General features: G+C 69.7%; 72 protein-coding genes and 1 tRNA gene. 41 read left to right on the plus strand and 32 right to left on the minus strand.

The window, feature by feature from the left end; all coding sequences use genetic code 11:
* Positions 1-450: 450 nt before the first annotated feature.
* The 10 genes from ML01_RS15610 to cas6 all read right to left on the minus strand — a co-directional run bounded on the left by ML01_RS15610 (position 451) and on the right by cas6 (position 11909).
* Complete coding sequence (locus ML01_RS15610; RefSeq protein WP_058556400.1) at positions 451-765, minus strand: nucleotidyltransferase family protein; 315 nt, start codon at positions 763-765, stop codon at positions 451-453.
* Positions 758-1165 (minus strand): nucleotidyltransferase substrate binding protein, encoded by a 408-nt coding sequence (locus tag ML01_RS15615; RefSeq protein ID WP_058556335.1) that lies wholly within the window; start codon positions 1163-1165, stop codon positions 758-760. Before ML01_RS15615 ends, ML01_RS15610 begins: the two co-directional genes overlap by 8 nt.
* A 164-nt stretch (positions 1166-1329) precedes the next feature.
* Positions 1330-3435 (minus strand): TIGR03986 family CRISPR-associated RAMP protein, encoded by a 2106-nt coding sequence (locus ML01_RS15620; RefSeq protein ID WP_082674336.1) that lies wholly within the window; start codon positions 3433-3435, stop codon positions 1330-1332.
* Positions 3436-3466: 31 nt separating this feature from the next.
* Positions 3467-3976 (minus strand): hypothetical protein, encoded by a 510-nt coding sequence (locus ML01_RS15625; RefSeq protein WP_058556337.1) that lies wholly within the window; start codon positions 3974-3976, stop codon positions 3467-3469.
* On the minus strand, positions 3976-5469 hold the full coding sequence (locus tag ML01_RS15630) for an RAMP superfamily CRISPR-associated protein (RefSeq protein ID WP_058556338.1): 1494 nt from the start codon (positions 5467-5469) through the stop codon (positions 3976-3978). The genes ML01_RS15625 and ML01_RS15630 overlap by 1 nt, the downstream gene beginning before the upstream one ends.
* A complete protein-coding gene (locus ML01_RS15635) occupies positions 5466-7046 on the minus strand; it encodes a hypothetical protein (protein ID WP_058556339.1) in 1581 nt (526 codons plus the stop codon). The genes ML01_RS15630 and ML01_RS15635 overlap by 4 nt, the downstream gene beginning before the upstream one ends.
* Entirely contained in the window at positions 7043-7675 is a 633-nt protein-coding gene (locus ML01_RS15640) for an RAMP superfamily CRISPR-associated protein (protein WP_058556340.1), read from the minus strand. Before ML01_RS15640 ends, ML01_RS15635 begins: the two co-directional genes overlap by 4 nt.
* Entirely contained in the window at positions 7675-9369 is a 1695-nt protein-coding gene (locus tag ML01_RS15645; RefSeq protein ID WP_058556341.1) for a hypothetical protein, read from the minus strand. The genes ML01_RS15640 and ML01_RS15645 overlap by 1 nt, the downstream gene beginning before the upstream one ends.
* Positions 9370-9440: 71 nt before the next feature.
* Positions 9441-10616, minus strand: a complete 1176-nt coding sequence (gene csm6, locus ML01_RS15650) for a CRISPR-associated ring nuclease Csm6 (RefSeq protein WP_058556342.1) — start codon at positions 10614-10616, stop codon at positions 9441-9443.
* Positions 10617-10844: 228 nt separating this feature from the next.
* On the minus strand, positions 10845-11909 hold the full coding sequence (cas6, locus tag ML01_RS15655; protein WP_156427762.1) for a CRISPR system precrRNA processing endoribonuclease RAMP protein Cas6: 1065 nt from the start codon (positions 11907-11909) through the stop codon (positions 10845-10847).
* A gap of 504 nt (positions 11910-12413) precedes the next feature.
* On the opposite strand from cas6, the gene ML01_RS15660 reads away from it, so the two are divergent.
* Positions 12414-15407: a DNA methyltransferase gene (locus ML01_RS15660; protein WP_058556344.1), complete on the plus strand. Its 2994-nt coding sequence runs from the start codon at positions 12414-12416 to the stop codon at positions 15405-15407.
* Positions 15408-16386: 979 nt separating this feature from the next.
* Here ML01_RS15660 and ML01_RS15670 read toward each other — a convergent pair.
* The 3 genes from ML01_RS15670 to ML01_RS15680 all read right to left on the minus strand — a co-directional run bounded on the left by ML01_RS15670 (position 16387) and on the right by ML01_RS15680 (position 18252).
* Positions 16387-16462 (minus strand) — tRNA-Thr (locus ML01_RS15670).
* A gap of 94 nt (positions 16463-16556) precedes the next feature.
* A complete protein-coding gene (locus ML01_RS15675) occupies positions 16557-17318 on the minus strand; it encodes a type III pantothenate kinase (RefSeq protein WP_058556346.1) in 762 nt (253 codons plus the stop codon).
* Between the two features lie 61 nt (positions 17319-17379).
* Complete coding sequence (locus tag ML01_RS15680) at positions 17380-18252, minus strand: serine hydrolase (protein WP_254045277.1); 873 nt, start codon at positions 18250-18252, stop codon at positions 17380-17382.
* Between the two features lie 151 nt (positions 18253-18403).
* Between ML01_RS15680 and ML01_RS15685 the strand changes: the two genes are divergently transcribed.
* Positions 18404-19303 carry a DMT family transporter gene (locus ML01_RS15685; RefSeq protein WP_058556348.1) on the plus strand — a complete coding sequence of 300 codons (900 nt, stop codon included), beginning with the start codon at positions 18404-18406 and terminating at the stop codon, positions 19301-19303.
* 571 nt (positions 19304-19874) lie between these two features.
* Here ML01_RS15685 and groL read toward each other — a convergent pair.
* The 3 genes from groL to ML01_RS15700 form a co-directional block, all read right to left on the minus strand.
* Positions 19875-21518, minus strand: a complete 1644-nt coding sequence (gene groL / locus ML01_RS15690; protein WP_058556349.1) for a chaperonin GroEL — start codon at positions 21516-21518, stop codon at positions 19875-19877.
* Between the two features lie 69 nt (positions 21519-21587).
* Positions 21588-21878: a co-chaperone GroES gene (groES, locus tag ML01_RS15695; RefSeq protein WP_058556350.1), complete on the minus strand. Its 291-nt coding sequence runs from the start codon at positions 21876-21878 to the stop codon at positions 21588-21590.
* A gap of 303 nt (positions 21879-22181) precedes the next feature.
* A complete protein-coding gene (locus ML01_RS15700; RefSeq protein WP_058556351.1) occupies positions 22182-22604 on the minus strand; it encodes an FxsA family protein in 423 nt (140 codons plus the stop codon).
* A 474-nt stretch (positions 22605-23078) separates the two neighbouring features.
* Here ML01_RS15700 and cutA point away from each other — a divergent pair, with 474 nt between their 5' ends.
* From cutA to ML01_RS15775, 15 genes are all read left to right on the plus strand, one after another.
* On the plus strand, positions 23079-23420 hold the full coding sequence (gene cutA / locus ML01_RS15705; RefSeq protein ID WP_058556352.1) for a divalent-cation tolerance protein CutA: 342 nt from the start codon (positions 23079-23081) through the stop codon (positions 23418-23420).
* Complete coding sequence (gene dsbD, locus ML01_RS15710; RefSeq protein ID WP_082674340.1) at positions 23399-25777, plus strand: protein-disulfide reductase DsbD; 2379 nt, start codon at positions 23399-23401, stop codon at positions 25775-25777. The genes cutA and dsbD overlap by 22 nt, the downstream gene beginning before the upstream one ends.
* Positions 25774-26334, plus strand: a complete 561-nt coding sequence (locus ML01_RS15715) for a TlpA disulfide reductase family protein (RefSeq protein WP_058556354.1) — start codon at positions 25774-25776, stop codon at positions 26332-26334. The genes dsbD and ML01_RS15715 overlap by 4 nt, the downstream gene beginning before the upstream one ends.
* A 232-nt stretch (positions 26335-26566) precedes the next feature.
* Positions 26567-27016, plus strand: coding sequence for a type II 3-dehydroquinate dehydratase (gene aroQ, locus ML01_RS15720; RefSeq protein ID WP_058556355.1), 450 nt, complete (start codon positions 26567-26569; stop codon positions 27014-27016).
* A gap of 36 nt (positions 27017-27052) precedes the next feature.
* A complete protein-coding gene (gene accB, locus ML01_RS15725; RefSeq protein WP_058556356.1) occupies positions 27053-27508 on the plus strand; it encodes an acetyl-CoA carboxylase biotin carboxyl carrier protein in 456 nt (151 codons plus the stop codon).
* Complete coding sequence (accC, locus tag ML01_RS15730) at positions 27505-28845, plus strand: acetyl-CoA carboxylase biotin carboxylase subunit (protein ID WP_058556357.1); 1341 nt, start codon at positions 27505-27507, stop codon at positions 28843-28845. The genes accB and accC overlap by 4 nt, the downstream gene beginning before the upstream one ends.
* A 91-nt stretch (positions 28846-28936) precedes the next feature.
* Positions 28937-29851: a 50S ribosomal protein L11 methyltransferase gene (prmA, locus tag ML01_RS15735; protein WP_058556358.1), complete on the plus strand. Its 915-nt coding sequence runs from the start codon at positions 28937-28939 to the stop codon at positions 29849-29851.
* A 403-nt stretch (positions 29852-30254) separates the two neighbouring features.
* On the plus strand, positions 30255-31250 hold the full coding sequence (gene dusB / locus ML01_RS15740) for a tRNA dihydrouridine synthase DusB (RefSeq protein WP_058556401.1): 996 nt from the start codon (positions 30255-30257) through the stop codon (positions 31248-31250).
* Positions 31247-31579: a helix-turn-helix domain-containing protein gene (locus ML01_RS15745; protein ID WP_254045279.1), complete on the plus strand. Its 333-nt coding sequence runs from the start codon at positions 31247-31249 to the stop codon at positions 31577-31579. The genes dusB and ML01_RS15745 overlap by 4 nt, the downstream gene beginning before the upstream one ends.
* Before the next feature lie 607 nt (positions 31580-32186).
* Positions 32187-33755 (plus strand): bifunctional phosphoribosylaminoimidazolecarboxamide formyltransferase/IMP cyclohydrolase, encoded by a 1569-nt coding sequence (purH, locus tag ML01_RS15750; RefSeq protein WP_058556360.1) that lies wholly within the window; start codon positions 32187-32189, stop codon positions 33753-33755.
* Between the two features lie 87 nt (positions 33756-33842).
* Positions 33843-34616, plus strand: a complete 774-nt coding sequence (gene lpxA, locus ML01_RS15755) for an acyl-ACP--UDP-N-acetylglucosamine O-acyltransferase (RefSeq protein ID WP_058556361.1) — start codon at positions 33843-33845, stop codon at positions 34614-34616.
* Between the two features lie 78 nt (positions 34617-34694).
* Positions 34695-35075: a Co2+/Mg2+ efflux protein ApaG gene (gene apaG / locus ML01_RS15760; RefSeq protein WP_058556362.1), complete on the plus strand. Its 381-nt coding sequence runs from the start codon at positions 34695-34697 to the stop codon at positions 35073-35075.
* A gap of 174 nt (positions 35076-35249) precedes the next feature.
* Positions 35250-36083 (plus strand): symmetrical bis(5'-nucleosyl)-tetraphosphatase, encoded by an 834-nt coding sequence (locus ML01_RS15765; RefSeq protein WP_058556363.1) that lies wholly within the window; start codon positions 35250-35252, stop codon positions 36081-36083.
* Positions 36083-38188, plus strand: coding sequence for a transglutaminase domain-containing protein (locus ML01_RS15770; RefSeq protein ID WP_058556364.1), 2106 nt, complete (start codon positions 36083-36085; stop codon positions 38186-38188). Before ML01_RS15765 ends, ML01_RS15770 begins: the two co-directional genes overlap by 1 nt.
* Positions 38189-38790: 602 nt before the next feature.
* Positions 38791-39546 (plus strand): Uma2 family endonuclease, encoded by a 756-nt coding sequence (locus ML01_RS15775; RefSeq protein WP_058556365.1) that lies wholly within the window; start codon positions 38791-38793, stop codon positions 39544-39546.
* Positions 39547-39714: 168 nt separating this feature from the next.
* On the opposite strand, the gene ML01_RS15780 is transcribed toward ML01_RS15775, so the two are convergent.
* The 6 genes from ML01_RS15780 to thrC all read right to left on the minus strand — a co-directional run bounded on the left by ML01_RS15780 (position 39715) and on the right by thrC (position 47410).
* Complete coding sequence (locus tag ML01_RS15780) at positions 39715-40524, minus strand: ABC transporter permease subunit (RefSeq protein ID WP_058556366.1); 810 nt, start codon at positions 40522-40524, stop codon at positions 39715-39717.
* Entirely contained in the window at positions 40521-41438 is a 918-nt protein-coding gene (locus ML01_RS15785) for an ABC transporter permease subunit (protein WP_058556367.1), read from the minus strand. The genes ML01_RS15780 and ML01_RS15785 overlap by 4 nt, the downstream gene beginning before the upstream one ends.
* A gap of 200 nt (positions 41439-41638) precedes the next feature.
* On the minus strand, positions 41639-42790 hold the full coding sequence (locus tag ML01_RS15790; RefSeq protein ID WP_082674341.1) for an ABC transporter ATP-binding protein: 1152 nt from the start codon (positions 42788-42790) through the stop codon (positions 41639-41641).
* 42 nt (positions 42791-42832) lie between these two features.
* Positions 42833-43933 (minus strand): polyamine ABC transporter substrate-binding protein, encoded by a 1101-nt coding sequence (locus tag ML01_RS15795; RefSeq protein ID WP_216819204.1) that lies wholly within the window; start codon positions 43931-43933, stop codon positions 42833-42835.
* A 174-nt stretch (positions 43934-44107) separates the two neighbouring features.
* Positions 44108-45859: an alpha-isopropylmalate synthase regulatory domain-containing protein gene (locus ML01_RS15800; protein WP_082674342.1), complete on the minus strand. Its 1752-nt coding sequence runs from the start codon at positions 45857-45859 to the stop codon at positions 44108-44110.
* A 168-nt stretch (positions 45860-46027) separates the two neighbouring features.
* Positions 46028-47410 carry a threonine synthase gene (gene thrC / locus ML01_RS15805; protein ID WP_058556368.1) on the minus strand — a complete coding sequence of 461 codons (1383 nt, stop codon included), beginning with the start codon at positions 47408-47410 and terminating at the stop codon, positions 46028-46030.
* Between the two features lie 396 nt (positions 47411-47806).
* Between thrC and ML01_RS15810 the strand changes: the two genes are divergently transcribed.
* Complete coding sequence (locus tag ML01_RS15810) at positions 47807-48061, plus strand: DUF4212 domain-containing protein (protein WP_058556369.1); 255 nt, start codon at positions 47807-47809, stop codon at positions 48059-48061.
* A gap of 15 nt (positions 48062-48076) precedes the next feature.
* Positions 48077-49921 carry a sodium:solute symporter family protein gene (locus ML01_RS15815; protein WP_058556370.1) on the plus strand — a complete coding sequence of 615 codons (1845 nt, stop codon included), beginning with the start codon at positions 48077-48079 and terminating at the stop codon, positions 49919-49921.
* Between the two features lie 548 nt (positions 49922-50469).
* On the opposite strand, the gene ML01_RS15820 is transcribed toward ML01_RS15815, so the two are convergent.
* The 8 genes from ML01_RS15820 to ML01_RS15855 all read right to left on the minus strand — a co-directional run bounded on the left by ML01_RS15820 (position 50470) and on the right by ML01_RS15855 (position 62985).
* Positions 50470-53628, minus strand: coding sequence for a hypothetical protein (locus ML01_RS15820; RefSeq protein WP_305825882.1), 3159 nt, complete (start codon positions 53626-53628; stop codon positions 50470-50472).
* Positions 53629-54811: 1183 nt separating this feature from the next.
* The gene (locus ML01_RS15825; RefSeq protein ID WP_156427763.1) at positions 54812-55807 is read right to left on the minus strand and encodes a hypothetical protein; all 996 of its coding nucleotides are present in this window, start codon (positions 55805-55807) and stop codon (positions 54812-54814) included.
* A 126-nt stretch (positions 55808-55933) separates the two neighbouring features.
* Complete coding sequence (locus ML01_RS15830) at positions 55934-56326, minus strand: hypothetical protein (RefSeq protein ID WP_058556372.1); 393 nt, start codon at positions 56324-56326, stop codon at positions 55934-55936.
* Positions 56327-56495: 169 nt separating this feature from the next.
* Positions 56496-57608 (minus strand): AAA family ATPase, encoded by a 1113-nt coding sequence (locus ML01_RS15835; RefSeq protein WP_162268033.1) that lies wholly within the window; start codon positions 57606-57608, stop codon positions 56496-56498.
* A 325-nt stretch (positions 57609-57933) separates the two neighbouring features.
* Entirely contained in the window at positions 57934-58935 is a 1002-nt protein-coding gene (locus ML01_RS15840) for a TAXI family TRAP transporter solute-binding subunit (protein ID WP_058556374.1), read from the minus strand.
* A gap of 132 nt (positions 58936-59067) precedes the next feature.
* Positions 59068-59505 (minus strand): universal stress protein, encoded by a 438-nt coding sequence (locus tag ML01_RS15845; RefSeq protein WP_058556375.1) that lies wholly within the window; start codon positions 59503-59505, stop codon positions 59068-59070.
* The gene (locus ML01_RS15850; protein ID WP_058556376.1) at positions 59502-61721 is read right to left on the minus strand and encodes a TRAP transporter fused permease subunit; all 2220 of its coding nucleotides are present in this window, start codon (positions 61719-61721) and stop codon (positions 59502-59504) included. The genes ML01_RS15845 and ML01_RS15850 overlap by 4 nt, the downstream gene beginning before the upstream one ends.
* Before the next feature lie 703 nt (positions 61722-62424).
* On the minus strand, positions 62425-62985 hold the full coding sequence (locus tag ML01_RS15855; protein WP_058556377.1) for a transposase: 561 nt from the start codon (positions 62983-62985) through the stop codon (positions 62425-62427).
* Between the two features lie 695 nt (positions 62986-63680).
* Between ML01_RS15855 and ML01_RS15860 the strand changes: the two genes are divergently transcribed.
* From ML01_RS15860 to ML01_RS15945, 18 genes are all read left to right on the plus strand, one after another.
* Positions 63681-65105 carry a phage tail sheath subtilisin-like domain-containing protein gene (locus ML01_RS15860; protein ID WP_058556378.1) on the plus strand — a complete coding sequence of 475 codons (1425 nt, stop codon included), beginning with the start codon at positions 63681-63683 and terminating at the stop codon, positions 65103-65105.
* Between the two features lie 81 nt (positions 65106-65186).
* Positions 65187-65570, plus strand: coding sequence for a hypothetical protein (locus ML01_RS15865; protein WP_058556379.1), 384 nt, complete (start codon positions 65187-65189; stop codon positions 65568-65570).
* Positions 65571-65669: 99 nt separating this feature from the next.
* Positions 65670-66518, plus strand: coding sequence for a hypothetical protein (locus ML01_RS15870; protein WP_058556380.1), 849 nt, complete (start codon positions 65670-65672; stop codon positions 66516-66518).
* A complete protein-coding gene (locus ML01_RS15875) occupies positions 66511-67662 on the plus strand; it encodes a hypothetical protein (RefSeq protein WP_058556381.1) in 1152 nt (383 codons plus the stop codon). The genes ML01_RS15870 and ML01_RS15875 overlap by 8 nt, the downstream gene beginning before the upstream one ends.
* A 46-nt stretch (positions 67663-67708) precedes the next feature.
* Positions 67709-68344: a hypothetical protein gene (locus ML01_RS28860; RefSeq protein ID WP_058556382.1), complete on the plus strand. Its 636-nt coding sequence runs from the start codon at positions 67709-67711 to the stop codon at positions 68342-68344.
* A gap of 78 nt (positions 68345-68422) precedes the next feature.
* Positions 68423-69019, plus strand: a complete 597-nt coding sequence (locus tag ML01_RS15885; RefSeq protein WP_058556383.1) for a hypothetical protein — start codon at positions 68423-68425, stop codon at positions 69017-69019.
* Positions 69020-69025: 6 nt separating this feature from the next.
* Complete coding sequence (locus tag ML01_RS15890) at positions 69026-69970, plus strand: hypothetical protein (protein WP_058556384.1); 945 nt, start codon at positions 69026-69028, stop codon at positions 69968-69970.
* Entirely contained in the window at positions 69967-70770 is an 804-nt protein-coding gene (locus ML01_RS15895) for a phage baseplate assembly protein V (protein ID WP_058556385.1), read from the plus strand. The genes ML01_RS15890 and ML01_RS15895 overlap by 4 nt, the downstream gene beginning before the upstream one ends.
* A gap of 62 nt (positions 70771-70832) precedes the next feature.
* Complete coding sequence (locus ML01_RS15900) at positions 70833-71219, plus strand: PAAR domain-containing protein (RefSeq protein WP_058556386.1); 387 nt, start codon at positions 70833-70835, stop codon at positions 71217-71219.
* A 20-nt stretch (positions 71220-71239) separates the two neighbouring features.
* Positions 71240-71707, plus strand: coding sequence for a hypothetical protein (locus tag ML01_RS15905; protein ID WP_058556387.1), 468 nt, complete (start codon positions 71240-71242; stop codon positions 71705-71707).
* Positions 71704-73251, plus strand: coding sequence for a hypothetical protein (locus ML01_RS15910; RefSeq protein ID WP_058556388.1), 1548 nt, complete (start codon positions 71704-71706; stop codon positions 73249-73251). The genes ML01_RS15905 and ML01_RS15910 overlap by 4 nt, the downstream gene beginning before the upstream one ends.
* Positions 73251-75203 carry a hypothetical protein gene (locus ML01_RS15915; RefSeq protein ID WP_156427764.1) on the plus strand — a complete coding sequence of 651 codons (1953 nt, stop codon included), beginning with the start codon at positions 73251-73253 and terminating at the stop codon, positions 75201-75203. The genes ML01_RS15910 and ML01_RS15915 overlap by 1 nt, the downstream gene beginning before the upstream one ends.
* Complete coding sequence (locus ML01_RS28865; protein WP_058556390.1) at positions 75200-75676, plus strand: hypothetical protein; 477 nt, start codon at positions 75200-75202, stop codon at positions 75674-75676. The genes ML01_RS15915 and ML01_RS28865 overlap by 4 nt, the downstream gene beginning before the upstream one ends.
* A gap of 46 nt (positions 75677-75722) precedes the next feature.
* Entirely contained in the window at positions 75723-78137 is a 2415-nt protein-coding gene (locus tag ML01_RS15925) for a hypothetical protein (RefSeq protein ID WP_058556391.1), read from the plus strand.
* 37 nt (positions 78138-78174) lie between these two features.
* Positions 78175-79299 (plus strand): hypothetical protein, encoded by a 1125-nt coding sequence (locus tag ML01_RS15930; protein WP_058556392.1) that lies wholly within the window; start codon positions 78175-78177, stop codon positions 79297-79299.
* A complete protein-coding gene (locus ML01_RS15935) occupies positions 79296-81029 on the plus strand; it encodes a hypothetical protein (protein ID WP_156427765.1) in 1734 nt (577 codons plus the stop codon). Before ML01_RS15930 ends, ML01_RS15935 begins: the two co-directional genes overlap by 4 nt.
* Positions 81030-81180: 151 nt before the next feature.
* Entirely contained in the window at positions 81181-83043 is a 1863-nt protein-coding gene (locus ML01_RS15940; protein WP_058556394.1) for a putative nucleotidyltransferase substrate binding domain-containing protein, read from the plus strand.
* A gap of 88 nt (positions 83044-83131) precedes the next feature.
* On the plus strand, positions 83132-83809 hold the full coding sequence (locus ML01_RS15945; protein WP_058556395.1) for a 3'-5' exonuclease: 678 nt from the start codon (positions 83132-83134) through the stop codon (positions 83807-83809).
* Positions 83810-83991: 182 nt separating this feature from the next.
* Here the strand turns inward: ML01_RS15945 and ML01_RS15950 are convergent, their stop codons facing one another.
* The gene (locus ML01_RS15950; protein ID WP_082674345.1) at positions 83992-85329 is read right to left on the minus strand and encodes a carbohydrate porin; all 1338 of its coding nucleotides are present in this window, start codon (positions 85327-85329) and stop codon (positions 83992-83994) included.
* Between the two features lie 347 nt (positions 85330-85676).
* On the opposite strand from ML01_RS15950, the gene ML01_RS15955 reads away from it, so the two are divergent.
* The 4 genes from ML01_RS15955 (at position 85677) to ML01_RS15970 (ending at position 90602) form a co-directional block, all read left to right on the plus strand.
* Positions 85677-86540: a sulfurtransferase gene (locus ML01_RS15955; RefSeq protein WP_058556397.1), complete on the plus strand. Its 864-nt coding sequence runs from the start codon at positions 85677-85679 to the stop codon at positions 86538-86540.
* Between the two features lie 786 nt (positions 86541-87326).
* Complete coding sequence (gene murU / locus ML01_RS15960; protein WP_058556398.1) at positions 87327-88019, plus strand: N-acetylmuramate alpha-1-phosphate uridylyltransferase MurU; 693 nt, start codon at positions 87327-87329, stop codon at positions 88017-88019.
* A 17-nt stretch (positions 88020-88036) separates the two neighbouring features.
* Positions 88037-89476 (plus strand): glutamate-cysteine ligase family protein, encoded by a 1440-nt coding sequence (locus tag ML01_RS15965; RefSeq protein ID WP_058556399.1) that lies wholly within the window; start codon positions 88037-88039, stop codon positions 89474-89476.
* A 52-nt stretch (positions 89477-89528) separates the two neighbouring features.
* Entirely contained in the window at positions 89529-90602 is a 1074-nt protein-coding gene (locus ML01_RS15970) for a M14 family metallopeptidase (protein WP_254045280.1), read from the plus strand.
* Here ML01_RS15970 and ML01_RS28870 read toward each other — a convergent pair.
* Positions 90517-90987, minus strand: a complete 471-nt coding sequence (locus tag ML01_RS28870) for a hypothetical protein (RefSeq protein ID WP_156427766.1) — start codon at positions 90985-90987, stop codon at positions 90517-90519. The genes ML01_RS15970 and ML01_RS28870 overlap by 86 nt on opposite strands.
* Between the last annotated feature and the right edge of the window lie 249 nt (positions 90988-91236).

A 91236-nucleotide genomic window follows, 5' to 3' on the forward strand; every position in this document is an offset into this window, starting at 1 on the left:
ACAGCCGGGGCCGGAGAGCCGACCTCCAGGTCGGCTCCGCAGCCGGGGCCGGAGAGCCGACCTCCAGGTCGGCTCCGCAGCCGCGATACCAGTGCATCCCGCTATGTCCGTGTTGACCAGGAGGTCAACACTCCAGTCAACACTGCCGTGCACCGGCGGCAGAGCCGCCAATCCCGGTGCCGAGGCAGAGCCTCGGCACCAGTCAAAGCGCGGCAGCGAAGGACTTGCCAGTCCAGAGCCGGGCCGGAGCCGGGCCGGAGCCGGGCCGGAGCCGGGCCGGAGAGCCGACCTCCAGGTCGGCTCCGCAGCCGCGATACCAGTGCATCCCGCTATGTCCGTGTTGACCAGGAGGTCAACACTCCAGTCAACACTCCAGTCAACACTGCCGTGCACCGGCGGCAGAGCCGCCAATCCCGGTGCCGAGGCAGAGCCTCGGCACCAGTCGGAGGCTCACCCCGCCGACCTGCCCGCGGCCTGCACCAGCGCGCTGTCTTGGCCGTCCGCCTTGGGCCAAGCCGCCGGCAAATCCCGCTGCTCCATCACATCCACTCGAAACGGCAGATCGCTGTCCTCGAAATCCGCCCGCAGATGCGCAAGGGTCAGCTCCGGCAGCGGTGCTGCGCCCATTACAACCAAATCCAGGTCCGAATAGCGCCAAGCCCGACCCGTCAACCGCGAGCCGAAGGCGCGGACCTCCCGCTCCGGCACCCGCCGCGCCAACACCGCCCGCACCGTGGCGAGCTGCGCGGGTGTCAGGTCAAGCATCGGCGGCACCGCGGGCGGCGAGGCGCGCATGCAGCGCATGGGCATGCACCGCGAACTGCGGGATGACCGCGGCCACCTCCGCGGCCTTCGCCGCATCGTAGGTATGCGAAGTCATATTGCGCTTCTCCCGATACAGCATCCAGGCATCCACATCGTCCACCAACCCCTGCTCCGCCCCGGCCCGGATCAATTGCCGCCAGCTCAAGGCATCCAGCGCCTGAGCGTCGGGCAGATCCAACTGCAAGCGGCGCTTGAGCATCTTCCACGCCAGCTCGAACGTAAACTCGAAGCGCTGGATGCAGGCATCGCGCAGCTCCTCGTCTGTCGGCGCCGTCGACCAGCGGGCCAGGCCGCGGTCGAGGACGGCGAGGGCTTTGGCGAGGGGGGTGAGATCGAGCATGGGCCGGGTTCTCTATTGCTGTAAGCCTCTGCATTCACCGCGTGCCTTGGAGCCGAACACCCGAACATCGCGGAAACATCGCGGATACCGCGGCGCCGAGGCGCGGCAAGAATCGCTTGGCGGTTGGCTTCGACCAGTGAATGCATGGTGCGGCGTGCCCCTTATCACGATTCGAGTGCGAGGATTCTCCAATTCTTGCCGCCGATGTGCTCGACGGTGACCTTCGCTTTGAGGTCGCCCTGTTTGAGCTTCTTCAGCTTAGACTTGCTCAATTGATCCAGGATCGGCTGGGCGTCCGCCCCGGACACGAACGCGGTTTGGCCGTCGTGATAGGCATTGAGCGTCTTGGAGCCGGCTTCGAACTTCAGCGCAGCCGCCAGCCACTCGGCTTTGGTCGGCTTCTTGGTTCGGCCGCCGCCGGAGCCGACCGAGTAGGGCGCGAGTGTCAGCGCGGCCTGCTTTGCGTCCGTGAACTCGTTCGGGCCTCCCTTCTCCAGCATCATATGCTTCAGCTTGCCCGGGAAACGATCCCTATGTTCCGGGTTGGCCATCAACGTCAGATTACGGATCTGGGTGGTCTCCACCCAGTCAGCGTCAAGCGCTTCGTCCATGTAGGCACGGAACCTCGCCTCATACTCCGTCAGCATCATCGGCTCGGCCTTGGGGTTGTTCGGCATGACCTCTACATCGGCATCGCCGAAGTCGAGCCGTACTTGCCCGAAGCCGAAGGGCTTACCCATGCCTAGGCTGTGCAGCGCGCCGCCGCCGCCGAGCCGCAACGACCATAGGAGCGCACCAAGCTCTTCCGGTTGCAAGTTCTGGAAATGTACACGACCACTGAATAGACTGCCGCGGGCCACCGGCCGCAGATGCAGTTGGATCTTCGTATTACGCTGTTGGTCGGGACCGTTGGGCTGCTGCACTTCGATTTCAGGCGCCGGCCTCGTCGGGTAGCGCTTCCAGCCCCTGATCTTCGGTTCCGTAGAGTCCTGGGTCCTCAGGTAGGTTGCGTACTGCGGATTGTCCCCCGCCAACTTCCATCCCGGGCCTTTCGCGTCCTGCACGATGTAGTTCGGGAAATAGGTCGGCTTCGGGCTGCTCAGGATCGCCGCGGGCTGCGGGTCTTCTGTCACTTCGCCCACCGGCGTTGCGAGCTCGAACTGCACGCGCCCGCGTAGACCGTCCTGCGCGGTCTTGCCGACACGGCCGAACATCAGGGTCGCGAAGTCGGCGCAGCTCTCATCCAAGTGCTGTTTCTCGCTGTGGCCGATCATGTCGTGGATCGAGAAATCCCCGGCGAGCTTCGGCATAAACGCAAGGCCGATCTGCAAGCGGTCGCTGTCGTGAATGTAGAAGACCGGCACCGGCTGCTGACGCCAATAGCGCTCCTTCCAGAAGCCGGGCCAGGACATGTCTGGTTTGCCGTCCTCGTCGCCGTGGATGAACAGGAAGTCGCGCCATGCGTTCGGATCGGCGTGGTGCACCTCGAAGGCGTCGTCCGCGCGCGGCGAGTGGAAGATGAAGTCGTGGTGCTTGCCGCGGGTGACCTTGCCGCGGCGGTCCGGCCGCTCCATCGTGCTGTCGTTGATCTGGCCGGTGAGCACGGGAAAGCCCGAGCTGGCACCGATGCCGAGGCCGGACACGCTATCGCCGTGCCACTGGAACGGCACGCTGAACGGGTCAATGCCTCGCTTCTCGCAAAGGCGCGACCAAACCTGATACTTGTCGCGCACCGTGGTGCGCGCGTGGAATACCGGCTTCTTGGCACTCCACCACGTCTCGACGTCCCGATGGTTGAACCGCGCCATGTCGCAGGGCGTAATCACGGGCTCGCCGCCCGCGAGCTGCATCAACCCATATTGCACACGGTTGCGGACGCGCCCGGCGTAGGAGTCCGCGACGAAGCGCCCGGAGATGTCCCGCAGACCATAGCGCTTGTCGTCTACCTGTGCCATGCGCGAGAAGCTGGCGATCTCCAGCACGGCGCGAATCATGCCTTTGAGGCTGGAGCCGGGAATGGCGACCTCGCCCGCGGGTGTGCGGAAGAATGCGACGGTCGTGGACTCATCCGTATTCTTGGTCTGAACTCCGCCCACCAGCAGCGGCGACTCTGCGCACAGGGTGTAGCGGATGCTGCCGCTGACACCCTGCTCGAACGGCAGGTCGTGCGACACCAGCCCAGCCCATCTCGGCTGTACCACCTTCGTTGCCAGCGGAACGAAGTTGTAGGGCGAATCGATGGCCTGCACGGCCGGGGTTTGCGGAGGCATGAAGAAGGCTCCCTTGTTGTGTCCGTTTGACTCAGCGGTCGTCGCCGAAGCCGATGAAGCAGGCAGCGTGTATCTGTGCGCCGTGCATCGGGTCGATGCGCCAAAAACGCCGATAGCGTAGGTAGGCGCCGAGCGACACCTTGTGCGCGACCTGGGTGACGATGTCGCTCAGGTACGGCCCGCCGACACTCTGCCGATACTCGGTGACTTGCCAGCCGCCGGCGCCGTCGTAGCGGATATGCATCGACGCCCCATCCGTATTGCAGGCCTCGGCCGCAAGCAGCCAGCCGGTTTGATCGTCCATGTCCGGCACGCCGCGTTCATCGATGACCCGGTTGGCGGACTGGAACCCCACCCATCCCTGCGACGGCTTGAACGCCACGAGCCTTGCCCGTGCGGCCTCCGCGGAGTTGAGCGGCGGGGCCTCCGGGATGGCCAGATCGTAGGTCCGCGGCTCCATCGGCGGCAGTTTCGCCTGCTGTGATGCCGCTACCTTCCGGTACAGCTCCAGCAGTGCCTCCGGCTCGATATGACTCGCCATCACGCGGCCTCCTGTTGCTGCTTGCCATGGTCTGTGTCGCTCGCTTCGATCCAGGCGCCGCCGTCACTCCAGGTCAGGGAGCCGTCGCAGAAGCCGTGCCCTTTGCCGGCGCCGCCGCCGATGGCGACGCGCCCCTCGCAAAGATCGGCCAACGCGTCCCGCAAAGCCAAACGCGCGGCACTCGATACGCCGCGAGTGTCGATCATCAGATCCAGCTCCACGGCGCCCTTCCAGACCAGCTCCTCGCTGAACAGCATGTGCTCGCGCACGCCCCCAGTGAAGCGGTCGATGGCGTTGTGCATCATCAGCTTCAGTTCGTCCGAGCGCAGGTTGAGGTAGCCATCGTCGATGAATACGCGACCAGCGCGGCCTCGTTCTTCGCGGCTGCTCACGCGTTGCGCGTCCGCGGCTTCGCGATCATCACGGGCAAAGCCGAACAGGGTCTTTACCTCGTCGCAGTGGAGGGACTTGTCGTAGTCCGGATGCTCGTCAAGTACCTTGTGCGCCCAGTGGCCTGCCCGCCGGTTGGCATGAAAAGCCACCCGATGTGCCAGCAGCCCCTTCAGGCTGCTGCCCGGAATCAGCAGCTCGGCCGCCTTCGGCTTGCGAGCCTCCCAATCCCAGCGCGATTCGAGCTTGGGCAATAGGTCGGCCGGCTTCCCCTGGTCATCCATTTTGTGGTCTTGGCTGCCCTCCCCTTCGCCGATGCGCCAGAAACCGCGCGGCTCAAGCACGAGCTTCGCGCAAACGAGGTGTGCCAGCTCGGGAGCCGGCGGCGCGAAAGGCTCAAGACCGGTGAGATCTCCCAACCCACGGGGCAGATCGGCATACTGCTTGCGGCCTAGTTTCTCGCCCAAGCTCCAAGCACCGTGGTGGACCTGCACCACTTTGATCCGTCCGAGACCGGCGCGGGTGCCGCCGCCGAGCCGAAACAGGGGATGCACCAGGAGCCCGAGCACCTCCCGCCAATCCGGATCATCGGCCTGGTCGCTCCAAAGCGAGAGCTCGGCGCTGAAGCGATGACCCGCCGGCAGCACCACGCGGTCGAACTTGCCGGTATCCGCCGCCGCGCCGCGGTGACCGATGCGGACGCGGTCGCGGGTCTCGCGAGCAACCCCCTCCATCAAGGCCTTGAGCACCGGGTCCGCGAGACGCTGCTCACCATCCTTGCCCAGCAGCAGGCCCTCGACGGGCTGGCCGGTGGAGTCCTGTATTGCACCCCAGGACACGTGCAGCCGTGAAGCCTCGCCCTCGTCGGCGCGCTGGAAGCCGAAAAGCTTGTCCGTTGCGCCTTCGTCATCGCCGTGCAGCGTGCAGTACAAGTGCCGCAAGACGCCGGCGATGCTCGAACCCGGCAAGGCCGGAAGGCCATTGGCATCGCGCACAAGGCGCACATCGAACACGCCATCGGCACCGCCCGCCGCAATGGACAGCGGCGTGACCGTTTCCAGCGTCACGCGCGCCAAGTAAAACTGACTCAGCGCCGGGGTCATCGGCGGACCTCCTGTTTGATGGTGTGCATGACCTCGCGGGCCAGTCGCTGGACGAGCTCGGGTGCAGGACTCGGGCCAAGCACGCGAAGCATCCAGCAGGAAAATGAGCGCACTCGACTGTACCCCTCGTCCCAGTGCTCTTCCTTCCAGCCCGGCGCAGTCGGCTTGCAGGGTCCAGTCTGCTCGTTGAACAGCGCCATACCGAACTCCGCCGGCGGTCGCTTGGCAAGCGCAAGCACGGCGCCCCACTGGCTGTGCGACGGCCCGACCTCGGCACCTTCCGGCAGGCCCCGCAAGCGCCGAGCGGAGTGCAGCAGCGCCGGATACTCCTGCGCGATCCGGCGTGCCTGCGTTGCCGCAGCATCCCGCGTGTTCCCGCGCTCGATGCCGCGGTCCAGCCACTCGGCGAGGTCGGACTTGGTCGGGTGCTCCGGCGCGGCGGGCTCCGCGACGGGGGCCAAGGCATCCGTCGCCGGTTCCGTCGCGAGCCGAGGCGTCAGGTCTTGCGCGCTCCCGGGGTGGCCGAGCAGTGCCGGATTCAGCCAGACCCGCCCAAGCCCCGTTTCCCGATGCAGACCGAGCCCGGCGGCGAGCCGCTCGCGATGCGCGGGTGCCAGCGGCGTGCTCAGGTCGAACACCAGCAAGCTGCCCTGACAGAGCACCTGTCGCTCCAAGTCCGGCCCGCCGCGATGGGCGTTCCAAGGAGAGTAGCGACGCGCGCGGAGGAAGCTGTGCGAGAAGTCGAGGCGCCCGTCCGGCAGCCCGAGCCACTGCGGTGCCGGGCACAAGGTTGGCTGGCCATGCGGGTCGGACGCGGCCAAGTCCGACAACAACCAGAGCGCGATGCGCTCTGCGCCGTCGACCTGAGCTTGATCGCCCCAGGGCGCTGCGTGCAGTGTCCGCCGGGCCGCATCGGCGGGAAGGTCGCGCGTTTCCACGTCGACCAGCCCGTACTCCGCGCTGCGGGAACGCCCGAGCGGCGTTGTCCGCGGCAGCGCATCACGCAGCGCCGCGACCAGGTTGTCGTCGACGTCGTCGTCGATATCGACGCGCGCGACGAACCGCTGCCCCTCGCTCAACGCGTCGTAGCCGAACAGCGCGGCCTCCCGCGCGCGGCCCGTGTCGGGATTGATCGCGGTCTTCAGCCGCAGCGCACGCCCCGGAGACAGCACGCAACCGGTCTCCGTGACGAAGCCCGCCCGCAACTGTTCCGATTGGGTGTCTTGCTCAGCCGAGTCACGCGCCGGCTGGTGGTAGACATTGTCGACCCACAGCCGCCCCGCATCGGTCTGCCAATCTGCGCCCTTGTCCCTGTGCCAGCAGAAGGGCATCGGCCAACCGCGCTCGCCCCCAGTGCTGAGCGGCAGGCCGTTTCCGAAGCGCACCCGCCCGGAGTGGAACAGCAAGAACTTGTCTTGCAGCGACAGCGACTTGTCGGGATACAGCCGCGCCGCGAAGGCGCCCAGCAGGGCCGCGCCCGGCACATAGTCGAGCCCGCGATGCCCGCCTTCGGTGGCGCTGCGCTCGCTGAAAACGCAGTCCTCGCGCAGTGTCAACAACAGCTCGAAACCCTTCATGCCGTTTCCTCCAGCGTCAGCGTTGCGCGGCCGAGACCGCGGGAGCGGTGCGCCCCGACGGCGCGCACCAGCGGCAGCGCGGCCTGCAGCAGGTCGGGCCAACGCGACTCTAAGGTCCGGTAGCGCGCGGTGCCGACGAGATCGATGTCCGCGTACAGGGTCAGCGGCACCACCAACTCGATGCCGCGGAGCGTGTTCTCATCGGCGGTGCCGGTGGTGTGCTCGATTCGGGTGGAGAAGTGGCTGCGATACAGTCCGGCGATGAGGGCGTCGCGATGGTCTGCCCCCAGGATCGCAGCGGAATCCGTCGCCGGCAGCCGCGCATCCGAGAAGCGCAGCAGGCCGGGCCAGGTACGGCCGCTGTTTGCCGCGTCCTCGGCGTTCTCGTCCGGCTGGCCGTAAGGGCCGAATAGTTGATCGCAGACACAGGGCTCGCCCACCTCCGGGTAACCGCCGAAGCGCTCCCAACGGTGCACCGCGTCTCTGAGCAGGCCGCGAACGGTCCGCCCAGGCAGCCGCGGCAGGCCATCCGCGCCGCGATGGGTCAGGGCGTCCAATTGGCTGCCTTTGCCGCGGCCGGTGCCGGGGTGCCAATAGTCGTGGATGTCGATGCGTAGACGGTAGGACATTACTCGGACTCCTGTCGCTCGGCGGACATCGTCGAATCGGAACAGTTGCGCACGGACCGCAGGGTTTCCACGTCGCCGAGCGGCGAGCACCGGAGGCCATCCTCATTCGCCGCACCATAAGGCAGATCCTCCTGCGGTTCTGACCCCGTAAGGTTGCGGAGCAGATCCTGGAAGCGCTTGAACAGGACCGGATGTTCAGGGTGCTGGCGCCCCTCACGCATCAATTCCCGCCAACGCTTGTAGCGACTCGGCGCCTGGAGCGGATCATTGCCGATCATGCCAAGAAGCTCCCGGGTCGCGCCGCGGGACATCGCCGGGTTTGCGAGCAACCGCTGGAGCTCCACCAATTGGTGCAGAGAAGGCAACGGCGCTGCGATATCGACGGCATAGCATTCAAGCGTCTGACGCAGGCCGCCGAGCGTCAGATGGTCCTTCAATACGATATCCCAGCTATCCACGAGCGAGGCCGTCACGCGGTGGAACGCGAGTGTGCTCGGTACGATGGGCCGTTGGCTCGGGGGCTTGTCTTTCCAATCTTCCCGCGGCGGCAACGTGGCCTTGGCCTTCTTCTTCGCGTGCTTGCAAAGCTGTTCCGCGAGGTGATGGAGCATGTGGAACGGCTGGCTCGCCCGCGCGTAGGCAATGCCGGCGCAGGCAGTGAGCCGTGGTGGCAAATCCAGATCTTGCTGCTGCCGCAGCAGCTCGAATGCCTCTGCCGTCTCCTCCGCGAACGCGGCGACGAAATGCTCCGCAAAGGGCAGCGCCAAGTCGGCGCGCACGAGCATGGTCAGGTCATCGCCGCCGAGCACGACGGGCCGCGCCGGATACAGGCCGCCACTTGAGTCCGGCTTCAATACTGCGGCGGTTGCCCGTCGCGCCGCCTGCTCGGTCGCGCGCGAGACTGCTGCCGAGAACCCCTTGAAGATCGCGATGAAGCGCTGCGGCTGACGGTCCGCGACCTTGCCAAGGTCCATGAGCAGTTGGCCAAGACCGTTGCCGTCGGCATGCACCAGAGCAAGGGTTCGATCTTCCCCCAAGAAAGGAAATACCCGCGGGCGTCCGTCGTCTGCATCCTTCGCGTCCAGGTTGACGGGCCATTCGTCCTTGCCGGAGCCTTCCGCAAACCGATTCGGCAGCGCCTTGCCATCCCGGAAATCCTGCAGAAGCTTGCGTTCGGTGACCGCGTCGACCGGCTCCGGCGCTGCGTCCTTCTTGCTCGGGCTGTACGTCACGGCAACATCGCCGCTGCGCCGGTTGCGCACCGCCAACGGGCCACCCTGCGGCAGCCGCGCCATAAGCCGGTTGCGATCGGCCCGAAGATCCACCGTTTCGGGGTCGCAGTCATGGCGAGCCTTCCCCGTCGCCGCGTCGTAGGCGGCCTTCGGCGAATCACCCTCGCCCCGTGCCTGCACAAACTCCAGCTCCGGCGCGTACTTGGCCACCAGCAGCGGCCACAACGCTGCAAGCCGGTCGCGCGCAGCTTCGTCCGTCGTGAACACGAAGGCAGCGCCGCCGCCCTTGCGCGAGCACTCGAAGTCGCCGCCAACGGCCGCGAGCGCTGCATCAAAGAGTCCATCGTCGCCGGTCAGTGACTCAATCAGCTCACTGCCGCCGACGATCTCCTTGAGGCGATTGGTCGCCAGCAGGTAGCTCTGGATGGATTTGGCTTCAAACAAATAGCAGAAGTGCTTCATTGACTGTGTTCCATACGATGCGGTCTGTTTTTGAAGCGGCACCGGGAGTTGCGATGTCAAGCTGCGGAGGATCAAGTCATGCGCCGCGCGCTGTCTTCGCTGAAGAACGGTCGGTCAGCGGTCGCAATGGAGCCGAATGCGAGCGCCTCCGCCGGCAAGTTCAGCCGGTAGCGAGTGTGCGGCCGTTCCCCGCCGTCGTCGTCGATGAGGTAGGCGGCGGCGAGCTGCGGACCGAGCTGGGTGCGTAGGGCGCCGTTGACACGGGTCTTGAGCACCTGGAATTGATCCTCGTCCATGCCGTTGGCGTAGGTGCGCTCTTCGGCGCGGACGACGGTGCCGGAGTCCGGCCCGCTGATGCGGCGCAGCTCGTCGATGTACTGCGCGGTGAAGCCCTCGGTGTCGTGGCGCGCGGCGGCGAGCCGGTTGCCGAGGCGGCGGGCGAAGACGGCATAGAAGGCGAGGTTGGCCGGGCTCATCTCGACGACTTGGCCGCCGGCCTGGATGCGGCGGCCGCGCAGGTCGATGATCAGCTCCGGCGGCTGCTGGGCGCGCTGGGCGACGGCGATGGCTTGGGTGAAGCCGACGCGGCCCTGCAAGAGCGGCTGCGGCAGGCCTTCGCGCAGGCGCACGAACGGGATGTCCGCCAGGGTGACTTGAGCGTGGCGCGTGTCGGCGAGCTCGTTGTCCTTGAGCGTGATGACGCGCGAGTACTGGGTCGGGTAGAAGAAGTCCCAGCTCGACTCGAACGGCTCCGACACCAGCACGTGGCTAAGGCGGTCTTGCGAGCGGCCGAACAGGCTGAGCGCGTAGCCGGCGAAATAGCCCATGGTCTTGCGCCCGCCGGCCATGCTGACGTGCAGGGCGGAGTCGCGCTCAGAGGTGATGCGCCGGATGCGGTCGGTGAGATGGTCCGCGACGCACTCGTTGTCGGCGGCGGTGCGGATGTCGACCAGTGGGTTGCCGTCGCCATCGTGGACGATCTCGATGTGCCCAAGCTCAAAGGCGATGGGGGGCAGCCCGTAGTCGTCGAGCAGGCGCTGAAACCAGCCGCGCGACAGCAGGCTCAGCTCGGCGCGTTCCGCCCCCTTGGTCGTGGTGATCAGATGCACCTCGGTCGGCATAAAGCGGGGCTCGCCGCGCACCGCGAGCGCGTACAGGGTCTCGGTGACGATCTGCGGGGACAGGCCGGCGACGGCGAGGAGCACGCGGCGTGGGTAGTCGTGCGGGGCTTGGTGCTGGGGCGTCATGTCCTTGTCCTTGTCGAGGGGCTGTGGTCGCGCTGGGTCGGCGCTGCGCCGATGGGGGTTGAATCGGGGCGTCCGTGCCTTCCTGCTCCATGGCCGTCCCCGTCCGTTGGGGTCATCCGTGGGCCGGTGCCGATTCGCGGTGCAGTCTGCCTTCGCGCCTCTGCGCTGTCTGAAACTGCAAGGTTTCCGTTTTTGTCCGAGCGGCGCTGACGAGCATGGCCGTTGCCCTCACCCCGGCCTTCTCCCAGAGGGAGATTGCTGAGCGGGGCGTGCGTCGGCGGCGGTCTCGAGCACGCGGTAGCGGCCGAGCCCAAATGCCGTGTTCTTGCCGGCATGCACGAATTGGCCGAACCACAACAGCGGCCACACCGCGGGCAGCGCGGGTCCGGCGAGGGTCAGCTCGCCGAGCAGGCCGCCGAGCTGCATATCGGTGTCCTGGCGGTTCGAGAAGCGGGTCCAGTCGTACCAGCGCAGGTCGGGGGCGCTGATTTGCACGCCGGTCAGCGCGGCGCGGGCGTCGGTCCAGCGCGTGTCGGCCGGATCCGCCGGTGGGGCATAGAGGCGCTGCAACAGCGACGCGCGCTGGCCGAGGGCGCGCAGCAGGTCAGCGCCGGTGACGGCGGCGGCATCCAGATAACGGCCGCGGGCCTTGAGCCGCAGCGGCGTCTCCAGCACCAAGCGCGGGCGCGCGGGCACGGGTGGCAGCGCCGGCGTGTGGGTGGTGATGGGCAGGAGCGCATCGCCCGCGTAGATGCGGCTCCAGTCCGCGGCGCCGAGGGTCTGCTCTTGCAGCACCTCCGCGAGCGCAAAGCGCGCCCGCCCGCGGCCGAAACCGCGCGCACCGGCGCCCCGCAGCGCGTACACCAAGTGCGGCACGAAGCGCGTGGCGGCGCCGATGAGCGTGATGCCGAGGCCGAAGTCGCCGCCCGCGTGCAGCTCCTGCGGCTCGCCCGGCGCCGCCGGCTCCAGCACGTAGGGATGCGGCAGGGCGCTGTAGCGCGCGGCCAGCGCCGGGTCGGCCGGCGGCGACTCGAACAGCACGGCGTAGGCGCAGGTGGCGGTCAGCAGGCAGCCGGCACAGGTGGGCTGCCCGGTGACGCAGACGGCGCCGCGCAGCGCATGGCCGAGCACGCCATGCCACGCGGAACCCGTGTACCCGGGCAGGCACAGCGGCTCCGCCGCCTGAAACCGGAACTGGAGCCGGCACAGCGGCGGAAAGGCAGCAGCAGCGGGCGATGCGGCGGGAGCCGGGGCGGCCGCCGGGGCGGGCAAATGTGCGTCAGATGCAAGCATGGTCTGGCATTGCGGCCGTCTGGCCGTCCTGGTGGGCCGTGGCCGGCTGGACCGACCAATCAACGCTGGACACCAATAAACCATCCTTTTGTCGGCTTGCAAGCGTTGATCGTCGCGATGCGGAAAATTCCTACAAACCGCTCAGACTATTCGTACAAGCTGCCGGCCTCACGGCCGTTGTCCGTTGCCCTGAGCGTTATCCCGACCAGCGCCGCGGAGCCCGTGCATAGCCAAGGCTTCCGGCCCTGATTGCCTGAGGCCAGGATGGCCTGACTACCTGCGTCGCCAGGGCTTCCAGCCCCAATGGCGTCAGGCCAGGATGGCCTGACTACGCAGTCGGCCGCTGCCGTGGTCGGCGCTATGGTCAAGGCCCGACCGCGTTGTTACGACCGCGATCAGCGACGGAGCCCTTGCATTACACTGCGTCGCTGCGGGGCATCCCCCACGCCTGCGCATGCCCTCCAAAACACCGCCCAAACACCGCCCCGCCGCCATCGAAGGCCCATGACACCAGTCGATTTCGTCGCCAAGTGGCAGGCCGCGCAGCTCAAGGAGCGCTCGGCGGCGCAGGAGCACTTCACGGACCTGTGCCGCCTGCTCGGCGAGCCGACCCCGGCGGAGGCCGACCCCGACGGCGATTGGTTCTGCTTCGAGAAGGGCGCCGGCAAGGCCGGCGGCGGCGACGGCTGGGCCGATGTCTGGCGGCGCGGCTGCTTCGGCTGGGAATACAAGGGCAAGGGCAAGGACCTGCAGAAGGCCTTCAAGCAGCTCCAGCTCTACTCGCCGGCGCTGGAGTACCCGCCGCTCCTCATCGTCTCGGACATCGCAAGCATCGTCATTCACACCGCCTTCACCGGCACGGTGCCCGAGACCCACGTCCTGACCCTGGACGACCTGCTCGACGCCAACAAGCGCAAGCCGCTCATCTGGGCCTTCCGCGAGCCCGAGCGCCTGCGCCCCGGCACCACCACGCACCAGATCACCGTCGAGGCCGCCGGGCGCTTCGCGGAGCTCGCCACTGCGCTGCGCGCGCGCGGGCACGCGCCCGTCGCCGTCGCGCACTTTCTGCACCGGCTCCTGTTCTGCCTGTTCGCCGAGGATGTCGAGCTGCTACCGGGGCAGATGTTCAGCAAGCTGATGCAGGCCGGGCAACGCGCCCCGGCCGAGCTGCCGCATATGTTGCGCGAGCTGTTCGCCGCCATGGCTAACGGCGGGCGCTGCGCCTTCGAGGTCATCGACTGGTTCAACGGCGGGCTGTTCGACACCGACGACGTGCTGCCGCTCACACAAACCGACATCCGCACCCTGATCGGGCTCTCCAAGCTCGACTGGTCAGCCATTGAGCCCAGCATCTTCGGCACCCTGTTCGAGCGCGGCCTGGACCCGGACAAGCGCAGCCAGCTCGGCGCGCACTACACCGACCCGGGCTCCATCATGCGCATCGTCAACCCCGTCGTCGTCGAGCCGCTGCGCGATGCCTGGCACGCCACCAAGGCCGCCATGCAGGCCGACCGGGACAAGGCCGCGAAGGCCGCCGCGAAGTGGAGCGCCAAGCTCGCCCAGGCCGAGACCGCCTTCGACCCCGCCGCCGCCGCGGAGGCCATCACCGAGCGCAAAAAGGCCGAGAGCCGCGGCTTCAACCAGGCCGAGAAGCGCTACCGGGCGTTCCTGGACCGGCTCGCGGGCTTCCGCGTGCTCGACCCCGCCTGCGGCTCCGGCAACTTTCTGTACCTGGCCCTGCGCGCGCTGAAAGACCTTGAGCACGCCGTCATCCTGGAGGCCGAAGCCCTCGGCCTGCCGCGCCCCTTCCCGCGCGTCGGCCCCGAGGCCGTGCAGGGCATTGAGCTCAACCCCTACGCCGCCGAGCTGGCCCGGGTCACGGTCTGGATCGGCGAGATCCAATGGATGCTGTCGCACGGCTTCAACCTGAACCGAGAGCCGATTCTGAAACCGCTCGGCAACATCGAGAACCGCGACGCGGTATTGACCATCGACGCAGCCGGCAACCCCGCCGAGCCCGAGTGGCCCGCGGCTGATTCGATCATCGGCAATCCGCCGTTCTTGGGCGACAAGCGCATGCTCTCCGCGCTCGGCGACGACTACGTGACCCGGCTGCGGGCGCTGTATAAGGGCCGCGTGCCCGGCGGTGCGGACCTGGTGACCTATTGGTTCGAGAAGGCCCGCGCGCAGATCGAGACCGGCCGCGCCAAGCTCGCGGGTTTGGTTGCCACCAACAGCATTCGCGGCGGTGCCAACCGCAAGGTGTTGGAGCGGATCACCGAGACCGGCGCCATCTTCAATGCTTGGTCCGATGAGCCTTGGGTGAATGAGGGGGCGGCGGTGCGGGTGTCTTTGGTTGGGTTTGGCGGTTCAGAGAACGGAGGGCTCGCGCGACTGAATAACGCCAGCGTCACCCGAATCTTCCCTGACCTAACGTTTAGCGGCGATCCCGGTTTTGTCGGGGCCAATTCAGCAAAGGCGCTAGACAGCAATTCGGGCGTGGCGATTCAGGGACCGACTAAAGGCGGGGCGTTCGATGTGGCTGGGGACACGGCGCGAACATGGTTGTTGATGCCGAACCCAGACGGAAGATCAAACTCGGCCGTAGTCAAACCTTGGCGGAACGGGCTCGATCTGACACGACGGGAACAAGACCGCTGGATTGTCGATTTCGCTTCGTTATCACTTCATGAAGCTGCAAAGTTTGAGGCGCCGTTTGAGCACGTAAGAAAGCATGTTCTTCCGCATCGAATGAACGTTGCAAGAAAGCGGCGCCGGGACTACTGGTGGCAATTCAACGAAGTTGCACCCGGCTTGCGCGCAGCTTTGAGGCGCGTCGCGCGGTTCATCGCTACGCCGGAAGTCTCGAAACACAGAGTGTTCGTTTGGCTTCCGCCTAATGTCATTCCAGACAAGAACATCATCGTCATCGCGCTCGATACTGACGAAGCGCTCGGGATCTTGCACTGCCGCATACACGAAACATGGGCCTTGCGCACGGGCACGAGCCTTGAAGATCGGCCCCGATACACATCGAGCACGACATTCCGAGCATTCCCCTTCCCCGAAGGCCTGACCCCCAACCTCGACCCCGCCGACTACAGCAACCCGCACGCCCCCGCCATCGCCGAGGCCGCCCGCGCGCTCAACGACCTGCGCGAGCGCTGGCTGAACCCGCCGGAGCTGGTCAAGCGCATTCCCGAGGTTGTCCCGGGCTACCCGGACCGGATCCTTCCCGTTGACGAGGCCGCCGCCAAGGCGCTGAAAAAGCGCACCCTCACCAACCTCTACAACGCCCGCCCCGCCTGGCTCGACAACGCCCACAAGGCCCTCGACGCCGCCGTCGCCGCCGCCTACGGCTGGACCGACTACAGCCCCGACCTGCCCGACGACGAGATCCTGTCCCGCCTGCTGCGCCTGAACCTGGCGCGGTCGGCGGCTGAAGCCACCAAAGCCGAGGGCGACATCATCACCGGACGCCCCAAGGCCGACGCATGAGCAGAACCAATCTCTTCCTGACCGTGTAGCTCTCGTGCCGAGGCTCTGCCTCGGCACGCCTCTTCGCGTCTCTGCCGCCCCGCGCCGCGCGCCGTTCCCGCGCCCGAGCACACCTGGGCGCAGAGCGCCCGCGGACGCGCGACACCGCTGGAGCGGTGTCGCGAGAATGACCGCCGGCAACGGCCTGAGACGGCCTCGGGGCTTCAACACGCTTGGCGCAGCGCTTGTTCGACAACGACCACGATTACGACAACGACAGCGACAACGACAACGACAAGGGAGGCGGCGTAGCTCTCGTGCCGAGGCTCTGCCTCAGCACGCCTCTTCGCGGCTCTGCCGCCCCGCGCCGCGCGCCGTTCCCGCGCCCGAGCACACCTGGGCGCAGAGCGCCCGCGGACGCGCGACACCGCTGGAGCGGTGTCGCGAGAATGACCGCCGGCAACGGCTTGAAACGGCCTCGGGGCTTCAACACGCTTGCCGCAGCGCCCGTTCGACTACGACCACGACAACGATTACGACTACGACAACGGAGGCTGCGTAGCTCTCGGCTCAGCCCGTGCGCGTCCCCGGGACCGGAGGCTTGGGATCGTTCCTGCGCGCCTCAGCCCAGACGCTGACGCGGCCATCGGTGCACTTGACCTTGGAATCCCCGATCAACCGGTCATCGCCGGAGAATAGGGGCGAACGCTTGCGTGCGATCAGGGTCCGGATCAGCAGACCCGCCTGGGGATTGTCGACGAGAGGCTCAAGCAGTGGCTCCCTCTGTCGGTTGTGAAACTTCCTGATCCCGCTTCCAGCGTCCGAGCGCTCCCCAAACGTGAACGGCGCGGAATGCGCCGACCCGAACACTAGCCTACCCAGAGACAAAGGCAATCGACCTAAGTGTTGCCCGCTGCTGCCAAAGCTGGCGCAGAGTGTGCCGAGAGCGTGCCAAGGCGCGGCCGTGAACCGGAAGAAAAGACGCGAGATTTTGATTCTATGGAGCTGGCGGACGGATTCGAACCGACGACCTGCTGATTACAAATCAGCTGCTCTGCCAACTGAGCTACGCCAGCGAGGGGGAGGTTGCCCGCGGCTGGCGGACAACGAACCGCGGATTGTATGCCAGGCACGACGCGCTCTCAATGGCGCAACACCGATCGGCGGGGCTCAGGCGAAGGCGGCGAGCCCCTCTAGGACCAGCTCCGGGACCAGCTCCGGCGCCAGCTCGGCTGGCAGGTCGCAGGCGGCGGCGAGGCGTTCGGCGTCGCCGCCGGTGAGGATGAGCTTTGGGGCTGCGCCGGCATGGGCCGCAAGGCGGTGATGGAGGCGCTCCAGCAGCGCGGCGGGGGCCTGGATGCTGGCGGCGGCGATGGCTTGGCCTGTGTCTACGGCCCAGGGCAGGTTGGCGTCGGTGGGCTCGTGGCGCGGGATCTGGGTGCCGGCGAGCAGGCTCTCGCGCTGCATGCGGATGCCGGGGAGGATGAGCCCGCCCAGGTGGCGGCCATCGGCGAGGAGCGCGTCGAAGGTGACGGCGGTGCCGGCGTCCACGATAAGCGTCGACATGGGCTGCGCTGCGGCCTGCGCACGCCGGTGCGCGGCGATGAGGGCGAGGAAGCGGTCGACGCCGAGCTGGGCGGGGTCGGCGTAGGCGATGCGCATGCCGCAGGCCTCGGCGCGGGTGTGCAGCCAGCGCGGCGCGATGCCGAAGCGGGCGCGGCTGACCTGCGCGACGGCGTCGCGCACGGACTGCGGCCCGACGCCGGCGGCGAGCACGGCGTCGATGCGGTCAAGCTCATCCCAGACGGCGAGCAGGTCCAGCGGCAGCGCGCCACCGTGCAGCGCGGCGCCGAAGCCGGTGAGCGGCTGCCCCGCACCACGCCGAAGCGCCCATTTGATGCTGCTGTTGCCGGTGTCGACGAGGAGCTGCATTGGGGCGCCGCGTGGCTGCGTTGTGTGGGGGTCGGGACGGGATGGATGCCGACGCGCCGCGCTAGCGCGTGGCGCTGAGCCCGGCCGTGAGCCGCGGACCGCCATTGCGCAGCCAGTCGGCCAGCCGATTGGAGTCCGCCATCGGCGTCAGTTGCCCCTGCGCATTCAGCAGCACGACGTAGAGCCGACGGCCAGCGACGACGGTCTGCATGACCAGACAGCGGCCGGCCTCGTGAATGTAGCCGGTCTTGCTCAGCTCCACGTCCCAACGCGAGTCGCGCGTCAGCGGATTGGTGTTGCGGTATTGGAGCGAGCCGCGCTTGGTTTCGAGGTAGGGCTGGGCGGTGAACTCGCCGCTGGAGGTGACCTCGCGGATGAGCGGATATTGCGCCGCCGCGTGGATCATGCGCACCAGGTCCTCCGCGGTGGAGACGTTGCCGGCGTCGAGCCCGGAGGAGTCGGCGAAACGGCTGTCGCGCATGCCCAGCGCCTTGGCCTTTGCGTTCATGGCGTCGACGAAGGCGGGCGTGCCGTCGGCAAAAGTGGTGCGGCCAAGGGCGTGCGCGGCGCGGTTGTCGGACGACATGAGGGCCACACGCAACATGTCGCCGCGGGACAGCGTTGCCTCGTCGATGTAGAGTCGTGACCGGCTCCAGCGCATGCGGTCGCGGTCTTGCTCGGTGATCGTCACCGGGTCCTCCAGCGGCACGTCGGCATCGAGCACGACCATTGCGGTCATGAGCTTTGTGATGCTGGCGATGGGCCGGACCTCCGTGGCGTTGCGGCTGAAGAGCCGATTGCCGTTGTGATCGATGACCAGCGCGACGCCCGAACGGATGTCGGGCTGGCCGGCCACGGCAACGGCCATGGCGAACAGCATCCAGCACGCGGCGCCCGCGGCGGCGATGCGGCGTATCCTCGATTGCGAAACCATCTCAACTCTTCCCGCTAGCAGCCTGATTGGACGGGGCAAAGTGTTTTGATTATGGCACATGATTCGGGTTTGGGGACATGAGGGAGCACCCTTGTTGCGGATTCGGCCACACCCGTGGCGCCGATGTCCGCCAACGACAGGACGCCAGGCGTTGAGCGCCCTGCCCGCTTGGCTGCTGCCGGCGCTGCCGCCGCTGTTCTGGGCCGGCAACTTCGTGCTCGCCCGGGCGCTGCATGCGGAGCTGCCGCCGCTGGCGCTGTCGTTCTGGCGCTGGGCGCTGGCACTGGCGATTCTGCTGCCGCTGGCGGGCCCGGCGCTGTGGCGCCAGCGTGCGCTGCTGCTGCGGCACTGGCGCATTCTGGTGATGCTCGCGCTGCTCGGCGTGACTGGCTACAACAGCCTGCTCTACGCGGGCCTGCAGGACACGACAGCGACGAATGCGGTGCTGTTGTCCTCGGCCTGCCCGGTGTTCATCCTGGTGCTGTCCTTTGTCGTGCTCGGCGTGCGCGCGCGGCCCGCGGCGCTGGTCGGGCTCGCGCTGTCGCTGGCGGGGGTGTGGCTCATCGTCGCGGGCGGAGACCCGGCGCGGCTGCTGGCACTCGGGCTCGGCGTCGGAGATGGCCTGGTGCTGCTGGCGACCCTGGGCTGGGCGCTGTACTCGGTGCTGCTACGGCTGCGCCCGGCGGGGCTCGACCCGCTGGCGTTTCTGACGGCGCTGACGGCGCTCGGTCTCGTGCCGCTCGCGCTGCTGTACGGCTGGGACCTCGGCTGGAACCTATCCGCCGGCCTGGGCTTTACGCCCACCGCGGCGAATCTCGGTGCCATCGGCTACGTCGCGCTGTTCCCGTCCGTGCTCGCCTACGTGCTCTGGAACCGGGCCGTCGCCGAGCTCGGCGCCAACCGCACCGGGCAGTACATCCACCTGCTGCCGGTGTTCGGCACGCTGCTCGGCGTGCTGGTGCTGGGGGAGCGGCTGGCGTGGTTTCATGCGGCGGGGGCTCTCCTGATCGGCGCGGGCATCTTGCTGAGTGGCGAGGGACGCGGTCGATGACCGACTCGTCGGCAGTTGGCGCTGTTGTGCCTCGGCGCAGAGCGCCAACACACGGGTGACATCGCGGGAGCGGTGTCACCAGCGCGAAAACCGCAACGGCATCGGGAGCGGTGTCACCAGCGCAAAACGGCACCGGCATCGCACCGGCGGCGCGTGCCGCGCCATCACGGCGCCCTGCCACCGTCGCCGTGCTTGCAGTTACCGAGGACACCGATCGGCTCGTGCCTCGGCGCGGAGCGCCAACACACGGGTGACACCGCGGGAGCGGTGTCACCAGCGCAGGACTGGACTCGGCTCCGCCAGCCGTACTTGCCGGCAGCGTCCAGCTCGTGCCTTGCCAGGCTCCAGCAGCAACCCAGCCAAGCGCATCACGGCGGCCTGGGCGCCTGCGCGGCAAGATCAGGATCGGCGACGAGCTCGACGCTGCGGACGACGCAATCGCTGACCTGTTCGAGGACGGCAGGTAGCGTCGGGAAAACTCACGAAAAAGCCCCGCCGGAGCGGGGCTTTCGGTCGGCATCCGTGCCGTGGCTCACGTGGCGCCGCAAGCGCGGCGCCGGTCGGGGCAGGCTTACATCATGCCCATGTCGCCCATGCCGCCCATGCCGCCGCCGCCGGGCATCGGGCTGTCTTCCTTCGGCTCTTCGGCAACCATGGCCTCGGTGGTGATCATCAGGCCGGCCACGGAGGCTGCGTTCTGCAGCGCGGTGCGGGTGACCTTGGTCGGGTCCAGGATGCCCATTTCGACCATGTCGCCGTACTCGCCGTTGGCAGCGTTGTAGCCGAAGTTGCCCTCGCCGTCGGCGACCTTGTTCAGCACCACACTGCCCTCGGCACCGGCGTTGATGACGATCTGGCGCAGGGGCTCTTCCATGGAACGCAGCGCGATGTTGACGCCGACGTCCTGGTCGTGGTTGGCGCCGGTGATGGTGCCGCGGATCTTGGTCAGCGCGCGCACCAGCGCGACACCGCCGCCGGGGACGATGCCCTCTTCCACCGCCGCACGGGTGGCGTGCAGGGCGTCTTCGACGCGGGCCTTCTTCTCCTTCATCTCGACCTCGGTGGCGGCACCGACCTTGATCACGGCAACACCGCCGGCGAGCTTGGCCAGGCGCTCCTGGAGCTTCTCACGGTCGTAGTCGGAGGTGGTGTCCTCGACCTGGGCGCGGATCTGCTCGCAACGGCCCTTGATCTCGTCGTCCTTGCCGGCGCCGTCGATGATGGTGGTCTCTTCCTTGCTGATCTGCACCTTCTTGGCGGAGCCGAGCTCGTTCAGCGTGGCCTTCTCGAGGGTCAGGCCGACCTCCTCGGAGATGACGGTGCCGCCGGTGAGGATGGCGATGTCCTGCAGCATGGCCTTGCGACGGTCACCGAAGCCCGGGGCCTTGACGGCGCAGACCTTGATGATGCCGCGAATGGAGTTCACCACCAGCGTGGCCAGGGCCTCGCCCTCGATGTCTTCGGCGACGATCATGAGCGGGCGGCCGGCCTTGGCGACGGACTCCAGCACGGGCAGCAGCTCGCGGATGTTGGAGACCTTCTTGTCGTGCAGCAGGATGAAGGGCTCTTCCAGCTCGCAGGTCTGGCTCTGCTGGTTGTTGATGAAGTAGGGCGAGAGGTAGCCGCGGTCGAACTGCATGCCCTCGACGACATCCAGCTCGTTGTGCAGGCTCTTGCCCTCTTCAACGGTGATGACGCCTTCCTTGCCGACCTTCTCCATAGCCTCGGCGATGATCTGGCCGATGGAGTCGTCGGAGTTGGCGGAGATGGTGCCGACCTGGGCGATCTCCTTGTTGTCGGAGCAGGGCTTGGACAGGCTGGCCAGCTCGCGCACGGCGGCCTCAACGGCCTTGTCCATGCCGCGCTTGAGGTCCATCGGGTTCATGCCGGCGGCGACGGCCTTTAGGCCCTCGCGCACCATGGCCTGCGCCAGCACGGTGGCGGTGGTGGTGCCGTCACCGGCGATGTCGGAGGTCTGGGAGGCGACCTCCTTCACCATCTGCGCGCCCATGTTCTGGAACTTGTCCTTGAGCTCGATTTCCTTGGCGACGGAGACGCCGTCCTTGGTGACGGTGGGCGCACCGAAGGACTTCTCCAGCACGACGTTGCGGCCCTTAGGACCGAGCGTCACCTTGACCGCGTTGGCCAGGACGTTGACGCCTTCCATCATGCGGTTGCGGGCTTCGGAGCCGAAATACACTTCTTTTGCACTCATGGCGCGATTTCCTCGATGTTCTGATCAGCTTGAGTGGCCCCGGCGGGGCCGGACGAATGAGACGGGGCTTTAGGACTCGATGACGCCCATGATGTCGTCCTCGCGCATGACGAGGAATTCTTCACCGTCGAGCTTGACCTCGGTGCCGGAGTACTTGCCAAACAGGATCCGGTCGCCGACCTTGACGTCGAGCGAGCGATGGTCGCCGTTGTCCATGATCTTGCCGTTGCCGACGGCGATGATCTCGCCCTGGATCGGCTTCTCGGTGGCGGAGTCCGGGATCACGATGCCGCCGGCGGAGGTGCGCTCCTCCTCCATGCGACGGACGACGACTCGGTCATGCAGTGGGCGAATATTCATTAGGTGTTCCCCTCAGCTCTATCGGGATTGCGGGTTGTAGACGGCGAGTGCGGACACGATCCGGTGGCGCGGCGGGCGTCCGGGCAGCGTGTTAGCACTCACCAGTGGCGGCTGCTAATAATAGGGCGGACACTTGCCCTGTCAAGTCGCGTTTCCACCAGTTGCAGTGCCGGCCCGAGTGGGTTCCGCCGGGCGGGCCAAGATGGGTTCGGAGCGGCGCAGGCACGGGCGCACGCGGCGCCCGGGATGGCCGGGCGCCGGCGATGCAGCGGCGGTTTGGGTCAGGTTGGGTCGAAGGCGGGGTTAGTCTTCGCGCCGGTAGTCGGCGTCGATGATGCGCGGGCGGTGCTCGTCCTGCGGCCCGACGCCTGCGCCGAACGGCACGATCTGCACATACCGGCGGATCAGGGCGCGGCGCAGCGCCGGGATCAGCAGCAGGAAGCCCGCGATGTCCGTGACGAAGCCCGGCAGCAGCAGCAGGAAGCCGCACAGGAGCAGCACGGCGCCGTCGAGGAGCGCGAGGGCCGGCGTCTCGCCCCGGTCCATGGCCTTGCGCAGGCGCATCAGCACCGCGAGCCCCTGCATCCGCACCAGCCAGGCGCCGACCACGGCGGTGAGGATGGACAGCGCGATGGTCGGCAGCGCACCGATCACGGAGCCCACCCGGATCAGAAAAAACAGCTCCACCAGGGGCGCGCCGATGAAGAGCAGAAGGAAAAGCCACATGAGCGCGGTCTCAGCAATCAGGGATGCGGTCGGGGCCAAGGCGCCCGGGGCCGGAACCGCCGCAGCCACGCGCTGTCTCGAAGACGGCGGCGGCCGGACGGCGCCGGACAAACCCTGAACATCTGTCCGGAAAAGCCGATTCAAACCCCACGACGCAATGGGGGTGATTTCCGTTAGGCTATGCGCCCGCTGCCGGGTCCCTGGCAAGGCGTTCCGGAAGCTCCGCCGGCAAGCACGCGATGACCCTGCTGCCGGCCCCGCGCCGTGGGCCTGGCCGGAGAGCCGGCCTCCCGGTCGGCGCCGGACTTGCGACGCTTTCCGCTCTGTTGCCGTGTTGACCTGGAGGTCAACACTCCAGTCAACGCCCGTCAACTCCAGTCAACGCCCGTCAACGCCCGTCAACGCCGCGCACGTTCGATTGCGACCACGACCACGACAACAACAGCCACCTGAGCGATAGTCACAGGCCCCGCGATGCCCACGAGCCACGCCGACCAAGTCCATGTCGTCTACTGCACCTGCCCGGACCGGCCCGTCGCGGAGTCCTTAGCTGCCGAGCTGGTGCAGGCCGGGCTCGCCGCCTGCGCGACCCTGCTGCCCGGGGCGCTGTCGATCTATCGCTGGCAGGGCAACATTGAGCGCGCCGACGAAGTGCTGCTCTTGATCAAGACCACCGGGGAGCGCTTGGACGCGCTGACGGCCCGCATTCTCGCAAGCCATCCTTACGATGTGCCGGAGGTGATCGCCCACCCGATCACGGCCGGCCACGATCACTATCTCGATTGGGTTCGCCAATGCACCACCACCAACGCCTGATCCCCCGGGCGCCCGCCCCACGGCGCGCGCGGCCGCTGTTGCGCGGCGCCGCATACGTCTCCGTCCTGCTCGTGCTGCTGTCGGCGCTGCTGCCGACGGCGGTGCTCGCCGCCACCGAGGAGTTTCTGCAGCCGGACCAGGCCTTCCGCATCTCCGGGAGCGCCGCCGCGCCGGACGCGGTGACGGTGCGCTGGGATATTGAGCCCGGCTATTACATGTATCGGAGCAAGCTCCGCTTCGTGAGCGACAGCCCCGGCATCGAGCTCGGCCGCCCCGCGCTGCCGGCTGCCGAGACCAAGCAGGACGAGTTCTTCGGCGAGGTCGAGATCTACCGCGACCGGGTAGAGGCGACCCTGCCGGTGCAGCGCGGCGCCGAGGCCGGCGACATCATCGCCGTCGAGGCCAAGTCCCAGGGCTGCGCCGACGCCGGGTTCTGCTATCCGCCGCAGAAGCAGCGCATCCTGCTGGAGCTGCCGCGGCTCGCCGCCGTCGCGACACCCGCGGTGGAGCCGGCCGCCGCCCCGGCACCGCGGGCACAATCCCTGGCGCAGGCGCTCACCGGCGGCCAGTCCATGGGGTTCGGGCTGGAAGAGGACATCCTGCCGGCAGAGGAGGCCTTCCAGCTCCGCGCCGAGGTGGTGGGGCCGAACCAGCTCGCGCTGACCTGGGACATCGCGCCCGGCACCTACCTTTATGAAGAGAAGATCGCGCTGACGCTGGAGGATGCGGACGGCGTGCAGATCGGCGCGTTCGAGCTGCCGCCCGCCGAGGTCAAGCCGGACACCGTGCGCCCGGACGGGACCATCGGCGATGTCGCTATCTTCCACGGCACCGTCAGCCTGGATGTGCCGCTGCTGCGCGCCGACGAGGCGGCGACCGACGTGACGCTGGTCGCGAACTATCAGGGCTGCGCCGAGCGCGGCATCTGCTATCCGCCCGTCACCGACCGCATCGCGCTGGCGCTGCCGGTGACCACCGAGACCGTCGCCCTCGCCGCGGTGACGGCGCCGGCGGCTGCGGCGAGCGCGGCCGACGGCCCCGGCGAGCGCGTGTCGGAGCAGGACCAGATCGCCAACCGCCTGGCCGACACCGGCGTCATCGGCGCCATGGCGATCTTCTTCGGCCTTGGGCTGCTGCTGGCCTTCACGCCCTGTATCTTCCCGATGATCCCGATCCTGTCCGGCATCATCGCGGGCCAAGGCGACCGCATCACGACCCGCCAGGCCTTTTTCCTGTCCCTGGCCTATGTGCTGGCCATGGCCCTAACCTACGCCGTGGTCGGCGTCATCGCCGGCCTGTTCGGCGCCAACCTGCAGGCGACCTTCCAGAATATCTGGGTGCTCAGCGCCTTCGCGCTGGTATTCGTCGCGCTGTCGCTGTCCATGTTCGGCTTCTACGACCTGCAACTGCCGAGCAGTTGGCAGACCAAGCTCGCCGAGATGAGCAACAAGCAGGAGGGCGGCACCCTCGTCGGCGCGGCCATCATGGGCTCGCTGTCGGCACTCATCGTCGGCCCCTGCGTCGCGCCGCCGCTGATGGGCGCGCTGATCTTCATCGGCAAGACCGGCGATGCGGTGCTCGGCTTCTTCGCGCTGCTGGGTCTCGGGTTGGGCATGGGCGCGCCGCTGCTCGCCATCGGCACCTCCGCCGGCAAGCTCCTGCCGCGCGCCGGCGGCTGGATGGACGCGGTGAAGGCCGTGTTCGGCGTACTGCTGCTGGCGGTGGCCATCCTGCTGGTGGAGCGGGTGCTGCCCGCGGCCGTCGCGATGCTGCTCTGGGGTCTCTTGCTCATCGCCTCCGGCGTCTACCTGGGCGCCGTCACCACGCTGACACCGGAGTCCGGCGGCTGGACCAAGCTCTGGAAGGCGCTCGGCCTCGCACTCCTGGTCTACGGCGTACTGATGCTGGTCGGCGCCGCCGCCGGCGGGCGCGACACGATCCAGCCGCTGCGGGGCATCGTCGCCGCCGGTGGCGGCCAGGCCGCGGCGCACCAGGCCTTCAGGCCCATCAAGACCGTCGCCGACCTGGAGCGCGAGGTCGCCGCCGCGAGCGCCGCGGGCAAGCCCGTGATGCTGGACTTCTACGCCGACTGGTGCGTGACCTGTAAGGAGATGGAGCGCTACACCTTCCCGGACCCGGCCGTCGTGGCAGCGATGGAGAAGTTCGTCGTGCTGCAGGCCGACGTCACCGCCAACGACGCCGAGGACAAGGCGCTGATGCAGGAGCGCTTCGGCATCCCCGGCCCGCCGGCCATGCTGTTCTTCGACACCGCGGGGGAGGAGCTGGGCGGCTGGCGGCTCGTGGGCTTCGTGCCGGCCGCAGAGTTCGCCGCGCACCTGAACGAGATCGCCCCGTGAACCCAGCCAAGGTGCTCGTCGTAACGGTGCTCGCGGGCGCACTCAGCATCGGGGCGGCGCTCTTCGGAGAGCGCTGGTTCGAGGAGCAGGACATCGACTTCGGCGGCCGTGCGGACGACGGGCGCATCGCCACGCTGCCGGATCTGCGCCTGCCCAACATCGCCGGGCACGAGGTTACCAGCAATGCCTGGGCGGGCAAGGTCGTGGTGCTCAACTTCTGGGCCACCTGGTGCCCGCCCTGCCTGCGGGAGATGCCGATGCTGGACGAGCTCCAGCGCGGCGTCGATCCGGGCAAGCTGCAAGTGGTCGGCATCGCCATCGACGCCCCCGACGCGGTGCGCCGCTTCCTTGACGAGAACCGCGTCGACTATGCCGTGCTCTTGGGCGACATCGAGGCCGTGGAGCTGTCGCGGCGGCTGGGCAATCGCACCGGCGGCCTGCCCTTCACGGTGGTGTTTGATGCGCTGGGCCGGCGCGTCTACAGCCACACGGGCGAGCTCGACGGCGCCACCGTGCGCGCGCATATCGTGCCGCTGTTGGGGCTCGAATCCGGCTGATCGCGCCGAGATCCGTCGCGATCTGCGGCGAATCCGAGCAGAGCGCTCTTTGTAATCCCGCGCCGTTTGGCTTAGAGTGTGCCGCGCTTGGCAGACGGCAGCTTTCCCGGCCGATCGCCGCTGTTATGGGCGCAAAGCCGCGCAAAGCCGCGCAAAAGCGGCCGTTTCGCCGCCGCTGTTGCTCGCTTCGGTTGTCCGTCCGCTCCGCCCCACTCGCACAGACCCGCCGCCCATGGCCCAAATCCTCTGCCTGAACGGCCCGAACCTGAACCTGCTCGGCACACGCGAGCCGGAGAAGTACGGCCACGCGACCCTGGCGGATATCGAGGCTCGGCTCACGGCGCAGGCCGCCGCCGCCGGGCACTGCTTGCGCATGGTGCAGAGCAACGCCGAGCACGCACTCATCGACGCCGTGCAGCACGCCGGGGCCGACGGCTGCGCCTTCGCGCTGGTGAACCCTGCCGGCTTGACGCACACCAGTGTTGCGCTCCGAGACGCACTGCTGGCGGTGCGGCTGCCATTCATCGAGGTGCATCTGTCGAACGTGCACGCGCGCGAGCCGTTTCGCGCCCACTCCTACTTCTCCGACATCGCCGAGGGCACCATCAGCGGCCTCGGCGCCATCGGCTATGAGCTGGCGCTGACCGCCGCCATCAGCCGCTTGGACGGCGCACGGCGCTAGTCGGACCGAGCCCCAGACGACTACGACAAGAAAACCATGGACATCCGCAAGGTCAAGAAGCTCATCGAGCTGCTCGAAGAATCCGACGTCGCCGAGATCGAGATCCACGAAGGCGAGGAGTCCGTGCGCATCAGCCGCCACGGCAGCATGCCGCCCATGCCCTACATGATGCAGATGCCCATGGCCGGCGCGCTCGCCGCGGCACCCCCGGCCGCGCCGGTGGCCGGCGCCGCCGCCAAGGAGCCCGAGATCGATGAGGCGACGATGGTGCGCTCGCCGATGGTCGGCACCTTCTACCGGGCGCCATCGCCGGGCAGCCGGTCGTTCGTCGAGGAGGGCCAGGAGGTCAAGCTCGGCGACACGCTCTGTATCATTGAGGCCATGAAGATCCTGAACCAGATTGAATGCGAGCGCGCCGGCACGGTGCGTCGCATCCTGGTGGAGAACGGCCAGCCGGTGGAATACAACCAGCCGCTCTTCGTCATCGAATGATCGAGAAGATCCTCATCGCCAACCGCGGCGAGATCGCGCTGCGCATCCAGCGCGCGTGCCGCGAGCTCGGCATCAAGACCGTCGCCGTACATTCCGAGGCCGACCGCGAGCTCAAGCACGTGCTGCTTGCCGACGAGTCCGTCTGCATCGGCCCGGCGGCCTCGCGCGACAGCTACCTGCATATCCCGTCCATCATCAGCGCCGCGGAGGTGACCGACACCGTCGCGATCCACCCGGGCTACGGCTTCCTGTCCGAGAACGCGGACTTCGCCGAGCGCGTGGAGCGCTCGGGCTTCGTCTTCATCGGCCCCAAGCCTGAGACCATCCGGCTGATGGGCGACAAGGTGTCCGCCATTCGCGCCATGCAGCAGGCGGGCGTGCCCTGCGTGCCGGGCTCCGACGGGCCGCTCGACAGCAACACCAAGCGCACGCTGGAGCTGGCGCGCGACATCGGCTACCCGGTCATCATCAAGGCCGCGGGCGGCGGCGGCGGGCGCGGCATGCGCGTGGTGCACTCCGACGCGACGCTGCTGAACGCCATCTCGCTGACCAAGGCCGAGGCGGCAGCCGCCTTCGGCAACGACGTGGTCTACATGGAAAAGTACCTGGAGAACCCGCGCCACGTGGAGTTCCAGGTGCTCGCCGACAACTATGGCAACGCCATCCACTTGGGCGAGCGCGACTGCTCCATGCAGCGCCGCCACCAGAAGGTGGTCGAGGAGGCGCCGGCGCCGGGCATCACGCCGGAGCAGCGGACCTTCATCGGCGAGCGCTGCGCCGCGGCCTGCGCGAAGGTCGGCTACCGCGGCGTGGGCACCTTCGAGTTCCTGTACCAGGACGGCGAGTTCTATTTCATCGAGATGAACACCCGCGTGCAGGTGGAGCACCCGGTGACCGAGATGATCACCGGCGTCGATATCGTCAAGGAGCAGATCCTCGTGGCCTCCGGCGAGCGCCTGCGCTACCGGCAGGAGGACATCGCCTGGCGCGGCCATGCCGTCGAGTGCCGCCTCAACGCGGAGCACCCCGAGACCTTTCGGCCGAGCCCCGGGCGCATCGAGGAATTCCACGCCCCCGGGGGGCCCGGCATCCGCATCGACACCCACATCTACGCGGGCTACGTCGTGCCGCCCTACTACGACTCCATGATCGGCAAGCTCGTCGCCCACGGCGAGGACCGCCAGGCGGCGCTCTCGCGCATGTGCAACGCGCTGCGCGAGACCGTCATCGAGGGCATCGACACCAACATCCCGCTGCACCGCCAGATCATGAAGGACGCGGCGTTCCAGCAGGGCGGCGCGAATATTCACTATCTTGAGAAGAAACTCGGCATGTGAGGAAGGGGCTGGGTGCTAGGGGCTAGGGGCTAGGCGGACTTAGCTCCTAGCCCCTAGCTCCTAGCCCCTAGCCCCTAGCCCCTTCCCCCCCATGTGGCTGCAACTGTCCCTGCTCATCGACCGCCAGCAGGCGGAGCTGGTCGAGGCCGCGCTGGAGGGCGCGGGCGCGCTGGCGGTGACGCTGGACGACGCCGCGGACGAGCCGCCGACGGAGCCCGAGGCCGGCGGGGTCTGGGAGCCGGCGCCCGGCGCCCAGCCGCTGTGGCGGCGCCTGCGCATCACCGCGCTATTCGACGACGACGACGCCGGCAGCATGGCCGCGCAGGCCGCCGCCGAGGCGCTCGGCGGGCTCGCGCTTGCGCCGCCCCTGATCAGCACGCTGGATGACCGGCCCTGGGAGCGGGTCTGGCTGGAGGAGTTCCGCCCCACCTGCTTCGGCACCAGGCTCTGGGTCTGCCCCCGCGGCGAGCGCCCGCCCGAGGCCGATGCACCGGACTGGGACGGCGTCATCCTGGACCTGGACCCGGGGCTCGCCTTCGGCACCGGGCATCACCCGACCACGGCGCTGTGCCTGGCCTGGCTCGACGGGCTGCCGCTCGCCGGCAAGCGGGTGCTCGACTTCGGCTGCGGCTCCGGCATCCTCGCCATCGCCGCGCTCAAGCTCGGCGCCGCGGCCGCCGTGGCCGTGGACCATGACCCGCAGGCGCTCGACGCGACCGTCGACAACGCCATCAACAACGGCGTGCTGGGGCGCCTCGCCATCTACCGCCCCGAGGAGTTGCCGTCGCTGCCGGCGGATGTCGTCGTCGCCAACATCCTCGCCGGCCCCCTGCTGGAGCTGGCGCCGACCCTCGCGCGACTCGCCGCACCGGGCGCGGCGCTCGGCCTCTCCGGCATCCTGAGCCACCAGGCCACAACCGTCGGTGATGCCTATGAGGCGTACTTTCGCATGGAGCCCGCCGAGTCCCGCGACGAGTGGGCGCTGCTGACGGGCCGGCGCCGCTGAGCGCGCGCCGGTCGGCGCAATCGCACACGGTGAGATGACCCTCTGACTCGATCGGGTTAAGAGGGCGCCTGCAACCGCGGGCCTGTGGCGGCCCGATAGAACACGCTCAGTGCAAATGTCCGGCGCCACCCGTCAGGCGGGAGGGGCACGGGCACTGTGCCGGCGGTCGAGTTTGGCTAGAATCGCCTCCTCCCCAACCGCTCCTCCGCTCCGACGTGACCCAATGTCCGCGTGCGCGACGCCACCGATCCCTGATAGGGTAAACCCCGAGCCGTCCGGGATCGGACAGCGCCACGGCCAGCCTTCGGCCGGGCCGGTACGCGTCGATGCAGACTGGCTGGGCCCCGGGGAGCCGGAGCAGCACGAGACGACGGGAGCGCCGCCGCGCACGCAGACCGGGCCACTGCTAATCGGGACTATCAGCATCGCGAACCGCCTCATCCTGGCGCCCATGGCTGGCATCACGGACCGACCCTTCCGCACCCTGTGCCGGCGGCTCGGGGCCGGGCTCGCGGTGTCCGAGATGCTGTCCGCCAACCCGGCGCTGATGGATTCCCGCAAGAGTCGCGAGCGCGCCGACCACCGCGGCGAGCCCGGCCCCATCGCCGTGCAGATCGCGGGCGCCGATCCGGCCAGCATGGCGGAGGCCGCGCGCATCAACGTCGGCCAGGGGGCGCAGATCATCGACATCAACCTGGGCTGCCCGGCCAGGAAGGTCTGCAAGGCTGCCGCCGGCTCGGCCCTGCTGCGCGACGAGGCCCTGGTGGGCCGGATTCTGGAGGCCGTGGTCCGGGCGGTGCCGGTGCCGGTGACGCTGAAGACGCGCACCGGCTGGTCGCCCGAGACGCGCAACCTGCCGCGCATCGCGCGCATTGCCCGGGAGGCGGGCATTGCGCTCATCGCCGTGCACGGGCGCACCCGCGCTTGCGGCTACGGCGGCGTCGCGGAATTCGACAGCCTGCGCGCCCTGCGCGCCGAGATCGACCTGCCGCTGGTGGCCAACGGCGACATCGACTCGCCCGAGGGCGCCGCCGCGGTGCTCGCCGACACCGGCGCCGATGCCGTCATGATCGGCCGCGCGGCGCAGGGGCGGCCCTGGCTGTTCCGCGAGATCGGCCATTACCTCGCCACCGGCGAGCACCTGGCGCCGCCGTCGCCCGAGTGGATTCGCGGGTTGCTGCTCGAGCACCTGGATGCGTTGTACCGCTTCTATGGTGCGGCACGGGGCGTGCGCATCGCCCGCAAGCACGTCGGCTGGTACCTCTGCGGGCGTGCCGGCAGGCGAGCAGCCGATCACGACTTCTTAGCCCGAATCAACCGGGCGGAGACACCACAACAACAGACGACAGCAATCCGCGCACGCTTCGACAGCGTGCGCAGACTGGAGGATGCCGCATGAGCAGCGCAGTCGCAGCCGAGGTTGTACAGATGGATGATCGAGACCCGAATTGGAGGACGCTGAGCGTCGTCCCAGCCCGCCGGGACGAGCCGCTGCGGGAGAGCGTGCGGGCCGCCGTGTGCACCTACCTGCGCAATATGGACGGCCACGACGTGACCGGCCTGCACCGGCTGGTCATGGACGAGATCGAACGGCCACTGATCGAAACCGTGTTGGAAAGCGCCAAGCACAACCAGTCCACCGCCGCGCGCATCCTCGGCATCAGCCGCAGCACGCTGCGCAAGAAGCTCGCCGCCTACTGCATCGCAGACGCAGCGACCACCGCCTAGCGAGGCAGAGCCTCAGACCGACCAGGATACGGCACCTCTTCTGGCGCAGCCCGCTCGTCGGCGCGTTGGGCCGAGGGCCGAGGCGGGCTCCCTTGGGCCTTGGCCCTCGGCCCTTTACCATGAAAGTCGCGCGCAGCGCGCTCCTTAATCTCCCTCTCCCTCTGGGAGAGGGCCGGGGTGAGGGGAACGGCCATGGCGAGCAGCGCCTTTCATCCTCCGGGGTGGCGCTGGTCGCCATGGCCGTTTGCCTGCAAGCGCCGTGTCGCCGTGAAACGTGACTCATCTGCAAGCATTCGGCGCCGTCAAGCAATCCAGTCCATTCATGCCGTGAGTCTTGCCCAAGCGTCCGGGCACTCGTCGTTGTCGCCACCCGTGCCGCGAGCGGATTCGGGGCCTGCCGCGTCGCCCGACCGGGGCCGCCCGAGCCGCTGCCGTGCCCGCCCGCCCTCGCCATTGCCGCAAGCCGGCACCAACGCGCGCCGCCGGTGGCATAATCATCGGTCAAGTGCGCGGTGCCACCGGCATGCCCCGACCGGCAGCAGCACCATCCGAGCGGCGCCCGATTTGCCCGGCGCCGCGCCACCGTCTTTCCCACGCGAGGCCCCGCATGCATCCGATCCGCCGCGCCCTGATCAGCGTCTCCGACAAGACCGGCCTCATGGACTTCGCCCGCGCCCTCGCCGAGCACGGCGTCGAGATCCTGTCCACCGGCGGCACGTCAAAGCTCCTGACGGAGGCGGACATCCCGGTCAAGGAGGTCTCCGAGCACACGGGCTTTCCGGAGATCATGGCCGGGCGCGTGAAGACGCTGCATCCGCGCATCCACGGCGGCATCCTCGGCCGGCGCGGCATCGATGAGCGCGTCATGCACGAGAACGAGATCAAGCCCATCGACTTGGTCGTCGTGAACCTGTATCCGTTCGAGGCCACCGTTGCGCAGCCGGACTGCGACCTGCCGACGGCCATCGAGAATATCGACATCGGCGGGCCGACCCTGCTGCGCGCCGCGGCCAAGAACCACAAGGACGTCACCGTCGTCGTCGACGCCGCCGACTACGCCCGCGTGCTCGCGGAGATGGCCGACAACCAGGGCGCGGTGGGCGAGGCCACGCGCTTCGACCTCGCCGTGAAGGCCTTCGAGCACACGGCGGCCTACGACGGCGCCATCGCGAACTACCTGGGCCGCATCGTCGAGCATCCCGAGCGCAAACCCGAGGGCTTGCCGCGGACCTTCAACCTACAGTTCACCAAGCGCCAGCCCATGCGCTATGGCGAGAACCCGCACCAGGCCGCGGCCTTCTACGCCGCCCGCGAGCCGGTGCCGGCATCGATCTCGGCCGCCGAGCAGCTCCAGGGCAAGGCGCTCAGCTACAACAACATCGCCGACACCGACGCGGCGCTCGAGTGCGTCAAGCAGTTCAGCGCCGGCCCCGCCTGCGTCATCGTCAAGCACGCGAATCCCTGCGGCGTCGCCTACGGCAACACGCTGCTCGACGCCTACGAGCGCGCCTTCGCCACCGATCCCGAGTCCGCCTTCGGCGGCATCATCGCCTGCAACGGCGAGCTCGACGGCGCCACCGCGGAGGCCATCGTGGAGCGGCAGTTCGTCGAGGTCATCATCGCCCCGAGCGTCACCCCCGCGGCCGCCGTCGCCGTCGCCGCGAAGAAGAACGTGCGCCTCCTGGCCTGCGGCGCCTGGCAGGCCGAGCCCGCGCCCTTTCTCGACTTCAAGCGCGTGCTGGGCGGGCTGCTGGTGCAGGACGCCGACCTGGCGTTGACCGCCGAGCTCAAGGTGGTTACGCGCCGCGCACCGACGGACGCCGAGATGCGCGACCTGCTGTTCGGCTGGCGCGTGGCCAAGTTCGTCAAATCCAACGCCATCGTCTACGCCCGCGACGGCCGGACCATCGGCGTCGGCGCGGGGCAGATGAGCCGGGTCAACTCCGCCCGCATCGCCAGCATCAAGGCGGAGCACGCGGGACTCACGGTGGCCGCTGCCGTGATGGCATCGGATGCCTTCTTCCCGTTCCGCGACGGTATCGACCAAGCCGCCGAGAACGGCATCGCCGCGGTGATCCAGCCCGGCGGCTCCATGCGCGATGACGAGGTCATCGCCGCCGCCGACGAGCACGGCATGGCGATGGTGTTCACGGGGATGCGGCATTTTCGGCACTGAGGGGAAGGAGCTAGGGGCTAGGGGCTTGGGGCTAGGACGCCTGATCCCCACCGCCTAGCTCCTAGCTCCCAGCTCCTAGCCCCTGCAATGATTCATCCCACCGCCATCATCGAGCCCGGCGCAGACCTGCACCCGAGCGTGTCCGTCGGACCCTACTCCATCGTGGAGTCCGGTGCCGTGCTCGGCGAGGGCTGCGTCATCGAGAGCTGCGTGCGCATCTACGGCGCGGCAAGGCTCGGGCGGAATAACCGCGTCGGGCATGGCGCGACCATCGGGGCGGTGCCGCAGGACCTGGGCTATACGCCGGACAAGGGCAAGCCGCTCAGCATCGGCGATGACAACATCTTCAACGAGTGCGTCAACATCAGCCACGGCGTCAAGTACGACACGGGCACCCGCATCGGCAGCCGCAACTTCTTCATGACCGGGAGCCATGTGGGCCACGACTGCACGGTGGGCGACGACAACGTCTTTGCCAACACGGCAACCCTGGCCGGCCACGTGGAGCTGGAACACCACGTGTTCGTCTCCGGCCAGGTGGCCGTACACCAGTTCTGCCGCATCGGGGCTTACGTGATGCTGGGCGGCGTCAGCGGCGTGTCCAAGGACGTGCCGCCCTTCGTCATCGCCAACGGCCAACGCGCGCGTATCGTCGGGCTAAACCTGGTGGGGCTGCGCCGCAACGGCTTCGACGCCGAGCGGCGCGCGCGGATCAAGGCGGTCTACAAGCTCGTGTTCCGCTCCGGGCTCAGGCTCGCCGAGGCCCTAGAGCGCGCCGAGCAGACGTTGCCCGGGCCGGACACCGACGCCATCGTCGCCTTCTGCCGCGGCTCCGAGCGCGGCGTCACGGGTTTCGCATGAAGGGGCCCGTATCATCGGCCGGTCCTGCACCGGGCGGCCGACCCGAACACAACGACAGACACGTCACAGGAGCCCGAGATGGCCGACGAGCCCTATCGCATCGAGGTCACCGCCGTCAGCGACTACATCGCCGAGCAGTCGGACCCGGCTGACGACCGCTTCGTCTTCGCTTACACGATCACCATCCGCAACAACGGTTCGGTGCCGGCGAAGCTGCTGAACCGCCACTGGGTGGTCACGGACGCCAACGGCAAGGTGCAGGAGGTGCGCGGGGCGGGCGTCGTCGGCGAGCAGCCGCACCTGAACCCGGGCGAGTCCTTCCGCTACACCAGCGGCACGCAGATTGCCACTCCCGTCGGCAGCATGCACGGGAGCTACGACATGCTCGCCGACGACGGGACCCGCTTCGATGCCAAGATCGCGGCCTTCTCCCTCGGCGATCGGGGCAGGTTGCACTAGCTTGAAAGGGCCGAGGGCCGAGGGCCGAGGGAGGCCTCCTTGGCCCTTGGCCCTCGGGTCCGGTCCCTTTAACGGCGCGACAAGCATGCAGATGCTTCCAGTTTCAACACGAGACCGCGGTTTGAGAGGCCTCGGGCCTCGGGCAGCCGACGACCCGCATCGCTAGGAGCGGATATGGCCACTTACGCTGTCGGCGACATCCAGGGCTGCTACGACGAGTTTCGCCGGCTCCTGGACCACATCGAATTCGACCCCGCCAAGGACAAGCTCTGGTCGGTGGGGGACCTGGTGAATCGCGGGCCGCAGTCGCTTGCGGTGCTGCGCTGGTTTAAGGCCCTGGGCGAGCAGGCCGTGGTGGTGCTCGGCAATCACGACCTGCACCTGCTCGCGCTCGCCAACGGCGATGCACGGCTGTCCAAGAAGCACACGATGCACGACGTGCTCGCGGCCCCGGATCGCGACGAGCTGCTGTACTGGCTGCGCCACCGCCCGGTGCTGCACTACAGCGACCACAAACGCTTCGCGATGGTGCACGCGGGGCTACCGCCGCAATGGGACCTGGCCCGGGCGCGTGCCTGCGCCGCGGAGCTGGAGGTGGAGCTGCGCGGCCCGGGCTATGCCGACTTTCTGCAGGCGATGTATGGCAACCAGCCGGATCAGTGGTCGGATGACCTCCGCGGCGTCGAGCGGCTGCGGTTCATCACCAACTGCTTTGCGCGGCTTCGCTACTGCACCGCCGACGGTCGGCTGCTGCTCGATGAGAAGGCACCGCCCGCCGATGCGCCCGACCACGCCCTGCCCTGGTTCAAGGTGCCGGGCCGCGCGAGCCGGGAGCTGCGCATCGTCTTCGGCCATTGGTCCGCGCTCGGCTATCTCGCGGAGCACAACGTCTGGGCCACGGACACGGGCTGCGTCTGGGGCAGCCGGCTCACCGCCGTGCGCATCCGGCGCAAGCAGCCCATCAAGGTCTTCGACCTGGACTGCCCCGGCTATCAGACGCCCGGCTGATGCGGCTCGGGGGCTCGGCTCGACGGCACTCGCATAGGGCGCGCCCGCCCCCGATACCCACTGCCGACACGCCCATCGCCGACGCCATTGTCGCCGCCGGCGGCCACGCGGAGCCCCCGCCTTGGCTGGTCCCGGCGGCGCTCGCGTTCTGGGGGCTGCTAAGCGGGCTGTGGTGGCTCGCGCTGCCGCTCGCGCTGCTGGCCGCGCTGCCCGCCTGGCGCGGCTGGCGCTTCGAGCTGGCGCTGCAGGAGCGCCGGCGCGTCGCCGACCTCTGCAACGTCATGATCGTGCTCGCCGCCGCCTGGCTGATCCTGAACCAGCCGCGGCTCGGCACTGCCTTGATCCTGCTGATCCAGTGGCTGCCGGGGCTCCTGTTCCCGCTGCTCGCCGTCCAGCTCTTTGGACAGCGGGGCGGAATCGAGCTCTCGGTGCTCTTTCTCAGCCTGCGTCGGGGCAACGGCGGCAGCCGCCCGGGCGGCGAGGCGCTGTTCGACCTGCGCTCTAGCTACGTGCTGCTCTGCGTCATCGCGGCGTCCATGATCCCGCCCGAGACGGCGCTGTACCTGCCGGCGCTCGCGCTGCTCGCCGCGGCGGCGCTGTGGCCGCGCGGGGCGACGGCGGGCCGGCAGCGCCTGTTCGCGGGCACGCTGGTGGTTGTGCTGGTCATCGCGCTCGGCATGGCCGCGGGGCTGCGCGCCGGGCATGCGGAGGTCGAGCGCATCGTGGTGCGCTGGATGGAGCAGTGGCTCGGCACCACCATGGACCCGTACCGCGCCACCACCGCCATCGGCGATGTCGGCCGGCTCAAGGGCTCCGATCGCATCCTGCTGCGCGTCTACCCGCGGGCCCCCATCGACGGCGGCCTGCTGCTCCAGAGCGCGAGCTACGACCGCTGGTTCGACGGCACCTGGTTCACGACGGGCTCGCTGTTCGAGCCGCTGCCGGACGCGGACGGGCGGCGTACGCTGCTCGCCGACGCCGACGCCGCGGCGGGGCCGGGCGAGCGCATCGTTATGCTGCTGCGCGCGCCCGAGGGCCTGCTGCCGCTGCCGGCACATGCGGCCGTGGTCACGGGCCTGCCGGGCAAGGAGCTGCATCGCAACGGCTTCGGCACCGTCCGCTACCGGGCCGGCAGCAACGAGCCGCTGCTGAACTACCGCGTGCGCGCGATCGCGCCGGGCGCTGCTCCGCCGCCCGAGGCGCCGCCCACCACGGCGGAGCTGCGCCTGGTCGGCCGCGAGCAGGCGGCCGTGGCCGCCTTCGCCGAGTCCCTGGGCCTCGCCGAGTTGCCCCCCGAGGCGGCCCTGCGCCGCCTGCAAGAGCACTTTGCCCAAGCCTTCCGCTACACGCTGACGCTGCCGGAGGCACCCGACGGCGTCGCCCCGTTGGCGCACTTTCTGACCACGGCACGCGCCGGCCACTGCGAGTACTTCGCCACCGCGGCGGCGCTGACGCTGCGCGCGGCGGGCATCCCGACGCGCTACGCCCGCGGCTGGTCGGTGCAGGAGTTCAGCCCGCTGGAAGACGCCTGGATCGCACGCGACAGCCACGCCCACGCCTGGGTGCTCGCGTACATCGACGGGCGCTGGCGGGCCTTCGACCCGACGCCGCCGGACTGGGGCGCCTTCGAGGCCGCGCGGCGCCCGTGGACGCAGGGCATGGCCGACTATCTCGCGTGGCTTCGGCTGTCGATCTCCGGCGCCGCCCAAGAGGACCGCGGCGAGCGCAACTGGCTCCTGCTGCCGCTCGCGGCACTGGTGCTGATCCTCGCCTGGCGCATCCTGCGACGGGCGCGGCGCGGGCGTGGCCGAGCCGCCCTGCCCGTCGCCGCCGTGCGGCAGGAGTCGCCCTTCGCCGCGCTGGAGCAGGCCGCCGCGCGGCACGGCCACGGCCGCCGACCCGGCGAGACGCTGCTGGAGTGGGCCGGACGGCTCGGCGCCGAGCGCGTCGATGCGGCCACCGGGCTCGCCGAGGCAGTCAGGCTCTATTACCGAAGTCGCTTCGACCCCGCCGGCCTCGATGCCGCCTCACGCGAGCGGTTGGCCGCACGCATCGCCGACTGCCGGCAACGCTGGCGCGGCGCCCCGGTGGCGCGCTCACGCTGAGCGGCGGTGTCGATGCCCTACAAGACCAACCCCCGTCGCGGCTCAAGCCCGGGCTGTCGCTATCGACGGTGAGCGACAGCGCACGACACAAGGGTTTCGCACTTCGGCGCCGCTTGAGCTAAATGCGGTTAGGGGCTGAGGTATCCCCACAAAATCGGCCTGGACAGCCGAGCCGCCACGGACTGGGAGCGCCGGCTTTCCAGCCGGCTTCGCGCGCCGGGGGCTCGATGCCCCCGGCGCGCGATCGACTGCTGCGCTGGAGCAGGTCGACTGCCCATGCCGCGCCGCCGGGCGGGCGACTGCGCTTGTGCCCTTGTGCCAGCCCAGGCGACGCCGACGCGGCATCGAGCCGCGACGGCGCCGAGCCGGCTGGAAAGCCGGCGCTCCCAGTCAGCCGCGCGTCGGCGAAACGGCTGGGATTCCGGTCCCGATCTCAGGTCGGAGGGATGCACTGAGCCCCTGCTTTTTTGGTTCTAAAACCTGGGGATAGCCCAGGGTTAGGGGTAGAGTTTCGATTTCGATTTCGAGCCCGATCAGGCACTAACCTGGGGCGAGATGTTTTAGACTCGCAGCTTTGCTGACTTGAGTAAGTGCAGCGACCCATGGCAACCCCCGCGGACATTGTCGAGCGCGCCCTGATGCCTGCCGAGCTGGCGGAGCGGATGCCGCACGCCCGTTTACTGCTCAGCGACGAGCCGCAGATGGAATCCCCGGAACACGACGAACAGCTCGCGCTGCTGACCTCGACGCTGCAATGGGCCTGGCGGGAGCGCAGCGGCTTCTTCATCGGTGCCAATCTGTCCATCTACTACGACCGCAACGAGCTGACCCGCCGACGCTTTTGCGGACCGGACCTGTTTGTTGTCAACGCGGCGGAGCCCGCCAAACGCAACTCCTGGGTGGTCTGGGAAGAGGGCGGGCGCTATCCGGACCTGATCATCGAGCTGTTGTCCAACAGCACCGCGGCGACGGACCGCAATGGCAAGAAGCGGCTCTACCAAGATGTCTTCCGCACCCCGGAATACTTCTGGTTCCACCCAATCACGCTGGAATTCGAAGGGTTTCGGCTCTCGGCCGAGCACCGCTACGAGCCGATCCCGCCCGACGCCAGCGGCCATCGGCTGAGCGAGGCCCTGCAGATGCGCCTCGGCGTGCACGAGCGCCAGCTTCGCTTCTTCGACCTGGACGGCGCGCTGATCCCGACACCGGCGGAAAGCGCCTTGCAGGAACAAGCCAAAGCCGAGGCCCAACGTCAGATCGCCGAGGCTGAGCGCACACGCGCCGACGCCGAGCGCCAGCGCGCCGACGCGCTCGCGGAGCGCCTACGCGCCGCCGGACTGGACCCCGGTGAGAAGTAGCCCGAGGGCCGAGCATGTCGCTCACCCTTCAAACTTCACCCTTCAAACTTCACCCTTCAAACTTCACCCTTCAAACTTCACCCTTCAAACTTCACCCTTCACCCTTCACCCTTCACCCTTCACCCTTCACCCTTCAAACTTCACCCTTCACCCTTCAAACTTCAAACTTCAAACTTCAAACTTCTCTCCCCTCTCTCGCATCGTCAACGCCGCAACAACCACCGCCAGCGTCACCAGCGCAACGATCACCGTCGCGAGCGCGTTGATCTGCGGCGACACGCCCATGCGCACGCTGGCGTAGATGACCATCGGCAAGGTGGTCGAGCCGGGGCCGGAGACGAAGCTTGCGATGACCAGATCATCCAGCGACAGCGTGAAGGCGAGCAGCCAGCCGGACAGGAGCGCCGGCGCAATCAGTGGCAGCGTAATGGTGCGATACACCGTCAGCGGGCGGGCGCCCAAGTCCATCGCCGCCTCCTCCAGCGAACGGTCCATCTGCGCCAGCCGCGCGCGCACCACCACGGCCACGTAGGCCATGCTGAAGGTGATATGCGCAATCGCGATGGTGGTAAAGCCGCGCCCGTCCGGCCAGCCGATGACTTGCTGCATCGCCACGAACAGCAGCAGCAGCGACAGGCCGATGATGACATCCGGCATCACCAGCGGCGCGGTGAGCAACAGCTCGAAGCCCGTCCGCCCGCGAAAGCGCCCGTGGCGCACCAGCGCATTGGCGGCCAGCGTGCCCAGGATCACGGCGAAGGTCGCGTTGACGGCGGCAATGCGCACGCTGAGCCACGCGGCATCGAGCAGTTGGCGGTTGGCGAGCAGCTCGCCGTACCACTTCACGGAGAAGCCGGACCAGACCGTCACCAGCCTTGATTCATTGAACGAGTAGACGATGAGCAACAGCACCGGCACGTACAGGAAGGCATAGCCGAAGCCGAGCACGGCCAGCAGTGGCCAGCGCCTGCGCTTCATCGGGTGTGCGCCTCGGCCGCGTCGTCGAGCCGCTGTCCCAGCCGCTGCATCAGCACGAAGGGCACCACCAGGAGCGCGAGCAGCACCACGGCGAGCGCCGAGGCCAGCGGCCAGTCCTTGTTCGAGAAAAACTCGGTCCAGAGCATCTTGCCCACCATGAGGCTTTGCGGCCCGCCCAGCAGGTCCGGTATCACGAATTCGCCCACCACCGGAATGAACACGAGCATGCTGCCGGCGATGATGCCGGGCAAGGACAGCGGCAGCGTGATCTTGAGAAACGCGCGCCAGGGCCGGCAGCCCAAGTCCGCCGCCGCCTCCAGCAGGCTGAAGTCGAGCCGGGTCAGGTTCGCGTACAGCGGCAGGATCATGAACGGCAGATAGGAATACACCACGCCGATGTAGACCGCGAGCTGGGTGTGCAGGATCGCGAGCGGCTCGTTGATGACGCCGAGCCACATCAGGAAGTTGTTGAGCAGCCCGTTCTGCTTCAAGATGCCCATCCAGGCGTAGACGCGGATCAGGAACGAGGTCCAGAACGGCAGCACGATGAGCAGCAGCAATGGCACCCGCCAGCGCGCGCTGCTGGTGGCGATGGCATAGGCCATCGGATAGCCGAGGAGCAAGCACAGCACCGTGCAGACGAGCGCGACGAGCAGCGAATTGAGAAAGGCGGCGAGGTAAAGCTCGTCCTGCACCACCAGCATGAAGTTCTGGAAGTTGAGCTGGACCGCGAGCACGCCGTCGCCAACCCATTCCCACAGCGCGGTATAGGGCGGCTGCGCCAGCGCCGGCTCCGCGATGCTGATGCGCAGCACGATGGCGAACGGCAACAAGAAGAACAGGCCGAGCCACAGGTACGGCACGCCGATGTTGACGAGTCGGCTCAGGCGGCGTCGCGGGTGAGGCAAGGTCATTGCGGCGATGAGTGGAGAATTGCGCTAGGTATCGCTATCGACGAAAAAGGGCCGAGGGCCAAGGGCCGAGGACGGCTCCCTTGGCCCTTGGCCCTTGGCCCAATGCGCCAACGAGCGGGCTGCGAAATGGCGATCGCGATCGGGATGGCGATGTTGTCGTGGATTGCATGGTTGTTTCGCCGCCGGTGGGTGAGGCGGGGCTACTCCGGCAGGACCACGCCGCTGGTGGGCGCCCACTCCATCGCCACCTCCTGCTCCCAGGTCAGCGCCTGCTCGGTGCGCGGCTGGATGTTGGTCAGGGTCATCTCGACGATGCGCGAGCTCGGGTCGGCGCGCTCGCCGACGCGCACCCGGTAGATCGACACGTCGCCGAGATAGGCAATGTCCTCGACCACGCCCTTGAGCTGGTTGACACCATCCTCGCGATAGTCGGCGCAGGGGCGGATCTTCTCCGGGCGCACGGCCACGGTCACCGGCGTGCCGAGCGCCAGCGGATACAGGCAGCGCATGCGCATGCTGCGGCCGAGGCGGCTCTGCACCAGCACTTGGTCTCCGTCTAGGGCCGCCACCTTGCCCTCGAACAGGTTCACCGAGCCGATGAAGCGCGCGACGAAGCGGCTGTTGGGGTATTCATAGATGGCCGTCGGGGTGTCCACCTGCATGATGCGCCCCACGTCCATGACGGCGATGCGGGTGGACATCGTCATCGCCTCTTCCTGGTCGTGCGTGACGGTGACGAAGGTGATGCCGAGCCGCTCCTGCAGGTTCACCAGCTCGAACTGGGTGTTCTCGCGCAGGCGCTTGTCGAGCGCGCCGAGGGGCTCGTCGAGCAGCAGGAGCTTCGGGTGCCGGGCCAGGCTGCGGGCAAGCGCCACGCGCTGGCGCTGGCCGCCGGAGAGCTGGTCGGGCTTGCGCTTGCGCAGCTCCTCGACCTTGAGCAGCGCGAGCAGCTCGCCGACGCGCTCCGCTCGCTCGGCGCGCGGCATCCGGTCCTGCTTCAGCCCGAAGGCGACGTTCTGCTCTACGCTCATGTGCGGGAACAGCGCATAGGACTGGAACATCATGTTCACGGGCCGCGCATAGGGCGGGATGTCCGTCACGTCGGTGCCGTCGATGTAGATGCGCCCGAGCGTCGGTTGTTCGAAACCGCCCAGCAGTCGCAACAGCGTGGACTTGCCGCAGCCGGAGCTGCCGAGCAGCGAGAAGAACTCGCCCTGGTAGATGTTCAGGCTGACGTCGTCGACGGCATAGACATCGCCGAACTTCTTCGTGACCCGCTCGATGCGCACATAGGGGGCGGCCTCAGGGTCCTGCCAGGGCTCCAGCGTGCGGCGCTGATCCGGGATGGCCATGGCGATGCCGGCTGGCGTGACCGGGCTATGGCGGGCGCCGGCTCAGCGCTGCGCCTTGATGCGCGTGAAGCGACGGTTGAGATCGCGGATGTCGCGGTCGCTGCGCTCGCTCGGCACGAATAGCCGCGCCTTCACCTCGGGCGGCGGGTAGATGCCGGGGTCTTCGCGCAGCTCCTCCTCCAGCAGCGACGTCGCGGCGAGGTTGGGGTTGGCGTAGTAGACGTAGTCGGACACGTCCGCGATCACCTGCGGCTGCAGCAGGTGGGCGATGAAGGCGTGCGCCGCATCCGGGTGCGGTGCGTCCTTGGGAATCGCCATCACATCAGTCCACAGCGCGGCGCCCTCGCGCGGGATAACGTAGGCGATCTCCACAGCGTTGCCCGCTTCCTCCGCACGGCTCTGCGCCTGCAGCACATCGCCCGAATAGCCCATCGCGACACAGAGGTCGCCGTTGGCGAGGTCGCTTTGGTACTGCGAGGAATGGAAGTAGCGGATGTTCGGATGGATCTCGTTCAACAGCGTCGTCGCGGCCTCCAGGTCCGCCTTGTCGAGGCTGTTCGGGTCCTTGCCCAGGTATGCCAGTGCCGCCGAGAACACCTCGGTCGGGTCGTCCAGCAGGCTGATGCCGCAGTCCTTGAGCTTTGCGGACTGCGCCGGATCGAACACCAGCGCCCAGGTGTCGAGCGGCGCGTCTGCGCCGAGGGCCGCGCGCACCTTGCCGACGTTGATGCCGAGCCCGGAGGTGCCCCACATGTACGGCACCACGTGGGCGTTGTCTGGGTCGATCTTGGCCAGGCTCTGCATGATCGCCGGGTCGAGGTCGTCCAGCCCCGGCAGCTTCGACTTGTCGAGCGGCAGGTACAGCCCGGCCGCGATATGCCGCGCCGCGAAGGGCCGCGCGGTGGGGAAAACCACGTCGTAGCCGCTGCTGCCGGCGAGGAGCTTGGCCTCCAGCACCTCGTTGGCGTCGTAGAGGTCCAGCACCGGTCGAATGCCGCTGGCCTGCTGGAAGCCCGAGAGGGTGTCCGCGGCGAAGTAGTCGTTCCAGTTGTAGACGTGCACGCTGTCCTCGGCAGCCGCAACGGCGGCAGCGCCGAGCAGCAGGGATGCGAGTGCGACGCGAAGCAGGGGCAGACTAGGCAACGCAATTCTCCGTTCGGGCTGACGCGCGCATGCTAATGCATGAGCCGGCCCGCCCGAAAGCACAATCGAGCGTCGGCATGGTCTGCTGAGCCCGGCCGAGGCCGCGGACCGCTGCCCCGGGGCGCTGGTTGTGCCGACGCACGCTGGGTGAATCGGCGCGACGGCGCGCCTGTGTCAGGCAACCCGCTGGGCCGGCTGCCGGTCGGTGGCGTCCGGGTGGGGGCTCGGCGCTTGGGTGTCGGCATCGCTGTCGGTGGGTAGATCGGCGGCCTGCAGCGACCAGTGGACGACGAGGTTCAGCATGCGCATGGTGGCGCCGATGGACGCGAAGACCTGGTTCGCGTGCACGCCGCGGGTCTTGAACTCGCCCTGGGGCTTGCCGGCGACATAGCGGCCGGCGAGCTTGCCGAGCTCCGGGACCTGCCCTTGCGGGTAGCCGGGGGCCTCACTGCCGGGCGCGGTGGCCGGTCCGGGCGGCGGCGCGCCGGGGCTGCCGCGGTGCGCCCAGGTGATGGTGCATTCCACCAGCGCATCGGTGCGACCGCCCTTGGGGATGCGCACCTCGTAGTCCACGAGCCGCGGCAGGGTCAGACCCTCGCGCTCCGTGATGACGCCGAGCGCCTTGTTGAAGGCGTCGAAGCCGCCGGTGCCGCTGCCGGCGGCGGTGTGCACGCGGTCCTGGAGCTTGAGCTTGAGGCTCGCGGTGGACTCCAGGCCCAGGCTGGATGAGACATTGCAGGCAATGAGCTCCGCGTGCTGGTAGTCGCCCTGGTCCAGCACCTCGGCGATGATGAAGGGTAGGTCCTCGAAGGTGATGCGCTTTTTCGAGTCCCCGAGCTCGACGATGCGCGCGAGCACCTTGCGCTGCTGCTCCTCGGACAGGGTCAGGCCGAGCCGCTCCAGGTTCTTGGCCAGCGACGCCTTGCCCGCGAGCTTGCCGAGCGCATAGATGCGCCGGCGGCCGAAGCGCTCGGGCGACACCCGGGTCACGTACAGGCTGCCCTTGTGGTCGCCATCGGCGTGGATGCCGGCGGTCTGCGTGAACACGTCCTCGCCGACAATCGGCGCGTTGTCGGCGATGCGCTTGCCGGAGAAGTACTGCACCAGCTCGCTGACGCGGGCGAGGTGCTGCTCCTGGATGCGCAGATCCATGCCGAGCTGGTCGCGCAGATTGACGGCGACCTCCGCCAGCGACGCGTTGCCGGCGCGCTCGCCCAGGCAGTTCACGGTGCAATGCACGGCGGCGGCGCCGGCCTGCGCGGCGGCGACGACGTTGGCCGTGGCAAGCCCGTAGTCGTTGTGCGGATGGAAGTCGAAGCGGCAGTCCGGAAAGCGCCGGATCATGTCCATGACGCCGGTGAAGACCCGCTCCGGCGTCATGACGCCGAGCGTATCGGGCAACATGAAGTGGCCGACGCCGGCGTCCCGCAGCCGCTCCATCAGCGCATAAACATAGCCCGAATCGTCGGCATAGCCGTTGGACCAGTCCTCCAGGTACAGATTCACCGCGAGCCCGCGCTCGCGAGCGAGCGCCACGTTGCGGCGCACGTCCTCGGCGTGGCCCTCCAGCGTCTTGCGCAACTGGGTCTCGCAGTGCTTGCGGCTGCCCTTGGCCAGCAAGTTCATGACGCTGCCGCCGGCGGCGCCGATCCAGTCGATGCTCTTGCCGTCATCGACGAAGCCGAGCACCTCCACGCGCCCGTCGAGCCCCCTGCCCCGCGCCCAGTCGATGATGCGCGCCACGGCCGCCTGCTCGCCGCGGGAGACGCGGGCCGAGGCCACCTCGATGCGGTCCACGCGGATCAGCTCCAGCAGCGCCTGGGCGATCTGCGCCTTCTCGTCCGGCGAGAAGGACACGCCTTGGGTCTGCTCGCCGTCGCGCAGCGTGGTGTCGAGGATGAGGATGCGGTCTTGCTGGTCGGTCATGCTGTGCGGATGTTGTTTTGGCGGCGGAGTTGAAGGTTGGTGTCGCATCGACGCAGACGGCCGAAGCCTGCGCTCGTGGTCGTTGTCGTGGTCGCGTAGCCAGGGCTTGGCGCCCTGATCCGGTCAGGCCAGGATGGCCTGACGACGCAGTCGCCGCGTCCGTGCCGCCTACCCGCCCAAGGTCGCGTCGATGTGCGCCCGCAGCGCAGCCTCGCTCGCGTCGAGCTCCGCGCAGCGCACCGGCTTGTCCATGAGCCCTTGCAGCGATGGCGGCGGCGGCGCCTCGCGGCCGATGGCCTCGCGCACGGCATCGACGAACTTGGCGGGGTGCGCGGTGGCGAGCACGACGGTGTCGGGTGCATCCGCCGAGGCCGCAGCACCCACCGCGGTGTGCGGGCAGAGGATATAACCGCTCGCAGCATAAGTGCTGCGAATCTGCGCGAGCGTCTCCGCATCGCTCACGGCCGCGGCACCGAAGTCCGCCTGCACCTGCCGGAGCTGTGCCGCATCGACGCGGAGGCTGCCGGTCCGGTCCAGATCGCCGAGCTTCTCGCGCACGGCGGCGGGGTCCTCGCCCAGCAGAAAGTACAGATAACGCTCGAAGTTCGACGCCACCTGGATGTCCATCGCCGGGCTCAGGGTCTGGAAGACCTCGCCCTTGGCGTATTCGCCGGTGGCCACGAACCGCGTGAGGATGTCGTTGCGGTTGGTCGCGATGACGAGCCGGTCGATGGGCAGCCCCATGCGCCGGGCGAGCCAGCCCGCGAACACATCGCCGAAATTCCCCGTCGGCACCGCAAAGCTGACCTTGCGTGCAGGGTCACCGCCGCTGATCCGGCCCCAGGCGTGGAAGTAATACACCGTCTGCGCCAGGATACGCAGCCAGTTGATGGAGTTGACGGCGCCGAGATGATGCCGATCCTTAAACGGCAGGTCCCGAAACAGCGCTTTCACCAGGTGCTGGCAGTCGTCGAAGGTGCCGCGCACGGCGATGTTGTGGACGTTCGCGTCCAGCACCGTCGTCATCTGCCGCTCCTGCACCGGCGACACGCGGCCCTGCGGGTGCAGGATGAAGATGTTGATGCGGGGCTTGCCGCGCACACCGTAGATGGCCGCGGAGCCCGTATCGCCGGACGTGGCACCCAGAATATTGAGTGTGCCGCCGTCGCGCGCGAGCAGGTACTCGAACACGTTGCCGAGCAGTTGCAGCGCCACATCCTTGAACGCGGCCGTCGGGCCGTGGAACAGCTCCAGATAGGTGCGCCCGGCGGCCTCCTTGAGCGGCGTCACCTCCGGGTGCGCGAAGCCGGCATAAGAGCGCTCAATGAGCCCGGCGAGGTCATCGCGCGGTATCTCGTCGCCGACGAAGGGCGTCAGCACGGCAAGCGCCAGCGCCTGGAACGGGAGCGCGGCCCAGTCGCGGAGCGTCGCCGCGTCCAACTCCGGCAGCGCCGCCGGAACCAGCAGGCCGCCGTCGGTGCCCAAGCCCATCATCACGGCGTCGGCAAAGCCCACCGGCGCAACCCCGCCGCGGGTGCTGATGTAGTGCATCGTGGTTCTCACAGTTGGGCTGACGCGCGCCGCCCCCCGCCGCGCGCGCCCGCAAACCCAGCAAGTTAAGGAAAAAGCCACCCGCAGCGCAACCGGAAGCGCCGCGCGGGCTGGGGCCGGCAGCCACCACGGCGGCCTTCTCCCACCAAAACTATCGTGAATATTGGCTTGAGGAGGTTTCCGACACAGATGCTTGCCGTTGACACTTCATGAGTTAGAGCAACACAATGCCGCGGCGGCGATGACCCCGCACAGGGCACGGTCATCGCCGACAACAACAACCGCTGAGGGGTAGCGCCGGCCAGCCCCGCGCACGGGCGCGACCGCGTCGGTGCGCCACCACGGCATCCCCGCCCATCACCAACCATTCCAGTCTCAGAGGGAGGGACAACAACGGTGACACCCGAAAAACGCGCCGACTATTGGAAGGCGAATGTCCGGCTACTGGCCATTCTGCTGATCCTTTGGTTCATCGTCTCCTACGGCTTTGGCATTTTGCTGGTCGAGCAGCTCAACACCATCATGCTCGGCGGCTATCCGCTCGGCTTCTGGTTTGCGCAACAGGGCTCGATCTACGCGTTTCTGATTCTGATCTTCGTCTATGCCGGGGCCATGAACCGGCTGGACAAGAAATTCGACGTCCACGAGTAATCGGGAGCAAGCCTCATGACTAATCTCGATATCTGGACCTACGCGGTCGTCGGCAGCACCTTCCTGCTCTACATCATCATCGCCGTTTGGGCGCGTGCCGGCACCACGGGCGAGTTCTACGTCGCGGGCAAGGGCATCCATCCCGTGGCCAACGGCATGGCCACCGCCGCGGACTGGATGTCCGCCGCCTCGTTCATCTCCATGGCGGGCATGATCGCCTTCCAGGGCTACGGCGCCTCCGTGTTTCTGATGGGCTGGACCGGCGGCTACGTGCTGCTGGCGCTGCTGCTGGCCCCGTACCTGCGCAAGTTCGGCAAGTTCACGGTGCCGGAGTTCATCGGTGACCGCTACTACTCGCAGACGGCGCGCATCGTTGCCGTTATCTGCTTGATTCTGGCGTCGATTACCTATGTTATCGGCCAGATGAAGGGCATCGGCGTCGCCTTCTCGCGCTTCCTTGAGATCCCCTATGACACGGGTCTCTACATCGGCATGGCCATCGTCGCCGTCTATGCCGTGCTTGGCGGCATGAAGGGCATCACCTACACGCAGATCGCGCAGTACGTGGTGCTGATCATGGCCTACACGATCCCGGCCATCTTCATCTCCCTGAACCTCACCGGCAACCCGATCCCGCAGCTTGGCCTCGGCTCGGGTTATGCACCGGCGGACGGCACCATCTCGCTGCTCGGCAGGCTTGATCAGGTCGTGACGGAGCTCGGCTTTAAGGAATACACCACGCAGGTCATGGGCAGTACGCTGAACATGTTCGCGTACACACTGTCGCTGATGATCGGCACGGCGGGCCTGCCGCACGTCATCATCCGCTTCTTCACGGTGCCGAAGGTTGCTGATGCGCGCTACTCGGCCGGCTGGGCGCTGGTCTTCATCGCCATCCTGTACACCACCGCTCCGGCGGTCGGCGCCATGGCGCGGCTCAACTTCACCGACACCCTGATGACCCAGCAGCCGGGCAGCACCGAGGAGGGGCTTGCGGGCTTCCAGCCGGCGGACTACGAGGCGCTGCCCGAGTGGTTCAAGAACTGGCAGGACACCGGACTGCTGGCTTGGCAGGACCTCAACGACGACGGCAAGGTGCAGTACTACGACGACACCAACCCGGCGGCGCAAGCCCAGGCCGAGGAGTTGGGCTGGGAGGGCAGCGAGATCTTCCACCAAGCCGGCGGCACGCTGAAGCCCGGACCCGACCTAGACATCATGGTGCTCGCCAACCCGGAGATCGCGGGCCTGCCCAACTGGGTCATCGCGCTCATCGTCGCAGGCGGTCTCGCGGCGGCATTGTCCACGGCGGCCGGTCTGTTGCTCGCCATCAGCTCGGCCATCTCGCATGACCTGCTGAAGGGCGTCTTCATGCCGAGCATCTCGGAGAAGGCCGAGCTTAACGCGGGCCGCGTGGCGATGATCTTCGCAATCCTGCTCGCCGGCTGGCTCGGGCTCCATCCGCCGGGCTTCGCGGCCGGCACCGTGGCCATCGCCTTCGGCCTCGCTGCGTCGAGCATCTTCCCGGCGCTGATGATGGGCATCTTCATGAAGAAGATGAACAACACGGGCGCCATCGCGGGCATGATCGCCGGCATCACGGTGACGCTGCTGTATGTGTTCCAGCACTTCGGCATCTTCTTCGTGCGGGGCACCGAGTTCCTGATGCCCGAATGGGGCATGGGCAAGGACTGGTTCTTCGGCATCTCGCCGAACGCCTTCGGTGCCGTCGGTGCGCTGGTGAACTTCATCGTCGCCTTCATCGTCGCCGCCGTCACCGCCCCGCCGCCGGATCACATCCAGCACCTGGTGGAAGACGTGCGCGTGCCACGTGGCGCGGGCGAGGCCACCGGCCACTGAGCCCGGCGCTCCGACAACTTAGCCCGTGACTTGAAGCCCCGCAGCCGCGGGGCTTTTTTTTGCGTGCGTGGCGGTGTCGCGGAGCTCGATGTCGCGCGGTCGATTGCGCCGACCCCAATCCCGATCGCGATGCCGAAGCCGATCCCGATTGCGATCCCGGTCCCGATCCCGATCCCGATCCCGATCCCGATCCCGATGCGACGCGACCAAGCCCGAGTCATCGTCTCTCAGCGCACCGGGGCGCAGAGCGCCCGCGGACGCGCGACACCGCTGGAGCGGTGTCGCGAGTGGACCCGCCCCCAACGGCCCGAGACGGGCTCAGGTCGTTGTGTTTCTCTCGTGCCGAGGCTCTGCTTCGGTACGCCTCTTCGCGGCTCTGCCGCCCCCTCGAAATGCTGCCCCGGGGCAGCAAGGCGCAACCGCGCCGAAGCCGTCGCCGGTCGATCTCGTTCTCGATCGTGCGGAGATTCGATGGCGACGACGATTACGACAACGACATTCCGGCCGGGTACGCAGCTCCGACCCGGCCCCGTCGGGCCTGCGCCGACCTACTCCGCCGGCCCCTTGGCCGCCTGCCCGCCGGCCAAGGGCACGACGCCGGTGCTGACCACTTCCAGCTTCCAATCCGCCGCGCGCGTGCCGGCGAGGTTCAGCTTTGCCGTCAGGTAGCGCAGCCGCTCGGTGTCGGTGCCCTCGGCGGTGCAGAAGCGGTCCTGCAAAAAGAACGGCGGCACAGCCTGGAAGTAGAGCGTCGCCCGCACGCCGGCGGGGGTGCCGGCGAGGCCGTCCAGCGCGACCTCGTAGCGCAGGGCATCCAGGCCGCCGAGCCGGTAGTCCGGGTCGTCGCCGACGCCGGTAGAGCCGGCATCCTCGGCCAGGTCCGGCCCCGCCCCCAGCGCGGCGGCGATCGCCTTGCGCGCGTCGAGATCGAGGTAGCCGTGGGGCAGGATGCGGTTGTCCTTCACCTCGGCGCAGATGGACAGGAAGCTCGTGGTGAGCTCGCCCGCGGGCGCGGCGGCGTGGCCGCAGCGCGCCGGCCCCGCGGCCGGCGGGGTGCTCACCAGCTCCTGGTAGATCTGCACCTGATCCTCCGCGTCGATGACCTGGTAATGGGGCTGGTGCTCGCGCCGTTCCGGGGCGATGCGGGCGCTGCAATCGTCGGTCCACCAGAGCTCGCCGGTGACGGGCTGGCCCGATGCATCCACGATGACGCCGGCACCGTTGGTGCGCCCGGAGGCCCAGAGCACCGTGCCGGCCGCGTCCAGCACCTCGAAGCCGATGAAGGCGCGCCGGAAGCCGACCCCGGACGGGAGCTTGTGCCCGGCGAGGTTCTCCACCTCGACCTCGGCGGTGAGCTTGCCGTCCGCGAGGCGCGTGGACAGCACCGCCAGCTTCGCCGTCGCCGCGGAGGCCTGGTCCAGCATCGCCTGCTCGGTGCGCTGCAAGGGGTCGACCCCCTTAGTCACCAGCATCGGGTCCTGGGTGCGCATGCCGAGCACGTCCGGGAACTGCTGGAACATCTCCACCAAGAACACGTTCAGCCCCACCAGGGTGTGCAGCGCGAAGCCGTCGCGCTCGGGCAGGTCGATGTCCGCGGCGGGCAGGGTATTATCGGTGGCCGGGAAGCTGCTCTGCTCCTGGATGCCGGCGATCTTGCTGCGGTAGGGCCGCCCGTCCGGGGCCGTCGCCGGCATGTGGCAGTCCTGGCAGGATGCGGCCAGCTCGCCCGGGCCGAGCGGCAGCGGGCCGTCCGGGCTTTCGCCGGTGCGATACGCGCTGAAGGCCCACTCCGGGTAGGTGGTCTGCTCGTAGGTGTGCCCCAGCAGCTCGCCGCGCCGGAAGATGGGCAGGTGCACCGTGTGGCAGGTGCCGCAGACCTCGGAGGAGGCGATAACGTCGTTGTGCTTGGGCGTGATGCCGAGCGCGTGCTGCATCGGCTTCGGCAGCGGCCCCGGGAAGGGGCCGTAGAGCTCATCCGGCGGCCCCACCAGGAAGCTGCCGGTGAAGGTCTTCGCAAAGCCGGTCTCGTCCGGGTTCAGCAGCGCTTGGCGCTCGCGCACGCAATCGTTCTGGGGCTCGCCGGCGTACTGCGCCGTCGCCTGCTCGCCCAGCACCATGTGATGGCAGGCCATGCAGGAGATGCCGTCGCGCGCAAGGGCGCCGTAGCTCGCGTGGCGGGCCGTCCGGTTGTCGTCCGGGTAGGGCCGGGCGTTGACCAGGCTCGCGTCGAACACGGCGCAGCCGCCGGCCGCGTCCTTGGGCTGGTCGATTTGCCACTGGCGCTGCCCCAGGATGCCGTGACAGCCGAGGCAGGTGGTCTGCACCAGGTCGGCCTGCTCCGGGTGGAAGCGCTGGGTCTCACTCGCGAGCTGGGCGAAGAACACCGGGTCGCGACCGGCGAGGCCCATCGGCGAGCTGCGCCAGGTGGCGTAGGGCGAGAGGTTCAGGAGCTTCGCGGAGGTCGGGTCCGGCTCGGTCATGTCGAACTGCAGGCCGGTGCCGCCGGCGTCGTGGCAACCCAAGCACTGGTCGCTAGTGAGATACATCGCGTGCAGGCCCGGACCGCCCGCCGGCATCCAGACGTTGTCGTAGGTCTGCGACGGCAGCGCAATGTCGGCCAGCGCGATGGCGCCGAGCGCCGCCCCGCCGCGGCCCGTGGCCAGGCCCGGCAGCATGTCGGCAAGCGCGGCATCCGCCGCCGCCCGCGGGGCACCGAGCGGCAGCGAGTCGTCGCTGTCGTCGGTCAGCGCCAGGTGATGCGGCACGGGGGCGCTCGGGTGTGCTCGCCCCGCCGTCGCGTCGAAGCGCTGCCGCTCGAACCAGTCCTGCACCAGGTAGGCGATCGGCTCGCCGTCGAAGCCCTGGAGGTTGTCGAGGCTCGCAAAGGTCAGGTTCGCCCGGGCCGAGGCATGGCAGTTCATGCAGTACTGACCGAAGCCCATATACGGCAGGCGGTTGTTGTTGCCGGCCGCGGGCCAGTCCGGGCTCCAGCCGGAGTCCTTGCCCCAGCCGTACCAGCCCCAGAACCAGCCGTCGTTGGCCGCACCGTTGGCGCGGACCATCACCGCGGCGCCGCTCTCGGGGACCAGATGCTCGGGGTCCACGTCCGCGCAGCGGCTCGCCGGTGCGGCGTACATCTCCTTGATCATCATCGCGCCGTCCGGCACCGGCTGTTCCGGCGCCGGCGCCGGCGCCGCGCCGGACTCGGGCCGATTGATCATCAGCCAGTCCACCATCTCCTTCGAGTACCAGATCACCACCGCGCCGTGCGTGCCATGGGCCTGGCCGGACCAGGCGCCGCCCTCGCCGTCCGCGCGGGTGGCGATGAAGGGGCCGGTGTCGCGCACCCGCTTGTCCCGCACCCAACCGGCACCCGCGTCGCGATGGCACCAGTTGCCCAGGAAGTCGTTCAGGACGGCCTCGTACCGGTCCAGCGGCAGCGCGCCCGGGGCACGCACCGGCTCCGCCAGCGACGCGCACAGGGCCGGGTCCGACGGCACCACCGGCTGTGGGTGCGCCGCCTTGCAACGGCCGTCCTGTTCCAGGGCCGCGGAGGGCTGGGCCGCGAACAGCAGCGCGACGGCGAGCGCGGCGATGGCGGCGCGCAACGGACGCGACGACAACGGCCGGCAACGCGCAGGGGCGATGCGGGCATGCATCCAAGGGCCGAACGGGCGGCTCGTCCGGGGGCTGGTCTGGCTGGGCATGGCGTGCGCGTGCCTGGCGGGGCAGCAGGTTGTGGGCTGGTCCGTCAACCCTAACCAAAGGCCGAGCAAACGGCTAGATTGCTTGACGGCGCCGAATGCTTGCAGATGAGTCAAGTTTCACGACGACAAGGCGCTTGCAGGCAAAAGGGCCGAGGGCCGAGGGCCAAGGGAGCCCGCCTCGGCCCTTGGCCCTTGGTCCTTGGTTCAATGCGCCGACGCGCGGGCTGCGCAAGACGAGGCGGCGTGCCCTGGTCGGTCTGAGGCTCTGCCTCGCTAGGTGAATATTGCGCCCATGGCGAGTCGCGTCGTCCCTGGCCCCCCGACCCTCCCACTCGCGACACCGCTCCAGCGGTGTCGCGCGTCTGCGGGCGCTCTGCGCCCCGATGCGCTAACAGGCACGGCGAAAAGATAACGGCATTCGGACTGGCGCCGGGTCTCCGGCTCGGCGCCGCGTCCGGCGGCTCTGCCGCCAGTGCAACGGCATCGGGGCCCGGACAATGAAGACTTCGCGTCCTCTTCTTTGCGACTTGGCGCCTTTGCGCGAGATCTGCTGCGAATTCTTTCCGGGTCTCAGAGCCTCGGTACAAGCGCGAACTGTGGGGGCGGCTTTACCATGAAAGTCGCGCGCGGCGCGCTCCTTAATCTCGCTCTCCCTCTGGGAGAGGGCCGGGGTGAGGGAAACGGCCATGGCGAGCAGCGCCTTTCATCTTGCGGGGTGGCGCTAGCCGCCATGGCCGTTAGCCGCGCTCTTGCTTCCCGCTCACGCAGCGTCGCGGCTAAAGCCGCTCCCACGGGAGGACCTCCGCGCGCGCGAGTGCGGGTTCCGCATAATGTCCAGCAGATGGTGCCATGTCGCGCAGACGACAAAAGAAAAAGGTATCTCGCGCAGAGACGCAAAGGCGCAGAGAAGGAGAGAAGGAGAAGAGACGCGCGGTGAAAACATCGACCAATCCTCTTTCTTCCTTTGCGTCTCTGCGTCTCTGCGTCTCTGCGTCTCTGCGCGAGCTTCTTCTTATCGTCCTTCTGCGCGAGCCTTTTCTCGCCGCATCGCAACGGGTTTCGACGTCATTTCGAGGCCACCCCCGGTACGAGAGAACATTCTTATACTTTGGCTGGGAACAGGACGAACCCGGATACCAAGCCAACGACGACCTCGCGCTCCTAGGTTCTTGAGAGAACGTCGCTATAACGGTACTGAGAAGGGCTTAAACCAACTCTCCCCGACAACCACCCGCAAGCCGTCCAGGTAGTAGCCTTCCTCCTTGAGCACGTTAGCTAGGCTGTCCGCGGTTCGCTTGGCTTCGGCCCATTCACCTCGTGCAAGCAAAGGGGCGATCTTCGGATGCAGACCCAGCGAGAAGTCCGCCGCTTCGATGCGCACGCCTCGGCCATCCCTCCCATCCCGCGTACCCGCTGGATCTGAGATGTTGGCCAGCCAATCAGGGTCGCTACTCACCAGGACCTCACGGATGGGTTGGTAGTACGCGCGCCATACGTCGTCGGTGAATGGCACTTCAATGTCGCCGGCGGAATCCGCGGGCGGGTCCAGCCAGCAGAACTCCAACTCGTCGCCGCGGAAATAGGCGATAGTCCCGATGTGCAGACTGCACGGTGTCCCACCAACGCTGATGAGTCTCGTGGCCTGCTCTTTCGCCCGGTCCTTGACGGCAGCATCCGGCGGGTTGGACCGCCCTTTGCATTCGAAACCGATCCAGGCCCCCGTGTCTTGGCGTTGGCCGATCAAATCCGGGCGCGAGCGTTGTGACAACTCTGCTTTGAGTTGGTCTCTGAATACATCCAAGTGCAGCAGCCAAGGCGTATCCAGGAGTTCTTCCGCGAAGAGCTTGCACAGTACAATGCCAAGGAAGTAGCTGATCGCACCCTTCTCAGTGGGGTCCAGCGCCGCAAATGCCTCCGTGCGACAGAACCGACAGGAGTGCTCAGTGCGCTGCTCCAGAGCCATGCGGACTAGTGACAAACGGAACAGAAGTTCGTAGAGCGAAGATGCTCCGTACTGGAACACATACTGCCGGTTCGGACGGCCGACAGTGATTGCAGCGTGGACCAGATCATCCCATGTCACCCCTAGATCCCCCGAGGCGAGAATACCCCACGACGGGCCGAAGTCTTCCGACTGGTAACGAATGCTCAGGCGGGTTGCGGGTTTGCGTGTAGGCATGGCAAGCAATCATTAATACCGCCGCATGTAACCGTAGGCCTTCTCGAATAGCTCCGCGTCCCCATGCAGCTTGCACCTGAACAGCGTGCTGCGCAGTGCCTTCTTCACCTCGCGCTCGCCGCGTGGTCACTCCGCGCTCATGCGCTTCGCCAGTGCCTTCCAGTTCAGGCAGGACCATTGCAGCGACCGCGGCAGCGGCGGGCCGGGCTGCTCCTGCCGGCAGCGGGCGGCAAGCCGCTTGGCCGCATCGGCCGCCTCACGGTTGTTGACGCGCGGACCTTCGCGGTCTTCGTCCGTAACGCCGGTGTTCAGAAACTCGATCCAGTTCTCCAGGCGATCCCGGGCGAAGATGAAAACCACCTGGTCGAACTGCTCTTCGGACATGCCCTCCGCTTTGGCCTGCGCGTGAAACAGCGTGCGCAACGCCACGGGCGTGGGCGGGTCGTCATCGACATCGGCCCAGACCATGAGGGTGGTGTCGCCGCCTTGCGCGAGCACGGCCTTGAGCTCCGTGGGCATGCGGGCAATTAGGCTCGTGCGTCCACCGCAATCCACTGTTCTGACGATGTTGCTCCCCTTCCATGGCCGAATCCAGCTCGGTTTGAGCGTGTTGAGCAAACGGGTGATGAACACCGGGTCAATGCTCCGCCCCTTTTCACCCTCATGGAGACAGACAATCCGGGTTCGCTTAGCCATCGACCCAGCCTCGGGCGACCGCCTCGGCCGCGCTCAGGCCGGCCGGTATCTTGAGCGGGCCGCTGCGCGTCGGCGATGCGTGGTTGTCGCGCCAGAGATAGCGTCCCTGGCTTTCGTCGCCGCTGCCAAGGATCTCGGGGTGGTGCGAGATCAGGATGGCCTGATGCTCATCGTCGAGCAGTTCCTTCAGCGCGAGCACCCAGGGCTGAAGCTCGGGCAGGCCGACGTAGTTGTCGGGCTCGTCGATGAGCACCGTCTCCACGGCACCGGTGTCGAGTGCCGCACGGATCATGTAGAGGCCGATGAGCTGCCGCTCGCCGTCGGAGAGCTGGTGAAACAGCAGTGAGTCGTCACCCTTGCGCCCCGGCATGTCGAACCGCAGCGACAGGGCTTTGGTGTCGAGCCCGACGTCGACCAAGCGAAAGAACCTGAAGTCCGGCCACACGTCTTGCAGGGACTCGCGCAGCGAGTCTGCCCATTCCTGATCCTTGTACAGGTGGCGGTACCAGGAGAGCAGATTCTCCATATGACCGATGGGCGTAGAGCTCTCGGACTTGCTTTCCCCGGCCATGAGCAGTGGGCTCGGCTTAATGACGACCATCGATGCGAGCGCTTGTTGCAGCAGCTCGATCTCGCGCCGGCTGCCGGCGGGCTGAATGGCGCCCAAGGCCGCTTGCCGCCAGTCGAGAGGGAAGCCGGTCTTGCTGCCGTCCGGCCGCGTGAACGACACCCCTTCGAGATCGCGTGTGTAAAGGATTCGCCCGTCGCAGGTGGCCTGCTCGTGAATAATGCGGGGTTTGTGCTCGCGCGTGACCTGCTCCATGTGCACCACGTAGCTCAGCGTATGGCCAGACGTTCTCACGTCGATCTCGAATTCCTGCACGCTGCTGTCCAGCCAGGCGGTCAGGTCCAGTTGGCGGATGTCCCGCGGTCCCTCACCGCCAAGCAGGGCCTCGCCGGTTGCGAGATCGCGTAGCATCGCGACGGAATCGAACACGGCGCTTTTGCCCGCGCCGTTGGGACCGCACAGGACGCAGAAGGCGTCGAGCTTGATCTCGAAGGCCACCAGGCAACGGAAATTGTTGGCATAGATTCTGGTCAGCACGGGGATGATCTCCAAGCCGCACGCTCGCGCTTAGCCGCCTCGCCGTCATCGTCGGAGGCCGCATAGAGCAAGACGTTGGTGTCGACGAAGGCCTCAGCGCTCATGCGCTTGATCGCGGCTCAATCGGTCCGCCGCACGCAGATTGCGGGCGTTGTCCATGGCGGCGAACAGGGCTCGGGCTCCGGCGGCCTCTTGCGGGCTGCGACATCCCGGCAATGCGACGCCCATGTCGGCATCCGGGCGGCAGCGAGATCATGCGGCCGGAACATGCGTTCCGACCGGGTGAGCAGATACCGAAGACAGTCGACCGGGTTCTCGATGTCTGTCAGTTGGACGGCACCTCGACGCCCTGCTCGGTCCAGAACCTGGCAGCGCCCTTGTGCACCGGGGTGACCACGCCGGTCATCGCCGATTCGACGGTCATCGCCTCGGCCGCCTTGGACACCGAGTGCATGAACTTCAGGCCGTCATCGGAGTAGATAGTGCTGACGAAGCGGTGCATGTCGTCCTCCCCGACATGGCGCCCGGCGACCCAAAGCGCCGAGTCCTGCACCGTGACCACGTCGTAGTCGATGCCAGGGTAGGTGCCGGCCGGGATCGTGACCGGGGCATAGTAGGGATGGTCGGTCGCCAAGGTGCCCTGCTTGGCGGCCTCGTGGACCTGGAGCAGGCGCATCTTGTTGCTGGTGGTGGCCTGGATTACCGAGGCATTGGGGAAGCCCGCGAAGACCCAAAGCGCGTCGATCTGGCGGTCACCGATGGCCGAGGCGCCCTGGGTGTAGCCGATGAACTGCGGCTTGATCTTGTCCCACAGTCCTAGGCTCTCGAAGAAGCGCTGCGCCGAGGCGGCGGCGCCGGAACCGGCCGGCCCGACCGCGACCTGCTTGCCGGCCAGCTCGGCCACCTCGGTGATGCCGGAGTCCTCGCGCACCAGCAGGTGCGCCGGGGCGCCGTACAGGTAGGACACCACGTGCACGTTGCGGTACTTGTTGGTGTCGTTGGTCAGTTGGCCGTTCATACCCAAGAACAGGTCGCCCGAGTAGACGATGCCGAAGTCGGCGTCACGCGAGTTGACCCGGCGCAGGTTCTCCACCGATCCGGCCGAGGCCATGTTGGAGACATCGACGCCCTCGACGTTGCGCGACAGCAGGGTGGCGATGCCGTTGCTGAAATACTGGAAGGTGCCGCCGTCCGGCCCGCCGGAGAAGGCCAGGCGCTGGGTCTGGGCCTCTGCGATGGGGCTGGTGCCGATGGTCAGCGCGGCCAGCGCGGCCGCGGCGAAGCCGCCGAGCGCGGCCGGTAGTCTGAACAGGGTGCTGCGTGCCATGGTTGTTGCCTCTCTTGCTCTCTGCCGTTGCTCTCTGCCGTTGCTCTCCGCCGTTATTCTGCGGCCCCGGCGCGGGTGCCGCGTTCTTCGCGTGGCCGACGGGCCCCCGCTGTTCATGCGCTCATCATGTGCTCAATCGCGCACCGTCAATACCGGAATCCTGGACTTGCGCAAGATCTTCTCCGCGGTCGAGCCGACGAACAGTTTCTCCAGGCCGGCGCGGCCTTGCGTGCCCATCACGATCAGATCGGCCTTGACCTTGTCGGCGCAGCGCAGGATCTCCTCGCTGGCGCGCCCCATCTGGACCTCGGTCTCGTAGTCCAGGCCGTCGAAGTTGCGCTTGGCGAAACGCCGCATCTCATCGACCGCGTGCGTCTCGACCTCGCGGATCAGCGAGTCGATGACCTCGGCCGACAGGTAGCGGGCCTGCGGGTCGGTGAACTGGTTGACCACGTGCAGCACCACCAGCCGCGCGCCGCAGGCCTGTGCCAGGGTCCGCGCCGTGGTGCAGGCGCGCTCGGACCCGGCAGAGTAGTCGGTGGCGAACAGAATGGTTTTGATCTCGCTCATCCCATCCCTCCCGTCTCGGGGGTTCTGGCAGCGGCCGCCGTCGCGCCCGGCCGCACGTCCCGCTGCAGCCACCAGACCAGGGCGACCAGGGCCAGGCCGGCGACGTCGGTGACCAGGGTCGGCCAGTACAGCAGGAAGGTGGCCGCGCCAAGTATCGCCCACTCGTGCATCAGCGTGCGCCGGCGCAAAAAGCCCATGGCGAAGGCGCCGAAGGCGATGGTACCCAGGGTCGCCGACATGAAGGCGGAGAAGATCTCAAACGGCGTGCCGTCGAGCAGGATCGCCGGCACGTAGGCGAACAGGAGCGGCATCACGTAGAGCATCTTCGCGAAGCGGAACGCGGTCCAGCCGGTCTTCCACGGGTCGGAGCCGGCGATGGCCGCGCCGGCATAGGCCGCGACGCACACCGGCGGTGTGATGTTGGAGTCCTGCGACAGCCAGTAGACGATCATGTGCGCCGCGATCGCCGCCACGCCGAACTCGCCCAGCGCCGGCACCGCCAGCACCGCGACGATCAGGTAGGAGGCGGTGACCGGCACCCCCATGCCCAGCACCAGCGAGGCGATTGCGATCAGGACCAGGGCCAGCAGCAGGTTGCCGCCGGCCATCGAGATGATCAGGTCGGAGAACTTGAGCCCCATGCCGGTCAGCGAGATGACGCCGACGATGACCCCGATCACGCCGACCGTGGCGCCGATCACCAGGGTGTTGCGCGCACCGAGCTGGATCGCCCCCCAGATCGCGCGCGGGCCCATGCGGGTTTCGCGATTGACCCAGCTCACCGCGATGCACGACAGCGTTGCCCAGAACGCCGCGTTGCCGGGCGAACGACCCATCAGCATCAGCGCCGTGATGATCACCAGCGGCAGGGCGTAGTACCAACCCTGGCGCAGCACCGGGCGCCAATGCGGTATCTCCTCGCCCGGGATGCCGACCAGGCCGGCCTTTTTGGCCTCGAAGTGGACCATGAAGAACACCGCGAGGAAGTACAGCATCGCGGGCCCCACCGACAGCAGCATGATCTGCGCGTAGGGGGTGCCGGTCAGCTCGGCCATCAGGAAGCCGCCGGCGCCCATGATCGGCGGCAGGAACATGCCGCCGATCGATGCCGCCGGCTCGATCGCCCCGGCCACGTGCGGCTTGAAACCGGCGCGCTTCATCATCGGAATGGTGAAGGCGCCGGACGAGACCGTGTTGGCGATGGCGCTGCCCGACACCGACCCGAACAGGGCCGAGGACATGACCGCCACCTTGGCCGGGCCGCCGGTGGAGCGCCCGGTCAGCGCCAGCGGCAGGTCGATGAAGAAGCGCCCGGCGCCGGACTTCTGCAGGAAGGCACCGAAGAAGATGAACAGGATCACGTAGGTCGCCAGCACGCTGGCCATGACCCCGAACACGCCGTTGGTGGTGATGAACAGCGCCGTGGCCAGGCGCTCCACGCTGAAGCCGCGATGCGCGAACAGCTCGGGCAGGTAGGGCCCGAACAGGCCGAAGCACAGCATGCCGATCCCGATCAGGGTGATGGACCAGCCCAGTACCCGGCGGCAGACCTCGAGCGACAGCAGCAGGCCGACGATGCTGATCAGCTTGTCGAGCTGGTTCTCGGCCCCGGCGCGGTAGTTCAGCGCGGCAAACTGGCTGATCCAGTACAGCACCGCCACGGCGATGGCGATTGCCATGAGCACGTCGCTCGGGGTCGGTGCCTGCGGGAAGCGGCGCGCCAGCCAGAGGTCCAGCGGCACCAGCACCAGAGCCAATGGGACGACCAGCAGCAGGGTAATGCGCAGGTCGCCGAAGTCGTTGGCCCAGGCGGCGGCGAGGCCGTCGTACTCCCAGGTCTCGCGGAACAGCGTGATCTGGTCGTAGAAGGCCGTCGGCGAGTCGAACACCAGATAGCTGCTGGCCAGCACGGCGAGCAGCCCGGCCGCGATCAGCGACATCCAGAACAGGGCCAGGCGGCTGCCGGCCGGGTACAGGATGAAGATCATCACAAAGGTGATGAGCACGTAGACGCCGAGGTGGTACTGCGTCTCCAGCGCCTGCACGCCGGCGCCGTAGAAGTAGATCAGCACCATGGCGGCACCGAGCAGCGCCGTCAGCCAGCGCCATGGCCCGGCCAGCCGGCGCTCGGCGCGGGCGTCCTTCTGCATCAGCTCCTGGACCTTCTTGCGGTCCTGCTCGTCGAGCGACGCGAGAGACATATCAGGCTCGGTCATGTGCGCTCCTGTCGATCAGCGAAGCTCGCGGTGCGTCGCGCCCGCCAAGGCCGATGCACATGCGATCGCCGGCCGGCTGCGGGGAAGCTCCGGCCTGATTTTTGGCAAGGATAGCCGAATCACCGGTTTGCGATGCGGTAATGAAGAGGCTCGCGCAGAGGCGCAGAGGCGCGAAGGGAAGCAAGGATTCCTGGATCATCGGCACCGCGGGCGCCGCGCCTCACTGGGACCGCCGGCTTTCAGCCGGCCCGCCGCCGGCGCGGCTCACTGGGACCGCCGGCTTTCCAGCCGGCCCGCCGTCGGCGCGGCTCACTGGGACCGCCGGCTTTCCAGCCGGCCCGCCGTCGGCGCGGCTCACTGGGACCGCCGGCTTTCAGCCGGCCCGCCGCCGGCGCGGCCACCGGGACTGCCGGCTTTCAGCCGGCCCGCCGGCGGCGCGGCCACCGGGACTGCCGGCTTTCAGCCGGCCCGCCGGCGGAGTCTGCGACACGCTCGTCTAACCACCGGACGCAGTGCTGCGCGTCTCGCTTTGCGGATCGCGCGCCGGGGGCATTGAGCCCCCGGCGCGCGAAAGCCGGCTGGAAAGCCGGCGCTCCCAGTAGCCGGCTGGAAAGCCGGCGCTCCCAGTAGCCGGCTGGAAAGCCGGCGGTCCCAGTGGCCGGCTGGAAAGCCGGCGCTCCCAGTGGCCGGGGCCCGGTGGGTTTCAGCGATGGCCGGCGCTGCCGAAGGGCCAATCTTGGGCGCGCTCGACGAGCCGGGCCTTGACGGGATTCTGCTCGATGTAGCGCACCACCGCGGCCAGGTGGGCATCGTCACGGATGTAGCGGTCGTAGTAGTCCCGGTGCCAGAAAGCACCCGTGCGGCCGAGCTGGGCGTTTGCCTCGCGGGCCGTGAAGCCTTTCCAGGACTGCAGGACCCCGGGGAGCGGGAAGCCCGACACGGTCTCGATCAGCGCGTGCACGTGATTGGGCATGACCACCCAAGCCAACAGGCGGTAGCGCGTCCCGTCGAAGTGCAGCAGGGCGTTCTGCACCAGGGTTGCGATCTCCGGGCGGCGCAGCCAGCAGGCGCCGTGGCCCGCGTCCAGGTAGCGCTCGATGCGGCGATAGCGCTCCGCGTCGTCGTCCGGGGTTTCGGCGCAAATCCAGCGCAGTGCCGCAGCCGGCAGGGAGTCGCCCAAGTGGAAGGTCACGAACTGGACCAGCCCGGGCTGATCCAGATGGGGCGGATAGCCGCGGGAGTGCCAGCCCTTGGGCTCTGTCATCGGGTTCGCTCCCTATCATTCCGGTGCTGAACCGGGATCGCCTGCTTTCCAGCCGGCCTCGCGCGCCGGCAGGCTCGATGCCCCGCTGCGTGATCTGCGGTGCGTGGTGCATGGTACCGCGGCCACCGCCGGGGCGGGCGCACGGCGGACGCCGCCGGCGCGGCCACCGGGACCGCCGGCTTTCCAGCCGGCTCGCCGTCGGCGCGGCCACTGGGACCGCCGGCTTTCCAGCCGGCTCGCCGTCGGCGCGGCTCGATGCCGCGCCGGCGGCGTCTGCGGCGCGGTCGTCTCATCATCGGCCGCAGTGCCTGCATCACACCCCGGGATCGCGCGCCGGGGGCATTGAGCCCCCGGCGCGCGAAAGCCGGCTGGAAAGCCGGCGCTCCCAGTAGCCGGCTGGAAAGCCGGCGCTCCCAGTAGCCGGCTGGAAAGCCGGCGCTCCCAGTAGCCGGCTGGAAAGCCGGCGCTCCCAGTAGCCGGCTGGAAAGCCGGCGGTCCCAGTGGCCGGCTGGAAAGGCCGGCGCTCCGAGCTGTTCAGATCCGTTTCGAGCAGGCGCATTGACCCCGCCGACAACTCGGGCGTATAACCCCGCCCGCACTGGGTGTCTTTCCCATCGCCCGCTCGGGACATCGCCGACACCCGCTCTAGGACCGTCCCAGTCACCAACCGCCCAGTCACCACAGGAGCAGCGGCTATGGCCTTGGTCGTTCCCGGCGTCGAGATTCGCGTCATCAAGGAGCTGGTTCCGCGCCGCGCGGGTGCCACCGGCATCCTCGGCATCGTCGGCCATACCGAGATCGACCGCTCCGCGGAGCCCCTGCAGGGCTTCGCGAGCCTGCAGGCCTTTGCGGAGCACTTCGGTGCCGGCACCCTGACGGCCATGCCGGAGGTGCCGCTGGCGTTTCAGAACGGCGTGCGCGAGGTCATCTGCGCCGGGCTGCCGAAGGGCCAGGGCCGCCCCGCTGTCGCCGCCATGCAGGTGCGCGCCGCCGACGGCACCGGCAGCGAGGCCGTCGTCCAGGCCAGGTGCAACGGCCCCGCCGGCAACCGCATCGGGCTCGCCATTGCCGTGCGCGGCAACGGCGGCGCGCCCATCATCGACGTGCAGACCCTGCTCGACGGCGAGCCCGCCGAGCCGCCGCTGCGCAACCTCTCCGCCGATCGGCACGAGCCGGCCTTCTTCGCCTACGCCGTCAACCGCAGCTCGCGGCTGTTGTACTTCCCGGGTCTGCCGGAGCCGGGGTCGATGTACCCGCCCGTCGGCAGCACGCTCACGCCCGTGGTGGACAGCGACGGCAGCCGTCGGCTGGTGCTCAACGGCGGCACCGAGGCGGCCATCGACGCCTTCGGCGCCGGCCTGGCGCGGCTGGAAACCCAGCCCGGCATCGACCTGGTGACGGTCTCCCAACGCGCCCCGGATGCACGCATCGCCACCGCCATCTACAGCCGCGTCATCAGCCATTGCGAGCACATGAGCGCCATCGCCCGCAACCGCATCGGCTTCGGCGAGATCCCGGCGCACGGCCGCAATCGCCCGAACATGGCCGCCGTCGCCGAGATGGCCGGCACGCTGGTGTCGGACCGCTTCGTGCTCGTGGCCCCGCACGGCTACCTGGGCGCCGTCGCCGGGCGGGTCGCGGCGCTGGACTATTTCGAGAGCCCCACCTTCAAGAGCCTGCGCGGCGTGGTCGAGCTGAGCTTCGACTTCTCCGACCCCGACCTCGAGAAACTGCTCCAGGCCGGCGTCATGCCCGTGGACCGGGTGCCCCGGCGCGGCATCGCGATGGTGCGCGGCATCACCACCGACAACGATCAGGTCAGCGTCCGGCGCATCGCCGACCGCGCCGTGCGGCATGTGCAGAACATCGCCCAGGACTTCATCGGCCGACTCAATACCCAGGCCCAGCGCCTGGCGCTGAAGCAGCTCCTGATCAGCGCCATGGACAACATGGCCCAGCTCGGCGCGCTGGTGCCCATGGGCGACACCCCGCCCTACCAGGTAGACGTGGAGTCGAGCCCCAGCGACTTCAGCCAGGGCGTGGTGCGGGTGCACATCGCCGTGCGCCCGGTCCGCGCCATCGACTACATCAGCGCCACCGTGCTGGTGCAGGCCACCTGACGCGGACGCCCGCGACCTCGCGCCCTGGCGCCCTGGCGCACAGACCGGCCTTAACCCGATCCGCATCACCGGAGCCCGCCGATGCCGAAGATCCTCTCCGCCAACCGTGCCAATGTCCTGGTGGACGGCGAGCCCGTGGAAGGGCTGCAGGAGATCGCCTACAAGAGCCAGACGCCCTATGCCGACGTCGCCGCCATCGGCGCCCGCAACCGCATCGGCGTCGTGTTCGGCACCACCAGCGTCACCGGCTCGCTGCGCATCCGCTCCCTCAGCGAGCGCCTGGACGCGCTGCTGACGAGCCAGGCGCCGTTCCAGATCTTCGTCTCCGTCAACGACGCCGGCGACGAGGTGCTGAGCGAGCTGTCTTTCAACGAGTGCTACCTGCACGGCAAGAGCCACGTGATGGGCGCCGGCAACGTCGCCGAGACCCTGTACGAGTTCAGCGCCACGGCCGTCGCCGGCTGAGCCGTCCGCTGCGGCGCCCGCGCGCCCCCCGGACCAACACCGCCCATGCCCCCGTCATCGCCCCCGTCATCGCCCCCGCGCAACCACGAGCCCGGCACCATGGACGCCATCACCACCGCCGACGGTCGCCACTGCCGGGTCGAGCTGCCCGCCTGGGGGCGCTGGCTCGACCTGCTCGACGAGGCCGGCGACGGCGCCGATGCCCAGCGCCTGCTCGGCGCCTGGCTGCGGGCCTGCGTGCGCGTCGCGCACCCGGGCCAAGCCGCCGGCCCCGCAACGGCGCGCGCCGACACCGACACCTGGCTGCCCCTGACGCCGGCGGCCATCGCCGAGCTGCCCGCGGCCGGCGCGGACACCCTGGCCGAGCTGGCGCTGGCGGCGCTGGCGGAGCAGCGCCGGGCGCTCGCCCTGCACACCCGGCCGGACCCGCGCGGCCTGCTGCTCGGCGGCAACGGCATCGCGCCCCTGCTGCTCTGCCCCTGGACCTTCGGCGAGCGCGCCCGGGTGCTGCGCGCCTGCCTGCGGCTGCGCGGCGCGGACGTGGACATCGACCACGCCCGCTTCGAGCGCGCCCAGGTACTCTGCTGCGCGCGGCCGGTGCCGGACGCCGACGGCCCGCTCACCGCCGAGGCCATCGACGCCTGGCCCATCCCGCTCGGCGAGGCCGTTACCGGCGCCTTGCAACAGCTCAACGAGCCCGCCGCCGACGAGGCCGAGGTGCTGCGTCGCTGCGCCGACGCGGGGCTCGCGCACCCGGACCTGGACCTGGCCGAGTGCTGCCGCGTGTTCGGCTGGACGCCCGCGCAGGCGGAGGCCCTGCCCGCGGCCCAGTTGCACCGGCTGCTGCTGGCCCAGCGGCTGCTCGACAGCGCCGCCGCCCGGCCCGCGCCCGGCAGCGACGCCGACAACTTAGCGGACGTCACCCGCATCCTGGTGCGCGATGCCTGAGCACGCCGACACCGGGGGCCGGCCGCAGATCGGCGCCGCCGTGCGGGTCCGCCGCCGCGGCGGCGCGCTGCCGGCGCGCACGACACGCGGGCTCACGCTGCTGCTGCTGCCGCGGCTCGCCGAGCGCGCCCGCCGGCTCGGCGGCGGCGTCGCGCAGCACGACGCCGACGGCACCGACCCGGCCGCGTCGGACCTGGCGCACGCCATCGCCGCCGCGGCCCCGCCCGGCAGCGCCATGCCGGCGGCTGCCGGCGTCCGCGCCGACGCGGCAGCGCCGGCCGCGCCGCGCACCGAGCGCGCCGCGGACGCCCCGGCGGCGGCCATCGCGATACAGGCGCTCGCCCCAGATCAGCCCGAGCCGGTCCGTCTGCCGCTGCCCGGCGCCGTGCAGCAGCGCGTGGCCCTGCATGACACCGCCGCCCCGCCCGCGCCCGCCGCCGACCGGCTCGCGGCGGCGCTGCACGCGGCCGGCGTCGCGCTCGCACGCAGCACCGTTGCGCATCGCCCGGACCCCGGCCCGGGCCGGCCGCCAACCGGGCGAGCGCCGCAGCGGCCGGACGCCGGCGCACAGCCCAGCCCGCTCACGGCGCCCGAAGGGCTCAGGCTCCAGCGCGGAGCCCGCATTGCGCCGGATGGCGGCCCCATCGCACCGAGCGCGCCGTCGCCGACCCCGGCGCCGCGGCTCACCCCCGGCCGGCCAGCCCCGGCCGCAGGCGGCGCAGCCTACCCGGTCGCAGCTCCCCTTCACGCCGACGCCGCCGAGACCGCGGCCAACCCGCATCCCGCCGCCGGCCACGGACATCCGGCAGCGCCCGGCGCCGCCGGGCCGGCCGGCGTGCCGGGCGCACTCACGCAGCTCCAGGCCGCGGCACTGGCGCGGCGCGCGCTCAGAGCCCGGCAACTGCCGGGGCAGTCGGCCACGGCAGCGCCCGGCCCGGCACCGACAGCCGCCGCGCCCGCACCGACGGGCACGGCGCTCGCCTGGCCGCCCGCGGCGCGCGCCGAGCCCGGCCCGGCCGCGCTCGACCAAGCCCTCTGCGTCAGCGGCGCCGCCGGCGACGAGCTCGGCGCGCTGCGCGGGCAATTGCTCGCGCTGCTGCGCCGCGAGGCCGAGCTGCACGGCATCTGCTTGTGGGAACGCTGATGGGAACGCTGATGGGAACGCTGCTGGGAACGCTGAGGGCACCGGCATGAGCGAAGCGGTGGTGTTGGGCGAACTGGAGCTGGGCACGGTCACCGAGCTCGTCGTCCGCGAGCGGCGCAAGCTCGCCCGCCACCCCATCCCGGGCTGGGATGGCGACCTGGTGCAGGATCTCGGCAGCGCCGCGGTGGAGATTCGCATCCGCGGGCTCGATCACGGCACCGCCGCGGACCCCGACGCCGCCCCCGGCGCCGTGCTTGCGGCCCTGCGCGCGGCGGCCGCCGCCGGCGCGCCGCTGGACTTCACGGCATCGGCGGCCATCGCCGCGCAGGTGGAGCAGGTGCTGATCGGCGAGCTGCGGGTCGCGCAGCAGGCCGGCGTGCAGGACTGCTTCCATTACGAGCTGGCCTGCGTGCAGTACGTCGAGCCGCCGCCGCCGCAGGTGGGCGGCTTCGATGCCGGCTTTCTGGACGCACTCGGCGCCGCCGCCGATGCCGCCGCCCTGGCCGACGCCGGCGCCCTGGTGGGCGAGCTCGGCGACCGCGCCGCCGCGGCATCCCGGGCCGTGCAGGCGGGCCTCGAGGCCATCGACGAGATCGCCGACGTCATCGCCGGCGCCCAAGCCCTGGCGCCGCTGCTCGGCGCCGCCGGCGACCTGATCGCCGTGGGCGGCTGGTCCGGCTGACCGGTCACCGCGAACAGATCCTCCCCAACGCCCCTCCCGACGACACCCGCCAACCAAGCCCAGATCAAGGAGCACTTCATGACCACCGGTACCGAGCTCAGAGACGCCCTGCCCGCCAAGCTCAAGAACGACGTCCTGCCCGCCATCGACGAGCTGGTGCGGGTCCTTGGCGGCGACACGCCCAATGCCTTCGTCCCGGCGACGGTCTTTCCCGCCACCGAGGTGGCGGACCCGGCGGCACACGCGGCCCAGATCGCCAGCGCCATGACCATTGCCCCCATCGACAGCGACATCACGACCAACATGACCAAGCTGCTCGAGGGCGTCCCCGGCACCGACGCCGTGACCGCGGCGCTCGACGAGGCCATCGCCTGGATCAATGAGCAGCTCACAACGGTCTCCTCCATCGGCGGCAACGTGCAGGAGCGCATCGACGCCTGGAACAAGCTCAACACCGAAAACGCGGGGCGCTACGACGACCCGAACAAGCTCGGCTTCATCCCCGCCATCGAGGGCATCATCAACTCGGTGGCGAACACCAAAGCAGACGCGGACGACCTCATCGGGCCCATCGAAGACGCCATCGCCCTGCTGATGGCGGTGGGCGCGACCACCATCTTCACCGCCTACGCCACGGGCGCGCTGCAGATGCTGAGCCGGGCGCGCAGCGGCTGAGCCGGTATGGGGCCGCGCCTTGTGGTTGGCTGCGACGGGCCGGTGGACCCGCTGCCGGTCATCGCCTGCCGCATCGAGCGCCGGCTCAACTGGCCGGTGGGCGGCGCCCTGCTGCTACTGCCGCCCGGCGTGGCCGTGCCGGCGCGCGGCGCCGCGGTGCGCTGCGACGCGAGCGGGGCGCACGCCGTGCAGCGCGTCTTCAGCGGCTATGTGCACGCGGTGAGCCGCGGGCCCACGGGCACGCTGCTCGACTGCCAGGAGCCCGCCCGCGCGCTGGCCGGCGGCCACCGCGACGCGAGCTGGGAGGCCACCACCGCCGATGCCGTCGTGCGCGAGCTGGCCGCCGCCGCGGACGTGCCGGTGGGCGACCTGGCCCCCGGCGCCGCCCTGCCCCAGTTCACGATGCTGCGCGAGCGCTCGCCGCTGGCGCACTGCCTGCAGCTCGCCGAGCTCTCCGGCTGCGATTGCTGGACCGATGCCGACGGCCGCCTGCAGATGCGCCCGCCGCTGCCCGCCCCGGGCGCGCTGGTGCTGGACGCCGCCCGCGCCACCGCGCGTCTGGCCGCCGAGCAGGCCGGCACGCCGCCCGCCGCGCGCGTGGTGGGCGCCGGCGCGCTCGGCAGCGCCGGCCCGGGCACCGAGCGCTGGCCGGTGCGCGAGCCGCCCGCCGCGGGGCCCGCCGAGGCCGCCTGCCGGCTCGCCGATGCCGCCATCACCGGCCTCGCCGACGCCGAGCGGGCGCAGCAGGGGCGCTCGCAGCGGCTCGCGGAGTCCGCCGCGCACCTGGATCTCACGCTGGCGGAGGTACTGGCGCTGGATCTGCATCAAGTGGTCACCGTCGCCGGGCTCGCCGGTGTCAACGGCCCGGCGCGCGTCGGCGCGCTCGGGCTGCGCTCCGACGGCGTGCACGGCCTGCGGCTGGACCTGCGGCTGTGGCGACTCGGCCCATGAGCAGCGCCCCGTTCCCGTTCCGCGCCGCCCCGGCGCCCGTCGCCGGCACCGATGCTGCGGCTGCGGCAGACACCCTGCCTGCGGCACCGACGGCCCAGCAGGCCCCGGGCGATCTGCTGGCGCTGCTGCGTGCGCTGATCCGCCACGAGCTCGACGCCCGCCCCGGCTCCGCGCTGGCCGTGGTGGACGCGGTGCGCCACAAGGCCGGCGACGACGGCCCGGCCAACTACGACTGCAGCCTGCACCTGCACGGCCGCCCGGACGCCCGCTTCCGCCATGTGCCGATCTGCACCGGCCACCGCGGCAGCGTCGCGACCCCGCGCGCGGGCGACGTGGTGCTGCTCCAGTTCGTCGGCGGCGACCCGCAGCGCCCGGTCATCGTCGGCCGGCTCTACGACGACCAACTGCGCGCGCCCGACTTCGGCCCCGAGGCGCTGTGCTGCCTGCTGCCGCCGGACGCCCCGCCCGCCGAGCGCATCGATCTGCGCGCGAGCGCCGCCGACGGCCGCCGCCTGGAGGTGTTGCTGGCGGACGACGTCCGCGTCGTCGTCGCCGACGGCCGCATCGAGCTCAGCCACGGCGCGCGGCGCGTGCTGCTCGACGCCGAGGACGGCAGCACCCGGCTCGCCGCTGGCGGCGCCAGCGTGCGCCTCGGCGACGACGGCAACCTGACCATCGCCGCCGACGGCGACCTGACCCTGGAGGCCGGCGGCAACGTTACGCTGAAGGCCGGCGCCAACCTCGATCTCGGCGCCGGCGGCAACGCCAAGCTCACCGGCGCGAAGGTCGATATCAACTGACCCTGCGCCCGGTCCCGACCGGCCCCCGCACCGACCCCATCCAACGCGACCAGGACCAGCCCATGGGCATGCCCGCCGCCAAGGCCAACGACCAAGTGCTCGCCACCGACACGCACATCGTGCTGCTGCCGCCCTACGCGACGCCGACGCCGCTGCCGCACCCCTTCAACGGGCTGCTGGATGGCGGCCTCGCCGGCAACGTCAACATCATGGGTCAGGCGGCCGCCACCGTGAACAGCACCGCCGGCGCCCAGCCGCCGCACCTGCCGCAGGGCGGCCCCTTTCAGCGCCCGCCCGGCAACACCGCGCAGGTCCTGCTCGGCAGCCTGACCGTGTCCATCGGCGGCCAGCCGGCGGCGCGCCAGGGCGACCCGGCGCTCACCTGCAACGACCCGGCGGACCTGCCCGGCGGCACGGTGCTGGCCGCCGGCACCGTGTTCATCGGCTGAGCCGCAACCGGGGCCAAGGCATGTCCAACGCCATTGATCTTCGCATCGACCACCGCGACAACGCCGCCGGTGTCATCGACCTGGCCCTGCGCCCGGTGCCGCTGACCCCGGCCGAGCGCGGCGCGCGGCCCGACGCCCTGCTGCACGATCTGGACACCCTCGACGGCCGCGACCTGCTGGCGCAGGCGGTCTGGCTGCGGCTGGCCATCCCCCGGGGCGAGCTGGCGCACTTGGGCCACCCTGACTTCGGCAGCCGGCTGCATCGGCTCATCGGCCGGCGCATGAGCGCGGCGACCCTGGCGCTGGCCGAGGCCTACGTGCGCGAGGCGCTGCGCCGCGAGCCGCTCATCGCCGGCATCACGGCGCTCAGCATCACCGGCGACCCGCTCACCAGCCGGCTCGACATCGCCGTGCAGGTGCAGCCCGCGGCGGGCGCGCCGCTCGACCTCGCGCTGACCCTCGCGCTGGACGGAGCACCGCCGGCATGAACCCACCCGGCGGCGAGCGCCCCTACCAGGACATCGTCAACCACCTGCTGGACCTGCTGGAGCAGGGCGGGCGCATCACCGACCGGCGCCCCGGCAGCGTCGTGCGCACCCTGGTGGAGGCCTTCGCCCGCGAGCTCACCGAGACCTACGGGCGCATCGGCGCGCTCTACCGCCACGGCTTCATCGACACCGCCGAGGACCAGGCGCTCGATGCGCTCGTCGCCCTGCTCGACGTGACGCGCCGGCGCGGCAGCGCGGCCTACGGCGTCGCGGTGTTCCGCCGCGACCCGCGCGTCGCCGGCGCCATCCACATCGCCCGCGACACCCAGCTCACCGCCGTCAGCGCCGCCACCGACAAGCGCGTGCAGTACCGCACCGCCGCCGCCGAGATCCTGAGCGTCGGCCGCGACGAGGCGAGCGTGTCCATCGTCGCGGACATCCCGCAGGACGCCGCCGACGCGGACGCGTTCCTGCTCGGTGCCGACGACCTGCGGGATCTCGACGTGCTGCTGGCGGTGCCGCTGGCGGGCATCGCCGGCGTGCGCATACCCGAGCCCACCGCACTGCGCGGCAGCAACGAGTCCGACGCGCAACTGCGCGCGCGCACCAAGGGCCTGCTCGCCGCCGCCGGCGGCGGCACCGCCGCGGCGCTGCGCCAGGCGATCCTGGCGGTGCCGACGGTGAGCGCCGTCGAGCTGCGCGACCAGGCCCAAGATGCGTCGCTGCGCCCGGGCGAGCTGGCCGTGGTGGTGGACGGCGACCTGTCGCGCCCGGACGTGCTCGCGGCGCTGGAGCGCGCCATCGCCGAGGCCAAGGCGCCGGGCATCGCGGTGCGCCTCGAGAGCATCGACGAGCAGCCGCTGCGGCTCACACTGCACCTGCTGCCGGAGCAGACGCAGCCGTCGCCGGACGAGCGCACCCGGCTGCTCGGCGACACCGAGCGCCGCGTGCGCGCCCACTGCGACGCCCTCGCGGTGGGCGAGGGCCTGGTCTGGAACCGGCTGCTCGCCGAGATCCTGGCCGTTCCCGGCCTGCGCGACCTGGACCTGGCCCGCTCCGAGCTCGCGCTGCTCGATGCCGACGGCACCTGGCAGTCGCAGGCCCCGGCCAACCTCCCCGGCCAGGCCCAGCGCCGGCTGCTGCTGCGCGCCGGCTGCGACGGGCTGCGGATCACGCTCGGCAGCGAGACGCCGCTCTACGTGCACTTCACGCTCGGCGTCGCCGCCGCGGCGCCCGCCAACCGCCAGGCCGTGGAGCGCAGCCTCACCGAGGCCTTTTGCGCCGCGCTGGCCGCCATCGCCGCCGCCACCGACCCGGCCGCGCGCGCGCTGCGCCCGGCCGACCTGTTCGCGACGCTGAGCGCGCAGGTGGCCGACCTCGGCGGCGCCCCGGAGTCGGACTTCGCGCTCACCATCACCGACGCCGCCAGCGGCCTGCGGGCCGTGCGCGGCGCCGCCGACGCGCCGGTGGCGCTGGCGCCGCACGAGCTGCCGGTGGCCGACGGCGAGCCGCCGCTGATCCGGTGGCAGCCGGCGGCGCCCTGATGGCCGCGCCGGCAACAACGCGCGGCGCGGGGCGCCCGGACAGCGCCAAGCCGGTGCAGCGCTTCCTGCCGGAGGCCTATCGCAAGGGCGGCCGAGGCACGGCGCTGTACGCGCTGACCCGCGCGCTGGCGCGCGCCCTGGCGCGGCTCGACCGCGATCTGGAAGCGGCGCTGAAGGCGCATTACCTCGACCAGCTCCAGGACCTCGAAGACGCCGCCCGGCTCGGCGCGCTGCTCGACGAGGCGCCGTGGCGCGACGAGACCCTGCCCGCCTTCCGCCGCCGGCTGCGCCGCTACGCCGCGCTGGTGCTGGCGGGCGGTGCCAACGCCGTGCGGCTGCTGGAGCTGGTGGCGCTGGCCACCGGCGCCGAGGTGCGCGAGCGCTTCGGCCCGCGCCAGGCCGCCCTGCACACGCTGCCGACCGGCACGGACGCGTACGCCGACCGTTTCACCGTCGCCGCGGTGCTGGAGAAGCCCCTGCCTGCACCCGACCCGTTGCCGGCCGCAGGCGCCGACACCGCGGCCCAGAGCGCGCCCGTGCTGCCGGCCCCCGCCGTCTTCATCGCGAGGGTCGAGGATCAGCCGCTGCAGGACTTCACCGAGCGGGTCGAGCCCGGCCCGGACGGGCGGCTGAGCTGGATTGTGTTCAACGAGGCGCCGTTCGCACCGCCAGACGCCTTCCTGCCCGACGCCTTCCTGCCCGACGCCTTCCTGCCCGACGCCTTTGGGCAGGACGGCGGTGCGCCCGTGGCGGACCACCCGCGGCTCACCATCACCGCCGGTGCCGCGCCGCTGGCGGCGCCGGTGCTGGTGCAGCACGAGGCGCGCCGGGCGGTGCTGATCAACCGGGTGCTGCCGCCCGGCTGCGTGCTGGAGCTGGACCTGACCGACCCGGCCGCCCCCGCGCTGCTGGAGCACAGCCCGCCGGACATGCGCAGCATGGCGGGTCCGGTCGGCGCGACCGATGCGCAAGGCAACGCCGAGCCGCTCTATTTCGGCACCGCCGCGATCCTGGATCTGAGCCGCTTCGCCGCGCCGGCCGGGCTGCCGCCGCACTGGGGCCGCTGGTACCCGGCCGCGGCGATTGCGCCGGTGGCGGACCTCGCGGCCGCGGCCCTCGCCCCCGCAGCGCCCGCGCCGGCACGGCTGCCTTGGCCGCCGCTGCTGCCGCTCGGGCGCAGCGGCTGGAGCCTGCTCGCCGCGGATTGGTGCGCCGCGGCGGGGCCGGTGCCCATCGAGCGGCTGCGCTTCCGCCACACCGCCGCCAACGCCCCGGCCGCGGTGGCGCTGCATTGGCGCGGGCGCCTGCCCGGCACCTTCACGGTGCGCTTCGAGCGTCGCTGGTGCTCCCCGGCCGGCGCCGCGGCCCTGCCGGAGCGGGTGCAATGGCTGGAGGCGCGCATCCGCCGCCTCGTCCCCGCCGGCAGCGTCTACCTGCCGCCGGAGCGGCTCGCGGAGCCGTGCCAAGACGCCTGCGGCACGCCGCCGGCGCCCGCGACCCCGAGCGATCCCGTGGTGGACGACGGCCCGGCTGCCGACACGGGCATTGCCGCCGGCGTCGGCACCGACACGGCAGCCGCGCCCGAGACCGCCGACCCGGCGTCCGCGACCGGCCGGCACCGCATCGACGCGCGCTCCGGACTCGCGCCCGCCGACGCCCTGCACTTGCACCGCGAGCGGGCCGCAGCGGCGGACCACGACGAGGACGCGCTGCAAGCCGTCGGCGACGGCAGCCTGGCCGGTCGCGCCACACTGGCCTTGAGCGACCGCATCGACATCGAGCGCATCGCGCCCGGCAACCCGGGCGGCCTCGCCGTCGACGAGCCCCTCGGGCTCGGCGATCGGCTGAGCCTGATCCGCCGCGGCGCCGACGGTCGCTCGCTGACCCTTGCCGAGCGGCTGTCGCCCGGCGATGCATTGGCATTCGACAAGCGCAGGAGAGACGAGTCATGAACCTTGCCGCGCTCTATCCCACGGGCGAGCTCCGCTTCGAGATCCGCAACCCGGACGGCAGCGTGCGCGCGCGCGGCCGCACCCCGAACCGGGTGCTCGCCGCCGGCCGTGCCCATGTCGCCGCGAGCCTGGCCGGCGAGGTCGGCAACCAGCGCATCGCCATCGTCGTCGGCAAGGACCCGAGCAGCCCGGAGGACGACAGCCTGCGGGCGCTGCTCGCCCAGGTGGCGGAGCTGGAGGCCGAGAAGGCCGGCACCGACGGCGAGCGCCTGGTGGTGCAGGCCGCCTGGGTGGCCGACGCGCCGCAGACCCTGGGCGAGTCCGGCGTTGTGCTGACCTACGAGCAGAGCGGCTCGCGCAAAAAGCACCAGCTCCTCTACAACCGCGCCGTGCTGGACCCGGTTGAAGCCATCGAGGCGGGCGAGACGGTGACCCTGACCTGGACGCTCTCCTTCGGCCGCCACGACGCCTGATGCCTGCGCCCGTGCAACCCGACCCTTTGTCACCGGAGACGCCGCCATGCCGATGAGCCCGCGCCTCGCCGAGGCCTTCGACACCGACCCGGAGCTGGCGCTCAAGCTGCGCGGCGCGCTCGGCGCGTACATCGAGCAGGCCGGCATCGACCCGGACCCGACCCGGGTGCCGCGTCTTTGGACCGCGCTGTTGCTGCGCCACGGCGGCGGCGACGAGGCGCTGACCGCGGCCGTGAAGGAGCTGCGCGCGCGGGCCAACGACGACCCCGAGGGCTTCAAGGACGCGGTGACGGAGCTTGCGGCCGGCGTGACGCTGGAGCAGACCCGCGACGCCCTGCTCGCGGAGGTGGGCGCCCGGCTAGAGCAGACGGGCATCGACGCCCGCGCGCGGGCGGCGGCGCTCGGGCGGCTGGCCGCCGGCGAGGCGTCGGCGGACGCGGTGATCGACCTGGTACGGCTGCTGGAGCAGGCGGGCCGGGAGCCGGCCGTGCTCAAAGCCCTGCTGCTAGCGCCCGAGGACGCCGCCGACGCCGCCGACACCCGGCTCAGCGAGCAGTTGCACAAGCTCGGCCTCGGCCACTGGCTCGGCCAGGTGACGCATTGGCTCGACCGCTCCGCGGACACCGCGGAGCGCGCCAAGCGGCTCGACACGCTGCTGGCCGACCTTGCCGCGCTGAACCCCGCCGACGCCGAGGCGCTGCTGCGCGAGCGGGTGCTGGGCCTGCCCGCCGATCCGCCGCCGGCCGACCCGCTCGCGCGCTGCCGGGAGGAGATCGCAGCCAAGCTCGGCGCCCTCGACGGCTATCCGGCGCTCCAGGCCGGCTTGGAGCTCTTGTACCGGCGCGGCGCCTGGGCCCGGGAGCGCGACGGCGGCGCGGGCCTGTTCCAGCCCGGCGGCCTCATCACCGCCCACGAGCTGAACGATCTCCTCGCCGCCTTTCTGCACCAGCTCGTGCACCACGGCCACCGCGGCGGCGAGCACCTGCTCGACGGCGCCCCGCTCGGCGGCGACGCCATCGCAAGCGCGGCCATCGACACCCGGCACCTGGCGCCGCGCGCCGTCGACCAGGCGCGTCTCGCGGACGCCGCCGTGGGCGCCGAGCAGTTGCGCGCCGGCGCCGTGCAGACCGGCCATCTCGCGGCGGGCGCGGTGGGTGCCCAGCAGCTCGCCGACGAGGCCGTGGGCTTCGCGGCCCTGGCGGCAGAGGTGCGCGCCGCCCTGCAACGCGACGGCGGCCCCAGCACCCGCGGCTACCTGATGTTTCTGGACCCGGCGGCGCTGCTCACCGCGAGCGACGCCGACAAGGACGAAGCCGAAGACGCAGACGGGCTGCCGTCCCAGTTCCAGGGCTTTGTCACGGCGGACAAGGTGCTGGAGCTCGCCGTGCCGGTCATCGGCTTGGCCGAGTCCGGCGAGCTGCAGATCGTCAGCGACTATGGCATGGCGGCCGACCGCTTGGCCGGTCGGGTGGTGCCGGGCGCGGGCGGCGGCATCGCGGGCGTCGGCGGTATCGCGGCCGCATCCACCACCGTGTACGCCGACGCACGGGCCGGCACGCGGGAGGTTGCGACCGCCGCTGTTCGGCCGGCAAGCACCAGCGCCGCCGCAACCGCAGGCGTCGCCGCCGGTGCCAAGCCGACCGCCGCCGTGCGGAGCGGGACGCCGCGCATCGCCGCGGCCAGCCGCCCCGGCATGGACTTCGGCGACGTCGCGCTGGACCAGAGCATCGCCCGCGGCAGCGCGCTCGGTGCCGCCGTCGACACGGCCTACGCGCGCATCGTCCGCGGGCTGGCCACGGAGCTGGCGCACAAGCCGCCGGGCTGGCAGCTCAGCGCGGATCTGCTGCGCCGGCGCCGGCAGGCCATCACCATCGACCCGAGCGGCCTCGCGCTGGCGGGCCACTGGGCCTGCGGCCCCATCACCCTGCACCCCGGGCTCGGCGGCAACGGCCTGCTGAACGACTATCGCGACCTCCAATACAGCCTCGGCAGCCCGCCCAGCGGCAAGGCACGGGCGGCGGCGCGGGCGCTCATCTACAGCTACGGCATGCCGGTGGAGATGATCGACGACGCCGCTCTGCGCACCCGCGCCTTCGGCAACGCCGCCTTCGTCGAGCTGCTGAACCGCCCGGAGCGCAACGGCTTCGGCTATACCACGGCGGACGACGCCAACATCCGTGCCGTCTACCGGCTCGCCGCCGCGGGCGACCTGCCGCCGCGGGTGCGGGTGCTGTTCGAGCAGCCGTACCGGCACTGCGCCTATGCGGTCGTCGCGACGCCGGACCTGCCGCCGCCGACGCCGAGCGGCACGCACAAGGACCTAAGGCTGCTCTACCGCAGCCAGACGCCGCTGGTGGTGTCGCGCGCGCGGCAGTATGTGGAGATCGCCTTTCATCCCTTCGATGAGCAGAGCAACCGGGTGAGCTTCAGCCTCGCGATTCACGGCGAGCTGGAGTCCTGACTGGAGTCCTGATTGGAGTCCCGACTGGAGTCCTGACATGATCGACGCCTTCGAGCGGCACTGCCTCGCGCATCTGCAAGCGCGGCTCGCCGCGCTGCACGCGCAGGCGCCGATGTTCCTGACGCCGCGCACCGCCCCCGGCGCCGCCGACCCGGCGGACATCGACGACCTCGCCGACACCGAGTCGGCCCTGCTGCTGCGGCTGGAGGAGCTGACCCTGCTGCCGGAGAGCGTGCAGGTGGGGCGCGCGCCGACGGACGCGGCGCAGGAATGGCACGCCCGCGCCCGGGTCAGCCTGACGCTGGCCGGGCCGGCGGCAGGCGGCGAGCATGCCGATGGCGTCGGCGGCCTGGTCGTGAGCCCCGCGGCGGAGCGCTTCGCGGCCGTGGATCATGCCCTGGCGGCGCTGCTGCTGGACTTCCGCGACCGCGCCGAGCCGGCCGCCGATGGCGCGTCGAGCGATGCCGGCGCCGGCTTGCGGGGGCGGCTGCGTGCGCAGGTCGCGGGGCGCAGCGCCGAGCTCGCGTGGGCCTGGCTGGAGCTTGGCCCGGTGCGCGCCGAGCGCAGCGGCGGGCGGCGCCTCTGGCGCCTGGCGGCGGCGGTGCGCCTGCACTATCGCCTGAGCCCGGCAGCGCCGGAGGGCGGGCGCGTGCTGCGGGTGGACAGCCTGGTGGAGGGCCGCGGTCTCCGGCCGAGCGCCGGCAGCCTCCATGCCGGTGCCGAGGCATTGAGCCTCGACGCCGTAGACGGCCTGGACACCGCGCTGCGCACCGAGCTGGCCGGGCGCGGCATCGGCCATGTCGGCGACCTGCCGGCGCCCGAGCACATCGGTGCCTTGCTCGATGACCTCGCCGAGCTGACCCCCGCCGCCCGCGCGGTGCTGGAGCAGCTCGCCACCATCGCCGTGGTGCGCCGGCGCTTCCGACCTTGGGCGGAGATGGCGCCGCTGCCGCAGCCGCTGCTCGCGCTGCCGGTGCTGGCGCTGTCCGTGCCCACGCCGGAACAGCGGGAGATCCTGGACGCTGCCGAGGCGAACCTCGAAACGCGCCTGCACATCGCCCTCGCGGCGCGCCCGCTGGCGGCGCTGCTGCGCGCCCCGCTGCAGCGCGAGCTGCAGCTCGGGCACCTGCTGCGGGTGCAGGCGTGGCAGGCAGCGCCATGAGCAACGGCATCGACGACGGCGACGCCCTCGCCTTCGCGCCGCCGGCACGGCCGCAGGCGACCTGGCGGCTGGACGCGCCGCCCGCCGCCCCGCTGGCCGTCACGCTGCCGGCGGAGCGGGCGCTGCGGCTGCGCATCGAAGGGCCGGCGAGCGCGCGGTTCGCCACCGCCCGGCTGGTGCTGGAGGGCCGCGAGCTGTGGCGCGCGCTGGAAGATCCGCTCTGGGGCAGCAGCCGTGCGGACGGCCCGCTGCCCGCCGGGTCGCTCCCCGACGGCGGCCGGGCAAGCACCTTCCTGTTTCTGCGGCCCGAGCGCATCGCGCAGGTACGCGTATACGACAGCGCGGCACCGGCCGGCGACATCATCATCGCCGGCGGCGCGGCGGGGGTCTTCACGGAGCTGGGCCGCATCACGCTCGGCGGCACGGACGGGAGCGCGACGATCGCCGCCGAGGTGCCGGCGCTGCGCATTGCTTATCCCGCCGACGCGAGCCCGCGCTGCGAGATCCTGTCGCCATCGTCGGCACGCCGCATCAGCGTGGCCGCCGTCGGCGGCCCGCCGCTGCAAGTGCTGCAGGCGACGCTGACCCCGGACAGCCGGGCCGAGACCATCGACCTCGCCGGCGCACTCAATCAGCTCTGGCAAGCGGACGGGGACAGGGGCTACGCCGAGCTGGACCTGGTCTCGGTGACGGACGGCAACATCGAGCTGTCGCTCGATGCCCGCTGGCAACGCCTGGCCACCGGCGTGGCCGTGCTGCCCGGCGGCGCGCCGGCCGTCGACGCCAAGCTCCGGCTGGACCCCTTTCGCGCGGTGCAGATCGGCCTGCCGAGCTTGCCGACGCCCGGTGAGCGCAACGTGCAGCTCGCCCTGAGCGGCAAGCTGGCCGCGCTGCGTCTGCACCGCGATGCGGCGCTGCTGGCGCGCCCGCCCGCGTTCTCGGTTGCGGTGGATGAGCGTCGCGAGGTCGCGCAGCCGCTGCGGCTCGCCTGCGCCGGGCCGCCGCGCCCGCGGCGCATCGGCGCCATCTGGCTGTGGCTGGAGCAGCCGCCCGCCGCCGAGGTGCGGCTGCGGGTGCGGCTCTATGCGCCGGACCGCGAGCGCATGCCGGCACTGGACGAGGCGCCGAACCAGGCGCGCGGCGGCGCCGTTCCGGTCGTCGCCGAGGCGACCTTGACCTTGCCGGCGGACGCGGCCCGCTACCTCCGGCTCGACGGCGGCTTCGCGCATCGCGCCGAGCCGTCCGCACCGCTGGACCTGCCGAGCGACCTGGCCGCGGACTGGTTCTTCGTCGGGCTCCTGGGCAGCCGCGAGCCGGTCGCGCTGCTGCACGGCGGCTTGCCCGCGGCGGCTGCCGAGGCAGCCGGCGAGGACGCTGGAGACCAGGGCGAGCCGGCCAGCACCGAGCCGCCCCCGGCCGCCCCGGGGCGCGGCGGCGGCGCCGCCGCCGGTGCCGCATGCTGGCGCAACCTCGCCGGCGGTGCCGCCTGGCAGGTGCGCTCGTTCTCGCGACAGGGCGCAGCGCTGCACATCGCGCTCGAGACGCTGCTGGAGGCGGCGGACTTTCCGGCCGAGCATCTGCTTGAGATCGGCACTCGGCCGGTGCCGCTGCCGGCGGCCGAGCTGACGGGGCTGACGGTGACACTCGCGCTGACCGACAGCACGGACACGCTTGACATTGCGAGCGACATTGCCGGCGAGCTCACCGTCAGCGCTACCGTGACCGGCTGAGGCCCGCGCCGCCGCGAGCACGCGCCTTTGAGCACGCGCGTTTGCTTGATACAGCGCAGCCGCCGGCCGTGCCGACACGGGGGGATTGGGTTACTGTTCCCGCGTTCCGGCTGTGGTGAGTGCCGGGCCCCGTTGCTGCAAAGAGGCGCCGATGGACGTCGAGCTGATCGAGATCCGCGAGTTTTTGGCGAGTCACGCCCCCTTCGACCAACTGCCGGCGGGCGTGCTGGACGCCCTGCCCCAGCGGCTCACGGTGCGCTATCTGCGCCGCGGCACGCCGTTTCCGCCGCCGGACGACCCGGAGCCGAACCTCTACATCCTGCGCCGCGGCGCCGTGGAGCTGCGCGACGACACCGGCAACCTGATCGGCAAGCTCGCCGAGGGCGACCTCTGCCCGCGCCCCTGCGAGGCGTCGCAGGCCGACATGCCCTTCGACGGCCAGACCGCGGAGGACACGCTGGCCTATCTGCTCCCCTGCGCCGAGCTGGAACAACTGCGCACCGAGCACATGAGCTTCTCGGAGCATTTCGACGCATCCATGTCGCAGCGCATGCGCAAGGCGCTCGACGCCATCAGGGACGACTCCGCCGGCACCGCGCTCATGACCGTGCAGGTCGGCGACCTGCTGGCCCGGCCGCTGGTGCACGCGACGCCGGACATCAGCATCCAAGCAGCCGCCAAGATCATGAGCGACGCGCGGGTGTCCTCGCTGCTGCTGCTCAAGGACGGGCGCCTCGCCGGCATGATCACGGACCGGGATCTGCGCAACCGCTGCCTCGCCGCCGGCCTGCCGCCGAGCGAGCCCGTGCACCGCATCATGACCGAGCGGCTGCACACGGTGCGCGACTCCACGCTGGGCTTCGAGGCGCTGATCACCATGTCCCGGCTCAACGTCCACCACCTGCCGGTGCTGGACGAGCACGGCGTGCGCGGCGTCGTGTCCACGTCCGATCTGGTGCGGGTGCAGAGCGCCAACGCCGTCTATCTGGTGGGCGATGTGCGCAAGGCAGACTCGCCCGAGACGCTGGCTGCCATCAGCGCCAAGCTCGGCGAGCTGCAGATCCAACTGGTGCAGTCCGGGGCCACGGCCAACCAGATCGGCCAGGCCATCACCGCCGTCACCGACGCCATCACGCTGCGGCTGCTGGAGCTGGCCGAGGCGGACCTGGGCACGCCGCCGGTGCCCTACTGCTGGATGGCGGGCGGCTCCCAGGCGCGGCGCGAGCAGTCTTCGCATTCGGACCAGGACAACGCGCTGCTCATCGCCGACCACATGCAGCCCGAGGACGACGCCTACTTCAAGGCCCTGGCCCGGTTCGTGAACGACGGCCTCAACGCCTGCGGCTACGTCTACTGCCCGGGCGACGTGATGGCGAGCAACGACAAGTGGCGCCAGCCGCTCAAGATCTGGACCAAGTACTTCAACACCTGGATCAAGCGCCCGGACCCCATGGCGCTGATGCTCTCCAGCGTGTTCTTCGACCTGCGCCCGATCCATGACCCGGAGGGGCTGTTCGGCGAGCTGTCCGAGCGCATCCACGCAATGTCGAAGAAGGAGACCATCTACATTGCGTACATGGCCGCCAACGCGCTGAAGCACCGCCCGCCCATCGGCTTCTTCCGCAAGTTCGTGCTCATCCGCGGCGGCGAGCACAACCAGACCTTCGACCTCAAGCACCGTGGCATCGTGCCCGTGGTGGACCTGGCACGGGTCTATGCACTGTCCGCCGGCCTCGACGAGATCAACACGCTGGAGCGCCTCAAGGCCGCCGGCGAGGCGCGGGCACTCAGTGCCGACGGCGCGGCCAACCTCATCGACGCGCAGGAGTTCATCGGCACGCTGCGCATGCGCCACCAGGCGGCCCAGCTCAAGCGCGGCGAGAAGGCGGACAACTTCCTCGCACCGGATGACCTGTCCGCACTGGAGCGCGGCCACCTGAAGGACGCCTTTGCGCTGATCAACACGATGCAGGAGTCCCTCGGGCAGCGCTATCAAGCAGGGCGGTTCGCCTGAGGCCGGTGGTGGTGCAGTCCGCGGACGGCGCGACCGGGTCGCCCAGAGCCAAGCGGCGCGTGCGGCACGCCGCCGCAGGCGACCCGGCATGAGCGGTTTCCTGCTGGAGCGGCGCCGACGCTGGCGCCACAAGCGCCTCGACGACTGCCCGCTGCGGGACTATCTCGCGGCGCCCTTCCCGCGCCCTGGCCTGGACTATCGGGAGGTCGAATACGTGGCCGTTGACCTCGAGACCACCGGCCTCGACAGCCGCCGGGATCAGATCCTGAGCATCGGCTGGGTGCGCTTGGATGGGGACCGCATCCGCCTGGAGACGGCGCGCCACCGGGTCGTGCACGTGGACGGCGACATCCCCGCCGAAAGCGCCGTGATCCACCAGATCATGGACGACGAGGCCGCCGGCGGACTGCCGCTCGCCGACGTGCTGCCGGAGCTGCTGCAAGACCTGTCAGGGCGCGTGCTCATCGCGCACCACGCCCGCATTGAGCTCGGCTTCATCGGCGCCGCCTGCAAGCGGCTCTGGGGCAAGCGGCTCCTGGTGCGCACCGTCGATACCCAAACCGTCGCCCGGCGGCTGCTGGACCGGCGGCAGATCCCGTACCGGGGCTCGGACTTGCGGCTGCACTCGCTCTGCGAGCGCTACAACCTCCCCCGCCACGGCGCCCACAACGCCCTCAGCGATGCCCTCGCCGCCGCCGAGCTATTCCTCGCCCAGGCCGCACACCGCGACAGCGGGCACGGGATGGTGCTTGCGGACTTTCTCTGAAAATGAGGTGCTAGCTGCTAGGTGCTAGGTGCTAGGTGCTAGGTCTTTGCCCCCTAGCCCCTAGCCCCTAGCTCCTAGCACCTTCTTCAAAAGATGAACCGCACGTCCCCCGGCGCCGGCCGATCGATTCGGCGCCGCGGAACGCACGGTCCATGCCCCTCAGCCGCGCCTTGCGGCGTCGGCTAGAAATCCACCGTCACCTGCGCGCCGACGGCCCAGGCATCCTGGATGGTCCCGGTCGCGGCCGGGTCCTGGATGTACTGCACGTCCGGTTGCAGCGCGATGCCGCGCCCGAGCGCGAAGCTGTAATTGAGCTCGTAGACCGACTCCGCGTGCTGCGGCGCGAGCCCATCGGCGCGCCGGGCGATGTTCGCGGCGTCCGTGACCCAGCCGCGCGTGAACGCGAGCCCCAGGCTGTCCCGCGGCCGGCTCGCGAAGGGGCCGCGATAGACCAGGCCCAGGCTGAGCTGGTCGTCGAGCAGGTTGGCGCGGTCCTCCAGGCTCCTGACCCAGGCCGCGAAGCCCCAGAGCCCGCGCTCATCGCCGGCTTGGGGGCGATACAGCATCTGATCCGCGAGCAGCCACAGCATCGCGTTGCCGTCCACCGTGGTGGACAGGTCCGTGGCGGCGAGGTCGCGATAGTCGCCGTTCATCCAGTGGCCGCCGAGCTTGTAGGTGCCGGGCAGCAGCGTGTCGGCACCGGGGTTCAGGTGATAGTGGACCTCGCCCGCGAGCAGCACACCGTTGTCGCCCAGGGCCCAACTGTCGCCGAACTTGTTGTGCGCCTTGCCGGTGGGATTGCCACGCTGGAGGTTGATGTCCGCGTCGTAAACGCCGAGCTGCACGCTCCAGCGCTCATCGCCGGTGTCGAAGCGCGCCCGCGCGCCCCATTGCGCCGACGGGTAGGCGCTGAACGCGAACGGGTCCTGAAAGAAGACGGCCTTCGGGCTGCCGCAGATGGCGTTGTTCAGGAACTGGCAGTAGAGGTCGGAGCGCAGGAAGTCGTCGTTGGCGATGATGCGCCCGTAGGCCAGGTCCAGGCGGTCGTCCAGGAGCCGGGTGTTGAGCTGCACGTTGGCGACCTTGAAGGTCTGCCCGCCGAAGATCTGCTGCACCGGAAACAGGTTGCCGCCCGCGCTGGGGGCGATGTAGTCCGCGGACAGGCTGTCGCCGTCGCGCTTGGAGAGCTTGAGCAAGAAGCGCGTCGCGGGCACGCCCATGACCTGCTCCAGGTCCACGCGAAAGTCCGCGCCGATGTTGTGCAGGTAGGTGCCGCCGCGCCGCTCGCCGCCTTGCACGTTCCACATGGGCTCGGTGGTGTAGTTGAGCCGAAAGTCGAAGCCCTGCTGCTGCCACGTATCCCGCAACCCGCCCCAGTTGCCGGTGAGGAAATGGCTGGTCGGATAGTCCGTCGCCTGCACGCTGCCGGATGCGACGGCCGACAGCAATACGGCGGCCGAGCAAGCGGTGGCCCGGGCCGTGGCGCGCGAGGATGTGGTTGTGCGTGATGTCGAGGTCATGGCCGTGCCGCGCCGTGCAGGCGCCCGGCCGTAAGCTCGGAACGCCCTGTTGTGAATATGCACCATCCGGGTTTGCTCGATGCCTTGCGATGGCCCCCTTTCCCCTCTGCCGCCACAACCCATCGTGCGCTGCATGCAGGGTCCATATCCAATCTCAACAGCCGATTATGCTGGGAACCTCAGGCTCTGCCGCACGGCTTGTTGTGAATTCTTGACAGTGTAGTCTACGTGACGCGAATCTGCTGTCGGATTTTCCCCGAGCGTTGCGCGTCCATCGCTGATGCAGCCCCGTGGCGGGCTCGGGGGTAAGCTCGCCGCTGCGAGAAACCCCGCCGGAGGAACCTGCGATGACCGCCACCCCCCTGCCCCTGCTGCTCGGCGCCGACGCGCTGCTGGCCCGCGCCGACGCGCGCCCCGTGCTGTTCGACTGCCGCTTCTCGCTCGCCGACACCGAGGCGGGCCGGCGCGCCTACGCGGCGGGCCATCTGCCCGGCGCCATCTATGCGCATTTGGACGAGCACCTGTCCGGCCCCATCACGGCGGCGAGCGGCCGCCACCCGCTGCCCGATCCGGCGCGGCTCGCCGGCTGGCTCGGCGACTGCGGCTTGACCGCGGACACAGAGGTCGTCGTCTACGACGACATGAGCGGCGCCTTCGCGCTGCGGCTCTGGTGGCTGCTGCGCTGGCTCGGGCATCGCCGCGCGGCGCTGCTGGACGGCGGGATGCAGGCGTGGCAGGCGGCGGGCGGCGCCTTAACTACGGATGTGCCGGCGCCGGCGCCCGCGCATTTCACCCCGGCAGCGGACGACGCGCTCTGGATCAGCACGGACGCGCTCGCGGCGTCCCTGACCGCGGCGACCGCGGCACAGGCACAGGTCATCGACGCCCGGGCGCCGGAGCGTTTTCGCGGCGACGTCGAGCCCATCGACCCCGTCGCGGGCCATATCCCGGGCGCCATCAACCTGCCCTTCGGCGGCAATCTCGACGGCGCCGGCCGCTTCTTGCCGCCGGCAGCGCTCCACAGGCGCTTCACCGAGGCGCTGGGCGACACCGCGCCCACGCGCGTTGCCCATAGCTGCGGCTCCGGCGTCAACGCCTGCCACAACCTGTTCGCGATGGAACTGGCCGGGCTCGGCGGCTCCCGGCTCTATGCAGGGTCCTGGAGCGAGTGGATTCGGGACCCGTCTCGGGGGGTGGTGGTGAGGGGCTAGGGGCTGGGAGCTAGGGGCTAGGGGCTAGGGGCTAGGGGCTAGGGGCTAACGAAGCTTCGCCTCAGACCACGAGTCGTACTCATCGCTATCGCAATCGTACTGAGTAGCAACCGCTCCCGATCCCGACGCACCTGGCCAGTCCGACGCCCCCGTGAGCCGCCCCTGCGGCGTCTCCACGCCCGCTCTGCAAGCTCAGTTTGCGTGAGGACTTGGGCTGTGCGCACTGCCCTGAGTCTGTTCTTCATCATCTGCCCACTGCTCGTGTAGCGAGGCAGAGCCTCAGACCGACCAGGGCACGGCGCCTCGTCTTGCGCAGCCCGCTCGTCGGCGCATTGGGCCAAGGGCCAAGGGCCGAGGCGGGCTCCCTTGGCCCTTGGCCCTCGGCCCTTTTGCCTGCAAGCGCCTTGTCGTCGTGAAACTTGACTCATCTGCAAGCATTCGGCGCCGTCAAGCAATCTAGGGTTGTTTGCTCGGCATGGGTACGCGCCCTGGCGGCCTCGATCAAGTCTTCTTCCGCGCTCAGGGTGATGTTTTTCATGGGTTCAACTCTGCGGGCGATAGGCGGTGAGGGTGTGTCGGCTGCATGATCGTGCTCCTGCGATGCGGGAGGCTAGGCCCGTCACGTCGTTGCCATGATCCTAGCCGAATCCCGCGCGGCTGCGGCAACGATGAGCTATCCACGCTGATCCGTCGCCAGGCTTCGGTGACGCCACGCCCGCCGATCGCCTGCGCTTCTGGTATGTTCCGCCCATCAGGCCAGCCACCGACCAACGCAAAGCTCACCGCATGAAGGCCATGATCCTCGCCGCCGGGCGCGGCAACCGCATGCGCCCGCTCACGGACCACACGCCGAAGCCGCTGCTGGCGGCGGGCGGGCGGACCTTGATCGAGCACCAGATCCTGAAGCTCCGGGCCGCCGGCTTCACGGAGCTGGTCGTGAACCATGCGCATCTCGGCGAGCAGATCGAGGCGTACCTGGGGGACGGGTCGCGGCACGGCGTGTCGATTCGCTACTCCGCGGAGGGCCACGGGCAGGCGCTGGAGACAGGCGGCGGAATCTATAAGGCGCTGCCGCTGCTCAGCGACGGCCGCGAGCCCTTTTTGGTCACCAACGGCGATGTCTGGTGCGACTTCGACTACGCCCGGCTCGCGGGGGGCGAAGCGCTGGCGGACGGCGACCTTGCGCACATCGTGCTGGTGGACAACCCCGGCCACAACAGCCAGGGCGACTTTGCGCTTGCGGGCGGGCGCGTGTCCCGCGACGGGCCGCACAAGCTCACCTTCTCCGGCATCGGCCTGTATCGGCCGGCGCTGTTCGCGGGCTGCGCGCAGGGCGTCTTTCCGCTGGCGCCGCTGTTGTTTGCGGCGATGGATCAGGGCCTGGTGGGTGGGCTCCGGCATCAGGGCCGCTGGCTCGACGTCGGCACGCCGGAGCGCCTCGCCGAGCTGGACCGCATGCTGAGCGAAGCGGCGGGCTGACCGCCGTCGGAGGACCTATGGGCCAGGACATCGCAGAGACCCGCTTCACGCCCGCGGACTTCGCGGAGTTCGAGGCCCGGCTTGCGGCCGAGACCGACCTGCTGGCGCGCTGGTTCGACGATGAGGGCAGCTTTGCGGACACGCCGCGCGAGGGCGGCTTCGAGCTGGAGGCCTGGCTGGTGGACCGCCGCCACACGGCGCCGGCGCCGGTCATCGACGAGCTGCTCGCCACCTTGGACGACCCGCTGGTCGTGCCGGAGCTGGCGCAGTTCAACCTGGAGCTGAACGGCACGCCGGTGGGCCTGACGGGCGACGCGCTGAGCCGCCTCGCCGCGGAGCTGACCCGCACCCTGGACCATGTGCGCGCGGCGGCGGCCAAGGTCGGCGCCAACGTCGTCACCTGCGGCATCCTGCCGACGCTGCGCCCGGAGCATCTGGTGGTCGCGCGCATGACGCCGCGCGAGCGCTACCGGGCGCTGAACGAGCAGATCCTGAAGCTGCGCGAGGGCGCACCCATCTGGCTCGAGATCCACGGCGAGCAGCCGCTCACCATCGAGCAAGAGGACGTGATGCTGGAGGCGGCGGCGACGTCGTTTCAGATCCACGTCAAGATGTCCGCGCGCGAGTCGGCGCGGGTGTTCAACGCCTCCAAGATCCTGTCCGCGCCGATGGTGGCGCTGGCGGCCAACTCGCCGTTCCTGTTCGGCCGCGAGCTCTGGTGCGAGACGCGCATCCCGCTCTTCGAGCAGTCCGTGTCCGTCGGCGGCAGCCGGCTGCGCGAGCGGGTCAGCTTCGGCATCAACTACGCGCAGCGCACGGTGCTCGACGCCTTCCGCGCCAATGTGCGTCGCCACCCGGTGCTGCTGCCGTACCTGATGGACGAGCCCATCGAGCGCTTGGCGCATCTGCGCCTGCACAACGGCACCATCTGGCGCTGGAACCGGCCCCTCATCGGCTTCGACGAGCGCCCCGGGCAGGCGCCGATCCCGCACCTGCGCATGGAGCACCGCGTCGCCGCGGCGGGGCCGAGTGTCGCGGACAACGTCGCCAACGCCGCCTTCTACTTCGGGGCGGTGCATGCGCTGGCCACCGCGGCGGAGCCACCGGAGCGGCGCATTTCCTTTCCGCAGGCGAAGACCAACTTCTACCAGGCGGCAGAATACGGCCTCAATGCCGAGATGCCCTGGGGCGACGGGCAGCGCCGGCCGCTGCCCGAGATCATCGTCGAGGAGCTGCTGCCGCTCGCCCACGCCGGGCTCGCCGAGCTGGGCATAGACGCCGCCGAGCGCGAGCAGTGGCTCGGCATCGTCGAGCAGCGCGCCCGCACCAAGCGCACCGGCGCGCTGTGGCAGCGCGCCTGGCTCGCCCGCTACGGCCGTGACTGGGAGGCGCTGACCGAGGCCTACCTCGCGCACCAGGTCGGCGGGAAGCCGGTGCATGAATGGACTTTGGATTAGGAGCTAGGAGCTAGGAGCTAGGAGCTAAACCGACCACCACGAGAGCCGAGCCTTGTTGACCGACGCCGACACCGCCGCCGACCACACGCCAGACCCGCTCATCGAGCTCGACGCGCTGCCGCCGGGCATCCTGGACTGCGATGCCGCGTCGCTCACGCGCTTACTGGACGGACCGACGCTGATCGAGCTGCCGGGGCAACGCGAGCCGGCGCTGTTCGTGTCCGTGCTGATGCACGGCAACGAGACCGTCGGCTGGGAGGCGATCCGCCGGCTGCTCCGGGACTTCGACGCAGGCGGCGGCGACCGCCCGCTGCCGCGCGCGCTCGCGCTCTTCATCGGCAACGTGCGCGCCGCCGCCGCCGGCATGCGCCACCTGCCGGAGCAGCCGGACTTCAACCGCGTCTGGCCGGGCACCGAGCTGCCGGAGACGCGTATCCACGGCGTCATGCAGCAGGTCGTCGAGCGCATGGCCGCGCGCGGGCTGTTCGCGAGCATCGATCTGCACAACAACACCGGCACCAACCCGCACTACGCCTGCGTCAACGTCATCGACAACCGATACCTGCACCTCGCGACGCTGTTCTCGCGCACCGTGGTCCACTTCACCCGGCCGCGCGGCGTGCAATCGCACGCCATGGCGGCGCTCTGCCCGGCGGTCACGGTGGAGTGCGGCAAGGTGCAGGACCAGCTTGGCGTGGACCATGCGCTCGAATTCATCGACGCCTGCCTGCACCTCGCGCGGTTCCCGGAGGGCCCGGTGCCGGCGCACGACATCGACCTGTTCCACACCGTCGCGCAGATCAAGGTGCCGACGGACATCGACTTCGCCCTGCCGCCCGCGTCGGCGCCGCTGGTGCTGTCGCCGACGCTGGAGCACCTGAACTTCCGCGAGCTCCCGGTCGGCACCGCCTTCGGCAGTTGTGCCGCGGAGACCCCGCCGGTGGACGTGCGCGACGAATGGGGCCGCGACGTGACGCGCCGCTACTTCACCTGCGAGGACGGCGAGCTGCGCCTCAAGCTGCCCGTGATGCCGTCCATGCTCACCTGCGACGTGGACGTGATCCGCCAGGACTGCCTGGGCTACCTGCTGGAGCGCTACGACGAGCACCTGCCGCCGCGGGGCTGATTGCGGAAGGCCTGACCGCACGCCAACGCCCCAGCACTCGGGCCAGCACCAGCCAAAGGGCAATGCCGACGACATCGGCCGCGAAGTCCAGCGCCGAGCCCTCCCGGTAGGCCAGCAACCCCTGCACCAGCTCGATCCCGAGCCCATAGCCCAACAGCAGCCCAACACGCCAGGGCAGCGCGGCGCGGCCGGGCCAGCCGAGCTGCGCCAGCGCCGCAAGCACCAAGAAGGCAACGACGTGATTGAGCTTGTCCCAGCCGAGCCCCGGCGGGTCCGGCTGCGGCGTGAATGCGAGCCAGGTGATCGCGAGCACCGCGGCAACCAACCCGACCCGCGCGGCGACGCCGAGCCGATCGGATTCCAGCCACTGCCACAGGGGCTTCATCCTCGGGACTGCCGTTGTCTCACTGGCCGCTTTTCTCACCTTAAATGAAGATCTACAAACACGGTGTACAACTCTCTTGAGCTACGAAAGACACGAAACACGCGAAAGAGACGACCGTCGGCCGAGCATTTCTCGGGCATTTTGCTTGCTTCTTAATTCCTGTTCAGTCGTCGAGGAAAACTAGGGATAGGAAAACTAGGGACGGACCACGTTCTTTATGAACGGGGCACGTCGAAAAACGTGGTCTGT

Source organism: Thiohalocapsa sp. ML1 (assembly GCF_001469165.1).
In the GTDB taxonomy this organism is placed as follows: Bacteria; Pseudomonadota; Gammaproteobacteria; order Chromatiales; family Chromatiaceae; genus Thiohalocapsa.

Excerpts from the sequence above, each read along its gene's own strand:
- ML01_RS15890 (WP_058556384.1), top strand. The coding sequence starts at position 69,026 with ATGGGGCCGCGCCTTGTGGTTGGCTGCGACGGGCCGGTGGACCCGCTG.
- ML01_RS28870 (WP_156427766.1), bottom strand. The coding sequence starts at position 90,987 with ATGAAGCCCCTGTGGCAGTGGCTGGAATCCGATCGGCTCGGCGTCGCC.
- ML01_RS15630 (WP_058556338.1), bottom strand. The coding sequence starts at position 5,469 with ATGACCCCGGCGCTGAGTCAGTTTTACTTGGCGCGCGTGACGCTGGAA.
- ML01_RS15680 (WP_254045277.1), bottom strand. The coding sequence starts at position 18,252 with ATGGTTTCGCAATCGAGGATACGCCGCATCGCCGCCGCGGGCGCCGCG.
- ML01_RS15895 (WP_058556385.1), top strand. The coding sequence starts at position 69,967 with ATGAGCAGCGCCCCGTTCCCGTTCCGCGCCGCCCCGGCGCCCGTCGCC.
- ML01_RS15845 (WP_058556375.1), bottom strand. The coding sequence starts at position 59,505 with ATGAGCGAGATCAAAACCATTCTGTTCGCCACCGACTACTCTGCCGGG.
- ML01_RS15780 (WP_058556366.1), bottom strand. The coding sequence starts at position 40,524 with ATGAAGCGCAGGCGCTGGCCACTGCTGGCCGTGCTCGGCTTCGGCTAT.
- ML01_RS15860 (WP_058556378.1), top strand. The coding sequence starts at position 63,681 with ATGGCCTTGGTCGTTCCCGGCGTCGAGATTCGCGTCATCAAGGAGCTG.
- groES (WP_058556350.1), bottom strand. The coding sequence starts at position 21,878 with ATGAATATTCGCCCACTGCATGACCGAGTCGTCGTCCGTCGCATGGAG.
- ML01_RS15830 (WP_058556372.1), bottom strand. The coding sequence starts at position 56,326 with ATGCCCACGGAGCTCAAGGCCGTGCTCGCGCAAGGCGGCGACACCACC.
- ML01_RS15620 (WP_082674336.1), bottom strand. The coding sequence starts at position 3,435 with ATGCCTCCGCAAACCCCGGCCGTGCAGGCCATCGATTCGCCCTACAAC.
- ML01_RS15640 (WP_058556340.1), bottom strand. The coding sequence starts at position 7,675 with ATGTCCTACCGTCTACGCATCGACATCCACGACTATTGGCACCCCGGC.
- ML01_RS15950 (WP_082674345.1), bottom strand. The coding sequence starts at position 85,329 with ATGACCTCGACATCACGCACAACCACATCCTCGCGCGCCACGGCCCGG.
- ML01_RS15645 (WP_058556341.1), bottom strand. The coding sequence starts at position 9,369 with ATGAAGCACTTCTGCTATTTGTTTGAAGCCAAATCCATCCAGAGCTAC.
- ML01_RS15790 (WP_082674341.1), bottom strand. The coding sequence starts at position 42,790 with ATGGCCATCCCGGATCAGCGCCGCACGCTGGAGCCCTGGCAGGACCCT.
- ML01_RS15850 (WP_058556376.1), bottom strand. The coding sequence starts at position 61,721 with ATGACCGAGCCTGATATGTCTCTCGCGTCGCTCGACGAGCAGGACCGC.
- ML01_RS15770 (WP_058556364.1), top strand. The coding sequence starts at position 36,083 with ATGCGGCTCGGGGGCTCGGCTCGACGGCACTCGCATAGGGCGCGCCCG.
- cas6 (WP_156427762.1), bottom strand. The coding sequence starts at position 11,909 with ATGCTTGCATCTGACGCACATTTGCCCGCCCCGGCGGCCGCCCCGGCT.
- ML01_RS15905 (WP_058556387.1), top strand. The coding sequence starts at position 71,240 with ATGTCCAACGCCATTGATCTTCGCATCGACCACCGCGACAACGCCGCC.
- aroQ (WP_058556355.1), top strand. The coding sequence starts at position 26,567 with ATGGCCCAAATCCTCTGCCTGAACGGCCCGAACCTGAACCTGCTCGGC.
- ML01_RS15900 (WP_058556386.1), top strand. The coding sequence starts at position 70,833 with ATGGGCATGCCCGCCGCCAAGGCCAACGACCAAGTGCTCGCCACCGAC.
- ML01_RS15825 (WP_156427763.1), bottom strand. The coding sequence starts at position 55,807 with ATGCCTACACGCAAACCCGCAACCCGCCTGAGCATTCGTTACCAGTCG.
- ML01_RS15815 (WP_058556370.1), top strand. The coding sequence starts at position 48,077 with ATGACTAATCTCGATATCTGGACCTACGCGGTCGTCGGCAGCACCTTC.
- ML01_RS15865 (WP_058556379.1), top strand. The coding sequence starts at position 65,187 with ATGCCGAAGATCCTCTCCGCCAACCGTGCCAATGTCCTGGTGGACGGC.
- lpxA (WP_058556361.1), top strand. The coding sequence starts at position 33,843 with ATGATTCATCCCACCGCCATCATCGAGCCCGGCGCAGACCTGCACCCG.
- csm6 (WP_058556342.1), bottom strand. The coding sequence starts at position 10,616 with ATGACGCCCCAGCACCAAGCCCCGCACGACTACCCACGCCGCGTGCTC.
- ML01_RS15800 (WP_082674342.1), bottom strand. The coding sequence starts at position 45,859 with ATGACCGACCAGCAAGACCGCATCCTCATCCTCGACACCACGCTGCGC.
- ML01_RS15935 (WP_156427765.1), top strand. The coding sequence starts at position 79,296 with ATGAGCAACGGCATCGACGACGGCGACGCCCTCGCCTTCGCGCCGCCG.
- ML01_RS28865 (WP_058556390.1), top strand. The coding sequence starts at position 75,200 with ATGAACCTTGCCGCGCTCTATCCCACGGGCGAGCTCCGCTTCGAGATC.
- ML01_RS15615 (WP_058556335.1), bottom strand. The coding sequence starts at position 1,165 with ATGCTCGATCTCACCCCCCTCGCCAAAGCCCTCGCCGTCCTCGACCGC.
- ML01_RS15940 (WP_058556394.1), top strand. The coding sequence starts at position 81,181 with ATGGACGTCGAGCTGATCGAGATCCGCGAGTTTTTGGCGAGTCACGCC.
- ML01_RS15885 (WP_058556383.1), top strand. The coding sequence starts at position 68,423 with ATGACCACCGGTACCGAGCTCAGAGACGCCCTGCCCGCCAAGCTCAAG.
- accC (WP_058556357.1), top strand. The coding sequence starts at position 27,505 with ATGATCGAGAAGATCCTCATCGCCAACCGCGGCGAGATCGCGCTGCGC.
- ML01_RS15820 (WP_305825882.1), bottom strand. The coding sequence starts at position 53,628 with ATGCCCAGCCAGACCAGCCCCCGGACGAGCCGCCCGTTCGGCCCTTGG.
- ML01_RS15925 (WP_058556391.1), top strand. The coding sequence starts at position 75,723 with ATGCCGATGAGCCCGCGCCTCGCCGAGGCCTTCGACACCGACCCGGAG.
- accB (WP_058556356.1), top strand. The coding sequence starts at position 27,053 with ATGGACATCCGCAAGGTCAAGAAGCTCATCGAGCTGCTCGAAGAATCC.
- groL (WP_058556349.1), bottom strand. The coding sequence starts at position 21,518 with ATGAGTGCAAAAGAAGTGTATTTCGGCTCCGAAGCCCGCAACCGCATG.
- murU (WP_058556398.1), top strand. The coding sequence starts at position 87,327 with ATGAAGGCCATGATCCTCGCCGCCGGGCGCGGCAACCGCATGCGCCCG.
- purH (WP_058556360.1), top strand. The coding sequence starts at position 32,187 with ATGCATCCGATCCGCCGCGCCCTGATCAGCGTCTCCGACAAGACCGGC.
- ML01_RS15610 (WP_058556400.1), bottom strand. The coding sequence starts at position 765 with ATGCTTGACCTGACACCCGCGCAGCTCGCCACGGTGCGGGCGGTGTTG.
- ML01_RS15765 (WP_058556363.1), top strand. The coding sequence starts at position 35,250 with ATGGCCACTTACGCTGTCGGCGACATCCAGGGCTGCTACGACGAGTTT.
- ML01_RS15910 (WP_058556388.1), top strand. The coding sequence starts at position 71,704 with ATGAACCCACCCGGCGGCGAGCGCCCCTACCAGGACATCGTCAACCAC.
- ML01_RS15965 (WP_058556399.1), top strand. The coding sequence starts at position 88,037 with ATGGGCCAGGACATCGCAGAGACCCGCTTCACGCCCGCGGACTTCGCG.
- ML01_RS15660 (WP_058556344.1), top strand. The coding sequence starts at position 12,414 with ATGACACCAGTCGATTTCGTCGCCAAGTGGCAGGCCGCGCAGCTCAAG.
- ML01_RS15625 (WP_058556337.1), bottom strand. The coding sequence starts at position 3,976 with ATGGCGAGTCATATCGAGCCGGAGGCACTGCTGGAGCTGTACCGGAAG.
- cutA (WP_058556352.1), top strand. The coding sequence starts at position 23,079 with ATGCCCACGAGCCACGCCGACCAAGTCCATGTCGTCTACTGCACCTGC.
- thrC (WP_058556368.1), bottom strand. The coding sequence starts at position 47,410 with ATGCACTACATCAGCACCCGCGGCGGGGTTGCGCCGGTGGGCTTTGCC.
- ML01_RS15775 (WP_058556365.1), top strand. The coding sequence starts at position 38,791 with ATGGCAACCCCCGCGGACATTGTCGAGCGCGCCCTGATGCCTGCCGAG.
- apaG (WP_058556362.1), top strand. The coding sequence starts at position 34,695 with ATGGCCGACGAGCCCTATCGCATCGAGGTCACCGCCGTCAGCGACTAC.
- ML01_RS15915 (WP_156427764.1), top strand. The coding sequence starts at position 73,251 with ATGGCCGCGCCGGCAACAACGCGCGGCGCGGGGCGCCCGGACAGCGCC.
- dsbD (WP_082674340.1), top strand. The coding sequence starts at position 23,399 with ATGCACCACCACCAACGCCTGATCCCCCGGGCGCCCGCCCCACGGCGC.
- ML01_RS15700 (WP_058556351.1), bottom strand. The coding sequence starts at position 22,604 with ATGTGGCTTTTCCTTCTGCTCTTCATCGGCGCGCCCCTGGTGGAGCTG.
- ML01_RS15870 (WP_058556380.1), top strand. The coding sequence starts at position 65,670 with ATGGACGCCATCACCACCGCCGACGGTCGCCACTGCCGGGTCGAGCTG.
- ML01_RS28860 (WP_058556382.1), top strand. The coding sequence starts at position 67,709 with ATGAGCGAAGCGGTGGTGTTGGGCGAACTGGAGCTGGGCACGGTCACC.
- ML01_RS15840 (WP_058556374.1), bottom strand. The coding sequence starts at position 58,935 with ATGGCACGCAGCACCCTGTTCAGACTACCGGCCGCGCTCGGCGGCTTC.
- ML01_RS15945 (WP_058556395.1), top strand. The coding sequence starts at position 83,132 with ATGAGCGGTTTCCTGCTGGAGCGGCGCCGACGCTGGCGCCACAAGCGC.
- ML01_RS15855 (WP_058556377.1), bottom strand. The coding sequence starts at position 62,985 with ATGACAGAGCCCAAGGGCTGGCACTCCCGCGGCTATCCGCCCCATCTG.
- ML01_RS15745 (WP_254045279.1), top strand. The coding sequence starts at position 31,247 with ATGAGCAGCGCAGTCGCAGCCGAGGTTGTACAGATGGATGATCGAGAC.
- ML01_RS15930 (WP_058556392.1), top strand. The coding sequence starts at position 78,175 with ATGATCGACGCCTTCGAGCGGCACTGCCTCGCGCATCTGCAAGCGCGG.
- ML01_RS15635 (WP_058556339.1), bottom strand. The coding sequence starts at position 7,046 with ATGAAGGGTTTCGAGCTGTTGTTGACACTGCGCGAGGACTGCGTTTTC.
- ML01_RS15955 (WP_058556397.1), top strand. The coding sequence starts at position 85,677 with ATGACCGCCACCCCCCTGCCCCTGCTGCTCGGCGCCGACGCGCTGCTG.
- ML01_RS15875 (WP_058556381.1), top strand. The coding sequence starts at position 66,511 with ATGCCTGAGCACGCCGACACCGGGGGCCGGCCGCAGATCGGCGCCGCC.
- ML01_RS15785 (WP_058556367.1), bottom strand. The coding sequence starts at position 41,438 with ATGACCTTGCCTCACCCGCGACGCCGCCTGAGCCGACTCGTCAACATC.
- prmA (WP_058556358.1), top strand. The coding sequence starts at position 28,937 with ATGTGGCTGCAACTGTCCCTGCTCATCGACCGCCAGCAGGCGGAGCTG.
- ML01_RS15675 (WP_058556346.1), bottom strand. The coding sequence starts at position 17,318 with ATGCAGCTCCTCGTCGACACCGGCAACAGCAGCATCAAATGGGCGCTT.